This window comes from Pantoea sp. Cy-640, assembly GCF_011752635.1.
In the GTDB taxonomy this organism is placed as follows: domain Bacteria; phylum Pseudomonadota; class Gammaproteobacteria; order Enterobacterales; family Enterobacteriaceae; genus Pantoea; species Pantoea dispersa.
The window spans coordinates 1-107,798 of record NZ_VWXB01000013.1 but is presented as its reverse complement, the minus strand read 5'-3'; the positions used below and the strand labels follow the sequence as shown (position 1 = coordinate 107,798).

The 107,798-nt window shown below is 57.7% G+C and carries 107 protein-coding genes, 2 tRNA genes and 1 pseudogene; 76 read left to right on the top strand and 34 right to left on the bottom strand.

Translation table 11 applies throughout. The features are described from left to right. Window positions 1-169 precede the first annotated feature (169 nt). Window positions 170-1,591, bottom strand: coding sequence for an exodeoxyribonuclease I (sbcB, locus tag F3J36_RS23355; protein WP_166720717.1), 1,422 nt, complete (start codon window positions 1,589-1,591; stop codon window positions 170-172). A gap of 202 nt (window positions 1,592-1,793) precedes the next feature. Between sbcB and dacD the strand changes: the two genes are divergently transcribed. The 3 genes from dacD to tmaR all read left to right on the top strand — a co-directional run bounded on the left by dacD (window position 1,794) and on the right by tmaR (window position 4,673). Continuing rightward, on the top strand, window positions 1,794-2,960 hold the full coding sequence (gene dacD / locus F3J36_RS23350) for a serine-type D-Ala-D-Ala carboxypeptidase DacD (RefSeq protein ID WP_211073294.1): 1,167 nt from the start codon (window positions 1,794-1,796) through the stop codon (window positions 2,958-2,960). A 162-nt stretch (window positions 2,961-3,122) separates the two neighbouring features. Beyond that, window positions 3,123-4,181: an FUSC family protein gene (locus F3J36_RS23345; RefSeq protein ID WP_021509368.1), complete on the top strand. Its 1,059-nt coding sequence runs from the start codon at window positions 3,123-3,125 to the stop codon at window positions 4,179-4,181. Window positions 4,182-4,352: 171 nt separating this feature from the next. Beyond that, window positions 4,353-4,673 carry a PTS system regulator TmaR gene (gene tmaR / locus F3J36_RS23340; protein ID WP_021509369.1) on the top strand — a complete coding sequence of 107 codons (321 nt, stop codon included), beginning with the start codon at window positions 4,353-4,355 and terminating at the stop codon, window positions 4,671-4,673. 43 nt (window positions 4,674-4,716) lie between these two features. Here the strand turns inward: tmaR and F3J36_RS23335 are convergent, their stop codons facing one another. Continuing rightward, on the bottom strand, window positions 4,717-5,784 hold the full coding sequence (locus F3J36_RS23335; RefSeq protein ID WP_166720715.1) for a LacI family DNA-binding transcriptional regulator: 1,068 nt from the start codon (window positions 5,782-5,784) through the stop codon (window positions 4,717-4,719). A 120-nt stretch (window positions 5,785-5,904) separates the two neighbouring features. Between F3J36_RS23335 and F3J36_RS23330 the strand changes: the two genes are divergently transcribed. Then, the gene (locus F3J36_RS23330; protein ID WP_166720720.1) at window positions 5,905-6,654 is read left to right on the top strand and encodes a YdcF family protein; all 750 of its coding nucleotides are present in this window, start codon (window positions 5,905-5,907) and stop codon (window positions 6,652-6,654) included. A 214-nt stretch (window positions 6,655-6,868) separates the two neighbouring features. On the opposite strand, the gene F3J36_RS23325 is transcribed toward F3J36_RS23330, so the two are convergent. Continuing rightward, window positions 6,869-7,780, bottom strand: a complete 912-nt coding sequence (locus F3J36_RS23325; protein ID WP_166720714.1) for a ketopantoate reductase family protein — start codon at window positions 7,778-7,780, stop codon at window positions 6,869-6,871. A gap of 211 nt (window positions 7,781-7,991) precedes the next feature. Between F3J36_RS23325 and fusA the strand changes: the two genes are divergently transcribed. Continuing rightward, on the top strand, window positions 7,992-10,091 hold the full coding sequence (gene fusA / locus F3J36_RS23320; protein WP_166720713.1) for an elongation factor G: 2,100 nt from the start codon (window positions 7,992-7,994) through the stop codon (window positions 10,089-10,091). 39 nt (window positions 10,092-10,130) lie between these two features. Here the strand turns inward: fusA and F3J36_RS23315 are convergent, their stop codons facing one another. Beyond that, window positions 10,131-10,916: a phosphate/phosphite/phosphonate ABC transporter substrate-binding protein gene (locus tag F3J36_RS23315; RefSeq protein WP_247653241.1), complete on the bottom strand. Its 786-nt coding sequence runs from the start codon at window positions 10,914-10,916 to the stop codon at window positions 10,131-10,133. Further along, complete coding sequence (locus F3J36_RS23310) at window positions 10,813-11,880, bottom strand: fatty acid desaturase (protein ID WP_166720712.1); 1,068 nt, start codon at window positions 11,878-11,880, stop codon at window positions 10,813-10,815. The genes F3J36_RS23315 and F3J36_RS23310 overlap by 104 nt, the downstream gene beginning before the upstream one ends. A gap of 217 nt (window positions 11,881-12,097) precedes the next feature. On the opposite strand from F3J36_RS23310, the gene F3J36_RS23305 reads away from it, so the two are divergent. The 3 genes and pseudogenes from F3J36_RS23305 to F3J36_RS23295 all read left to right on the top strand — a co-directional run bounded on the left by F3J36_RS23305 (window position 12,098) and on the right by F3J36_RS23295 (window position 13,859). Beyond that, entirely contained in the window at window positions 12,098-13,120 is a 1,023-nt protein-coding gene (locus F3J36_RS23305; protein WP_166720711.1) for an LLM class flavin-dependent oxidoreductase, read from the top strand. Window positions 13,121-13,240: 120 nt separating this feature from the next. Then, a pseudogene (locus F3J36_RS24285) lies at window positions 13,241-13,430 on the top strand (type II toxin-antitoxin system HicA family toxin). 18 nt (window positions 13,431-13,448) lie between these two features. Then, entirely contained in the window at window positions 13,449-13,859 is a 411-nt protein-coding gene (locus F3J36_RS23295; protein ID WP_058781997.1) for a type II toxin-antitoxin system HicB family antitoxin, read from the top strand. A gap of 262 nt (window positions 13,860-14,121) precedes the next feature. Here the strand turns inward: F3J36_RS23295 and F3J36_RS23290 are convergent, their stop codons facing one another. The 3 genes from F3J36_RS23290 to F3J36_RS23280 all read right to left on the bottom strand — a co-directional run bounded on the left by F3J36_RS23290 (window position 14,122) and on the right by F3J36_RS23280 (window position 17,074). Beyond that, the gene (locus tag F3J36_RS23290) at window positions 14,122-14,949 is read right to left on the bottom strand and encodes a glycosyltransferase family 8 protein (protein WP_166720709.1); all 828 of its coding nucleotides are present in this window, start codon (window positions 14,947-14,949) and stop codon (window positions 14,122-14,124) included. 22 nt (window positions 14,950-14,971) lie between these two features. Continuing rightward, window positions 14,972-16,354, bottom strand: coding sequence for a D-arabinono-1,4-lactone oxidase (locus F3J36_RS23285; protein WP_166720708.1), 1,383 nt, complete (start codon window positions 16,352-16,354; stop codon window positions 14,972-14,974). Between the two features lie 78 nt (window positions 16,355-16,432). Continuing rightward, entirely contained in the window at window positions 16,433-17,074 is a 642-nt protein-coding gene (locus tag F3J36_RS23280; protein ID WP_021509768.1) for a TetR family transcriptional regulator, read from the bottom strand. A gap of 212 nt (window positions 17,075-17,286) precedes the next feature. On the opposite strand from F3J36_RS23280, the gene F3J36_RS23275 reads away from it, so the two are divergent. The 3 genes from F3J36_RS23275 to F3J36_RS23265 are packed head-to-tail and all read left to right on the top strand — an operon-like array spanning window position 17,287 to window position 19,887. Continuing rightward, entirely contained in the window at window positions 17,287-18,114 is an 828-nt protein-coding gene (locus F3J36_RS23275) for a MetQ/NlpA family ABC transporter substrate-binding protein (protein WP_166720707.1), read from the top strand. 11 nt (window positions 18,115-18,125) lie between these two features. Then, window positions 18,126-19,250: a methionine ABC transporter ATP-binding protein gene (locus F3J36_RS23270; RefSeq protein WP_166720706.1), complete on the top strand. Its 1,125-nt coding sequence runs from the start codon at window positions 18,126-18,128 to the stop codon at window positions 19,248-19,250. Further along, window positions 19,231-19,887, top strand: a complete 657-nt coding sequence (locus F3J36_RS23265) for a methionine ABC transporter permease (RefSeq protein ID WP_166720705.1) — start codon at window positions 19,231-19,233, stop codon at window positions 19,885-19,887. Before F3J36_RS23270 ends, F3J36_RS23265 begins: the two co-directional genes overlap by 20 nt. Before the next feature lie 174 nt (window positions 19,888-20,061). Here F3J36_RS23265 and F3J36_RS23260 read toward each other — a convergent pair whose 3' ends face one another. The 9 genes from F3J36_RS23260 to F3J36_RS23220 form a co-directional block, all read right to left on the bottom strand. Next, complete coding sequence (locus F3J36_RS23260; RefSeq protein WP_166720704.1) at window positions 20,062-21,333, bottom strand: TonB-dependent receptor; 1,272 nt, start codon at window positions 21,331-21,333, stop codon at window positions 20,062-20,064. Between the two features lie 104 nt (window positions 21,334-21,437). Further along, window positions 21,438-22,826 (bottom strand): FAD-binding oxidoreductase, encoded by a 1,389-nt coding sequence (locus F3J36_RS23255; RefSeq protein ID WP_088518055.1) that lies wholly within the window; start codon window positions 22,824-22,826, stop codon window positions 21,438-21,440. Between the two features lie 57 nt (window positions 22,827-22,883). After that, entirely contained in the window at window positions 22,884-23,681 is a 798-nt protein-coding gene (locus F3J36_RS23250; RefSeq protein WP_166720703.1) for an ABC transporter permease, read from the bottom strand. Beyond that, entirely contained in the window at window positions 23,678-24,508 is an 831-nt protein-coding gene (locus F3J36_RS23245; RefSeq protein ID WP_141495252.1) for an ABC transporter ATP-binding protein, read from the bottom strand. Before F3J36_RS23245 ends, F3J36_RS23250 begins: the two co-directional genes overlap by 4 nt. After that, window positions 24,505-25,476 carry an ABC transporter substrate-binding protein gene (locus F3J36_RS23240; protein ID WP_088518058.1) on the bottom strand — a complete coding sequence of 324 codons (972 nt, stop codon included), beginning with the start codon at window positions 25,474-25,476 and terminating at the stop codon, window positions 24,505-24,507. Before F3J36_RS23240 ends, F3J36_RS23245 begins: the two co-directional genes overlap by 4 nt. A 13-nt stretch (window positions 25,477-25,489) precedes the next feature. After that, window positions 25,490-26,368: a creatininase family protein gene (locus F3J36_RS23235; RefSeq protein ID WP_166720702.1), complete on the bottom strand. Its 879-nt coding sequence runs from the start codon at window positions 26,366-26,368 to the stop codon at window positions 25,490-25,492. Between the two features lie 14 nt (window positions 26,369-26,382). Further along, window positions 26,383-26,838, bottom strand: coding sequence for a RidA family protein (locus F3J36_RS23230; RefSeq protein WP_141495596.1), 456 nt, complete (start codon window positions 26,836-26,838; stop codon window positions 26,383-26,385). Next, on the bottom strand, window positions 26,825-28,024 hold the full coding sequence (locus F3J36_RS23225) for an amidohydrolase family protein (RefSeq protein WP_166720701.1): 1,200 nt from the start codon (window positions 28,022-28,024) through the stop codon (window positions 26,825-26,827). The genes F3J36_RS23230 and F3J36_RS23225 overlap by 14 nt, the downstream gene beginning before the upstream one ends. After that, a complete protein-coding gene (locus tag F3J36_RS23220; RefSeq protein WP_166720700.1) occupies window positions 28,021-28,971 on the bottom strand; it encodes a PDR/VanB family oxidoreductase in 951 nt (316 codons plus the stop codon). The genes F3J36_RS23225 and F3J36_RS23220 overlap by 4 nt, the downstream gene beginning before the upstream one ends. Before the next feature lie 146 nt (window positions 28,972-29,117). Here F3J36_RS23220 and F3J36_RS23215 point away from each other — a divergent pair, with 146 nt between their 5' ends. Both F3J36_RS23215 and F3J36_RS23210 read left to right on the top strand, forming a co-directional pair. After that, window positions 29,118-30,062 carry a LysR family transcriptional regulator gene (locus F3J36_RS23215; RefSeq protein ID WP_166720699.1) on the top strand — a complete coding sequence of 315 codons (945 nt, stop codon included), beginning with the start codon at window positions 29,118-29,120 and terminating at the stop codon, window positions 30,060-30,062. 112 nt (window positions 30,063-30,174) lie between these two features. Beyond that, the gene (locus F3J36_RS23210) at window positions 30,175-30,624 is read left to right on the top strand and encodes a GNAT family N-acetyltransferase (protein WP_166720698.1); all 450 of its coding nucleotides are present in this window, start codon (window positions 30,175-30,177) and stop codon (window positions 30,622-30,624) included. A gap of 136 nt (window positions 30,625-30,760) precedes the next feature. On the opposite strand, the gene F3J36_RS23205 is transcribed toward F3J36_RS23210, so the two are convergent. The 3 genes from F3J36_RS23205 to F3J36_RS23195 form a co-directional block, all read right to left on the bottom strand. Next, window positions 30,761-31,153 carry a DUF943 family protein gene (locus F3J36_RS23205; RefSeq protein WP_247653240.1) on the bottom strand — a complete coding sequence of 131 codons (393 nt, stop codon included), beginning with the start codon at window positions 31,151-31,153 and terminating at the stop codon, window positions 30,761-30,763. 8 nt (window positions 31,154-31,161) lie between these two features. Beyond that, entirely contained in the window at window positions 31,162-31,995 is an 834-nt protein-coding gene (locus F3J36_RS23200) for a DUF3289 family protein (protein ID WP_166720697.1), read from the bottom strand. A gap of 301 nt (window positions 31,996-32,296) precedes the next feature. After that, window positions 32,297-32,372 (bottom strand) — tRNA-Asn (locus F3J36_RS23195). 507 nt (window positions 32,373-32,879) lie between these two features. Here F3J36_RS23195 and F3J36_RS23190 point away from each other — a divergent pair. The 3 genes from F3J36_RS23190 to F3J36_RS23180 are packed head-to-tail and all read left to right on the top strand — an operon-like array spanning window position 32,880 to window position 36,367. Further along, window positions 32,880-33,803, top strand: a complete 924-nt coding sequence (locus F3J36_RS23190; protein ID WP_058777951.1) for a sugar ABC transporter substrate-binding protein — start codon at window positions 32,880-32,882, stop codon at window positions 33,801-33,803. A 33-nt stretch (window positions 33,804-33,836) separates the two neighbouring features. Then, a complete protein-coding gene (locus F3J36_RS23185) occupies window positions 33,837-35,321 on the top strand; it encodes a sugar ABC transporter ATP-binding protein (protein ID WP_021509786.1) in 1,485 nt (494 codons plus the stop codon). A gap of 14 nt (window positions 35,322-35,335) precedes the next feature. Further along, window positions 35,336-36,367 carry an ABC transporter permease gene (locus F3J36_RS23180; RefSeq protein WP_166720696.1) on the top strand — a complete coding sequence of 344 codons (1,032 nt, stop codon included), beginning with the start codon at window positions 35,336-35,338 and terminating at the stop codon, window positions 36,365-36,367. Between the two features lie 122 nt (window positions 36,368-36,489). On the opposite strand, the gene F3J36_RS23175 is transcribed toward F3J36_RS23180, so the two are convergent. Beyond that, the gene (locus tag F3J36_RS23175; RefSeq protein ID WP_155519939.1) at window positions 36,490-36,639 is read right to left on the bottom strand and encodes a hypothetical protein; all 150 of its coding nucleotides are present in this window, start codon (window positions 36,637-36,639) and stop codon (window positions 36,490-36,492) included. A gap of 185 nt (window positions 36,640-36,824) precedes the next feature. On the opposite strand from F3J36_RS23175, the gene nac reads away from it, so the two are divergent. The 4 genes from nac (at window position 36,825) to F3J36_RS23155 (ending at window position 41,816) form a co-directional block, all read left to right on the top strand. Then, entirely contained in the window at window positions 36,825-37,742 is a 918-nt protein-coding gene (nac, locus tag F3J36_RS23170; protein WP_058757341.1) for a nitrogen assimilation transcriptional regulator NAC, read from the top strand. A gap of 273 nt (window positions 37,743-38,015) precedes the next feature. After that, window positions 38,016-38,975 (top strand): HTH-type transcriptional regulator Cbl, encoded by a 960-nt coding sequence (gene cbl, locus F3J36_RS23165; RefSeq protein ID WP_166720695.1) that lies wholly within the window; start codon window positions 38,016-38,018, stop codon window positions 38,973-38,975. Between the two features lie 93 nt (window positions 38,976-39,068). Further along, entirely contained in the window at window positions 39,069-39,908 is an 840-nt protein-coding gene (locus F3J36_RS23160; protein ID WP_166720694.1) for a GNAT family N-acetyltransferase, read from the top strand. Between the two features lie 126 nt (window positions 39,909-40,034). Further along, a complete protein-coding gene (locus F3J36_RS23155) occupies window positions 40,035-41,816 on the top strand; it encodes a thiamine pyrophosphate-requiring protein (RefSeq protein ID WP_166720693.1) in 1,782 nt (593 codons plus the stop codon). A gap of 490 nt (window positions 41,817-42,306) precedes the next feature. Here F3J36_RS23155 and F3J36_RS23150 read toward each other — a convergent pair whose 3' ends face one another. Both F3J36_RS23150 and F3J36_RS23145 read right to left on the bottom strand, forming a co-directional pair. Next, complete coding sequence (locus F3J36_RS23150; RefSeq protein WP_166720692.1) at window positions 42,307-42,753, bottom strand: transposase; 447 nt, start codon at window positions 42,751-42,753, stop codon at window positions 42,307-42,309. A 184-nt stretch (window positions 42,754-42,937) separates the two neighbouring features. Next, window positions 42,938-45,103, bottom strand: a complete 2,166-nt coding sequence (locus F3J36_RS23145; protein WP_166720691.1) for a bifunctional diguanylate cyclase/phosphodiesterase — start codon at window positions 45,101-45,103, stop codon at window positions 42,938-42,940. A gap of 311 nt (window positions 45,104-45,414) precedes the next feature. Between F3J36_RS23145 and phnF the strand changes: the two genes are divergently transcribed. From phnF to phnE (F3J36_RS23075), 14 genes are all read left to right on the top strand, one after another. Next, window positions 45,415-46,131, top strand: a complete 717-nt coding sequence (phnF, locus tag F3J36_RS23140; RefSeq protein ID WP_132466836.1) for a phosphonate metabolism transcriptional regulator PhnF — start codon at window positions 45,415-45,417, stop codon at window positions 46,129-46,131. Beyond that, on the top strand, window positions 46,128-46,577 hold the full coding sequence (gene phnG, locus F3J36_RS23135; protein ID WP_058757348.1) for a phosphonate C-P lyase system protein PhnG: 450 nt from the start codon (window positions 46,128-46,130) through the stop codon (window positions 46,575-46,577). The genes phnF and phnG overlap by 4 nt, the downstream gene beginning before the upstream one ends. Next, window positions 46,574-47,149 carry a phosphonate C-P lyase system protein PhnH gene (gene phnH / locus F3J36_RS23130; RefSeq protein WP_166720690.1) on the top strand — a complete coding sequence of 192 codons (576 nt, stop codon included), beginning with the start codon at window positions 46,574-46,576 and terminating at the stop codon, window positions 47,147-47,149. The genes phnG and phnH overlap by 4 nt, the downstream gene beginning before the upstream one ends. Beyond that, window positions 47,149-48,225 (top strand): carbon-phosphorus lyase complex subunit PhnI, encoded by a 1,077-nt coding sequence (locus F3J36_RS23125; RefSeq protein WP_166720689.1) that lies wholly within the window; start codon window positions 47,149-47,151, stop codon window positions 48,223-48,225. The genes phnH and F3J36_RS23125 overlap by 1 nt, the downstream gene beginning before the upstream one ends. Further along, a complete protein-coding gene (locus F3J36_RS23120; protein ID WP_021509799.1) occupies window positions 48,218-49,066 on the top strand; it encodes an alpha-D-ribose 1-methylphosphonate 5-phosphate C-P-lyase PhnJ in 849 nt (282 codons plus the stop codon). The genes F3J36_RS23125 and F3J36_RS23120 overlap by 8 nt, the downstream gene beginning before the upstream one ends. Then, window positions 49,056-49,817: a phosphonate C-P lyase system protein PhnK gene (gene phnK, locus F3J36_RS23115; RefSeq protein ID WP_166720688.1), complete on the top strand. Its 762-nt coding sequence runs from the start codon at window positions 49,056-49,058 to the stop codon at window positions 49,815-49,817. Before F3J36_RS23120 ends, phnK begins: the two co-directional genes overlap by 11 nt. 167 nt (window positions 49,818-49,984) lie before the next feature. Next, window positions 49,985-50,689, top strand: coding sequence for a phosphonate C-P lyase system protein PhnL (phnL, locus tag F3J36_RS23110; protein ID WP_166720687.1), 705 nt, complete (start codon window positions 49,985-49,987; stop codon window positions 50,687-50,689). Beyond that, window positions 50,686-51,822 (top strand): alpha-D-ribose 1-methylphosphonate 5-triphosphate diphosphatase, encoded by a 1,137-nt coding sequence (phnM, locus tag F3J36_RS23105; protein ID WP_166720686.1) that lies wholly within the window; start codon window positions 50,686-50,688, stop codon window positions 51,820-51,822. Before phnL ends, phnM begins: the two co-directional genes overlap by 4 nt. Further along, on the top strand, window positions 51,822-52,358 hold the full coding sequence (gene phnN, locus F3J36_RS23100) for a ribose 1,5-bisphosphokinase (protein ID WP_166720685.1): 537 nt from the start codon (window positions 51,822-51,824) through the stop codon (window positions 52,356-52,358). The genes phnM and phnN overlap by 1 nt, the downstream gene beginning before the upstream one ends. Beyond that, window positions 52,355-53,125 (top strand): phosphonate metabolism protein PhnP, encoded by a 771-nt coding sequence (phnP, locus tag F3J36_RS23095; RefSeq protein ID WP_166720684.1) that lies wholly within the window; start codon window positions 52,355-52,357, stop codon window positions 53,123-53,125. The genes phnN and phnP overlap by 4 nt, the downstream gene beginning before the upstream one ends. 80 nt (window positions 53,126-53,205) lie before the next feature. Then, window positions 53,206-54,033 carry a phosphonate ABC transporter ATP-binding protein gene (phnC, locus tag F3J36_RS23090; protein ID WP_021509805.1) on the top strand — a complete coding sequence of 276 codons (828 nt, stop codon included), beginning with the start codon at window positions 53,206-53,208 and terminating at the stop codon, window positions 54,031-54,033. A 26-nt stretch (window positions 54,034-54,059) separates the two neighbouring features. After that, entirely contained in the window at window positions 54,060-54,989 is a 930-nt protein-coding gene (gene phnD / locus F3J36_RS23085) for a phosphonate ABC transporter substrate-binding protein (protein WP_166720683.1), read from the top strand. 122 nt (window positions 54,990-55,111) lie between these two features. After that, window positions 55,112-55,975 carry a phosphonate ABC transporter, permease protein PhnE gene (phnE, locus tag F3J36_RS23080; protein WP_058757354.1) on the top strand — a complete coding sequence of 288 codons (864 nt, stop codon included), beginning with the start codon at window positions 55,112-55,114 and terminating at the stop codon, window positions 55,973-55,975. Continuing rightward, the gene (gene phnE, locus F3J36_RS23075) at window positions 55,972-56,856 is read left to right on the top strand and encodes a phosphonate ABC transporter, permease protein PhnE (RefSeq protein WP_166720682.1); all 885 of its coding nucleotides are present in this window, start codon (window positions 55,972-55,974) and stop codon (window positions 56,854-56,856) included. The genes phnE (F3J36_RS23080) and phnE (F3J36_RS23075) overlap by 4 nt, the downstream gene beginning before the upstream one ends. Here the strand turns inward: phnE (F3J36_RS23075) and F3J36_RS23070 are convergent. Further along, window positions 56,810-59,395, bottom strand: coding sequence for an ATP-binding protein (locus F3J36_RS23070; protein WP_166720681.1), 2,586 nt, complete (start codon window positions 59,393-59,395; stop codon window positions 56,810-56,812). The two genes, phnE (F3J36_RS23075) and F3J36_RS23070, sit on opposite strands and share 47 nt — an antisense overlap. 144 nt (window positions 59,396-59,539) lie before the next feature. On the opposite strand from F3J36_RS23070, the gene F3J36_RS23065 reads away from it, so the two are divergent. The 6 genes from F3J36_RS23065 to F3J36_RS23040 all read left to right on the top strand — a co-directional run bounded on the left by F3J36_RS23065 (window position 59,540) and on the right by F3J36_RS23040 (window position 65,843). Then, window positions 59,540-61,045, top strand: a complete 1,506-nt coding sequence (locus tag F3J36_RS23065) for a sugar ABC transporter ATP-binding protein (RefSeq protein WP_150361628.1) — start codon at window positions 59,540-59,542, stop codon at window positions 61,043-61,045. A 10-nt stretch (window positions 61,046-61,055) separates the two neighbouring features. Further along, a complete protein-coding gene (locus F3J36_RS23060) occupies window positions 61,056-62,039 on the top strand; it encodes a COG4158 family protein (RefSeq protein ID WP_021509811.1) in 984 nt (327 codons plus the stop codon). A gap of 197 nt (window positions 62,040-62,236) precedes the next feature. Next, complete coding sequence (locus F3J36_RS23055) at window positions 62,237-63,175, top strand: ABC transporter substrate-binding protein (protein WP_058757358.1); 939 nt, start codon at window positions 62,237-62,239, stop codon at window positions 63,173-63,175. A gap of 57 nt (window positions 63,176-63,232) precedes the next feature. Next, entirely contained in the window at window positions 63,233-63,916 is a 684-nt protein-coding gene (locus tag F3J36_RS23050) for a D-lyxose/D-mannose family sugar isomerase (RefSeq protein WP_166720680.1), read from the top strand. A gap of 12 nt (window positions 63,917-63,928) precedes the next feature. Beyond that, on the top strand, window positions 63,929-64,789 hold the full coding sequence (locus F3J36_RS23045) for a ketose 1,6-bisphosphate aldolase (protein ID WP_166720679.1): 861 nt from the start codon (window positions 63,929-63,931) through the stop codon (window positions 64,787-64,789). Window position 64,790: 1 nt separating this feature from the next. Beyond that, complete coding sequence (locus F3J36_RS23040) at window positions 64,791-65,843, top strand: carbohydrate kinase family protein (RefSeq protein ID WP_166720678.1); 1,053 nt, start codon at window positions 64,791-64,793, stop codon at window positions 65,841-65,843. On the opposite strand, the gene F3J36_RS23035 is transcribed toward F3J36_RS23040, so the two are convergent. Beyond that, window positions 65,780-66,526, bottom strand: a complete 747-nt coding sequence (locus F3J36_RS23035; protein ID WP_166720677.1) for a response regulator — start codon at window positions 66,524-66,526, stop codon at window positions 65,780-65,782. The genes F3J36_RS23040 and F3J36_RS23035 overlap by 64 nt on opposite strands. 454 nt (window positions 66,527-66,980) lie before the next feature. On the opposite strand from F3J36_RS23035, the gene F3J36_RS23030 reads away from it, so the two are divergent. Together F3J36_RS23030 and F3J36_RS23025 are read left to right on the top strand one after the other, a co-directional pair. Further along, the gene (locus F3J36_RS23030) at window positions 66,981-68,279 is read left to right on the top strand and encodes an NCS2 family permease (protein WP_247653243.1); all 1,299 of its coding nucleotides are present in this window, start codon (window positions 66,981-66,983) and stop codon (window positions 68,277-68,279) included. Between the two features lie 338 nt (window positions 68,280-68,617). Next, window positions 68,618-68,914: a hypothetical protein gene (locus tag F3J36_RS23025; protein WP_166720675.1), complete on the top strand. Its 297-nt coding sequence runs from the start codon at window positions 68,618-68,620 to the stop codon at window positions 68,912-68,914. Between the two features lie 46 nt (window positions 68,915-68,960). On the opposite strand, the gene F3J36_RS23020 is transcribed toward F3J36_RS23025, so the two are convergent. Further along, window positions 68,961-70,415 (bottom strand): AMP nucleosidase, encoded by a 1,455-nt coding sequence (locus F3J36_RS23020; RefSeq protein ID WP_021509819.1) that lies wholly within the window; start codon window positions 70,413-70,415, stop codon window positions 68,961-68,963. Window positions 70,416-70,489: 74 nt separating this feature from the next. Here F3J36_RS23020 and F3J36_RS23015 point away from each other — a divergent pair, with 74 nt between their 5' ends. The 23 genes from F3J36_RS23015 to ybiX all read left to right on the top strand — a co-directional run bounded on the left by F3J36_RS23015 (window position 70,490) and on the right by ybiX (window position 93,133). Then, window positions 70,490-70,651 (top strand): hypothetical protein, encoded by a 162-nt coding sequence (locus F3J36_RS23015; protein WP_166720674.1) that lies wholly within the window; start codon window positions 70,490-70,492, stop codon window positions 70,649-70,651. Window positions 70,652-70,813: 162 nt separating this feature from the next. Then, window positions 70,814-71,872, top strand: coding sequence for a branched-chain amino acid ABC transporter substrate-binding protein (locus tag F3J36_RS23010; RefSeq protein WP_021509821.1), 1,059 nt, complete (start codon window positions 70,814-70,816; stop codon window positions 71,870-71,872). Between the two features lie 81 nt (window positions 71,873-71,953). After that, complete coding sequence (locus tag F3J36_RS23005; RefSeq protein WP_021509822.1) at window positions 71,954-72,868, top strand: branched-chain amino acid ABC transporter permease; 915 nt, start codon at window positions 71,954-71,956, stop codon at window positions 72,866-72,868. A 10-nt stretch (window positions 72,869-72,878) separates the two neighbouring features. Beyond that, window positions 72,879-74,162, top strand: coding sequence for a high-affinity branched-chain amino acid ABC transporter permease LivM (livM, locus tag F3J36_RS23000; RefSeq protein WP_166720673.1), 1,284 nt, complete (start codon window positions 72,879-72,881; stop codon window positions 74,160-74,162). Further along, window positions 74,155-75,030, top strand: a complete 876-nt coding sequence (locus F3J36_RS22995) for an ABC transporter ATP-binding protein (protein ID WP_021509824.1) — start codon at window positions 74,155-74,157, stop codon at window positions 75,028-75,030. Before livM ends, F3J36_RS22995 begins: the two co-directional genes overlap by 8 nt. Beyond that, on the top strand, window positions 75,023-75,772 hold the full coding sequence (locus F3J36_RS22990) for an ABC transporter ATP-binding protein (protein WP_058771132.1): 750 nt from the start codon (window positions 75,023-75,025) through the stop codon (window positions 75,770-75,772). Before F3J36_RS22995 ends, F3J36_RS22990 begins: the two co-directional genes overlap by 8 nt. 120 nt (window positions 75,773-75,892) lie before the next feature. Then, complete coding sequence (locus F3J36_RS22985) at window positions 75,893-77,314, top strand: EmmdR/YeeO family multidrug/toxin efflux MATE transporter (RefSeq protein ID WP_166720672.1); 1,422 nt, start codon at window positions 75,893-75,895, stop codon at window positions 77,312-77,314. A 15-nt stretch (window positions 77,315-77,329) separates the two neighbouring features. Further along, window positions 77,330-77,647 (top strand): hypothetical protein, encoded by a 318-nt coding sequence (locus F3J36_RS22980; protein ID WP_166720671.1) that lies wholly within the window; start codon window positions 77,330-77,332, stop codon window positions 77,645-77,647. Window positions 77,648-77,817: 170 nt separating this feature from the next. Further along, window positions 77,818-79,668: a glycosyltransferase family 25 protein gene (locus F3J36_RS22975; RefSeq protein WP_166720670.1), complete on the top strand. Its 1,851-nt coding sequence runs from the start codon at window positions 77,818-77,820 to the stop codon at window positions 79,666-79,668. Continuing rightward, entirely contained in the window at window positions 79,658-80,437 is a 780-nt protein-coding gene (locus F3J36_RS22970; protein WP_166720669.1) for an NTP transferase domain-containing protein, read from the top strand. The genes F3J36_RS22975 and F3J36_RS22970 overlap by 11 nt, the downstream gene beginning before the upstream one ends. After that, window positions 80,434-80,823: a hypothetical protein gene (locus tag F3J36_RS22965; RefSeq protein WP_166720668.1), complete on the top strand. Its 390-nt coding sequence runs from the start codon at window positions 80,434-80,436 to the stop codon at window positions 80,821-80,823. Before F3J36_RS22970 ends, F3J36_RS22965 begins: the two co-directional genes overlap by 4 nt. Further along, window positions 80,816-81,487 carry an NTP transferase domain-containing protein gene (locus F3J36_RS22960; RefSeq protein WP_166720667.1) on the top strand — a complete coding sequence of 224 codons (672 nt, stop codon included), beginning with the start codon at window positions 80,816-80,818 and terminating at the stop codon, window positions 81,485-81,487. The genes F3J36_RS22965 and F3J36_RS22960 overlap by 8 nt, the downstream gene beginning before the upstream one ends. Further along, a complete protein-coding gene (locus tag F3J36_RS22955) occupies window positions 81,487-82,716 on the top strand; it encodes a DUF711 family protein (RefSeq protein WP_166720666.1) in 1,230 nt (409 codons plus the stop codon). Before F3J36_RS22960 ends, F3J36_RS22955 begins: the two co-directional genes overlap by 1 nt. Next, window positions 82,694-83,437 (top strand): class I SAM-dependent methyltransferase, encoded by a 744-nt coding sequence (locus F3J36_RS22950; protein ID WP_166720665.1) that lies wholly within the window; start codon window positions 82,694-82,696, stop codon window positions 83,435-83,437. Before F3J36_RS22955 ends, F3J36_RS22950 begins: the two co-directional genes overlap by 23 nt. Continuing rightward, window positions 83,430-84,176, top strand: coding sequence for an aspartate/glutamate racemase family protein (locus F3J36_RS22945; protein ID WP_166720664.1), 747 nt, complete (start codon window positions 83,430-83,432; stop codon window positions 84,174-84,176). Before F3J36_RS22950 ends, F3J36_RS22945 begins: the two co-directional genes overlap by 8 nt. A 235-nt stretch (window positions 84,177-84,411) precedes the next feature. Beyond that, on the top strand, window positions 84,412-84,864 hold the full coding sequence (locus F3J36_RS22940; protein WP_166720663.1) for a DUF6130 family protein: 453 nt from the start codon (window positions 84,412-84,414) through the stop codon (window positions 84,862-84,864). Window positions 84,865-84,881: 17 nt separating this feature from the next. Beyond that, window positions 84,882-85,877 carry an alpha/beta fold hydrolase gene (locus F3J36_RS22935; RefSeq protein WP_166720662.1) on the top strand — a complete coding sequence of 332 codons (996 nt, stop codon included), beginning with the start codon at window positions 84,882-84,884 and terminating at the stop codon, window positions 85,875-85,877. Window positions 85,878-85,950: 73 nt separating this feature from the next. Next, on the top strand, window positions 85,951-86,691 hold the full coding sequence (locus F3J36_RS22930) for a response regulator (RefSeq protein ID WP_021509836.1): 741 nt from the start codon (window positions 85,951-85,953) through the stop codon (window positions 86,689-86,691). Then, window positions 86,688-87,998 carry a HAMP domain-containing sensor histidine kinase gene (locus F3J36_RS22925; RefSeq protein ID WP_166720661.1) on the top strand — a complete coding sequence of 437 codons (1,311 nt, stop codon included), beginning with the start codon at window positions 86,688-86,690 and terminating at the stop codon, window positions 87,996-87,998. The genes F3J36_RS22930 and F3J36_RS22925 overlap by 4 nt, the downstream gene beginning before the upstream one ends. A 136-nt stretch (window positions 87,999-88,134) precedes the next feature. After that, window positions 88,135-89,325, top strand: a complete 1,191-nt coding sequence (locus tag F3J36_RS22920) for a cytochrome c biogenesis protein/redoxin (RefSeq protein WP_166720660.1) — start codon at window positions 88,135-88,137, stop codon at window positions 89,323-89,325. 277 nt (window positions 89,326-89,602) lie between these two features. After that, window positions 89,603-89,770 (top strand): hypothetical protein, encoded by a 168-nt coding sequence (locus tag F3J36_RS22915; protein WP_021313248.1) that lies wholly within the window; start codon window positions 89,603-89,605, stop codon window positions 89,768-89,770. Between the two features lie 348 nt (window positions 89,771-90,118). After that, window positions 90,119-92,404 (top strand): catecholate siderophore receptor Fiu, encoded by a 2,286-nt coding sequence (locus F3J36_RS22910; RefSeq protein ID WP_166720659.1) that lies wholly within the window; start codon window positions 90,119-90,121, stop codon window positions 92,402-92,404. Window positions 92,405-92,455: 51 nt separating this feature from the next. After that, window positions 92,456-93,133, top strand: a complete 678-nt coding sequence (gene ybiX, locus F3J36_RS22905) for a PKHD-type hydroxylase YbiX (protein WP_058771146.1) — start codon at window positions 92,456-92,458, stop codon at window positions 93,131-93,133. Window positions 93,134-93,190: 57 nt separating this feature from the next. Here the strand turns inward: ybiX and F3J36_RS22900 are convergent. From F3J36_RS22900 to F3J36_RS22890, 3 genes are all read right to left on the bottom strand, one after another. Further along, a tRNA-Asn gene (locus tag F3J36_RS22900) sits at window positions 93,191-93,266 on the bottom strand. Between the two features lie 103 nt (window positions 93,267-93,369). After that, window positions 93,370-94,146, bottom strand: coding sequence for a DgsA anti-repressor MtfA (gene mtfA, locus F3J36_RS22895; protein WP_088516937.1), 777 nt, complete (start codon window positions 94,144-94,146; stop codon window positions 93,370-93,372). Between the two features lie 236 nt (window positions 94,147-94,382). Continuing rightward, window positions 94,383-95,063, bottom strand: a complete 681-nt coding sequence (locus tag F3J36_RS22890) for a hypothetical protein (RefSeq protein ID WP_058771148.1) — start codon at window positions 95,061-95,063, stop codon at window positions 94,383-94,385. Window positions 95,064-95,642: 579 nt separating this feature from the next. Here F3J36_RS22890 and F3J36_RS22885 point away from each other — a divergent pair. Both F3J36_RS22885 and F3J36_RS22880 read left to right on the top strand, forming a co-directional pair. After that, entirely contained in the window at window positions 95,643-96,347 is a 705-nt protein-coding gene (locus tag F3J36_RS22885) for a phosphohydrolase (protein ID WP_058757381.1), read from the top strand. 70 nt (window positions 96,348-96,417) lie between these two features. Beyond that, the gene (locus tag F3J36_RS22880) at window positions 96,418-96,663 is read left to right on the top strand and encodes a hypothetical protein (RefSeq protein ID WP_104093175.1); all 246 of its coding nucleotides are present in this window, start codon (window positions 96,418-96,420) and stop codon (window positions 96,661-96,663) included. A gap of 40 nt (window positions 96,664-96,703) precedes the next feature. On the opposite strand, the gene F3J36_RS22875 is transcribed toward F3J36_RS22880, so the two are convergent. After that, complete coding sequence (locus tag F3J36_RS22875; RefSeq protein ID WP_166720658.1) at window positions 96,704-98,299, bottom strand: methyl-accepting chemotaxis protein; 1,596 nt, start codon at window positions 98,297-98,299, stop codon at window positions 96,704-96,706. Between the two features lie 150 nt (window positions 98,300-98,449). Beyond that, window positions 98,450-99,847 (bottom strand): DNA (cytosine-5-)-methyltransferase, encoded by a 1,398-nt coding sequence (gene dcm / locus F3J36_RS22870; RefSeq protein ID WP_166720657.1) that lies wholly within the window; start codon window positions 99,845-99,847, stop codon window positions 98,450-98,452. A gap of 156 nt (window positions 99,848-100,003) precedes the next feature. On the opposite strand from dcm, the gene F3J36_RS22865 reads away from it, so the two are divergent. From F3J36_RS22865 to dgcQ, 6 genes are all read left to right on the top strand, one after another. Next, window positions 100,004-100,480, top strand: a complete 477-nt coding sequence (locus F3J36_RS22865) for a very short patch repair endonuclease (RefSeq protein ID WP_166720656.1) — start codon at window positions 100,004-100,006, stop codon at window positions 100,478-100,480. 70 nt (window positions 100,481-100,550) lie between these two features. After that, complete coding sequence (locus F3J36_RS22860; protein WP_021509848.1) at window positions 100,551-100,826, top strand: hypothetical protein; 276 nt, start codon at window positions 100,551-100,553, stop codon at window positions 100,824-100,826. A gap of 11 nt (window positions 100,827-100,837) precedes the next feature. After that, the gene (locus F3J36_RS22855) at window positions 100,838-101,749 is read left to right on the top strand and encodes a DUF808 domain-containing protein (protein ID WP_058757386.1); all 912 of its coding nucleotides are present in this window, start codon (window positions 100,838-100,840) and stop codon (window positions 101,747-101,749) included. Between the two features lie 36 nt (window positions 101,750-101,785). After that, complete coding sequence (locus F3J36_RS24340) at window positions 101,786-101,920, top strand: hypothetical protein (RefSeq protein ID WP_254919505.1); 135 nt, start codon at window positions 101,786-101,788, stop codon at window positions 101,918-101,920. Window positions 101,921-102,101: 181 nt separating this feature from the next. Continuing rightward, window positions 102,102-102,281: a YodC family protein gene (locus F3J36_RS22850; RefSeq protein WP_010618657.1), complete on the top strand. Its 180-nt coding sequence runs from the start codon at window positions 102,102-102,104 to the stop codon at window positions 102,279-102,281. A gap of 133 nt (window positions 102,282-102,414) precedes the next feature. After that, window positions 102,415-104,067: a cellulose biosynthesis regulator diguanylate cyclase DgcQ gene (gene dgcQ / locus F3J36_RS22845; protein ID WP_166720655.1), complete on the top strand. Its 1,653-nt coding sequence runs from the start codon at window positions 102,415-102,417 to the stop codon at window positions 104,065-104,067. Here dgcQ and F3J36_RS22840 read toward each other — a convergent pair. From F3J36_RS22840 to F3J36_RS22830, 3 genes are all read right to left on the bottom strand, one after another. Next, a complete protein-coding gene (locus F3J36_RS22840) occupies window positions 104,064-105,284 on the bottom strand; it encodes a hypothetical protein (protein ID WP_058757388.1) in 1,221 nt (406 codons plus the stop codon). The two genes, dgcQ and F3J36_RS22840, sit on opposite strands and share 4 nt — an antisense overlap. Before the next feature lie 26 nt (window positions 105,285-105,310). Continuing rightward, window positions 105,311-106,108 (bottom strand): mannosyl-3-phosphoglycerate phosphatase-related protein, encoded by a 798-nt coding sequence (locus F3J36_RS22835; RefSeq protein WP_166720654.1) that lies wholly within the window; start codon window positions 106,106-106,108, stop codon window positions 105,311-105,313. Between the two features lie 359 nt (window positions 106,109-106,467). Continuing rightward, a complete protein-coding gene (locus tag F3J36_RS22830; RefSeq protein ID WP_058757390.1) occupies window positions 106,468-106,701 on the bottom strand; it encodes a YodD family protein in 234 nt (77 codons plus the stop codon). A 316-nt stretch (window positions 106,702-107,017) separates the two neighbouring features. Between F3J36_RS22830 and F3J36_RS22825 the strand changes: the two genes are divergently transcribed. The 3 genes from F3J36_RS22825 to F3J36_RS24280 form a co-directional block, all read left to right on the top strand. Continuing rightward, window positions 107,018-107,176 carry a YqaE/Pmp3 family membrane protein gene (locus F3J36_RS22825; protein ID WP_021509855.1) on the top strand — a complete coding sequence of 53 codons (159 nt, stop codon included), beginning with the start codon at window positions 107,018-107,020 and terminating at the stop codon, window positions 107,174-107,176. Between the two features lie 67 nt (window positions 107,177-107,243). Continuing rightward, window positions 107,244-107,441, top strand: a complete 198-nt coding sequence (gene dsrB, locus F3J36_RS22820) for a protein DsrB (RefSeq protein ID WP_010618650.1) — start codon at window positions 107,244-107,246, stop codon at window positions 107,439-107,441. A 256-nt stretch (window positions 107,442-107,697) separates the two neighbouring features. After that, window positions 107,698-107,798, top strand: a 101-nt coding sequence (locus tag F3J36_RS24280; RefSeq protein WP_247653192.1) for a hypothetical protein, incomplete at its 3' end; no start/stop codon positions are given.

Below are 107,798 nucleotides of genomic sequence, written 5' to 3'. Positions count from 1 at the left end.
TACGTAATGACATGGTATCTCTCGCATCCCAGGGCATAAGCGACTCCATAAACGGGTTCTTATGCCTTAGTTGTAGGTGTCTACCATGTCCCCGAACAAGTGTTCACGATGTCCCCGGACTGTACAGGGAGAGGGCCGGGGTGAGGGCATCAGCCCGCACGAAACCCTGCTACGACACCAGCTCCTGCGCATACAAATACAGCGCTTTCAGCTGCGCCATTTTCTCTGCATCGCCCTCATGCAAACTGGCCAGCGACTCCAGCTCCAGCAAAAACGCCTGTACCCGCTCCGCATTAAGCTGCTCGCGGCGGTGCTGCAGCCAGCGCTGCTGCTCTTTATCATCCAGCGTGCCGGGGAAGTTGCGGGCGCGATAGCGGAACAGCAGCTTCGCGATACGCTTATCCTCAAAGGTCAAATCCAGCGCCGGCAGGTTCTGCGGCGGCGTCTGGCGCAGGATGTTCATGCCGGCGCGATCGGCATCGCTGAAGAAGCCGTCATACAGCTGCGCATCGACATCCTCCGACGGGGTGAACGGCTCCGCTTCGGCAAACAGCGTCACCACATTTTCCCGCACTTCGGCATGCTGGCGCAGCAGGGCCAGATTCGCCAGACAGTGCTGACGATCAATACCCAGTCGTTCGGCATCTTCCGGGCGCAATGTATTGGCCGGGGCCAGCACCGGGCACTTATTGATGTGCACCAGCTTGATCGGCACCGCCGGCAAATCGCCCAGATCGCTGTGTCGCGTATACAGCCGCTCGCGCAACTCATCCGGCGACAGCGTCAGCAGCGGCGTCATGTCGCCGGCCAGATCGGCCACGATCAGCGCGTTTTTGTTATCCGGATGCCACGCCAGCGGCACAATCCAGCTGATATTACCGCGCGCCGCGCCGAACATGCCGGAAACGTGCACCAGCGGCTTCATCTGCGGAATATCAATCAGCGTCATCAGTTTCTGCTTGTTGCGATGGGTAAACAGAAACTCAAACAGCTTCGGCTGCTTCTCCTGCACCAGCTTTGCCATCGCCAGCGTGGCGTACACATCGGACATCGCATCGTGCGCCTGTTCGTGTGCCACGCCGTTAGCCTGGGTGAGATGCTCCAGCTTAAAGCTCGGGAAACCGTCATCGTTCTCCGGCCAGACGATGCCTTCCGGGCGCAGCGCATAGCAGGCGCGCATCACGTCGAGCAGATCCCAGCGCGAATTGCCGTTCTGCCAGCTCCAGCCATACGGGTCGATAAAGTTGCGGTAGAAGATATTGCGCGTCACTTCGTCATCGAAGCGCACGTTGTTGTAACCGATCACACAGGTCTGCGGTTCGCTGAACAGCGCGTGAATGCGCTGAGCAAACTCCACTTCCGGCACGCCGCGCGCGTTGGCCACCTGCGGCGTGATACCGGTGATCATTACCGCTTCCGGCTGCGGCAGGTAATCGTCCGCGAGCTGGCAGTAAAACACCTGCGGTTCGCCTACGGCGTTAAAGGCTTTGTCGGTGCGCAGGCCTGCAAATTGCGCCGGACGATCCAGCGACGGGCTTTTGCCGAAGGTTTCATAATCGTGGAACAGAAAAGTGAACTCAGAGGCGGGCACGGCGTTATCCTGGCTGTGGAAAATCAACGCACAGAATAGTCGTCAGCCCGGTACAGCACAACCTCGATCGCCATCGCTGCGAGCGGGCGCGCAGCATTTGTCCGCGGTTCATACTTTTTTTCAATTTATTCAGATATCAAAGCGCTATTTGCCGTAAAACGTGCGGCGGTAAATTCATTTATTTGATGTTGAGGAAGAAGTGTTGAAAAGGCGTCTGTTGGTAACTGTATCTGGAATGATTGTTTGGGCATCGCTGGCGCACGCGGATGACAGCATGCCGTTTCCCCTGACGCCGCCGGCCATTGATGCCGCGTCCTGGGTGCTGATGGACGCCACCACCGGGCAGATCCTCACCGCAGGCAACCCGGACGCGGAGCGCAACCCGGCCAGCCTGACCAAACTGATGACCGGTTATGTCGTCGACCGCGCGGTCGATCAGAAGAAAATCACCCGTGACGATGTGGTCACGGTGGGCAAAGATGCGTGGGCCGCCGGCAATCCGGTGTTTAAAGGCTCGTCGCTGATGTTTCTTAAGCCGGGCGATAAAGTCACCGTGCGCGACCTGATGCGCGGCGTGATCATCGATTCCGGCAACGACGCCTGCGTGGCGCTGGCCGACTATATGGCCGGCAGCCAGCAGAGCTTCGTCAACATGATGAACAGCTACGTGCAGAAGCTCGGCCTGACGCACACCCACTTCGAAACCGTGCACGGTCTTGATGCGCCGGGGCAGCACACCACCGCGCGCGATCTGGCGGTGCTGTCGCGCGCCATCATTAACGGTGAGCAGGATTTCTACGCCATGTACAGCGAGAAAACCCTCAGCTTCAACGGCATTACTCAGAACAATCGTAACGGCCTGCTGTGGGATCAGAATCTGCACGTCGACGGCATGAAAACCGGCCACACCGAGAGCGCCGGGTTCAACATCGTCGCGTCGAACATTGTCGGTCGCCATCGTCTGATTGCGGTGATCATGGGCGGGAAAAGTTCGAAGGGCCGTGAAGAGCAGGCGCGTAAACTGCTGGTGTGGGGACAGAACAACTTCGACACCGTGCAGCTGTTCCACGCCGGGAAAAAGATCGGCAGCGAAAATGTCTGGTACGGCAACCCGCACAAAGTGGACGTCGGTACCACCGAAGATATCTATCTGTCACTGCCGCGCAGCGAAGTGTCGAACGTGATGGCGAAGTACGTGATCAATCGTAAAGACCTCGAAGCGCCACTCAAAGCCGGCGAGCAGGTGGGTGAAATTCAGGTGCTGGATAAAGACAAGCAGCTGGCCAGCTATCCGCTGTACGCGCTGCAGTCGGTCGATAAAGCAGGCATCATCACGCGCATCAGCGATTACGTGAAACAGAAACTGTAAGCCGTCGGGCGATAAGCAAACGCTGCGTTACATCCTTGTGTGCACTGAGAAAACAAGATGTAGCGCAGTTGTATTATTGCGCAAAAAGTTGCGCCAGCCCCTCAATGTTCGTGCTGCGCCAGGGTAACATAGCGCGCAAATTTTTATCGCACCCGGACCACCATGTTACGCGCTGACAAGCCCATCTCTCCGATTGAGTTCTGGTTTTACCGCCACTACCGCGCCGTGCACGGCGTACGCATCGCTATCGCCTTTGTGCTGTGCTTTCTGTTTGTCCGTCTCACCGATATTCCGGAAGGCACCTGGCCGCTGATCACGCTGGTGGTGGTGATGGGACCGATCTCCACCTGGGGCAATGTTTTGCCGCGCGTGGTGCAGCGTATCAGCGGTACCTTTGCCGGGCTGATATCAGGGCTGATCGCGCTGAAGCTGGAGCTGCTCTCACTGCCACTGATGCTGGTGTGGTGCTTTATCGTGATGATCGTCTGCGGCTATCTGACGCTGGGCAAACACCCATATATGGCACTGCTGATCGGCATCACGCTCGGCGTGGTGGTCGGCGCGCCGGCCGGCGATTTCACCGTGGCGCTGTGGCGCGGCGGCGATGTGATTCTCGGCTCGCTGATGGCCTTGCTGTTCAGTGCCATCTGGGCGCAGCGCGCCTATACCCACTGGCGCATTCAGCTGTCGGACGCCTTTATCAACATGGCGAAGATTCATCACGCTGGCTTTTCTGCCAATCTGGTGGAGAAGCCGCGCCTCAATCCGCGCTTTCAGAAGCTGCTTACCAGCGTGATCAAAATGCGCGCGCTGCTGGAGCCGGCGAGCAAAGAGACGCGCATCCCTAAATCGGTGTTTGAAGCCATTCAGACCATTAACCGTAATATGGTTAACACCATGCAGATGCAGATTGAAGCCTGGTGGGCGTCGCGCGAAAGCCATCTGATTTTGCTTAACGCGCCAACGCTGCGCCGCACGCAGCAGATGACCGAGAACACCCTGAACGCGCTGGCGGCGCTGATGGTGAAAGGCGAGACCGAACAGGTGATTGCCAACAGCCACGAGCTGGAAGCCATTACCCAGGAGCTGGAAGCGCTGATCGCCAACGGCAGCGCGCGGCTGGAGACCACCGCGATTTACGGTTACGTCTGGCTGAGTCTGGAGCAGGCACGTCAGCTGGAGCGCATGACAGACCTGGTGCGTCTGGCGCTGCGCAAATAGTTTTCTCAGGCAATGACTTAGTGCGAATTGCCCTTTCTTTGCGCTAAGATAAGTGCCAGTCCGAATTTAGCGGTGAAAATTGCGAACCCGGCTTATAAGCCGCTAAGCTAAATGTCTTCCCGGTTTATGACTATTTTGCCTGCCGCGGCAGGCCACAAGAAAGGTGCCAACATGGAAAATGCCAAGCAATCATTTCAGGACGTACTGGAGTTTGTGCGTATGTTTCGTCGTAAAAACAAACTGCAGCGCGAAATTACGGACAACGAAAAGAAAATCCGTGATAACCAGAAACGTGTGTTGCTGCTGGACAACCTGAGCGAGTACATCAAACCTGGTATGAGCGTGGAAGCGATTCAGGAAATCATTGCCAGCATGCGCGTGGATTATGAAGATCGCGTGGACGAGTACATCATCAAAAACGCCGATCTGTCGAAAGAGCGTCGCGAGCTGTCGAAAAAGCTCAAAGCGATGGGCGAACCAAAAGGGCAGTAAGCTTTACGGGCTCGATAGCCGCGTTTTGCTCCAGGGTCGCCCTTTACGGCGACCTTTTTAATGCCCGCGCCAGCTGCTGTAACTGCTGCGCAATCTCCGCCACATCCACCTGCTGCTGCAACGGCGCCGCCGTGGTGGCGCGCAGGACCAGTTCGGTCTCCAGCGGCTGACTGTCCGGTATCTCTCCCTCAAGCTGCGCCAGCAGACGATTGACGCTCACCGTGCCTAACTGCTGTAAATCCTGGCGCACCGTGGTCAGCGGTGGCTGATACCACGCGCTCTCCGCCGTATCGTCGTAACCGATGATCGACATCTCCGCCGGAATTCGTACGCCATGCTGATGCAGCGCGCGCATCGCGCCCAGCGCCATTTGATCGTTAGCCACCAGCAGCGCCTGCGGCAGCTGGTCGGGCAGCCGGGTCAGCAGCGCCTGATAGCCGGACGCTGCGCTCCAGTCGCCGCTCAGTACGCAGTCCGGCACCAGCTGATGACGCGCCAGCGCCTGTTGCCAGGCGCTAAATCGCGCCCGCGCTGACGCGGAGCTGGCAGGCCCGTTCAGCACGCCAATCTGCCGGTGGCCGAGCGCCACCAGGTGATCCACCGCCTGCTGCGCACCGCTGGTGCTCCGGTACTGACACTGCGCCACGGCCGCGCTGCGCTCCACATCCAGAAACAGCGTCGGTTTGCTGCCGCACTGCTGCTGAATCTGCGCCGCCTGCGCGGCATCCAGCGGCAGGTTGATCAGCAGAGCATCGACGCGCTGCGCCAGCAGTTCATGTACCGTGTCCTGCGCGTGGCTGGTGGCATTGGCCATGGCGATCACCAGATGATAGCCCTGCGCCGCCGCGCGCTGCTGAATCGCCGAAGCAATCTGCGCTGGCGCCATCAGCGCCAGATCGCTGGTTGCCAGCCCGAGCGTGCGCGTGGCCTTGCCGGCCAGCTGCTGCGCGACCCGGTTTGGCACGTAGCTGAGCTGCTGCATCGCGGCTTCCACCCGCGCGCGGGTGCGGGGTGACACCTGCGCCGAATGGTTCAGCACCCGGGAAACCGTTTGATAGGAGACGCCAGCCAGCCGGGCGACATCGTCAAGCGTTACGGAACGCGCTGTCATTAATCCCTCCTGATGAGAATGCGGCGAGTGTAGCAAATTTTTCCCTGCCGTCGCGGTATTAAGGCGTTACACTGCCAGTGATAACGCAAGGAGAAAGTGATGTAGCTCAATGACCATCAAATTCAGGATATCAACACCATTGCCGCCTGGCTGGCGCTCGATCATCTGCCAAAGGACGGTACGCTGGAGGTCGATTTAGCCATACTTGCCGGACATGCGGTGCTGCCGAACGTCGAAGCGGTGATTGCGCTGGCGAAGAAATATCAGCTGCCGTTGCTGATCAGCGGCGGCATCGGTCACTCAACCGCGCTGCTGGCCGCGATGATTGCCAGCCATCCGCTCTATCGTCAGATCGACACCGCCGGCAAGGGCGAAGCGCAGCTGCTGGGCGAGATGGCGCGCGTGTTCGCGGAGCTGCCTGACGATCAGCTGCTGCTGGAAACCGCCTCGCGCAACTGTGGCGAAAACGCCGCCTTAAGCCAGCGCCTGCTGGATGAGCAGCAGTGGCAGCCGCAGCGCGTGCTGCTGGTGCAGGATCCGTTGATGCAGCGCCGCAGCTGGGAAACCTTCCGCTGGCAGTGGCGCGATCGTGAGCATGCGCCGGAATTCATCAGCTGGCCGGTGTTTGTGCCGCAGGTGATGATGGATGCGGGCATGCTGCGCATCGTTGGCGCGCCGCCGCAGGGGTTGTGGTCAGTGGAGCGTTTCCTGTCGCTGCTGATGGGCGAGGTGCAGCGTCTGCGTGACGACGCCAGCGGCTACGGCCCGAACGGCAAGGGATTCTTCGGTCACGTTGATGTACCCGACGCGGTCGAAGCAGCCTGGCAGCGCCTGATGCAGCTGCCCGGCGTGCAGTCGCGGTTGGGTTAAGCCGTCACCAAAAGCATATGTGATTGAGTAAAATAATATTCTGCACTATCCGTAGCGGCGCAATTTATTGCGCAACCGGCCGCGATGCGGAAATGCACATTGCGCGATAAATCGCGCCGCTACGGTTTGTGCGACTGGCTGGTGCCGCAATGACATGTCTCACTAATAACAGGGAGGCATTCATGCGCACCAGGCACGCCACGCACCGGACTGATCACCGCGTCTGCAAATACACCTGCAAATTCACATACACCGCGTTCAGCAACGGCGTCGCCACCGCATGGCGCGCGCCGCGCACCAGCAAATCGCCGATGATCTGATCGGCTTCGATATCATAGCCCTGGGTTAAATCGCGGTACATGGATGAGGTCATCGCCGCATCAGGATTGTTCAGCGTCTCATAAATCTTCGCCGTCACGGCCGGACGCTGTTGGTAGCCATCGGCGGTGATCACCGCCAGTACCTCGGCGAAAATGCCCTGTAACAGCGCTTCACCACCGGCTGAACGCAGGATGTGCTGCGTATTGCCGCGCGCCACACAGCACACGGCACCCAGCGTGCTCAGCAGCTGCCACTTCTCCCACAGCTCACTGATAATGTTATCGGCGAACACGCTATCAAACTGCGCATCACGCAGCGCGGCATCCACGCGCGCCAGACGGGCATCGTTGTTGCCGTCCAGCGCGCCGTAGTAAAGCACGTGCAGCGGCGACAGCTGCATCACTTCGCCGTGCTCGCCCAGCGTGGCGTGAATCTTACACAGCCCGCCAATCACCTTGTCACCGAAACGTGCGCGCAGCGTATCAATGTGACGCATGCCATTGAGGATCGGCATGATCAGCGTCTGCGCGCCGACCGCCGGGGCAATGTCTTCAATTGCCTGTTCCAGCGCAAAGCTTTTCACCGTCAGGATAATCAGATCGTAATCACCGGTCAGCGTCGAGGCCAGCGCCAGCTGCGGCTGCAGCACCGTGCTGCCCTCCGGCGTTTGCAGCACCAGTCCGGTTTGTTGCAGCTGCTGCTGGCGGCGCTCGCGCACCAGAAAGGTCACATCACGGCCGGCCTGCGCCAGGCGCGCGCCAAAGTACCCGCCGGTGGCACCGGCTCCCACAATCAGAATACGCATGGACTGTTTTCCCGTTAAGCATGAAAGCCTTACCTTAAAGCGCTGCGCGTCACTGCGCCACACCGCAAATGCGGAAAACCGTGACAATCTCAGCGATGAGCAAAAAAAGCTCAAACTGTTCGTATTCATTCGTACAATGGGTTTATGCTGGGGCACAGCGGCGGGCAATGGTGCCTGCCGGTTTTTTTCGTCAACAGACTAAGGACGCATCATGCCCCGACCCCTCCCCATCGAACGTTATCGCAACATCGGCATCTCCGCGCACATCGATGCCGGTAAAACCACCACCACTGAGCGCATCCTGTTTTACACCGGAATGAGCCACAAGCTGGGTGAAGTGCACGATGGTGCGGCAACCACCGACTGGATGGCGCAGGAGCAGGAGCGCGGCATTACCATCACCTCGGCGGCGGTCAGCTGCTACTGGCCGGGCATGGACGGCAGTTTTACGCCGCACCGTATCAACATCATTGATACTCCCGGACACGTTGACTTCACCATTGAAGTGGAGCGCTCAATGCGCGTGCTGGATGGTGCCGTGATGGTGTACGACGCGGTCGGTGGCGTTCAGCCGCAGTCAGAAACCGTGTGGCGACAGGCGAATAAATACCACGTGCCGCGCATTGCGTTCGTCAACAAGATGGACCGCCAGGGCGCGGACTTTTTCCGCGTGGTGCAGATGATGAAAGATCGCCTGCAGGCGCATCCGGTGCCGATTGTCATTCCCATCGGCGCAGAAGAGCAGTTCAGCGGGGTCATCGATCTCAACAAAATGCGCGCCATCTACTGGGACGACGCCAGCCAGGGCATGAGCTTTAGCTATGCGCCGATTCCGGACGCGCTGCAGGCGCAGGCGGCGGAGTGGCGGGAAAACATGGTGGCAGCAGCGGCAGAAGCCAGCGAAGCGCTGATGGATCGCTATCTGGAGCAGGGCGATCTCAGTGATGACGAGGTGATTGCCGGGCTGCGGCAGCGCACGCTGGCGGGCGAAATCCAGCCGATGCTGTGCGGCAGCGCGTTTAAAAACAAAGGGGTGCAGCGCATGCTCGATGCGGTCATCGAACTGATGCCTTCACCGCTCGATGTGCCGCCGGTCGCCGGCATCAACGAGCGCGGCGAACACGACGAACGCCATGCTGACGATGAGGAACCTTTCTCGGCGCTGGCGTTCAAGCTGATGAGCGATCCTTACGTCGGTCAGCTGACCTTTGTGCGCGTCTATTCTGGCGTGCTGCGCAAGGGTGACAGCGTGTGGAACGCGGTGAAAGGGCGTAAAGAGCGCATTGGCCGCATCGTGCAGATGCAGGCTAACGATCGCATCGAAATTGATGAGATCCGCGCCGGCGATATTGCCGCCTGCGTTGGGCTGAAAGAGGTCACCACCGGCGAAACGCTGTGCGATCCTAATGCGGTAATCACGCTGGAGCGCATGGAGTTTCCCGATCCGGTGATTTCGCTGTCGATTGAGCCAAAGACTAAAGGCGATCAGGAAAAAATGGGGCTGGCGCTGCAGCGGCTGGCGGCAGAGGATCCGTCGTTCCGGCTGCACACCGATGAGGAGTCCGGTCAGACCATCATCTCCGGCATGGGTGAACTGCATCTGGAGATCATCGTCGACCGTCTGAAACGCGAGTTTGGCGTGGAAGCCAATATTGGCCGGCCGCAGGTAACCTACCGCGAAACCATCCGCAAAACGGTGCGCGAGGTGGAAGGAAAATTCGTGCGTCAGTCAGGCGGTAAGGGCCAGTATGGTCACGTGGTGCTGACGCTGGAGCCGCAGGCGGCCGGAAGCGGTTTCGCCTTTGAAGACGCGACCAAAGGCGGCGTGGTGCCGCGCGAATTTATTCCTTCGGTCGAGAAGGGCATTCGCGAAGCGCTCAACAGCGGCGTGCTGGCCGGTTATCCGGTGGTCGACATCAAAGCCACGCTGACATTTGGCTCTTATCACGACGTTGACTCGTCGGAGATGGCGTTCCGCATGGCGGCGATCTTTGGCTTCAAAGCGGCAGCGAAACAGGCTAATCCGGTGATACTTGAGCCGGTGATGCAGGTGGAAGTGGAGACGCCGGAAGAGTATGCCGGCGGCGTGATGGGCGATTTGTCATCCCGGCGCGGCACGCTGCAGGGCATGGACGAGCGTTTCGGCGCGCGCATTATCCGTGCTGAAGTGCCGCTGGCCGAGATGTTTGGCTACGCCACCACGCTACGCTCGATGTCGCAGGGCCGCGCCACGTACAGCATGGAGTTTGCCCACTACGCCGAAGCACCGCGTAACGTCGCGGAGGCGATTATCGCGGCTCGCGCACAGTAAGCTTGCTGGCGGCAGGGATGTCGCCGGTTAGTGCTTTATCTACAGCGCCGTCACGCCCAGCGCGGCGGCGTCATCTTCCCAGCGTTTAACCTCGTCAAACCAGTCGCGCTGCGGCACAGAAAAGCCCGCCAGCAGGTTGGCCTTCATCACATCCTTGTAATCCTCCACATTGGCCAGTTCAAACAGCGTGCTGCGCAGCTTTTCCAGTAGCAGACTGTCGGTTTTCGCCGAGGTTATCAGCGGCAGCGCGGCACACAGCGGGGTTTCACCGATAATGGCTAAGCCCTGCAGCTCCTGCGGCCGGTATTTGCGTAGCAGCGCCCAGGTGATGCAATCAATGGCGGCGAGGTCGGCCTGTCCGGCGCGCAGCGCGGCCAGCGACTGACGGTGGCTGCCGCTGAACCGGGTAGTGGCGAAGAATTTGCCGTCCCGGGCCAGCGGCGCGACCACGTAGCGCAGCGAATTGTATCCGGAGTGTGAGTCATTGCTGTTGCACACTGCGCGGCGGTCACGGAAATCGGCGAGGCTCAGGTTCTCATCTTCCTGCCGCGCCACCAGCCAGCTGCGATAGCGCAGGTCATGGCAGCCAGGCGCATTGGACTGAAACGTGCCCACCAGTTGCACGTCAGGCAATAGCGCGACCAGCGGATAGCCGCAGGTCTGACTCAGCAGCAGATTGTCATCACGCCAGTGCGGCAGCAGGTCGTCGTGCCATTGTACCTCAGCCTGCACGCCGCGCTTCGCCAGCAGCCGCGTCAGCACTGAGGTCATGGCCAGCGAGCTCGGGTGGTCGATGTCGTACATCGGTAAAGAGATGATGTGCATTCTGTGCGTCCTTGTGGTGTCCCGGGTGGGCGTTAACGTCGATCGGCTGACGCCAGAAGCGCTTCATCCATTCGCCGTAACCGGCAACGCGAAAACCCTGATTAAGCTGATAGTAGCCGTCGCGGTAGAGCAAATAGACTTTGCGCAGACCGTACCAGGGTAAACCGGGCAGATCGTGATGTACAGAATGATAGTTGAGATTCAGGAACAGCAGGCGCCATGGCCAGGCCGCTTCGTTATTCACCGAGCGCGCCAGCGGCGCCTCATCGGCACGATGTTCGTAAAATGAGCGCACCTTGGTCAGCATCAGCGCCGGATAGCTCACCGCCAGCACCAGCCACAGCGGGGAAAAGCCGCACAGGCTGAGCCAGTAAAACAGTCCGGCCAGCAGTAGCAGGTGCACCAGCCACATCATCATCGCCGGCACGTCGCGCTGCACCACGCTTTGCGTCAGCGCGCGCAGCGTGGCGAGGATATCCAGCAGCGGTCCCAGCAGCAGACGTCCCAGAAAGGTGTTGCGCAGATGTATAACGCGCTGTTGCCAGGGTTTAAGCCGTGTCCAGTGTGCTGGCGACAGATAATAGGTTTCCGGATCATCATGCGGATCGGTCAGGGTGTGGTTGCGGTGATGTGCCAGGTGCGAATCCCGGTACAGACCATACGGATACCACACCGCCAGCGGCAGCGTGCCAAACAGCTGATTAAGGCGTGGCAGACGCGTCGGATGGCCATGAATCAGCTCATGCTGCAGCGACAAATACCAGGTGGTGAACAGGATCAGCAGCAGCGTGGCGAGGGGCAGGCCCAGTGTTTGCCAGTACAGCACGCTGGCGAACCAGCCGCTATAAACGGTCATGATTAACAGCCAGGTCGGCAATTCGCTGCGCCAGAGCCAGCTGCGCGCCAGCTGGTGCACCACTTCGCGCTGTTGCGCACTGAGGTAGGCGGAGGTTCCTGTGACCATGTTCATGTATTCAGTCAGCGAGTCGGGAAAAGATGCGCTCACGATGCGCGATACGCGTGATAAACACAAAGACGGAAAATTGCTTTGTTATGCAAAAAAGTTGAAGAAGCGCGCGAAAACTATTGGCTATCAGTCCTCTTTGCACAGGCGTAACCTTACCTCATCGAATTCTGATTGATGACGCCGGCGCAGTTCTGGCCCGCGAGGAGCATTTAGCATGAAAAAAATTGGCTTTTTATCTTTCGGTCACTGGACCCCGTCACCGCACTCGGCCACTCGTTCGGCGCAGGATGTGCTGTTGCAGTCGATTGACCTGGCGGTTGCCGCCGAAGAACTGGGTGCCGACGGTGCCTATTTCCGCGTACACCACTTTGCCCGCCAGCTGAGTTCACCGTTTCCGCTGCTGGCGGCGGTCGGTGCCAAAACCAGCCGCATCGAGATTGGTACCGGTGTGATCGACATGCGTTACGAAAATCCGCTGTATATGGCGGAGGACGCCGGGGCAGCGGACCTGATCGCCAACGGCCGTTTGCAGCTCGGCCTGAGCCGTGGCTCGCCGGAGCAGGTGATTGAAGGCTACCGCTACTTTGGCTTTAATCCGCGCGAAGGGGAAACCGATGCGGATATGGGACGTCGTCACACCGAAGAGCTGCTGGAAGTGCTGCGTGGCGAAGGGTTTGCCAAACCCAATCCGCAGCCGATGTTCCCGAATCCACCGGGACTGCTGCGCCTCGAGCCGTATTCCGAAAGCCTGCGCGAGCGTATCTGGTGGGGCTCCGGCTCGAACGCCACATCGATCTGGGCAGCCCAGCTGGGGATGAATTTGCAAAGTTCGACGCTCAAGGATGACGAGACCGGCGAACCGTTCCATGTGCAGCAGGCGAAGCAGATTCGCGCCTATAAAGAAGCCTGGCAGGCGGCAGGGCATCAGCGTGCGCCGCGCGTGTCGGTCAGCCGCAGTATTTTTGCCCTGATGAACGATACCGACCGCGCTTACTTTGGTCGCGGCGGACAGGAGCAGGATTCCGTCGGGTTCCTCGATGAGAAAACCCGCGCCATCTTTGGGCGTAGCTATGCTGCAGAGCCGGAACAGCTGATCAAACAGCTGGCGCAGGATGAAGCCATTGCGGAAGCCGATACCCTATTGCTGACCATCCCTAATCAGCTTGGTGTGGATTATTGTGCGCACGTGATCGACAGCATTCTGACCCACGTCGCGCCAGAGCTCGGCTGGCGTTAAGCCACAGTGCGCAGGGAAGCGCACAATTATTGAAATTTAATAACCCCAATAACTCTGACTGTTGCATTTCAGGGTTATTGGGGTTATTTTATTGCTTTCAGGACGTAGCAGTACACGCGCATGGATAGCCGATCGCTAATGGCCGAAATCAAAGCCGACGGCTGGGAGCTGATACGAATTAACGGTAGCCACCATCATTTTGTCCATCCGACGAAAAAAGGCCTGGTCACGATACCGCATCCAAAAAAGGATTTGCCGATTAAAACGGTAAAAAAGTATCAGAAAACAGGCCGGATTGACCGTCCATTAATTTGCAAGAGGCACACTTATGTTTTACCCCATCGCAATCGAAGCGGGAGATGAAACCACCGCGTACGGCGTTACGGTGCCGGATTTACCCGGCTGTTTTTCCGCGGGAGATACGCTGGAGGAGGCCGTAAAAAACGCCAAAGAGGCGATTACCGGACATCTGGAGTTAATGGTTGAACTCGGCCAGGATATTCCGGCGGTCTCGGACCTTAAATCGCTGATGAAATCGGCGGAGTTTGCTGGTTACGTGTGGGTGCTGGTGGATGTTGATGTGACCCGGATTCTGGGCGGCTCGGAAAAAATCAATGTCACTCTGCCGAAGTTACTGATTGATCGCATCGACCGTTGCGTAGCGACGCATCCGGAATTTAAAACCCGTTCAGGATTTCTGGCGCAGGTTGCGCTGGAGCGCATTGCAAAAACGCGCTGAAGCAGGAAGGGCGAAACGATGGCAGTTTTGCGGCGACCAACCATTGCGCGATAAATCGTGCCGCTACCAGCTGCGCATTAATGCGCACCCTGGGAAACGCGGCAAGGTCTTTTGACACATATCAGATTCTGCAGGGTCGCCATTGATGGCGACAACGCGTCCTTCACGAACGCACCCAGACCTTGTAACCCGCATTCAACCCGGTAGGGTCGCCATTCATGGCGACCAACTCTTGCGCGATAAATCGCGCCGCGACCAGCCATTAATCTGCCCCCAGCTCCCACCACAGCTTATCCAGCGCGTAATAACGATCGCGCTGCGCCTCTGGCTGGTTCAGATCGCGTTTCCACGGTTTGGCGAGAATGTAGTGCAGATTCTTCACCTCATCGTCATGCCATAAGCCGGCATGCTGGAACGGCAGGGTTTTCAGCGCGTTATAAATGTACGGCAGCGGCAGCCAGCGTCCGGCAAACACTTCATTGAGCAAATCCTGTTCGGAGAACGGATAGCGGCGCAGGTCGTCAATCTCAGCCACTTTCTGCTGCAGCCAGTCAAATACCGCCTGATCCGGCTGCAGCACCAGAAAACCGCCATTGAGATAGTTATCAAGCTCGGCGGGCGGTGTTTCACCGCGCGCCTGCCAGGTGTAGTGACAATGCTCCGGCTGCCAGCTGTCAGGATAGCTGGCGATTTGATTCGGGTTGCAGCGGCAGGCATGACAGGCCGCCAGCGCATGCTTGCCGAGGTCAAGCGTAAACAGCTCATCCATGTTGCGCAGCACCAGCATATCGGCATCAAGAAACACCACGCGCGCGCAGCCGGTCAGCTCCCAGGCGCGCAGCTTGCTCCACACTTCACCAAACTGTGCCGAGGCATAATGCTGCTCCAGCGCGGCGTCCGGCATCAGCGGCTGGACCGGATGGATCACACAGCCCAGCGCCTGCAATGCTTCGCGCATGCTCAGGTCGATGGCATCGGTGACCATCACAATCAGCGGCCAGCGCGTTTCGCTGCGTTTGAGTGAGCGATGCAGCGCTTTCACCCCGACATAATATTCCGGCTGCGTTAACAGCGTTACCCAGGCGTACATAAATTCTCCCCATCAAACTCAATTAATCAAACAAAGCCGTGACATAGTCATTGCTAAAGCGGTGCGTCGGATCCAGCTGTTCACGCACTGCACGAAACGCATCCCACTGCGGATAGATGGCGCGCCACTGATAGCGCTGCGGATCGTAATATTTACCCCAATGCGGACGTCCGCCTTCCGCCGCCAGCAGTTTTTCCACTTCGGTGAGGAAATGCAGTCCGTCCTGCGACAGTGAGCCGTCATCCGCGTAATACACCACGAAACCAAAAAAGCAGGTCGGCTGCTGATGCGCCGGGCTCATCCACGCCTGTGAAGCGCCGGTGCAGCGCAGGATGATGGGATAGTGCATGTGCGGACGATTCTGCGCGTACCAGGCTTTGATCTTACTGATAATTTCCGGCGTTTTGGCCAGCGGCACGCCAATCTCAACGTTGATCTGCGGTACGGCGATGCCACGACAAAACAGCTGGTAGATATCGCCGCTGATGTCGGTGAAATCACGGAAGCGGGTGACGGTACGGAACTGTTTGCCGCCTTTGCCGTGAATCTGCGTGTCGCGATGCATGTGTTCCAGCGTCTGATCGATGGTGTCGTTCAGGCTGCTGTCGGCCTGATCGCCGTGCTCAATCACTTCGCGCTGATGGTCGTACCACGCCTGGCTGTCTTCCGCACTGGCGACATCGGCGTTCCAGACATGCATCAGGTTGTCATCGACAAACCACCACGCTTTGCTGAGTTCGTGCTGCTCATTCCACGTCAGCAAATCCTGTTCCAGTGAATCGGCAGACGCCGCGAATTTATGGCAGGTAAACAGGCGAAATGGCTGAGTGCGCAAGGTAATGGCGGTGACGATGCCGAGCGCGCCAAGTGACACCATCGCCGCCGGGAAATCGGCGTCGCCGCGCTGAAACTCGCGCACGCTGCAATCGGCCAGCACCATGCGGATATGCAGCGCTTCGTCCGCCAGCGAACTCTGTGCCAGGCCCTGACCGTGGGTGCCGGTTGCCAGCGCGCCTGCCAGCGTCTGCACCGCAATCACGCCGGGCGAGGAGGCGAGCATGCGATCCATCTTTGTCAGGCTGTCATACACCTGCTGCAGCGGCGTGCCCGCGGCAAACGTTACGCTCTCTTCATCCTGAGCGAGGATGCCGCGCAGCGCACTGAGATCCAGCAGCACGTCCTGCGGCTGTACGCACAGCATGCGACCGGGCGACAAACGGCTGCCGAGCACGCGCACTTTGCCGTGCGAGTCGCGCAACAGCTGTTGCAACTCAGCTTCACTGCGCGGCTGATGCAACTGCTGGCGCTGGCCAACGACCGAATTCTGCGCCCAGTTCCAGAGCGCAGGCGTGTCATCGGTATTTTGCGTGTTGCGTAACGGATAGAGGAGAGCATCTTTCTTCACTACAGCGTTCCTTAATCTGAGGTCTGTCACGGTCCCGGTTATTTGATCAAGCGTAGACCATCACAGCGAACCCGCAGATTACGGGGCTTTGCGGATATAGCGCAGCGTGGCCGTCACCGCCAGCTGACGGTTGCGGCGAATACTGTCCTCTTCACTATCGTGGGGGGTAAACAGCGTGTGGAAGGTGTAGCGGTTGGAGACGTGATGCACACAAATACTGCTGAGCAGGCGGTGTACGTCCACGGTATCCAGCCCGTCGATAAAGATGCCCTGACGCTGGCCGCGGGACAGGATGTCATCAAGCAAATCGAGGGTACTTTTGTTCATCGCTTTGATGCGTTCCGACTGCATGATGTAACGCCCGCGCAGCAGGTTTTCTGTACACACCAGGCGCATAAAATCGGGATGCGTGACGTGATAGTCAAAACTGGCTTCCACCAGTTTGATCATCGCCTCCTCCGGCTCCAGCGTAGTAAGATTCAGGCCGGTTTCATGCTGGCGGATCGCCTGATACACCTGCTCCAGCACCTCAATATACAGCTTCTCTTTGTTGATGAAGTGATACACCACCATGCGCTTGGTGGTCTGTGCCAGTTCAGCAATCTGCTCCATTCGCGCGCCCTGCATACCGTATTCGGCGAAGGTTTGCAGCGCACCCGCGAGGATGCGTTTTTTCAACCCTTCCGGGTCATTTTTACGTTTGGGTGTGGTATCCGACATAGCGCTCAATAACGGTCAATCAAACAGGCATGGTAGCACAGCCGTCCGGGGCCTTTTGGCGCGACGAGCGGCGGCATGGCTTTATTCATTTCAGGAATAGCATTCCCGGATAAATCATAATGCTGGAATAAGCAACTGCGTATACTGCGCGTATCTGTCGATCACGGCAGCTTATTTTGACTCGCGTAATAATAACACTCAGGAAATAATTTATGCACACACGCTTTGCATCAGCCCAAAAGAAATTGTTGTTAACCGTCGGCGCATTACTGGTTGCCGGCAGCGTGGTCGCGCCGTTTTCAGTGGCGCAGGCGGCGGATAAAACCGCGGTGAAGGTCGGCATCATGAGCGGCGAGGACGAAGACGTCTGGCGTGAAGTGATCAGGCAGGCCGCCGCGAAAGGACTGACGGTGAAGACCGTGATTTTCAATGATTATAATCAGCCCAACGAAGCGTTACAGAATGGTGAAGTGGATGCCAATGCCTTCCAGCATCAGCCGTTCCTGAATAATCAAATCAAGGTCAATCATTACGATATCGTGCGCGTCGGCGATACCGCCGTCTGGCCGATCGGTCTCTATTCGAAGAAAGTGAAAAGCGCCGCCGCTCTGAAAGACGGAGCGGTAATCGGCGTGCCTAACGATCCGTCGAACGAGGCGCGCGGTCTGGTGCTGCTGCAGCAGCAAGGGCTGATCAAACTCAAACCGGGCGTCGGCATTGCCGCCACCACGGCCGACATCACTGACAATCCCCATCACCTGAAAATCAAAGAGCTGGATTCCGGCATCATTGGTCGCTCGGTGCCGGATCTGGATGCGGCAGTGGTCAATACCGACTGGGCGCTGAAAAGCGGTCTGACCGCAGCGGATCGTATCGCGCAGGAGCCGGTGAAAGACAACCCGTACAACAACTTTATCGCGGTGAAAAAAGAGAACGCCAGCGCCCCGTGGGTGAAAACCCTGGTGGCATCGTACCAGAACGATGCCGTCAAAACGGTGTTTGACAAGGTCTACAAAGGCACGGGCGAAACCGCCTGGTAAGGAACCCATCCATGACGCTATTTTCCGAGGCCACCGTGCCCCTGACCGCCGTGGCGCGCGGCGTGATCGAAGAGGCAACAGTACGCGATCGCGTGGCGCAGCACAGCAACGTGGTGCGTTTGCAGGGCGTGTCGCGCCGTTTCGGCCAGACACAGGCGCTGCGCAATGTCTCACTGACGGTGCAAAAAGGCGAAATCCTTGGCCTGATCGGGCGCAGCGGCGCCGGAAAATCGACGCTGATTCGCTGTCTCAACGGGCTGGAGCAGCCCGACGAAGGCGTAATCGAGATTGAAGGGCGGCGTATTACCGGTCTGTCGGAACAGCAGCTGCAGGCGGTGCGCAGTCGCGTTGGCATGGTGTTTCAGCACTTCAATCTGCTGTCGGCAAAAACCGTGGCGCAGAATGTGGCGCTGCCGCTGAAAATAGCTGGCATGGAAAAGGCAAAGCGCAACCAGCGCGTAGCGGAACTGCTGGCGCTGGTGGGGTTGAGCGACAAGGCCGGACACTATCCGGCGGCGCTTTCCGGCGGACAAAAACAGCGTGTCGGTATTGCCCGCGCGCTGGCCGCCAGCCCGGCGCTGCTGCTGTGTGACGAAGCCACGTCGGCGCTCGATCCGGAAACCACCCGCTCGATTCTCGCGCTGCTGAAATCGCTCAATCAGCAGCTTGGTATCACTATTCTGCTGATCACGCATGAGATGGAGGTGATCAAATCCGTGGCGCATCGCGTGGCCGTCATCGACGCCGGGGAGATTGTCGAGCAGGGCCCGGTGTGGCAGGTGTTCGCCCATCCGCAATCCGCGCTGACGCGCACGCTGCTGCGCGGACTGCTGCCGCAGCTGCCCGAGAATCTCGCAGCGCGGCTCAGCGAACAGCGTGAAGGTGAGGCGATCTATAGCGTTCACTTTGCTGGCGTGGCGGCGCAGGGAGATTTGCTGACGCAGTTTGCCAGCGCTCTGCCGGGTAAATTTCGCCTGCTGCAGGGGGGCATCGACCACATTCAGCACTACGCGGTAGTGCGTTTCTTTATTGCGCTCCCGGCCGCCAACGCTGCCGATGAGTATCAGGTTCTCAGCTGGCTGCGTGCGCAGCAGGCACAGGTGGAGTTGGTCGGTTATGTCGCCAGTGATGATTGATTTACTGCTCAACGCGTTGGGTGAAACGCTGCTGATGACGGCGGTGGCCGGCCTGTTTTCGCTGCTGGCCGGATTACCGCTGGGACTGATTCTGGTGACCACCAGCCCCGGCGGCATTGCTGAAAACCGGAGCATCAATCGTCTGCTGGGCATAGTGATCAACGGCTTTCGCTCGCTGCCGTTCATTATTCTGCTGGTGGCGCTGATTCCCTTTACCCGTCTGCTGGTCGGCACCTCTCTGGGCACCTGGGCCGCAATTGTGCCGTTATCGATCACCGCCACGCCGTATTTTGCCCGGGTAGCGGAAGTGTCACTGCGCGATGTCGATCGCGGGCTGATTGATGCGGTGCGTGCCATGGGCGCCAGCAAATTACGTATTGTCTGGGAGGTGCTGATTCCTGAAGCGCTGCCGGGCATTCTTTCTGGTTTTGTCGTCACGCTGGTGGCGCTGATCGGCGCCTCGGCAATGGCGGGTGCCATCGGGGCGGGCGGTCTGGGCGATCTGGCAATTCGCTATGGTTATCAGCGTTTTGACACGGCGGTGATGGTGGCGGTGATCGCCGTACTGATCGTGCTGGTGTGCGGTATCCAGTGGCTCGGCGATCGGCTGGTGCAGCGCATTGACAGGCGGCACTGAGAAAAACGTCTGCGGCAGTACGCTCTCCTGCAAACAAATGCTCCGTATCAGGCGCTGGCGACGCATGTCGTCAAAAAACTCAACAGGCCCCTGTTAAAGGGGCCTATGGGTTAATCAGCAATTCATCCACTCTGAACAGCGGGTAAAGACAGTTAATTCTGATGGAATGAATGATTAGAAGTCGTATTGCAAACTCAAACGATTCTGCCAGAAATGTGAATCGTACAGAGGCGATGTCTGCACGCCGGCAAAATCGGTCACGCTTAATCCTTTTAATACACCGCTGAACGCCCAGGTGAAATACACCAGATATTCCGACTGATTAATGCTGGCAGACTGTGCCGAGGGTTTTAAATCCATAAACGAATATTGTGTACCCAGAGAAAGATGCTCATTAAGCACGTAGTTCAGGTTGGTCATATACGCATTGCCACTGCCCAGATCCTGGGTACTGGTGAAAAACGGCTGGGCGAAATAGGGACCCGATGAACTGTTGTGGGCATAAGGCACCACCAGTGAACCGTTACCCCAGCTATTGGGGCTGGCAGCAATATGGTCGTAGCCCAATTTCCAGTTCAGTGCAGGAGTGAAACTCAGCGCGAGCTGAGCACCGTAAGAGGTGCTATTGACCTCTCCGGCCAGCGCTTTCCCTAAGCTGGTACCGCGAATAAACTGCAGAGCCACATCCGGCTGCAACAATGTATCCTGCCACTGCACATGACTTTCGCCATAGACAACGCGGGAATAATCAGCATATTCCTGATACCACACTTGTCCGGTAAGTTTTTTATTATCCCACTGCGTGCCCTGTCCGCCACCAATCGCCCACATGCCGTTAGTGCGCTCATCGATATCCGAATAGGCCGTGGTATCCAGGAACTGATCGTCGCCCCAGGGCTTGTAGCGCCAGACTTTGGTCGCATGCAAATACTGGGTGCTGTCGCCATAATTGGCATCAACGCCCCTGAAGAGTATCGGTGTAATACGCCAGTCATAGTCACCGACGAAGGGAATGTTAATGCGTTGATCGCCGACAGTAATTTTAAAATCATCCTGTTGCCAGCTTAAATAAGCTTCCCCGATATTGGTCTGATTATCACCAATGTCGCTGATGGTATGCGCTTCATCAGGGTGATCAATCCCCCGCAAAAAGATGGCGCTCACGCCAGCGCGAAAACCATACGCGGGAGCCGTTTCATATTTCACACTGCCGCCGTAACTGGTGGTGTCCTGATTAAAGCCTTTGGAAAAATAGGCATTGTGTGTGGAGTAGTAGAGCGTACGCAAACTGCCGCTAACGGTACCGCAGGTGAATATATCGCTGAAGCTGTCTACACCGCTGGCATCGTAATGACAGTCGCTGATATTACTTTGTGTCGCAGCCAGTGTTGCTGGCGCGAAGGGGAAAAACAGCGCAAGTAAACCGACACGTGTTAGTGCTCTCATTGCATGATCCCTGAATAAACACACCCGTTGAGGAAAGCGTAACGATGCCAGCCGGGTGAGAGGATCACCCGGCGGTGAGTTATGCCGTAAATAAAAAGTGATGATCAATTAACGCCGGGAATATGTACCGCCGGCAAGGTTTCACGTACTTCCCAGCCACGTAGCTTGCCGGGGTTTAATAAGTTGTAAGGATCGCAGGCGGATTTTAGGGCAACCACATCAGGCCGCACCATACCTTGTTTGCCATCCTCAATATGAATGACATGTGGATTATTTATTTTCACATTATGGCTACGATAAATATCCATAATGGCGTTGAGCCGTTCCGGGCTGCTGTAACGGATTAATGGCAGGCCGCTACAGGTGAGCGCACCGTTCATGTCGCGCAGAAATTCAATATGTGACATCACCTCATCCGATAATTCAGCTTCCATTGCCAGCACCTGTTGATGGTAATTATCCACAGCGTAAGCGGTTTGCAGGTAAGTCAGGGTTTTATCAACCTTCAATGCCTGCAGGGTGGTGTGGTTCCAGCAATATTCAATCAGGGAATGGCCGCTATTTTCCCCTTCGGCAAAGTGCAATGCATTACGGCCGTTGTGTTGTGCGAGGATGGCGGGCAGCAGGCCATCACTCTCGCTTCCCGTCACTGAAATGACACCGTGTTGAGCCCGAATCTGCGCCTCCGCTAAATCGCTGAAATAATCCAGCACCGGTGCGGCAAATACCGCGATTTGGCGTTTAACAATGCCAGGTGAACGCGCCAGTGCATCGGCATAAGCCATTGCAGAGGGGAAATCGGCGAAGGTATCCAGGCGCTCTATCCAGTCGTGGCAGGGTGCCAGTGCCAACTCGATCTCCAGCACGATGCCATTGCTGCCGTAAGCATGATGCAACAGCAGGGCGTCCGGTGCCTGCAACGTAATGATGCGCGGTGTCTCTTCCATCGTCATCATACGAATTGACAGCACGTTGCCTGGCGCGGCCAGCGGACCGTAGTTAATCGATCCGACTCCGCCAAAACCGCCGCCAAACAAGCCACCCAGCGTGGCAAGTTTCCAGGTTGAGGGCATGCAACGCAGCTCCCAGCCATGCGGGCGGGTATGTGCTTCGAGATCGCCCAGACGAATGCCAGCCTGCGCGCGCACCGTACCGGTACCCATGGCGGTGACGCTGTTCAGGCGTGTCATGTCGACCATGACACCGCCCTCCAGCGGAATCAGCTGGCCGTAGTTGCCGGTGCCGCCCCCCCGGAGATTCAGTGGGATACGCGCTTTGGCACAGGCTGCCACAACGGCAAGCAGTTCGTTCTCATCGCGTGGACGAACAGCCAGCTCGGCGAACTTCTCTTCCAGCTGGTGTTTAAGCACCGGGCTAAACCAGTGAAAGTCACGTGACAGACGTTTTACTTTCGGCGCTTCTTTAATCCAGTCAAATTCCGGCAACGCCGCGACCAGCGCCGCCAGTGCAAACTGGCGATCGGGTTCAGACATGTATAGCTCCTGTCAGTAGAAGAGGTGACGGGCGGTTGATGATCCGCCCGTGTTGCATTAACTCGGGCTCAATTCACTCTCATGCCATGCTGCCAGTACGCGGCGCGTGAGCCATGACATCAGTGCAAAGAGCAGGAAGCCGGCCAGGGAAATCAGTAACAATGCGGCAAACATCAGCGGAATATTGAGTTGATAGCCAGCCTGCAGGATCTGATAGGCCAGCCCGGTATCCGTGCCGCCGGTGCCTGCAACAAACTCCGCGACCACCGCGCCAATCAGCGACAAACCACTGGAGATGCGCAACGCACCAAAGAAGTAGGGCAACGCCGATGGAATGCGCAGGCGTATTAAAATTTGCAGGCGCGATGCATGGTTTAGCCTGAAATAGCTCAGTAGCCCCGGAGACACGCTACGTAAACCTTGTGTGGTGTTTGAAATGATCGGGAACACCGCCATCAGAGTGGCGCACACCACCAGGGACAACGTGGTGTCTTTCACCCAAATAATGATCAGCGGCGCAATGGCGACAATCGGCGTTACCTGCAGAAAGACAATATAAGGAAATAACGCCGTCTCGATAAACCGATTCTGCACCAGTAAAAACGCAATGATGGAGCCAATAACCGTCGCCAGCACAAACGAGATCACCGTGATTTTCAGCGTGTAAAGTAAGGACATAAACAACGCCGGAAAGTTTTGCGCCAGGCTTTGCGCCACGATGAGTGGAGAAGGGACCAGAAAGGCGGGCACCTTAAACGCGGTGACCAGAAACTGCCACAGTAACAGCATGGCAATGGCGACTACCGCCGGAAACAGCCATTGTTGAAATTTACGGTTTGCTGCAAGCGGTTTCATGCTTTGCTCTCCTGACTGGCTGCGAGCAGGCCGCGCTGCAACAGCTGCGCATAATGGGTAAACGGCTGACTGACACGAAACGCATCATCACGCGGCAGGCTGGTTTCAATGCGAATATCATCAACAACGCGACCCGGTCGCGCGGCCATCATAATCACACGCTGCGACAGGAATACGGCTTCCTGAATCGAGTGGGTCACAAAAACTACTGTAAGCTTTTGCTCCTGCCACAAATCGAGCAGGTCGCTGTCCAGTTTGTTGCGGGTGATTTCGTCCAGCGCGCCAAAGGGCTCATCCATCAACAGCACCCGGGGACGCGTCACTAAACCACGGGCAATTGACACCCGCATCTGCATGCCACCGGAAAGCTCGCGTGGCAGTACATGACCAAACTGACCCAGGCCAACCAGTGCCAGAATCTCGCGCACCCGGGTGTCGGCTTCACCGCGTGGTACCCCCGCCAGATCCAACGGCAGGCGTACATTCTTATGCACGGTGCTCCACGGCATCAGGGTGGCTTCCTGAAACACAAAGGAAAGCGGCAGATCACGTTGATTCTCCCGACGATCGCGACGAAATAGCATCAGTTTGCCATCACTGGGTTCAATTAAGCCGGCGATCATTTTCAGCAAGGTACTTTTGCCACAGCCGGAAGGGCCGAGCAGTGAAACAAACTCGCCCTGGCGCACGGTCAGTTCCACCGGCAGCAGCGCCCGCGTCCCGTTGGGATAGATTTTCTCCGCGGAGAGCACCTCAATCGCCGGCGGCGCGGCAGGCCGTGGCTGGCTGTCCGGATTGATCGGCGTTATGTTGCTGGCGGTGTTCATGGCATGACCTTAACGTCTTTGATGAACTGCAGCGTGTAGCTACCCGCAAACGGCACTTTGGCCGGATCGATTAGCTTGTTATCCACCAGCAGCTGCCATGTCTGTTTTAGCCGTGGCTCGGTAATAATACCGATACCCGCTGTTTGCGCGTCGCCGCCCGTCACCATCTGGTATTTCTTCATCTGGGCAATACCGAAGGCGATCTGCTCCTCGCTCATCTGTGGATTCTCTTTCCTGATGAGGACGTTGCCAGCACTCGGATCCTGCAGATAGTTTTTCCAGCCCTGCATTGAGGCTTTAACGAATGCGGCTACCGCCTGCGGACGTTTTTCAATGGTTGATTTCATGCACACAATGCTGTTGCCGTAGGGCGGGTAACCCCATTCGCTGATCGGGTAGACATTGGCTTGCGCATGGGCTTTCTGCACAGCAAAAGGTTCCGAGGTGATATAACCCTGCTGCACCAGCGTTTTGTCTGCGAGGAATGGCTGGATGCTGAACGTGTACGGACGCACGCGCGCATTCTTCAGGCTGAGCGCACTCTGTGCCCACGGCCAGTAAGAGGTATAAGCTTCCGCCGCCAGCAGGAAGGTTTTACCCTGCAGATCCGCTTTATCTTTCACATCAGGATGGGTGAGAAAAGCAATTGCCGAGTGCTGGAACGTAGTGGCAACGGGCACGGCTTCAACACCCTGCTGCCAGGATTCAAGCGCCTGCATGTTATCGCTGATGATGCAGTCTGCCTGACCCGCCGCCATCAACTGCATGGTGTGAACCTGGGGACCACCCATTTTAATGGTGACGTCCAGCCCGGCATCTTTATACAGGTTCTGCGCCAGTGCCTGATAAAAACCGCCATGCTCTGCTTGCGCATACCAGTTGGTCATAAAGGTGAATTTCTCCGCCGCCATGCTCTGGGCCGACAGCGCCAGCGACAGTGCGGCAATCATGCTTAATTTTTTATTCATCGTGATCCCCCGGTTAGCGCGGTGTTAAGAGTGATGCAGCGTCGTTGTGGTCTAATACTTTGCCCTGCCAGTGACCTGTGCCCCATGCCGGTTCAGCGCGGGTTACCCAGCTCATTTGATGCATTTCGGTGATCACCTGTGCCCAACTTTCCGCCAGCGAATCCAGAATCGCCGCGCCTTGTTCGGGGGTGGACGGCAGTGGATCGCCAATCACGCCGCTGGGACCGAAATCATAAGAAGCCCATGCCGCCATGGGTTTACTGGTCGAGAGCGTCGGGCAAGGGAATGCAGGCGGATAATTCGCCACGGCTTTGCTCATCTGCACGGTGTCGGGGGCGAGTGCCAGCATCAGTGCGGTTTCCGCATGACCGGCATGCATCGCCATTTGACGCTCTTTGTCGTCCATAAAACTTTCGGCACAGTTGGGCACTTTGAAGGTGTCTTGCATGATGATGATCATGTCACCGTGTCGCAGACGGAGTTCGCGTGCGGCCATCTGCAGCGGCTGTGGCTGCCCGCCATGGCCATTCACCATTAAAAACTTGCGGAAACCGGCGCGATAAAGGGATTCACCAATCTCCAGAATGGTATGTAACAAAGTTTCCCCGGTCAGCGTCAGCGTGCCGGGAAAGTGCAGGTGCTCATCGGATTTGCCATAGGTGATCGGCGGAATGGCATAAGCCGGGATATCCGCGGATAAACGTGCCAGAGCATGGCCGACCACGCCCGATGAAATGACGCTGTCTACGGCACACGGCAGATGGGGACCATGCTGTTCGATGGCGCCGGTCGGTAACACAATCACCGTATTGGCTTTATTATCCAGTGTGGCGATGTCGGTCCAGCTCAGGTACGGCAAAAAGCGGTTTGCCGGGATATAACCATGCAACATACTGTTTCCTCGCGTTATTGTGGCAACCATGCCGTGGCTTCAACTTCAATGAGTACGTCCGGGCTGGGCAGCATTTCACTGACCTGCACCACCGTTGAAACCGGCGGTTCGTCCGGGAAGAACTGCTTGCGCACCCGGCTGTAGTGCGGGAAATGGTCCAGATTGCGAAAGTACTGCACCAGTTTGAAAACATCACTCATCTGCCCACCGGCGCTTTCAAGGGTGGTGCGGATGCTCTCCAGCACATACCAGCTTTGTGCCAGGATTGGACCTTCTTTGAAATCGGTAGAGAATTCACCACTGCGTCCCAGCAGCCGTTGCGCTGCTTCGGGAACATCGCTGTAACCGCGCACGATAGTCGCGGTTTGCGGATTCACCGGAATAATGCCGGAGAGAAAAATAAAGTCGCCGACGCGTCGCCACGCCGCATATTTCGCCAGCGGCTTACCCGCCCCTTCATCTAGCGTCATCAGTTTCTTCTCCATAACGCACGCCTTGTTTAAGCCGATAGCGCTGGCGCTGGCGCAGCGGCCAGCTTGCTGTATCGGCATGCGGAAAAATCACCATATCGTTGTGACGGAAAGCGTCGGGCTGGCAGATGAGCTGAGAGGCTTCATCAAAGGCAGCTCCCAACTGCAGGCTCAATACCCCACTGAACAGGGTATCCAGGGGGTCGTAACTGCCTAGGGGGCAGAAGGCGTCCTGCACGTTGTCAGCGCCCAGCAGCAGTGAAATTCCACGCGCCTGCGCTTCTTTCACCAGCGTTAATCCACGCTGACGCGGTGTGCGATGGGGCACGGCGTCCTGTAACAGCAGGTTGGTCAGGGGCAGAGCGATCAGCGTCACCCGGTGCAGGGCCAGCCGATCAAGAATCTGCAGCGCATCTTCTTGTTGCGACAGCGCGCAGCTGTGGCTGCAGGTAATATGACCACTGAACGGATGTTGTTGCAGGTAGTTCGCCAGCCAGCGCATGCCCTGGGCATCAGCATTCAACTCTTCATCAATGTGCAGGTCGATATCGAGCTGCCACTGTTCGGCAGCTTGCAGAAGATGTGAGAAGGCTTGCGCATCCCAGTTGCTGCTGTGAATGAAACCACCCAGAAGTGCGCCCGGACCGCTGATGGCCACCTGAGCGGCAATGTGCTGCGCATCATCCGCGCTGGCGAAAAAACTCAGCGGGGCGAGGGCCACGCGTTCGATGCGACATAAAGGATGCTGTAACTCACCAATAACCTGCCACGCCAGCGGCGCCTGCGCGCTGAACCAATCGACGTGGGTGCGCAATAAACCCACGCCACTCTCCACCGCCCATTGCAACGCCTGATGCGCGCGCTGATGCAGGTCTGCACGGCTCCAGTGCACGCGATCCTGGTGCATCGCGGTAATCGCAGCCAGCAAACCGGGCTGGCGTGCCGGGCTGCGCTCGAAGGTGAACGTTTTGTCCAGATGCGCATGCGGTTCGATCAGGGCGGGTAGCACCAGAGCGCCATTGAGGGGCAAATAATCGGCATACGCTCCTTCACAGGGGGCGAACTGCAACCCGTCAGCGTGAAAATGTAACGTCGCCAGCTGCGGCTGATTGTCCTGGTGTGGCCAGCTTTCTGGCAGGAGCCAGCGGGGTAAACGTGCGCCGGTTGCGCCTGGATAGATGTTCATAAGTCCAGTACCAGAAGCGGAGAACGTGCGCGTGAGCAGCACAGGACGATGCAGTCATTCGCGGCACGCTCTGTTGGGCTTAACACCTCGTCGCGGTGATCAGGTTCACCCGACAAAACACCCGTAATGCAGGCACCACACATGCCTTGCTCACAGGAGAGTTCGATGTCGATACCCGCCGCTTCCAGCACCCCGGCAATGCTTTGAGCCTGTCCAACGGTATAACGCGCGCCGGAGGAGGCAATCTCCACGTCGAAGCTGTCGCCTGCGGTAATCAGGGAGGCTGCAGGATTGAAACGTTCGCTGTGCCATTGACCCGGCTGCCAGCCGCGTTCCAGCGCTTGCTGCTGCAGGTGGTGCATGAAGCCAGCAGGTCCGCAGGCAACCAGCGCGCTGTTGGCTGATGTTTCCAGATCGTCAGGGATCCGGGTGCGCAGGCTGTCGCCTTCGCTACTGTAGTGAATGACGACACGCTCACCGAGCTGCGCCAGACGTGTCGCAAACGCCAGTTCATCATGATGTTTGAGGTAGATATGCAGCATGAATTCAGCCTGCCGCCCGGCCAGCGCTTCTGCCATGACCAGCAGTGGCGTCAGGCCAATACCGGCAGCAAATAATAAGGTGCGCGGTGCATCCGGTAGCGGAAAGTGGTTACGCGGTGCCGACAGGGTTAACGCATCGCCGACATTCAGCTGTTGATGCAGCCAGCGGGAACCGCCTGTCGAGACGGGATCAAGACGCACGCAGATTTCATAGCCAGCAGCACTGGCTGGCGAACACAGTGAGTATTGACGTACCCCTCCCGCCGGCAGGTGGACATCAATGTGCGCGCCCGGTGTAAAAGGCGGCAGCGGTTGGTCGCTGGCACTCTCCAGCGTCAGTAACAGATTGCCAGCACCGTTGGACTGCTTTGCGATGACGGTGACAGCCAGGTGTGTTGATTTCATAATCAGCCTGTCTTTGCAGGGCTGTCATCAGCGTTAGCGCCGCGCATACCCTTGTCTTTATCATGGATGCGATTATTATTTTGCCGTTGTGTAAGCGTCCATCTGTTTAATTCGCATGATGCGTTGCAAAAAAGAGAGCACCCACTATGTTTGCCTTCTCACGTTTTCTGATTTATTTCACCGAAGTGGCACGCCAGGGTTCGCTACGTAAGGCTTCCGAGGTGTTGCACGTCTCTGCCTCCTCTATCGACCGGCAGATTTTGCGCGTGGAGGAACAGCTGGATATGCCGTTGTTTGAACGCCATCCATCAGGTTTATGTATGACTGCCGCTGGCGAAATCCTGTTTAATGCGGCCAAAAACTGGCAACGTGATTTTGGTCGTGTTTGTACCCAATTAGAGGATCTGCGTGGCTTGCGACATGGTCATGTACATATCGCCACCATTGATGCCATTAACCGCGGTTTTTTCTCCTCAATCCTGCAGCGTATCCGTGAAGACTATCCGGGCATTTCGTTTACCCTCACCACCATGAGCAATATCCATATCGCGAATGCGCTGACCGCCGGTGATGCGGATTTTGGCATCATGCTGAACCCACAAAGCTCGCGTGAACTGCTGGTGAAATCCTTTGCCGATCTGCGTCTGGGGATTGTGGTTAGCCGACATCATCCCCTGGCAGCGCTGGAATCTATTCGCTTCAGCCATTGCGAACCCTGGCCGTTTATTGTGCCCGCCGCGCCATTGATGCTGGCCGATCCGCTGGAAGCGCTAATTAACAGTTCTGGCATTCGCCTGAAGGAAGTGGGGCGCACCAATAACATTCATATGCTGCGATCGTTAGTGCGTGATGATGTTGGCATCAGCCTGATGTGCTGGCTGGATATTGTTGATGAATATCGCCGGGGAGAACTGAAATTCATTCCGCTGATCGACACGGTATTAAAACCCTTTACTCTGTCACTGTGCGTGGCACCACAACGCCAGTTATCGGTGGCCGCGTCGATGATGCTCGGGCAGCTCGAGTTATTCTTTGCAATGATAGAGAGTGAAGAAGCGCTGGCAGGCAAGGAAGAGAAGCATAGCGGGTAAACGCCGGACTTGCCTGCCAGATATTGCAGCGGGTGGTGACGAACAACACCTTTTGGAGATGCCAGGTCAGTCTGGTAGCGCCACAGCAGCCTCCTTTAATACAGGTATCACGATGGTGAAGATTGAACACGCAGACCCGCGCTCTGCGGAATCACAGTGGCTGATTGAAAAACTCTCCGCAGAGCTTGCGGCTATCACTGGCGATGGCGGAAACAGCCGCGCCAGCGTTGACACCTTTCAGGGTGAAGGCGCGTTGTGGGTGATAGCGAGAGACGCGCAGGGCACAGCCGTCGGCTGCGGCGCGTTACGGCCGGTGGCTGACGGGATCGCTGAACTGAAAAGGATGTTCTCCGACCGCAGTTTGCCGGGCATCGGCTGCGCCTTGCTCAGCACTCTGGAAGCCGCGGCAAAAACCCTGGGATATCGTGAACTGTGGCTGGAAACCCGGCATGTTAATCAGCGCGCCGTGGATTTTTATATCAGGCAGGGTTACCGGCAGAGAGAAAATTACGGACCCTACCGCGGCCGGGAAGAGGCCATTTGCCTGGGCAAAACGTTATAAAATAAAAGGGTGGCTGACATCAGTCCGGCGGGTTTGATTTAGCGGCCCGTATCATCTTCCATCGCCCAGAAAACTCACCACAACAAAAAGCCCGCTCAGGTTTCCCTGAGCGGGCTTCTTTCAATCTGTCTGGATATTAAAATTGATATTTAACCCCGCCCTCGCGGGTACGCCAAATCATCATAAGAATATTTTTGTCGATACAATTTTTGGGCGATTTCATATCAGAGAAGCAAAGCCTGTCTTCGTTACCTTGCGCTTGATAGCCTTTTCCCAAAGCATAAATAGCAATCAGGAATGGCGTGTTATTTCCAGATGGAATGTTATATTTATCCAGTATTTTTTCACGATTATTTGTCCACCATTCAATTTTTCTGGATTCAGCGGAAGGTAAATTATTAACAATAATCTGTGCTGTGTTGCCATCATAATGAGCATCAATAACAGAAACTTTATCATTTCCGAAAGAAAGATAAATGAGGCTGCATAAAGCTATCACCAGGGCTGGAATAACTAACTTACGCATCATCGCTTTCCCTAGATATCGTTCACCGCTTCCATATTAGTCAGAAATGGACGGAAGCCGAATCTGTCAAAATGTTGCAAGACAAACCAGATTTTGAAAAACTGGAACTGGCTGAATTTTTGCTTACCTATATCACGGGCGTCAAGCCAAAAATGATCCTGCCCGGAAAATTTGATACTCGCACGCCATCCAGCGTTGTTAACATTAAGACGGATAATTTCTATTTTCGTTGCATGGACATCATGCACAGTAATCCCCATGCCATTGATTTTATCAAGTAGCATCGAGTCAAATTTCGGTAGAACTGACAGTTTAATGGCTGAAGTTAATTGCTCTAATTTTTCCTGAGGAAATCCCATGCTGTTATAGTCAATAAATAACCCAATGGTCTCACGCATGATCGACGTTGTTTTTCTGGCATCATAATCAGAATGTAACTTATCACGGTACGCTAAATTAAGTTGAGCGTTATAGAATGCTGAACCGCGTGAAAGCTGAAAATGCCTCAGCATTTGATTGATAAGATATCTGTGCGGACCGATGAAAGAGTAAGGCAGAGAAGTTACCTGCATCTCTTCAAACAGTAGTTGCGCACATTGTTCAACGCTGAGTTTGCCACCACGGTGTATGCCATTGTATGCCCCTGCGAACCTCGATTGCGGAGTATCAAAGGCAGTCAATCGGGTCAGGGTGTAAGGATCCACCACGTTTGATATGTTGACCAGTCCAAACTCTCTTTTCAGCCTCTCTTCCGGGATATCCCCATAACGCATGTCGTCAGAAGAGTAATCATTAAAACGCCGCTGGGTGGTGAAAACCGTTGCTGGAAATACAGCATTAATCATAGAAAGAGCTCCCTTGCTGGTGTTTGTCCCTGTTGAAACACACATGAATGCGCAGATTTGCCCATGCTGCGGGTTTTACCGCCTCAATGCCTGGTGCCAGAACAAAAAATGGTCATTAAATTCCGTAAGCGGCACAGAGTTTTTGCGGAGCATCCCCGGGGAGCACATGCCTGCGACTGAGGACAGGGTGAATACAGCGCTGGTCAGCCAGCAAGCCATGGCAGGATGGTGGTGTGGAGAAGGGGGGGACGCAGAAGACAAAAAGCCCGCTCAGGTTTCCCTGAGCGGGCTTCTCTAAATCTGGCTCCTCTGACTGGACTCGAACCAGTGACATACGGATTAACAGTCCGCCGTTCTACCGACTGAACTACAGAGGAATCGTTGGAACGAGGCGAATATTAGCGATGCCGATCCCCGTTGTCAAAGCCCGATCGCACACTTCTGGTTTAAGTGCGCGTAAAAGCAGCGGATTGCTGCTTTTCTGCCTTAAATGGGCAGATTTCAAACTGCCAGCAAGATCTCACTTTAAACGCATTTCCTTTGAGATGTTAGATGCGTGTCAAAGTTTTGTTATTTGCCGATTTTAAAACAATCATTTCAGTGCTTTTATGATGAAAATTTCAAAAGAAGAAAGGATGAAACAAATGAACTGCTTATCATCACGGCCGAAACGAGTTTTGTCCGCTCAATGCTTCTTGCGAAAGTAACACATTGATAAGGAAGATGTTGAAAAAAGGAGCAGCACGGTACCGATAGCGTCAGACCAGAAGCCTTACCTCTACGAACAGAAAAAAAACGCCAGCGACGTTGAGTGAATGTAAAAGATATTTTTCATTCGCGGACTCAGCCAACCTGAGCACGTTAACAAATAAGAAGGGTTACCTATGAAATTCAAAAAAGCGTTAGTGACTTCCCTGTTAGCTTGCATGTTACCTGCCGCTGTGATGGCAAAAGATATCCAGCTGGGCGTTTCTATGGCGCTGTTTGATGACAACTTCCTCACCATCCTGCGCACAGCCATGCAGAAAGAGATGCAAAAAGACAATATCAAAGGCCAGGTTGAAGACGCCAAAGGCGACGTGGCCCAGCAGCTGCAGCAGGTGCAGAACTTCATTGGTCAGGGTGTTGACGCCATCATCGTGAACCCGGTCGATACCAACGCGGTGAAACCGCTGGTGGATGCTGCCGCTAAGGCCGGTGTGCCGCTGGTGTTCGTCAACCGCAAACCATCAGGTGAGCTGAAAGACAAAATGGCGTTTGTCGGGTCGGATTCTGAACTGGCAGGCCGTCTGCAGATGGAAGCGCTGGCGAAAAAGATGAACGGCAAAGGCAACGTGGCGATTCTGCTGGGTGACCTGGCTAACGAATCAACCCGTGAACGCACCAAAGGCGTGGAAGCGGTGGTCGCCAAATATCCGGGCATTAAAGTGGTACAGAAACAGACCGCCAAATTCACCCGTAATGATGCGGTGGACGTGGTGAGTAACTGGCTGACCGCCGGCGATGACATTCAGGCCATTGCCTCTAACAACGATGAAATGGCGATCGGTGCGCTGCAGGCGCTGGGCAAAAACCCGAATCACATTCTGGTCGCGGGTGTGGATGGTACCCCGGATGCACTGCAGATGATCAAGAACGACAAAATGGTCGCCACGGTCTTCCAGGATGCGAAAGGTCAGGGTGAAGGCGCGGTACAGACGGCGGTCAAGCTGATTAACGGCGAGAAAGTGCAGAAAGTGGTCGATATCCCGTTCCAGCTGATCACCAAAGATAACTACGAAAAATTTGCCAGTCAGAACCAGAAATAAACCGTAACCGACTTAGCCGTACGGAGGTGATGTATGACCGCTTTTGCGCTTGAAGCCGAAGGCATCAGCAAGTTCTTCCCCGGAGTGAAGGCACTCGACAATGTCTCACTGCGTATTAAGCCGGGGTCGGTACATGCCCTGATGGGTGAAAATGGCGCGGGCAAATCCACTTTAATGAAATGCCTTATCGGGATGTATCGTCCCGATAAGGGCACCATCCGCATTAAAGGGGAGCCAGTGCAGTTTCAGGACACCATGGACGCGCTGCGTTCCGGCATTTCCATGATTCACCAGGAGCTGAATCTGGTGCCTTACATGACCGTGGCGGAGAATATCTGGCTCGGTCGTGAACCGATGAAATACGGCTTTGTCGATCACGGCAAGCTCAATCAGCAGACGCAGGAACTGCTTAACAAGCTGAATATCCGTCTGAAAGCCGATCGGCTGGTCGGCGAGCTCAGCATTGCGTCTCAGCAGATGGTGGAAATTGCCAAAGCGGTGTCGTGGAACTCCGACATCGTGATTATGGATGAACCAACCTCGGCGCTGACGGAAACTGAAGTGGCGCATCTGTTCACCATCATCCGCGACCTGCGTGCCCAGGGCAAAGCCATCATCTATATCAGCCATAAAATGGATGAAATTTTCGCCATCACCGATGAGATCAGCATCTTCCGCGACGGCACCTGGGTCGGCAGTAACAGCACCACCGCCTTTACCCGTCAGTCGCTGATCACCCAGATGGTGGGACGCGAACTGACGCAGCTGTTCCCTAAATTCAACAGTGCCATCGGTGAAGAAGTGCTGACTGTGCGCAATCTGACCTGCAAAGACCGCTTTACCGATGTCAGCTTCAGCGTGCGCAAAGGCGAGATCCTCGGCGTGGCCGGGCTGGTGGGTGCCGGACGCAGCGAGGTGATGGAGAGCCTGTTCGGCATGGAAAGCTTCGACAGCGGTGAAGTGCTGATTGATGGTGTGCCGGTGAAAATCGATTCGCCGTCAACGGCGATTGAGAAGGGCATGGCGTTCCTCACCGAAGATCGCAAAAAGTCCGGGCTGTTTCTGGTGTTGTCGGTGCTGGAGAACATGAGCATCGTCAACATGCCCGATTACATCGGCAAAAGCGGTTTCGTTAGCCACATGAAGATGGCGCAGGACTGCATGGAGCAGATCCGCAAACTCAATATTAAAACGCCGACCATGGATCAGATCATCAATAACCTCAGCGGCGGTAACCAGCAGAAGGTGCTGATTGCGCGCTGGCTGCTGGCGCAACCGAAGATTCTGATCCTCGATGAACCAACCCGCGGCATTGATGTTGGCGCCAAAGCCGAAATCTACCGCCTGATCAGTGAACTGGCTAACCGTGGCGTGGCCATCATCATGGTGTCCTCTGAGCTGCCGGAGATTCTCGGCATGAGCGACCGGGTGATGGTGATGCACGGCGGACGTATAACCGGCATCCTCGATAAAGAAGAGGCAGACCAGGAAACCATTTTGTCGTTGGCATCCGAGTGAGGCACGAGACCCCTATGAGTAACGTAAAAGTAACGGCCCCGCAGGCCACCGAACAGAATTCTTTCTTCGGCAATCTGCGTCATAAACTGCCGAAAGACACCGGCATCTTTGTCGTGATGTTAGGCATTGCGCTGATTTTTGAAATAGCCGGCTGGTACGTGCGTGACCAGTCATTTCTGCTCAACACCAACCGTTTAGTGCTGATTGTGCTGCAGGTGGCGATCATCGGTATTATCGCCGTCGGCGTCACTCAGGTCATTATTACTACCGGTATCGACCTGTCGTCCGGTTCGGTTATCGCCCTGACGGCGGTGGTTGCCGCCAGCCTGGCACAGACGTCTGACAGCCTGTCGCCGATGTATCCGTCGCTGGTTAATCTGCCCGCCGCCATCCCTATCGTCGCCGGCATCGGCGTTGGCCTGCTGTGCGGCGTGGTCAACGGCGTGCTCATCACCAAAACCGGCATTCCGCCGTTTATCGCCACGCTCGGTATGATGGTGTCGGCGCGCGGTCTGGCACAATATTATACTCAGGGCAACCCGATCAGCTTCCTGTCGGACGGTTTCACCTCCATCGGTCAGGGCGCGATGCCGGTGATTATCTTCCTGGTGGTCGCCTTCCTGTTCCACATCGCACTCAAACACACCCGCTACGGCAAATATGTCTATGCGATTGGCGGCAACATGACCTCCGCCAAAGTGTCGGGCATCAACGTTAATAAATACCTGATCATCGTGTATACCATCGCCGGGGCGCTCTCGGGTCTGGCGGGGGTGGTGCTGGCGGCGCGCGTCAGCAGCGGTCAGTCGAGCATGGGGATGGCGTATGAACTCGACGCCATCGCCGCCGCAGTTATCGGTGGCAGCAGCCTGATGGGCGGCGTCGGGCGGATTACCGGCACGCTGATCGGCGCAGTCATCCTCGGCTTAATCAAAAGTGGCTTTACCTTTGTTGGCGTCGATGCTTACGTGCAGGACATCATTAAAGGGATGATCATCGTCGCGGCGGTTTCAATCGATATGCACCGCAACCGCAAAAAACGCTAACCCGTTCTGCTCCTCTCTTCCGGGAGAGGAGCAGGGTTAAGGCGGTAATTACACGCTGCCGGGCTGCCGGCAGCGTCAGACACAATAAGTTTTCCCACTGATAGCCACCGCGCAATTTCTCTTTATTCTCCTTTCTGCCCCCGCAATCCGTGCATTTTCTGCCCGTTTTGCACCACAGCAGCACGCGCAGTCATCACTTTTTTGCACATCTGCCTCGCAAATGCTGCACCATCAGGGTGCGTCATCGCCAGCGGATAAACGTTATGGGTCATGTGCGGCACTTATTAACCCATTCGGGGTAATCAGAAACGCTTATTTTCCCGTTCGTTAGGAAAATTCTGGTCAGTGCCCGCCGGGTAAAGATCAAACCTGGCCTGCATATTGCAATTTCTTTGTCACAAGCCAGCAGGCTGAGAACTCATCATTTGGGCATTCGGGGATCCGTGACGGAGGCAATATGAACTTAAGACGACTGAAATACTTTGTAAAAATCGTCGATATCGGCAGCCTGACGCAGGCAGCAGAAGTCCTGCATATCGCACAACCTGCACTCAGCCAACAGGTGGCGACGCTGGAGAACGAACTCGACCAGCAGTTGCTGATCCGCACCAAGCGCGGCGTAACGCCAACCGAAGCCGGTAAAATTCTTTATGCTCACGCACGCACCATTCTGCGCCAGTGTGAACAGGCGCAGACAGCGGTGATCAACGCTGGCCAGGCGCTCAATGGTCAGGTATCGATTGGCCTCGCGCCGGGCACGGCGGCCTCTTCGCTCACCATGCCGCTGCTGCAAACGGTGCGCGAGCAATATCCTGATGTGCTGGTCTATCTGCACGAGAACAGCGGCACTTCGCTCAATGAGAAAGTGATGAATGGCCAGCTGGATATGGCCGTGCTGTACGATCGCGCGCCGACTGCCGGTATCAACAGCATTCCGCTGATGAAAGAGGAGCTGTATCTGGTAGGGGCGACGGCCTGTCCGGGTGCTACGGTGGATCTGGCTGACGTGGCACAGATGAACCTGTTCCTGCCGCGTGACTACAGCGCAGTGCGCAAACGCGTGGACGAAGCGTTCTCGCTGCGTCGTCTGAGCGCGAAAATCATCGGTGAAATTGAGTCTATCTCAACCTTAACCGCGGCGGTGTCGAGCGGCATGGGCGTTACCGTACTGCCGGAATCGGCGGCACGCGCGCTGGTGAGTTCAACGCATGCGTGGATGGCACGCATTAACAGTCCGTCGCTGAACCTGCCGCTGTCGCTGAACGTCTCAGCGCGCCTGCCGCTGTCGCCATCGGCGCAGGCGGTCAAAAATATCCTGCTGTCGCTGCTGAATAAGCCGATGGTGGAAGAGCGCGAGCTGATGTTAGTGGGTTGATAGAGAGCGGTTTTTTCCCTCACCCTAACCCTCTCCCGTCCGCGGGAGAGGGAACCGTCTGGCGCGGCCATCCATCCCGGTACGCCATCTGAATATCGCGCGATCCCCCCCTCTCCCCATGGGAGAGGTCCGGGGTGAGGGCGGCAAAGCGCACCCATCCCCAACCTCACGCTTATTACTATTCCGCATAACACACCGTTTTTTATTATTTGTTGCAATCACACCAACTTCATAACATGGATGAAACAGGGGCAGGAAACAGGAGAAAAGGGTGTGAATTTCCAGCAACTTAAAATTATACGCGAAGCGGCCCGTTGCGAATTCAACCTGACAGAAGTCGCCAATACGTTGTTTACCTCACAATCGGGGGTGAGCCGGCATATTCGCGATCTGGAAGATGAACTGGGCGTGGAAATCTTCATTCGTCGTGGCAAGCGACTGTTAGGCATGACCGAACCGGGCAAAGCGCTGCTGACCATTGCTGAACGCATCCTTGATGAGGCCGGCAAAGTGCGCCGGCTGGCGGATGTGTTTACCAATGAAACCAGTGGCGTGCTGACCATCGCCACCACGCACACCCAGGCGCGCTATAGCCTGCCGCGCGTCATCAAAGCGTTTCGCCAGCTCTATCCCAACGTGCGGCTGGAACTCAATCAGGGTTCACCGCAGGAGATCGTCGCCATGCTGCTGGCCGGTGAGGCCGATGTCGGCATCGCCTCGGAGCAACTGGTGAATAACACCAGCCTGGCGGCGTTCCCGTGGTTCAGCTGGCACCACTCGCTGCTGGTGCCGCACGATCACGAGCTGCTGGCGAATCAGCCGGTCACGCTCGCCAGCCTCAGCCGCCATCCGCTGATCACCTATCGTCAGGGGATTACCGGTCGCTCACGCGTGGACCGTGCTTTCCAGGCTGCTGGCCTCCGCCCGGATATCGTGCTCAGCGCGCAGGATTCTGACGTGGTGAAAACCTATGTCGAACTCGGGCTGGGCGTCGGTATCCTCGCCGATCAGGCGTGCGATATTTACGACGGCGAAGACCTGGTGAAGATCGATGCTCACCATCTGTTTGATGCCAACACCGTGTGGCTCGGACTGAAGCGCGGCCAGCTCCAGCGCAACTACGTCTGGCAGTTCCTTGAACTGTGTAACGCTAACCTGTCACTGGAAGAGATCAAACGGCAGGCGCTCTCTTATGAAAACGACGACGAACCCGCCATCGATTTCCAAATCTGAGTTTCCTCTCTGGCCCGGTGCGGGCCTTTTTTATTTGCTTCCGCAAACGGACGTGGCAAGCTGGCGGGCAGAACGCCTCTCAGGGAGAACAGAATGAATACGATATTGCGCGCCATGACCCTCGCGGACGCCGAAGCGGGTTATCGCCTGACTCAGCAACTGGGCTGGGCGCACCGCCGCGAAGACTGGCAGCAGCTCATCGCCCTGGGTGAAGGCGTGGTGGTTGAGGCGCAGGGCGACTATCTCGGCGGGGCGATTGGCTGGCGCTGGGGGCCGGGTGCCGCCACGATTGGTCTGGTGATTGTGAGCGAACAGGCGCGCGGACGCGGTATTGGCCGCCAGGTGATGCAGGCCATGCTGGAAAAATTCTCCGGCTGCAACGTGCGGCTGCACGCCACCGATATGGGGCAGGTGCTGTATGAGAAGCTCGGCTTCCAGGCCTGCGATCGCGTGGCGCAGCACCAGACGCGCGCGCTGGCGCAGCAGCCAGCGGTAATGGTACCGGATGGCCTGACGCTGCGGCCGGCCGTTGAAGCGGATGCCGACGCCATCGACGCACTGGATTATCAGGCGAACGGGCTGCGGCGAACGCGTCTGCACCAGCAGCTGCTGGCGCAAAGCGTGGTGCTGCAGGATGCACAGGGCGCGTTGCAGGGGTTTGCCAGTCGCCGCCGCTTTGGGCACGGCTGGACCATCGGCCCGGTGATTGCTGACGATGTTGCGGCGGCGCAGGCGCTGGTGTCGCAGCTGATGCAGGATCTGGCGCAGCAGTTTGTCCGGCTGGACACGCCCGATGCCCGGCTCGGCGCGTGGCTGCTCAACCTTGGGCTGGCGCAGGTCGATGCACCTTTCGCGATGGTACACGGCACACCGTGGCGGGCGGCACCGAACGGGCCGCAGACTTTCGCACTGGTCTCGCCTGCGCTGGGTTAACTAAGCGTAACGGCAGCGATTTCTAAGCCAGACGCGGCAAACGTCGCCGAACAGGCGTTATCTGTCACATTCCATTTCGTCGGCTACCCTTAACGTTTATTGCAAACGTCTAAGGGAGAGCCCGTCATGAGCAAGAAAACCAGCGATTTCTTTGTTGAACGCCTGCAGGCATGGGGCGTCACGCGCATTTATGGCTATCCGGGCGATGGCATCAACGGCGTGCTGGGCGCTATCCAGCGGGCCAATAAAGCCGGTGCAGGCATCGAATTTATTCAGGTGCGACATGAAGAGATGGCGGCCTTTATGGCTGCCGGTCACGCCAAATTTACCGGGGAGCTCGGCGTCTGTCTGTCGACCGGTGGGCCTGGCGCGACCCATCTGCTGACCGGCCTGTACGATGCCAAAATGGATCACGCGCCGGTGCTGGCGATTGCCGGCCAGGCGGAAACCACCGCGCGCGGCGCCAGCTACCAGCAGGAGATGAATTTAGACCGCATCTTCGCCGATGTGGCGAACTTCGTGCAGGAAGCGGCGGCCCCGGCGCAGGTCCAGCATCTGGTCGATCGTGGCGTGCGCATTGCCAAAGCGCAGAACGGCGTCGCGGTGATCATCCTGCCGAAAGATCTGCAGGATGAGAACTGGCAGCCGCCGCAGCATGCGCACGGATTTACCCATTCCGGGCCGGACTATCAGCGGCCAAAGATTGTGCCCTACGACGAGGATTTGAGCCGTGCCGCAGAAGTGCTTAACGCCGGCAAAAAAGTCGCGGTACTGATCGGTGCCGGTGCGCGCGGTGCTGCGGTTGAAGTGGTGCAGATTGCCAATGTGCTCGGCGCGGGCGTGGCCAAAGCGCTGCTGGGCAAAGACGTGCTGCCGGACGATGCGCCTTTTGTCACCGGTTCGATCGGCCTGCTCGGCACCAAACCGTCGTGGGAGCTGATGCAGAATTGCGACACTTTATTGATGATTGGCAGCGGTTTTCCGTGGACCGAATTTCTGCCACCGGAAGGTAAAGTGCGCGCGGTACAAATCGATATCGATCCGGCGATGCTGGGGCTGCGCTATCCGTGCGAGGTCAACCTGCACGGCGACGCGGCAGAAACCCTGCGCGCGCTGCTGCCGTTACTGACGCATAAAGCGGATCGCCACTGGCAGGAGGAGATCGCGGTGCAGGTGCGCGACTGGTGGACGTTGATGGAACAGCGCGCCATGGCGCCCGCCAACCCGGTCAATCCGCAGCGCGTGGTGTGGGAGATGTCCCCGCAGCTGCCGGACGATGCGATTGTCACCTCGGACTCGGGCTCCTGCGCCAACTGGTTTGCGCGCGATTATCGGGTGAAGCAGGGCCAGCGCGCCACGCTGTCGGGTGGGCTGGCTTGCATGGGGGCCGCCGTTCCGTTTGCCATCGCCGCGAAATTTGCCTTTCCCACTCAGCCAGTGGTGGCGCTGGTGGGCGACGGGGCGATGCAGATGAACAACCTGGCCGAGCTGATCACCATTCAGAAATACTGGCAGCAGTGGGCCGATCCACGCCTGATTGTCTGCGTGTTCAATAATCAGGATCTCAATCAGGTCACCTGGGAACAGCGGGTAATGGAAGGCAATCCACGCTTTGAAGCTTCGCAGCAGCTGCCGGACGTGCAGTATGCGCGCTTTGCCGACAGCCTCGGTTTGCAGGGCATCTACGTCGACCGGCCGGAGGATCTGGCGGCGGCGTGGCAGCAGGCGCTCAGCGCCACCCGACCGGTAGTGCTGGAGGTGAAAACCGATCCGGAAGTGGCCCCGCTGCCGCCGCATATCACGCTTAAGCAGGCCAAAGCTTTTATGTCGTCAATGGCGAAGGGCGACCGCGGCATGGCGCAGGTGATTAGCGACACCGCCAGCCAGTTGCTGCACAGCAAGGGTTAGCGCGCCGCTACAATGTGTGCAGGATGGTAGTGCAAAAATTCAATCCCGCACGAATCGTAGCGGCGCAATTCATTGCGCATTCGGGCAGGGGTGCAGTGTTTCACTCAGCGCGATAAATCGCGCCGCTACAATGTGTGCAGGATGGTAGTGCAAAAATTCAATCCCGCACGAATCGTAGCGGCGCAATTCATTGCGCATTCCGGCAGCTGTGCAATCTTTCACTCAGCGCGATAAATCGCGCCGCTACAATGTGTGCAGGATGGTAGTGCAAAAATTCAATCCCGCACGAATCGTAGCGGCGCAATTCATTGCGCATTCGGGCAACTGTGAAGTGTTTAGCTCAGCGCAATTCATTGCGCATTCTGGCAGCTGTGTAATGGTTGACTTAGCGCGATAAATCGCGCCGCTACAATGTGTGCAGGATGGTGGCGCCGAAATACAATGCCGCACGAAGCGTAGCGGCGCAATTTATTGCGCTTTATAATCGACATCACTCTTGTTGATAATAATGATCCAGCTCCCACCTCAACGGGTTTTGCTCAATATATTGCCGTGCGAAAAACAGCTCTTTTTCATTACGTATAATCCGCTCGTAAAAATTGTGTTGCCACACTCTGTTTGCGATAACCCGACTAACACCTGCCTTATAACCAGCTATGATTCTGCTTAAAGAATTATTGTTCTCGCCGCAGAGCCATAAAATGCCGTGTAGGTGATTTGGCATCAAAACAAATGCATCTGTCATCAATCCTGGAACACGTAACGACAGATTAAGCCATTCCTGATATACAACACTCCCTGTTTTACTGGGAATCAGTTGCGCCTGCCTGATACGGCCAAACAGACATAACCGTTGTCGCGTAACGAGGGTAATGAAATAAGCTCCCGCTGCAGCGTAATCGTAATGCAACAGTCGTAATTGTTTTCTGAATTGCATAACAGCCTCCTTTCACAGAGCATCTGCTATCCGAATCAATTTTTCAGATTTTTTTTTAACTTCTCCGATCCAGATTCAAAAAGCGCGAAAAATAACGCCGCTACGATATCGGTTATAGACCAGCGCATAAATACATTCCCGCACAAATCGTAGCGCCGCAGTTTATTGCGTCTCTTCTGCACCCTCACACCATCCGCTCAATCTCGCTCAACGGCACTGCCCGGCTGAACAAATATCCCTGCAGCTCATTACACCCGGCATCGGCCAGCGCGTTTTTCTGGCCCTCGGTTTCGACGCCTTCGGCGGTGACGGTCAGGCCCATGGCGTGGCCGAGGCGTACCACGGATTCAACAATCGCGGTAGAGTTCTCCGCCACGCCCAGCGACTGGGTAAACGACCGGTCGATTTTAATCTTGTCGACCGGAAACGTGCTGAGATAATTCAGGCTCGAATAACCGGTGCCGAAATCATCCAGCGCAATACGGAACCCGGCGTCGCGCAGTGCGATGATACTGTTGCGCGCTTCGTGTTCATCCTCAATCAACACGCCTTCGGTGATTTCCAGCTCCAGCCGCTGCGGATCGGCACCTTCCGACTGCACAATCTCAATCATGCGTTCGACAAACCCGCTGGCGCGGAACTGCACCGGCGAAACGTTCACCGCCACAATCACCTGCGGTAACTTCAGGGCGGTTTTGCAGGCCTCGCGCAGCACCCATTCGCCCAGCGGAATAATCATGCCGGTCTCTTCGGCGATGGCGATAAAGTCCGCCGGCGAAACATCGCCGCGCTGCGGATGATGCCAGCGCAGCAGCGCTTCCAGTCCGACAATCCGCTGGCCGCTGATCTCCATCAGCGGCTGATACCACACCGCCAGGCCGTCGTAATTGACCAGCGCCTGACGCAGATCCGCCGCTATCTGCTGGCGTGTGCGCAGCGATTCATCCATCACCTTTTCAAACTGGCGATACTGGCCGCGTCCGCCATTTTTCGCCTCGTACAGCGCTATATCCGCTTTGCGCATCAGCTCCAGCCGGTCAATACCATCGCGGGGTGCCAGCGCCAGGCCAATGCTGACGCCAACCCACAGCTCGTTGCCCACCAGCTGATACGGCTCGCCCAGCGCGGCGATGATGCGCTGCGCCAGCGCCTGCACCTGACCGATATTCTCTACCTCCGGTATCACGATGATAAATTCATCGCCGCCAATACGCCCGACGGTATCGCTGGCGCGCACCAGGTGGCTCAGGCGGCGCGCCACCTCGATAATCAGATCATCGCCGGCGTGATGGCCCCAGGTATCGTTAATGATTTTGAAGCGGTCCAGATCCAGCAGCAGCAACGCCACGCGCTGGTCGTGACGGGTCGCGGTGGCCAGTGCCTGAGTCAGCCGATCCTCAACCAGCGCCCGGTTCGGCAGTCCGGTCAGCACATCGTGAAACGCCAGATGCTGCGCCTGCGCCTCGCTCGCCCCGAGCTTCAGCAGCGACTGCGATAAATCGAGCGAGGAAGTCCAGATGCGCCGCACCATAAACAGACACAGCAGGGTGATCAGTAGCACCGAAATCAGCGTGGAAGGGCCGAGGGTACGCAACATCTGCGCGCCCGGCTTGTCCGGATCCCAGCTGAGGTAGCCGACGATATCGCCCTGACGCGAGGTCAGCGGATAGCGCGCTTTGTGTTCGTTCTGCGGTACGCCATCGCTAAAGAAGAGCTGCCGCAGCTGGCTGCGTTCAGACAGGTTGCGCAGATAGCCATCATCAAGAAACTTAATACTCACCAGCCGGTAGCGCCCGGCCTCGCGCGTGCTGCTGATATCGCCCACCGCCAGCGCTGCCGCACGCTGGCCGATGCGCACAAAATCCGCGCGGTCGGCCGGACCGGGTACCTCATCACTGCTTTGCACCAGTGGCGTCTGCAACAGATCGCGCAGGTACGGTCCGATGCGCAGATCCGCCACCGGCTGGCCGTTGCGCCACACGGCGGTCGGCTGATTGGTGCGGTCAAGCAGCACAATCAGCTGATGATCAAACATATCGTACAGCCAGCTACCGACGTTTTGATTCAGCCAGTCGCTGTCCGGCTGCGGCTGCGCCAGTTGATCGGCGAGCGGGGACCAGCGCGTCAGGCTGCGCAGCTGGCGCAGATGTTCACTCAGGCTCTGATTGAACGAGGCGGCGATCATCCGCTGCTGCTGCTCGCGCGCCTCATGGTTGGTGGCCGAGGTGCTCCAGAACAGGCCAAAACCGGCACCGAGAAAAGTCAGCAGCAAAATCGCCACCAGCGGCAGGATCACTTCGCGCAAAAAATTGCGGCGAAAACCGTGCGAAAGTTTGAAGGTGTTTATCATTTTAAGGTTTCGCGCTCCGGGCAGGGCTTACCGAATAAATTAGCAGAATTTACGCAGCCTGCATCTGGTAAGGGAAGCGTTAAAGGCGTGAAACTGCACGCGATTTTTTTGCGCATAGTCACAAAGGTAACAGTTAAGTTGATTTTATTGAATTGGCCGCCTCTGGCTGCCATCCTGCTGCCTTAAAGCAAATTCATCCGCACGTCACTGAGCCGTCACGGCACTGTCATCTGTCTCCCGCACTGTAGTCGCCATTCCGCAGCCTCTTCCGCTGCGCCCCTCAACCTGAAGCGAATGAGGTATTGAGCGTGATGGAGATATCCAGACATCCGACCACTGTCTATCAGGCGGTTGCCGCCCAGCTGGAGCAGGCGCTGCAGGAACGCTATCGCTGCGGCGATTATCTGCCGTCAGAACAGCAGCTGGCCGATCACTACGCCGTCAATCGCCACACGCTGCGCCGGGCCGTGGATGAGCTGGTGAACAAAGGCCTGCTGCAGCGGCGCCATGGCGTCGGCATCCTGGTGCTGATGCGCCCGTACGACTACCCGCTGCATGCCCAGGCGCGCTTTAGCCAGAACCTGCTGGAGCAGGGCAGTCATCCCACCAGCGAACGGCTGCTGGCGGTACTGCGTCCGGCCAGCAGCGACGTGGCTGCCGCGCTGGGCAGTGACGAGGGCGCCAGCGTCATTCATTTACGCACCCTGCGCCGCGTCAACGGCGTGCCGGTGTGCGTGATCAACCACTATCTGCCCGACCTGCGCTGGTGGCCGGCGCTGCAGACGTTCCAGCACGGTTCCCTGCACGACTTCATGCAGCAGCAGCTCGGCCTGCAGCTGAGCCGCCGTCAGACCCGCATCAGTACCCGCCGCGCACAGGCCAAAGAGTGCAAACAGCTGGAGATTACGCTGCACGCGCCGCTGCTGTGCGTGCGCACCCTGAACACACAGCCGGACGGTCAGGTGGCGGAGTACTCCGTCAGCCTGACGCGTGGCGACATGATTGAACTCACCCTGGAGCACCAATGAAACAGCAAACCGCCCGTCAGCACTGGCTTTCGGTGCTGGCGCACAGTGAAGCCAGCGCGCTGGCCAGCCACTGGCAGTCGCTACAGCTTACACCCGCCTTCGAGCGCCTGCGCCCGGCGGAAACCGGTTTAACCCGTCTGCAGGCGCGCATGGGCGGCAGCGGGAAACGCTTCGTCATGGGCGATGCCACCGTCACCCGCGCGGTGATCAGACTGCACGACGGCACACTGGGTTTTAGCTATGTGCTGGGGCGCGATAAGGCGCATGCCGAACGCTGCGCGCTGATTGATGCGCTGCTGCAACAGCCGGAAACCCAGGCGCTGCTGCAGGAAAAAATTATTGCCCCGCTGGCGGCACTGCGTGAAGAGCAGCGCCAGCTGCGCGCGCGGGAAATCGCCAGCTCCAAAGTGGATTTCTTTACGCTGGTTCGCGGAGATAACGAATGACATTACTGGCAAGTTTTAACCATCCGGTTGCCGACGCCCAGCGCGCCTTCCGCCGCATTCTCAAAGCGATGAGCGAGCCGGGCGTGATGGTCTCGCTGCCGCTGGCGCAGGGCTGGGGCGATCTCTCCCCGTCCGCAACGGCGGTGCTGCTGACGCTGGTTGATCAGGAGAGCGCGCTGTGGCTGGATCGCCGCGTGGACAGCGATATCCTGCGCAGCAACCTGCGCTTTCACACCGGCGTACCGATTGTCGATGAGCGCGATGCCCCGTTTGCGCTGACCCACGCGGCGGCCAATCCCGATCCCGCCTGCTTCGCTGCCGGTGACAATCTGTCCCCTGAGAAGAGCACCACGCTGATTGTCGAAGTGCCGTCGCTCAACGGCGGGTTGACGCTGCGCCTCTCCGGGCCCGGCCTGCGTGAGCCGCGCGCCATCGCGCCGCAGCTGCCGGCCGCCATTCTGACCTATCTGCGTGAGCGCCCGCATCCGTTCCCGCAGGGGGTGGATCTGATTTTCACCTGCGGTGAAGCGATGATGGCGCTGCCACGCACCACCGACGTGGAGGTGTGCTGATGTATGTAGCCGTGAAAGGGGGCGAAAAGGCGATTGCCAGCGCCCATCAGCTGCAGGCCGATCTGCGCCGTGGCGATCGCAGCGTCGCGGAGCTGGGCTGCGATCAGGTGGCGCAACAGCTGGGGCTGGCGGTGGACCGGGTGATGACCGAAGGCGGCATCTTTGACACACAGCTGGCGGCCTTAGCCATCAAACAGGCCAGTGGTGATTTGGTCGAGGCGATTTTCCTGCTGCGCGCCTACCGCACCACGCTGCCGCGCCTCGCGGACAGCCTGGCGCTGGAAACCGCGGAAATGCGCATCGAGCGCCGCATCTCGGCAGTTTACAAAGATCTGCCCGGTGGCCAGGTGCTGGGCCCGACCTATGACTACAGCCACCGCCTGCTGGATTTTACCCTGCTGGCCAACGGCGAAACGCCGGCCGCCGCGCGTGACGATCAGGCGCTGGCGCAGCGTTGCCCGCATGTGTTCAGCATGATGACGCGTGAAGGGCTGGCAGCGCGTGAAGAGGATGACGGCAGCGAGCCGTGCGACATCACGCGCCAGCCGCCCGGTTATCCGGCGTCACGCGCTGCCCGCTTACAGCAGCTGGTGCGCGGCGACGAAGGGTTTCTGCTGGCGCTTGGCTATTCGACCCAGCGCGGCTATGGCCGCAACCATCCGTTTGCCGGTGAAATCCGCACCGGCTATCTCAGCGTGTCGATCTGCCCCGAAGAGCTGGGTTTTGAGATTGAAATTGGCGAGATCCTGCTGACCGAATGCGAAATGGTCAACGGCTTCACCACCCAGGGCGACAGCGCCCCGCACTTTACCCGCGGCTATGGTCTGGTGTTCGGACGCGCAGAGCGTAAGGCGATGGCGATGGCGCTGGTGGACCGTGCGCTGCAGGCACCCGAGTATCAGGAGCGCATTGCCGGGCCGGCACAGGACGAAGAGTTCGTGCTGTCGCACGCCGATAACGTCGAAGCCGCCGGCTTTGTCTCGCATCTGAAACTGCCGCACTACGTGGATTTCCAGGCGGAGCTTGCGCTGCTGCAGCGGCTGCGCCAACAGCATCAGGAGCTGAATGATGAGTGAGTTAACCGGCTACAACAACGGCTACCTGGATGAGCAGACCAAACGCACCATCCGCCGCGCCATTCTGAAAGCGGTCGCGATCCCTGGCTATCAGGTGCCGTTTGCCGGCCGCGAAATGCCGATGCCGTATGGCTGGGGTACCGGCGGCATCCAGATCACCGCCAGCATTATAGGCGACAGCGACGTGCTGAAAGTGATCGATCAGGGCGCGGATGACACCACCAACGCGGTCTCTATCCGGCGCTTCTTCCAGCGCGTCAGCGGGGCGGCAACCACCGAAGCCACCAAAGACGCCACACTGATCCAGACGCGGCACCGCATTCCGGAGACGCCGCTTGAAGAAGATCAGGTGCTGATTTTCCAGGTGCCGATCCCGGAGCCGCTGCGCTTTATTGAGCCGCGTGAGACGGAAACCCGCACCATGCACGCGCTGGAGGAGTACGGCATCATGCAGGTCAAGCTGTATGAAGATATCGCCCGCTACGGCCATATCGCCACCACCTATGCCTATCCGGTGAAGGTTAACGATCGCTACGTGATGGATCCGTCGCCGATTCCCAAATTCGACAATCCGAAGATGCACATGATGCCGGCGCTGCAGCTGTTTGGTGCCGGACGTGAAAAACGCATTTATGCGCTGCCGCCCTACACCAAAGTGGAAAGTCTTGATTTCGACGATCACCCGTTCAGCGTGCAGAGCTGGGAACAACCCTGTGCACTGTGCGGTTCGCGCCACAGCTATCTCGACGAAGTGGTGATGGATGATGCCGGTACGCGCATGTTTGTCTGCTCCGATACCGATTTTTGCCACCAGCAGCAGGAACAACAGCATGCACAGTGAACAGCCGCTGCTCGCGGTCAATAACCTGACGCACCTCTACGCGCCGGGCAAAGGTTTTGAAGACGTCAGTTTTGCGCTTTATCCCGGAGAGGTGCTGGGGATTGTCGGTGAATCCGGCTCAGGGAAAACCACGCTGCTGCGCAGCCTGTCGGCGCGTCTGGCGCCACAGCAGGGCAACATTCTCTACCGCGGCCGCGATCTGTATCAGCACAGCGAGAGCGAGCGCCGGCGGTTATTGCGCACCGAGTGGGGCGTGGTGCATCAGCATCCGCTGGATGGCCTGCGTCCGCAGGTGACGGCGGGCGGCAATATTGGTGAGCGTCTGATGGCGATTGGACAGCGTCATTACGGCGACATCCGCAACGAGGCGCTGCGCTGGCTGCAGGACGTCGAAATTCCGGCCAACCGCATCGACGATCTGCCCACCACCTTTTCCGGCGGCATGCAGCAGCGTTTGCAGATTGCGCGCAACCTGGTGACGCAGCCGACGCTGGTGTTTATGGATGAGCCGACCGGCGGGCTGGATGTCTCGGTGCAGGCGCGCCTGCTGGATCTGCTGCGCACGCTGGTGCGCGAGCTGAATCTGGCGGTGATTATCGTCACCCACGATCTCGGCGTCGCGCGTCTGCTGGCGCACCGCCTGCTGGTGATGAAGCAGGGCAAAGTGGTGGAGAGCGGGCTCACCGACCGGGTGCTCGACGATCCGCACCATCCGTACACCCAGCTGCTGGTTTCATCGGTGCTGGCATAGAACACGCTGGCGGTGCGCATTAATGCGCACTACTCACGAGGTGTGCACCAATCGTAGCGGCGCAATTTATTGCGCTCAGTTGAACAGCTAGCGTTGCTGTTAAATGCGCGATAAATCGCGCCGCTACGGTTACGTGCGGCTGCACGAATCATTATCAGGACATCAACATGCAACCCATTTTGCGCGTAGAGAATCTCAGCAAAACCTTTGTGCTGCACAACCAGAACAGCGCCGAGCTGCCGGTGCTGCAGCACGCCAGCCTTGAGGTGGCCGCCGGCGAATGCGTGGTGCTGCACGGGCGCTCCGGCAGCGGTAAATCCACGCTGCTGCGTGCGCTGTACGGTAACTATCAGGCCAACAGCGGTCATATCTGGCTGCAGCATCACGGCCAGTGGGTCGATCTGGCACAGGCACCGGCGCGTCAGATGCTGGCGATCCGCCGTGACACCGTCGGCTGGGTCAGCCAGTTTCTGCGCGTGATTCCGCGCGTACCGACGCTGGAGATCGTCATGCAGCCGCTGCTGGAGCGCGGCGTCGAACGCGCCCGCTGTGAACAGCGCGCCCGCGAACTGCTGACGCGTCTTAATGTGCCGCAGCGCCTGTGGTCGCTGGCCCCCTCGACCTTCTCCGGCGGGGAACAGCAGCGCGTCAACATCGCACGCGGCTTTATCGCTGACTATCCGGTGCTGCTGCTGGATGAACCCACGGCGTCACTCGACAGCGCTAACAGCGCGGCGGTGGTGGCGCTGATTGAACAGGCGCGCGCCCGCGGCGCCGCTATCGTAGGTATTTTCCATGACGAAGCGGTGCGTGCCCGGGTGGCCGACCGCCTGCACGTCATGCAGCCGCTGCACACAGGAGAACAGGCATGATCGTGAATAATGTCCGGCTGGTGCTGGAAAATGAGGTCGTCAGCGGATCGCTGGAGATGCGCGGTGGCCGGATCGCCAGCTTCAGCGACAGCGGCAGTCAGCAGCCGGGCGCGCTGGACGGCGGGAACGCGTTTTTGCTGCCGGGGCTGGTCGAGCTGCATACCGACAACCTCGATAAATTCTTCACGCCACGGCCTAAAGTCGACTGGCCGGCGCATTCGGCGATGAGCAGCCACGATGCGCTGATGGTCGCCAGCGGCATCACCACGGTGCTGGACGCCATCGGCGTCGGTGACGTGCGCGACGGCGGTCATCGCCTTGAAAACCTGAGCAAAATGATTACGGCGATTCAGGACAGCAACCGCAAGGGCATCAACCGCGCCGACCACCAGCTGCACCTGCGCTGTGAGCTACCCCATCACACCACGCTGCCGCTGTTTGAAGCGCTGATGAGCACCCCGGAGCTGTCGCTGGTGTCGCTGATGGATCATTCACCCGGCCAGCGCCAGTATGCGTCGCTGGAGATGTATCGCACCTACTATCAGGGCAAATATCAGCTCAACGATGAGCAGATGGATCAGTTTGAGCGCGAACAGCTGGCGCTGGCTGCCGAATTCTCCACGCCGAACCGCAACGCCATCGCTGGCTTGTGCCTGGCGCGCGGTATTCCGGTTGCCAGCCACGATGATGCCACGGCGGCGCACGTCGCGGAGTCACACGCGGTGGGCAGCGCCATTGCCGAGTTTCCCACCACGCTGGAAGCGGCTCGCGCCTCGCGCGACTGCGGCATGCGGGTGCTGATGGGCGCGCCCAACATTGTGCGTGGCGGATCGCACTCCGGCAATGTCGCGGCGTGGCAGCTGGCCAGCCACGGTCTGCTGGACATCCTCTCGTCGGATTACTATCCGGCCAGCCTGCTGGATGCGGTATTCCGCCTGGTGGCCGACGAACGTAATGCGCTGACGCTACCGCAGGCGGCGGCGCTGGTCACGCGTAACCCGGCACAGGCGATTGGCCTGCACGATCGCGGCACGATTGCGGAAGGGCTGCGCGCCGATCTGGTGCTGGCACACACCGATCACGGTCATGTGCACATTCGCCACGTCTGGTCACAGGGCAGGCTGGTGTTCTGATGGCGCGCCTCATCTGGCTGACCGGGCCCTCGGGCTCGGGTAAAGACAGCCTGCTGAACGCGCTGCGCGAGGCGCCGCCGGACAAGCTGGTGATCGCCCATCGCTATATCACGCGGCCGGCCGATGCCGGCGGTGAAAACCACGTGGCGCTGAGCGAAGCCGAATTCCGCCGGCGTGAAGCGCTCGGCCTGTTCGCCATCAGCTGGCGCGCACACGGCCTGAGCTACGCGCTCGGCGAGGAGATTGACCACTGGCTGGCGCGCGGTCTTAACGTGCTGGTCAACGGTTCACGTCTGCATCTGCCAGTCGTGCGCCAGCACTACGGCGAGCAGCTGCTGCCGCTGGTACTGCAGGTCTCGCCGGCCGTGCTGGCGGCACGGCTGCGCCAGCGCGGGCGCGAAATTGAAGACGACATTCAGCGACGGCTGGCGCGTGCGGCAGAACCGCTGCCCGCCCACTGCTACGCGCTCAACAACGACGGCGCGCTGATCGACACGCTCCATCAGCTGCGCCAGTTACTGGAGCATCCGCCATGAATCTGACCTTTCTCGGTACGGGCGGCGTGCAGGCCGCGCCGCTGTTCGGCTGCGACTGTCGCGCCTGTGAACGTGCCCGGCAGCAGCCACGCTATGTGCGTCACGCCACCAGCGCGCTGATCGACACCGGTCGCGAGCGCATCCTGCTCGATGCCGGCCTGCCCGATCTGCATCAGCGCTTCCAGCCCGGTGAGCTGAGCCGCATTCTGCTGACGCATTTCCATATGGATCACGTGGCCGGCCTGTTCAGTCTGCGCTGGGGCCGGGGCGCGCCGATTCCGGTGTGGGCGCCGCCGGATGAAAAGGGCTGCGACGATCTGTTTAAGCATCCCGGCCTGCTGGCGTTTCGCCCGGCGCTGACGCCTTTTGTCGCGCACAGCTTCGGCAGCCTGCAGGTGACGGCGCTGCCACTGCAGCATTCGCGGCTGACTTACGGCTACCTGTTCGACTGGCATGGCACGCGGCTGGCGTGGCTGTGCGACACCTGTGGTTTGCCACCGGACACCACCGATTTCCTGCAGGGCCAGCCGCTCGATCAGCTGGTGATCGACTGCAACGATGCGCCGCGCGCCGCAGTGGGTAATCACAACGACGTCACCCGCGCACTGCGCATCGTGGCCCGGCTGGCACCGCGCCAGGCATGGCTGGTGCACCTGTCACATGAGATGGATAACTGGTTGCTGGACAATGGGTTACCGGAAAATGTCAGCGTACCGTTCGATGGCCAGCAGATTGCTGTCGGTTGGCGCGACGCTGTCACCGTTTAATCATGGTTCTGTCATCAGACCTTCATCGCCAGTGTCCGTAATAACGGGCAATCAACACCTCAGAAGAGATGGAGCGCAACATGGCACAGGCACTACTCAAAACCGTCGTCGACAATGCACATCCTGCCCAGCGCCATGGCGACAAAGTGCTGTCGGTGCAGGGGCTGTGCAAAGCCTTCGGTGATAACCGCGTGCTGGATGATGTCAGTTTCGATCTGCATGCGGGCGAGCTGGTGGCGGTAATCGGCCGCTCGGGCGCGGGCAAATCGACCCTGCTGCATATGCTGAACGGCACCATTGCCAGTAGCGAAGGCGCGATTCTCAGCATGCGTCACGGCGAGGCGGACCGCGATGTGGTGACGCTCAACAGCCGGCAGATGCGCGAATGGCGCAGCGAGTGCGGCATGATCTTTCAGGACTTCTGCCTGGTGCCGCGCCTCGACGTGCTGACCAATGTGCTGCTGGGCCGGCTCAGCCAGACCTCAACGCTGAAATCCTTTTTCAAAATCTTCTCCGACACAGACCGTGCGCAGGCCATTGAACTGCTGCAGTGGATGAACATGCTGCCGCAGGCGCTGCAGCGGGCGGAGAATCTGTCCGGCGGCCAGATGCAGCGCGTCGCCATCTGCCGCGCGCTGATGCAGCGCCCGAAAATCCTGCTGGCCGACGAGCCGGTGGCGTCGCTCGATCCCAAAAATACCAAACGCATCATGGATGTGCTGCGCCAGGTGAGCGAGCAGGGCATCAGCGTGATGGTCAACCTGCACTCGATTGAACTGGTGCAGCAGTATTGCACCCGGGTGATCGGCATCCAGCGCGGCAAAGTGCTGTTTGACGGCCATCCTGCTCAGTTGACCGACAGCCTGCTGCATGCGCTGTACGGCGACGAAATTAACCAGCTCCACTAACTCCCACGGCAAGAGAAAATCTCACAATGAAACTGACTGCTTTAGCTTTACTGACAGGCGCTCTGATGGCTTTTGGCGTTAACGCAGCGGATGCACCGAAACAGCTGAACCTGGGAATTCTGGGCGGGCAGAACGCCACCCAGCAGATTGGCGATAACCAGTGTGTGAAAACCTTCTTCGACAAAGAGCTGGGCGTGGATACGCAACTGCGCAACTCGTCTGACTATGCCGGCGTGATTCAGGGGCTGCTGGGCAACAAGATCGATATGGTGCTGAGCATGTCGCCGGCCTCTTACGCCTCGGTCTATCTGCAAAACCCGAAGGCCGTGGATATCGTCGGTATCGTGGTGGACGACAAAGATGGCTCGAAAGGCTACCACTCGGTGGTGATCGTTAAAGCTGACAGCCCGTATAAGAAGCTGGAAGATCTGAAAGGTAAATCGTTTGGCATGGCCGATCCGGATTCGACCTCCGGCTTCCTGATGCCCAATCAGGCCTTTAAGAAAGCGTTTGGCGGTACGGTGGATGATAAGTACAACAACACCTTCTCCAGCGTGACGTTTTCCGGTGGCCACGAGCAGGACATCCTCGGCGTGCTGAACGGCCAGTTCGACGGCGCGGTGACCTGGACGTCGCTGATTGGCGATTACAACAGTGGCTATACCTCGGGGGCCTTTGGTCGCCTGATTCGTATGGATCACCCGGATCTGATGAAGCAGATCCGCATCATCTGGCAGTCGCCGCTGATTCCTAACGGCCCGATTCTGGTGAGTAATAACCTGCCCGCTGACTTCAAAGCGAAAGTGGTGGCCGCGATCAAAAAGCTGGATAAAGAAGATCACAGCTGCTTTGTTAAAGCGGTGGGCGGTGCCCAGCACATCGGCGCCGCCAGCGTCGCGGATTACCAGAATATCATCGATATGAAGCGCGACCTGATGAAGGGTGCACGCGGGTAACCGCTCAGGGCAACGCGTGGCAAGGTGCGCATCAATGCGCACCTTGCCACGCAGACAATATTGTAGGGTCGCCATTTATGGCGACCTGATTACCCTGCCGGCATCAACAAAGGATCTCTCCCTTGACCGATTTCGAACACTACTACCAACGTATTCGCCGCCAGCAAAAGCGCGACACGCTGCTGTGGTCGCTGCTGCTGGTGGCGCTTTATCTCGCGGCCGGCAACGTGGCGGAATTCAACCTGGTCACGGTCTGGCAATCGCTGCCTCACTTCTTTGACTACATCGGCGCGACGCTGCCGGTGCTGCACCTGCCGCTGCTGTTCGCGGACGTCAAAACCGAAGGTTCGCTGGCTTACTGGGGCTATCGCCTGCACTTTCAGCTGCCGCTGATCTGGGAAACCCTGCAGCTGGCGCTGTCCTCCACCCTGATTGCAGTGCTAATCGCCGCCGTGCTGGCGTTTTTCGCCGCTGATAACACCCAGACGCCGCGCAGCCTGCGCATGGCGATTCGCGCCTTTGTTGCCTTCCTGCGCACCATGCCGGAGTTGGCGTGGGCGGTAATGTTCGTAATGGCGTTCGGCATCGGTGCCATCCCCGGCTTTCTGGCGCTGGCGCTGCACACCATCGGCAGTCTGACCAAACTGTTCTACGAATCGATTGAGAGCGCCTCCGATAAACCGGTGCGCGGTCTCGCCGCCTGTGGTGCCAGCAAGCTGCAGCGTATGCGCTTCGCCTTCTGGCCGCAGGTGAAACCGACCTTTCTCTCCTACAGCTTTATGCGGCTGGAAATTAACTTCCGCTCCTCCACCATCCTCGGGCTGGTGGGCGCAGGCGGCATCGGTCAGGAGCTGATGACCAACATCAAACTGGATCGCTACGATCAGGTCAGCATGACGCTGCTGCTGATCATCGTGGTGGTGTCGCTGCTGGATACGCTATCCGGCTGGCTGCGCCGCCGTGTGGTAGAAGGAGACGTAAAATGATCGCCTTAGCGCCCGACGTGGCGAAACTGAAACAGCAGCATGCTGCACTGTTTGCCGCGCAACATCGTTACCTGCGGCGCATCGCGCTGATTGCGCTGGCGCTGGTGCTCTACTATCTGTTCTTCTTCAGCGTGTTCGGCATCGACTGGCAGCGCTTTGTCATCGGCTGCCAGCAGCTCGGACGCTATTTCCTGCGCATGTTCGTCTGGCAGGATTTCGTCAACTGGCCGTTTGGCTACTATTTCTCGCAGGTCGGCATCACGCTGGCTATCGTGTTTGCCGGCACGCTCACCGCCACCGTCATCGCGCTGCCGGTCTCCTTTCTGGCGGCGCGCAATGTGATGCACGATCCGCTGACGCGGCCGATATCGCTGCTGGTGCGCCGGCTGCTGGATGTGCTGCGCGGCATCGACATGGCCATCTGGGGATTGATCTTCGTGCGGGCGGTAGGCATGGGGCCGCTGGCCGGGGTGCTGGCGATTGTGATGCAGGACATCGGCCTGCTGGGCAAGCTGTATGCCGAAGGGCATGAAGCGGTTGAACGCTCACCCAGTCGCGGCCTGAGCGCAGTGGGGGCCAACAGCCTGCAAAAACACCGTTACGGCATTTTTACCCAATCGTTTCCCACCTTTCTCGCGCTGAGTCTGTATCAGATTGAGTCCAACACCCGCTCGGCGGCGGTGCTGGGCTTTGTCGGCGCCGGTGGCGTCGGGCTGGTCTACGCCGAAAACATGCGCCTGTGGAACTGGGATGTGGTGATGTTCCTCACCGTGATTCTGGTGGTCGTGGTGATGGTGATGGACGCCATCTCCAGCCGGCTGCGTAAACGCTACATCACCGGGAAAGGGGTGCCGCTGTGGCAGCCTGCCGCGCGCGACTGAGCCGTTCGCTGCGCTGCCAGGCGCGCTCCAGCGCCTGCACCAGCTGCGCCTGCTGCCAGGGTTTCGCCAGCCGTTCACACAGCGGTAGCGTCACCGGCGTCTGGCGCAGATCCTGACCGCTGATCAGCAGGGTGGCCAGCTGTGGCCACTGCTGCTGCGCCTGACGAATCACATCCGCACCGTTCAGGGCGCCCGGCAGCATCAGGTCACTGATCAGCAGATCGATATCCGGTGTCTGGCGCAGCAGCGTCAGCGCGCTCTCGCCATCGGCACACTCCAGCGTCAGATAACCCAGCTGATGCAGATGTTCGCACAGCGTCTGGCGCACCGCCGGCTCGTCATCCAGCACCAGTATCAGGCGATCGCGGCTGGCACGCGGCGTCAGCATCGGCGCGCTCACCAGCGGCTGCGCGGCTTCCGGCGCGCGCGGCAGCAGCAGACGCACCGTGGTGCCCTGGCCCGGCGCGGTCTCCAGTTCGATCTGTCCGCCGGACTGGCGCACAAATCCGTACACCATCGACAGCCCCAGCCCGCTGCCGCTGCCGGTGGCTTTGGTGGTAAAGAAGGGTTCAAACACCTGTTCCCGCACCTCGGCGGACATGCCGCAGCCGTGGTCAATCACTTCAATGGTAACGCGGTCGCGCTTGCCATCGGCCTCCTGAATTCGCTGATTCCAGATGCGCAGGCGGATTTCGCCGCTCTGGCGCTCCATGGCATCGCGCGCGTTCACCACCAGATTCATCAGGGCGTTCTCCAGCTGGCCGGCATCAATCCACGCCGGCCAGCCGGGGCGCTGCGCATCCACCACCAGATGCTGGCCGGGCAGCAGGGAGTGCTGCAGCAGCGACTGCAAATTTTCCACCAGCTCCACCACCGCAACGGCACGCGGATAAAGCGCCTGTTTGCGTGAGAAGGCCAGCAGGCGCTGCGTCAGCTGTGCGGCACGATCGGCGGCCAGCCGCGCGCGCTCAATGCGGCTGGCCAGCGTGCCGGGCGGCAGCTGATCGACGGTCAGCGCCAGGCTGCCGATGATCACCGCCAGCAAATTATTGAAATCGTGCGCCAGGCCGCCGGTCAGCTGACCGACCGCTTTCATCTTTTGGCTGTGCAGCAGTGCCGCTTCCAGCGCCTTACGCGAGGTGCGCTCCAGCACCGTGTTGACCATGCCGCGCCGCGGCACCGGGCTGAAGCGCAGTTCCAGCGTGCGGCCATCCGGTAACCTGACTTCCTGCGCGTCGTGCAGGCTGCTGAGCTGCACATCGACGCGATCGAGCAAACGCTGATAGTGCATGCCGCGATGCAGCTCGCGCGGCGCGAAGCCCAGCAGTTCAGCGTACTGCGCATTCCACACCACCAGCTGACCGCTGTTATCAAACAGCGCGAAGCCGTCGCGCATGGCGAGGAAGGTCGATTCCAGCTGGTTGCTTTTCTCTTTCAGCAGCTGCGAGGTGTGCGCCAGCGAAGCGGTATTGCGGGCGAACACGTTAAAGGCGCGCGCCAGATCGCCCAGCTCATCGCGCCGTGCCAGGCCGGGCACGCTGACGCTTTTCTCCCCCTGCGCCAGCCGCGTCATGGCGTGCGCGATGGCGGTAAGGCTGGAACCGAGATTGCGGTAGATGTAGTAACCGGCGTAACCGGTAATCAGCAGCGCCAGTAGCATAAACAGACCGATGAAACCGATGATTGAATCCAGTTCCTGATGGGCGGTGGCGCTGCGCGCATCGCTCTGCTGCGCTACCAGCTGAACGTAGTGGGTGATGTCTTCGTTGAGCATCGCCACCAGCGCCTTGATGCGATACGTGGCGTAGGCGATGGCGATGTCACTCTGTTCCAGCTGACCGGCCACCGGCAGCAGCTGCTGGCTGGTGCTGACCAGCCGCGCGCGCTGCATCGCCAGCACGCCCTGCAGCGGCAGCGCAGACCAGATCGGCAGCACGCTGTTGAGCTGTTGCACGGCGGCCTGCGGCGTGGCGGACTGAATTGCCACGGTTAACAGCGCGGCCGTCTGCTGGCGCAGCGGCAGAAACGCACCGTCGCTGGCCAGCAGGTCGATACGGTTGAGCAGCAGCTGTGCCTGCCACAGGCCGCTGAGCATCACGTTACGCTGTAAATGGCGCTGATGCCCCTCCAGCAGCAGCTGGCTGATGCTTTGCTCCAGCATCTGGCTGCGCTCGCGGATGCGTGCCAGCAGCGCCGGCTGCTGTGCGGCCAGCGGCGCGCTGGCCAGCTGACTCAGCGACTGCTGCAGCGCCTGCTGAGTCTGCTGCAGACGCGCCGATTCGCTCTGGTATTCGAGCGCGCCCACCACCTGCGCCAGCCGCACCGCGGCGATGGCGACGTTGGCCGTATCACGCGCCAGCGCCAGGCTGCCGTTCATATCGGCCAGCGTTTGTGCCTGTGCCTGCTCCTGAATGTGACCGGCGTGGCGAAAACCGAAAATAGCCACCAGGCTCACCGCCAGCGTAACGCTCACCACCAGCAGGTTAAACATCAGCAGGCGCCCGCGCGCGCCGGCGTGCCAGTGCAGACTGTGACTCATTGCTGCCGCTCCTTACCGCTCAACTCCGGCGAGTATAGAAGCGCGGCCGGAGCGCAATATGACAAATATGAACGGCGTCTGACATTTTCCATTTATCTGGCGTTGCTTAACTCGCGGCTATCCACTGGCAGCAGGAGCCTGAAGATGGCGGCGACACCGATATTAGAAATGCGGGCAATTACCCGGCGCTTCGGCAGTTTCTATGCGCTGAAAGGCGTCGACCTGACGGTCTGGCCGGGTGAAGTGCACGCGCTGATGGGCGAAAACGGTGCCGGTAAAAGTACCTTAATGAAGATTCTGGCCGGCGCGTATACCGCCAGCAGCGGGGAAATTCTTATCGATGGTCAACCCTACACCATCCGGGGCCCGAAAGAGGCGCTGGCGGCAGGGATCACCCTGATTTATCAGGAAATCAACCTGGCGCCGAATCTGACGGTGGCAGAGAACATCTTTCTCGGCAGTGAAATTTCCCGTGGCGGGCTGGTGAAGCGTCGCCAGATGGCGGAAGAAGCGCAGCAGGTGATTAACCGCCTTGGCGCGCAGTTCAGCGCCACCGATCTGGTGAGCCGCCTGAGCATCGCCGAGCAGCAGCAGGTGGAAATTGCCCGCGCGCTACATCGCAACAGCCGCATCCTGGTGATGGACGAACCCACTGCTGCGCTCTCGAATCGCGAAACCGAACAGCTGTTTGCGCTAATCAAACGCCTGCGCAGCGAAGGCATGGCGATCATCTACATCAGCCACCGCATGGCGGAAGTGTATGAACTCTCCGATCGCGTCAGCGTGCTGCGCGACGGCCAGTACGTCGGCAGCCTGACGCGCGAACAGCTGAACGCCAGCGAACTGGTGCGCATGATGGTCGGCCGTCCGCTCAGCGATCTGTTCAACAAAGATCGCGCCATTAGCTTCGGCGAAATTCGCCTGGCGGTAAATCATCTGACCGACAACCGCAAAGTGCATCCCTGCAGCCTGGCGGTACGTGCCGGGGAGATTGTCGGGCTGGCCGGGCTGGTCGGTGCCGGCCGCAGCGAGCTGGCGCAGCTGATTTTTGGTGTGCATCAGCCAGCCGGCGGGGAAATCTGGATCGACGGTGAAAAAGTGCAGATTCACTCGCCGCGAGACGCCATTGCGCGCGGCATCGGTTTCCTGACCGAAAACCGCAAAGAGCAGGGACTGTTTCTGGAACTGGCGGCGCAGGAAAACATCGTGATGGCCACACTTGAGCGCGATGCCAGCTACGGCCTGCTTAACCGGCGCAAAGGGCAGAAGATCGCCAGCGAGGCGATTCAATCACTGAATATCCGCGTGCCGCACGCCCAGGTGCGCGCTGGCGGCTTATCCGGCGGCAACCAGCAGAAGCTGCTGATTTCGCGCTGGGTATCAATAGCCCCGCGCATCCTGATTCTGGATGAGCCGACGCGCGGCGTGGATGTCGGCGCCAAGAGTGAAATCTACCGCATGATGAACCAGATGGCGCAGCAGGGCGTGGCAATTTTGATGATCTCCAGCGAGCTGCCGGAAGTGGTGGGCATGAGCGACCGCGTGTACGTGATGCGCGAAGGCACCATCGCCGGCGAGCTGAGCGGCGAGCAGATTAGCCAGGAAAACATAATGACACTGGCCACCGGCGCGCAGCCGGTCCAGGCCTGAGGAGACGGGAATGACCAGTGAAACCGCACGCGTAAAAAGTCCAACGCTAAAACGTGCGTTGATGAGTGACCTGCTGCAAACCGTGGGTATCTTGCCGATTCTGATCCTGATCGTGGCGGTATTTGGTTTTGTCGCCCCGAACTTTTTTACCGAAGCTAACCTGCTGAATATCACGCGTCAGGCCTCCATCAACATTGTGCTGGCGGCGGGCATGACGTTTGTCATTCTCACCGGCGGCATTGACCTGTCGGTTGGCTCAATGCTGGGTACCACGGCGGTGGTGGCGATGGTGGTGTCGCTCGATCCGGCGTTTGCCGGGCTGACCATCCCCGCCGCGCTCGGAGCCGGGCTGATCATGGGGCTGTTCAACGGCATTCTGGTCGCCTGGGCGGGCCTGCCGCCGTTTATCGTCACGCTGGGCACCTATACCGCGCTGCGCGGGGCGGCCTATCTGCTGGCTAACGGCACCACGGTGATCAATTCGGACATCAACTTTGAGTGGATAGGCAACGGTTATCTCGGCCCGATTCCGTGGCTGATTATCATTGCCTTTGCGGTGATTGCGCTGTGCTGGTTTATTTTGCGCCGCACCACGCTTGGCGTGCACATCTATGCGGTGGGCGGCAACATGCAGGCAGCGCGCCTGACCGGCATCAAAGTGGGTGCGGTGCTGGTGTTTGTCTATGCCATGAGCGGCCTGCTGTCCGGGCTGGGTGGCCTGATGAGCGCATCGCGGTTGTATAGCGCTAACGGCAACCTTGGTGTGGGCTATGAGCTGGACGCGATCGCCGCGGTGATTCTTGGCGGTACCAGCTTTGTCGGCGGCATTGGCACCATTACCGGCACGCTGATTGGCGCGCTGATTATCGCCACGCTGAACAACGGTATGACGCTGATGGGCGTGTCGTACTTCTGGCAGCTGGTGATTAAGGGCGGGGTGATCATTATTGCGGTGCTGATCGATAAGTACCGTACGCGGCATCACGTAGGGTGAGGGGCGGGCCTGGCTTTGGCCCTCACCCCAACCCTCTCCCGCTTGCGGGAGAGGGGGCAGCCCGGAGAGAAGAGGTAACTCACGTACTTCACCTGAACACCACGCAGAACGGTGCCCACTCCCGCGGGCGGGAGAGGGCCAGGGTGAGGGCAAAGGCAATCAGGGCATAAAACCAAAAAAGCAGGAGAACATCGACTATGCGTTTTAATCCGATTATCACCGGACTGCTGGCCGCGACGCTGTTCAGTGCGCCATTTGTGCAGGCCAAAGAACTGAAATCCATCGGCGTGACGGTGGGCGATCTGGCTAACCCGTTCTTCGTCCAGATCACCAAAGGGGCGGAGCTCAAGGCGCGCCAGCTGGCGGGCGATAAGGTCAACGTGACGCTGGTCTCCAGCGGCTACGATCTTGGCCAGCAGGTGGCGCAGATTGACAACTTCATTGCCGCTAAAGTGGACATGATCATCCTCAACGCCGCCGACTCCAAAGGCATCGCGCCGGCGGTGAAGCGCGCGCGTGATGCCGGCATCGTGGTGGTGGCGGTGGACGTGGCCGCGGACGGTGCCAATGCCACCATCACCTCTGACAACACCCAGGCCGGGGCCATGGCCTGTAAATACATCTCCGACCGCCTGAAAGCCAAAGGCAACGTGGTCATCATCAACGGACCACCGGTGTCAGCGGTGCAGAACCGCGTGGAAGGCTGCATGAATGAGCTGAAAACCCACCCGGATATCAAACTGCTCTCTTACAACCAGAACGCCAAGGGCAGTCGCGAAGGCGGACTGGAAGTGATGACCGGCCTGCTGTCGGCCAATCCGAAGATTGATGCCGTGTTCGCCATCAACGATCCTACCGCTATCGGTGCCGATCTGGCGGCGAAACAGGCGCAGCGTAGCGAATTCTTTATCGTCGGCGTCGATGGATCGCCAGACGGCGAAGAGGCGCTGAAGCGCAAAGGCTCGCTGTTTGTCGCGACACCTGCCCAGGACCCGCAGGTGATGGCGGCCAAAGCGGTTGAGATTGGCTATGACATCCTGCAGGGCAAACCAGCGCCGGATAAGCCGGTGCTGATTCCGGTAACGCTGATCGATCGTAACAATGTCAGCAGCTACAAAGGCTGGACGGTGAAATAAGCCACACGGGCGTCGCGGTGCACACTGCGCGCCGCCACGCCCGCCGGAGACGCAGCTATGCAACGTTCCGAAGTAAACGCTATTTTGCAACTGACCCGCGAATTCTTTCTGCGGCAGGATGTGCATCTGCCGCCGTGGGCCGATTACGGTCTCAGCCAGTGGCGCGCGCTGGACACCTCAGCCGCTGCCGAACTGCTGGCGCTGCACCTCGGCTGGGATGTCACCAGTTTTGGTGCCGATGATTTCAGCCAGACCGGCCTGACGCTGTTTACCCTGCGCAACGGTTCACGCGGCGGACAGCCGTGGGGCAAACCGTATGCGGAGAAGATCATGCACGTGCGCGAAGGGCAGGTGACGCCGATGCATTATCATCCGAAAAAAATGGAAGACATTATCAACCGCGGCGGTGGCAACCTGATCGTCACGCTACACAATCGCGACGGCGATCGGCTGGCGGATTCGCCGGTACAGGTCACGCTGGATGGCATCTGCCAGACCCATGCCGCCGGTTCCCAACTGCGGCTGTCACCGGGCGAGAGCGTCACGTTACTGCCCGGTGTCTGGCACAGCTTCTGGGGCGAAACCGGCTACGGCGATGTGCTGGTGGGCGAAGTCTCCATGCCCAATGACGATGAGCACGACAACGTCTTTCTTACCCCGCTGGCGCGCTTTAATCCGATTGATGAGGATGAAGCGCCGCGCTGGCTGCTGGGTAACGAATATCACCGCTGGCTGGCATAACAGGAGTGTTCCATGGCACTGATCTCTCTGGCGCAGGGCATCGCCCATGCGCAGCAGCACGGTTACGCGCTCGGCGCGTTCAACGTTCTCGATACCCACTTTCTGCGCGCGCTGTTCCATGCGGCGGAGCAGCAGCGTTCGCCGTTTATCATCAACATTGCCGAGGTGCATTTTAAATACGTCAGCCTGGAACCGCTGATCGCCGCTATCCGTGCCGAAGCGGCGCTGCACGCCATCCCGGTGGTGCTCAACCTCGATCATGGCCTGCATTTTGATGCGGTGATGCAGGCGATTCGCCTCGGCTTCACCTCGGTAATGTTCGATGGTTCAACCCTGAGCTATGACGAGAACATTCGCCAGACGCGGGAAGTGGTGAAGATGTGCCACGCGCTGGGCATTTCGGTCGAGGCTGAGCTGGGCGCCGTGGGCGGCGATGAGGGGGGCGCGCTGTTTGGCGAAGCGGACAGCAATAAATTCACCGACCCGGCGCTCGCGGCGGAATTTGTCCAGGCAACCGGCATCGACTGCCTCGCCGTGGCCATCGGCAACGCGCACGGCAAATACAAAGGCGAGCCAAAGCTTGATTTTGACCGTCTGGCGGCGATTCGCGCGGCGGCCGGCATTCCGCTGGTGCTGCACGGTGGTTCCGGCATCAGCGACGCCGATTTCCGCCGCGCCATCAGCCTCGGCATCCACAAAATTAACTTCTACACCGGCATGTCGCAGGCGGCGCTCGGGGCGATTGAAACGCAAATCACCCAGCGCGACGCGTGCTATGACTCTTTCGCCGAACTGTTAATGGCGGTTGAACGCGACATCGCCAGCGTTGTTGCCCAGCAGATGCAGGTGTTTGGCAGCGCCGGGAGGGCCTGACATGGCAGCACGCAACGGCATTCTGGCGGCGGGTAATATGCTGGTGGATCACGTGCAGCGTATCAGCCACTGGCCAGAACAGGGCTGGCTGGCGGAGATTAGCCACAGCGAGAAATGCAGCGGCGGTGCGGCGCTGAATGTGCTGTTTACCCTGGCGCGCATGCAGGTCGGTCTGCCGCTGGCCGCCGTGGGGATGCTGGGCGAGGACAGCGACGGCGATTACCTGCTGCAGCTGCTGGATGAACACCATGTGGATCGTCAGCACGTGCAGCGCACCGGTGCGGCAGCCACGGCGATGACGCAGGTGATGACCGCGCCGGACGGTCAGCGCACCTTTTTTCACGCACGCGGGGCCAATGCGCAGCTCGATGTGGCGCACTTCGCTCACCTCGCCACCGCGCACCGCATCTTCCACCTCGGCTATCTGCTGTTACTGGATAAGCTCGACCAGCCCGATGCGCAGTACGGTACCCGCAGCGCGCGGCTGCTGGCGGAGATGCAGCAGCGCGGCTATCTCACCTCGCTCGATCTGGTTTCGCGCGCCGGCGAGTATCAGGCGCTGGTGAAGCCGGCACTGCGCTGGCTCGATTATCTGGTGATTAACGAACTGGAAGCGCAGGCGCTCACCGGCATCGAGCTGCGCAGCAGTGGCACGCTGGCGTCACCGGCGGCGTTTGCTGCGGCGGCACGCTGGCTGCTGGCGCAGGGCGTGCGCCAGCGCGTGGTAATTCATGCACCGGAAGGCGCCTGGGGCCAGCAGTCAGCGGGCGACGGCCTGTGGCAGCCCGCCTGGTGCTTAGCGGCAGAGGAGATTGTCGGCAGCGTTGGGGCGGGCGACGCCTTCTGCGCCGGCGTGCTGTACGCCAGCCATCAGAACTACAGCCTGCAGCAGACGTTAAAGCTGGCCCATACCTGCGCCAGCTTTAATCTGCATGCGGCCAACGCGCTGGACGGCATCCGGCCACTAAGCGAGATGCAGCGCTGGATGGATCAGGCGATTTGCGTTTCGCGCGCCGCGGCGGACGGGCGCATCACATCGGCGGAAAAAACATAGCCCAGTCCGCGAATGGTGCGGATCAGGATCGGCTGATGCGGATTAGCCTCGATTTTGCGTCTGAGGCGCATGATCAGCACATCAATGGTGCGATCGAACACGTCGAGGCTCTCGCTGTGGGTCAGCTCCAGCAGTTGGTCGCGCGTCAGAACCTTACGCGCGTGGCCGACCAGCGCGCGCAGCAGGCTGTATTCGCCTTGGGTGAGCGGTACGCTTTCACGCTGCGGATTGAACAGCTGACAACGCACATCATCCAGCCGCCAGCCATTAAACTGCCAGCCGTCATCAATCACCGTTTCCGGCTGCGCCAGTCGCCCGCAGCGGCGTAGCGCCGCACGGGCCCGCGCCACCACCACGCGGGGATTAAAGGGTTTGGCGATATAGTCGTCGGCGCCCATCTCCAGCCCAACCACCATATCGGCTTCCGATCCCATGCCGGTCAGCATGATCACCAGCAGCTCAGGGCGCTGACGCTGCATCTGCTGTAATACCATCAGGCCGTTGGTATCGGGCAGCATCATATCCAGCATCACCAGGGAGATTTCCGGATGCTGCGCCAGCAGCGCCAGGGCGTCGCGCCCCTGATGGCAGCTATAAACGGTAAACACATGTTCGCTCAGCACATCGTGCAGCAATTCGCAGATGGCACGATCATCATCAACGACCAGAATCGCGGGCTTCATTGCACTGCCTCTTTTGTTGCGAAAGGGTTAAACGCAGTGTAACCCGGCGTTTTTAAGCTGCTGAAACGCACAGCAGAAACGTGAGCGCCATCGCCTGGCAGAGTGTGAAAGCGTGCGTTACCGCAATATTTCACCCCCGGCTGCGCACGGCGGGAAAACGTTTGCGCGCAGGTGGTGCAATGCACCATAATCGCGCCTCGTTCTGGTTCAGAATTTTCTTAGCCGCAACGGCACGCTGAAACGGAAACGATTGCGTCAGGGAGTGGCATAGCAATTGCTATGAGGACAGGGGATAGCACACGACGTTCTGCTGCCAGCGGTGGCAAAACGTTGGCATAAAAAAATAATTTTCCTCACTTTTTCCGCGTCAGCTTAGCCATCACGCGCGGAATAGCGGGAAAACGCCTTGGCAAGAGAGAGCAGGCCTGCGGGCCGTCTCCGCTGATGAGAGATGATGATGTTAGAAAAACTTTTTAAATTAAAAGCTCACCACACCACGGTGCGCACCGAAATCATTGCCGGTATTACGACCTTTCTGGCAATGGCCTACATCCTGTTTGTGAACCCCAGCATCCTCGGGGCGACCGGTATGGATAAAGGCTCGGTGTTTGTTGCCACCTGTCTGGCCGCAGCCATCGGTTCGATTCTGATGGGCCTGATCGCTAACTATCCGATCGCGCTGGCACCGGGCATGGGCCTGAATGCCTTCTTCACCTATACCGTGGTGCTGCATATGGGCTACACCTGGCAGATCGCGCTGGGTGCGGTGTTCCTCTCGGCGGTAATCTTCTTTGCGCTGTCGATTTTTAAAATTCGCGAATGGATTATCGCCAGCATTCCGCTGCCGCTGCGTGCCGGGATTGCGGCAGGCATTGGTCTGTTCCTCGCACTGATTGCGCTGGAAGGGGCGGGCATCGTAGTGGATAACCCGGCTACGCTGGTCGGTCTGGGCGACCTGACTAAACCGGGTCCGCTGCTGGCGCTGCTCGGCTTCTTTATCATCGTGGTGCTGGAAGCGCGTCGCGTGACCGGAGCCGTACTGATCGGCATTCTGATTGTTACCTTTATCTCGATGGGCATTGGCCTGACGCCGTTCGCGGGCGTGTTCTCTGCGCCGCCGTCGATTGCGCCGACCTTTATGCAGCTGGATATCGCCGGCGCGTTCAACGTTGGCCTGGTGAGCGTGATCTTTGCGTTCCTGTTTGTCGACGTGTTTGATAACACCGGCACGCTGCTGGGCGTGACGAAACGCGCCGGTCTGGCCGATGAGCAGGGCAACGTGCCGAAAATGGGCCGTGCGCTGATCGCCGATAGCGCCGCTGCACTGTTCGGTTCACTGCTGGGTACCTCAACCACCACCAGCTATGTGGAGTCCGCTGCGGGCGTCAGCGCCGGCGGCCGTACCGGTCTGACGGCGATTGTGGTCGCTATTCTGTTCCTGCTCAGCCTGTTCTTCTCGCCACTGGCGGGTAGCGTGCCGGTCTACGCCACGGCGCCAGCGCTGCTGTTCGTTGCGGTGCTGATGGCTTCCGGTCTGGCAGAAATTGACTGGAAAGATGTCACCACGGCGGCACCGGTCACCGTGACCGCGCTGACCATGCCGTTGACATACTCGATCGCCAACGGTATCGCCTTTGGTTTTATTACCTGGACGGTGGTGAAACTGCTGAGTGGCCGCACCAAAGAGGTCAATGCGGCGCTGGTGATTCTGTCGATTCTGTTTGTGATTAAACTCGGCTGGCTGAGTGCCTGATGCTGTGTAACGGAAGCCCGCCCGGGCTTCCGTGTAAGTTGTTACATGCGCGCAATGATTGTTTGCGTGATGTCTCGCAATTCCTGCCTGTCGCCACTTTTCTCTTTCAGGCCTGTTGTTTACTGTCTCTCCGTAAATTCTGCCATGCGCAAATTTTTTGCCTGCAGTGGCGGGATCGTGGAATGTTTAATCGCTGCCGCTCTGCTTAAATAGCGGTGGAGTGAGGCGATGACACAAGGTTGCTGAAGAAGGACAAGATAATGGATTATCCCGTTTGCACGCTGCCGCATCGGTTGCCGCCTCGCCTTCTGGCGTTAAGAAATCAGGGAGCACCGCTAATGGTACGATTAACCCAACACGTAGAACAGCTGGCGAACACCACCCAGCTGTTACAGCAGGATGTTGCGGTCCTGACCGCGCGTTCTGAAAACCTTGCCACCAGAGCGGACGTGGAACGCGTGCGTACCGAACAGGGGCTGATGTGCAATCAACTGATGAATGAGATCGGTCAGGTGGAGAAACGCATCGATAAAAAGTTCGAACGGTTAAATGACAGACTGATCTGGACCCTCATGTTGCCGGCTATCCTCGCCGTACTGGCATGGTTTGTAAAAGTGGCGGTGCTGAAAATTTAAGGTTGCCTGCAGAAATCCGGCCCGTCCATGGGCCGGAACAGCGGATTTAGCGGAAGGGCGGTTCGTTGAAGGTACGTAGTTTCCTGGAGTGCAGTTTGTCACCCTCGGCGCGCAGCAGCTCAACCGCGCAGATGCCAATCTGCAGATGTTCCGAGATCGCGCCCTCATAAAAACGGTTGGCCTGGCCGGGCAGCTTGATCTCACCGTGCAATGGTTTATCCGAGACGCACAGCAGGGTGCCGTACGGTACGCGGAAACGATAGCCCTGTGCAGCAATGGTGGCGCTCTCCATATCCACCGCCACCGCGCGGCTCAGGTTGAAGCGTAACGCAGATGCGGAGTAGCGCAGCTCCCAGTTGCGGTCGTCGGTGGTGACGACCGTACCGGTACGCAGGCGCTGCTTCACCTCTTCGCCGGGCATACCGCTGACTGCTTTGGTGGCGTCGTACAGGGCACGCTGCACCTCCGCAATGCTCGGGATCGGGATATCCGGTGGTAATACGCTGTCCAGCACGTGGTCGTCACGCAGATAGGCGTGCGCCAGCACGTAATCGCCGATGCTCTGGCTTTCACGCAGGCCACCGCAGTGACCAATCATCAGCCACGCATGTGGGCGCACCACCGCGAGGTGGTCGCAGATGGTTTTGGCGTTCGACGGACCGACGCCAATATTCACCAGCGTGATGCCGCGACGATTGGGCGAGGTTAAATGCCAGGCGGGCATCTGATGTTTCTTCCACGCCAGATCCGACATCATCGCCGTTGGGTCCTGCGTCTCCGCTGTGATCACCACATCGCCGGCGCAGGCGAGACTGTCGTACGGCGTGCTGGGATCCTGCACCTGCTCAATCGCCCAGCGCACGAACTCATCGACGTAGCGCGTGTAGTTAGTGAACAGCACAAACGGCTGGAAGTGTTCTACCGCGGTGCCGGTGTAGTGACGCAGGCGCGCCAGGGAGAAATCGGTGCGCAGCGCGTCGAAATGCGACAGCGGGAACAGCGCGTCGGCGTTGAACAGGCCATCAGCGGTTTCATCGCCAATCTGCGACAGTTCGGTCGTCGGGAAATGGCGCGCAATACTGGCGCTCATGGAGCGGTCCAGCGACAGGTCGGAGCCATCAATCACATAGGGATAAGGGATTTCCTGCTGTGACGGACCCACCTCAATCAGCACGTCGTACTCTTTTTCGATCATCTGCAGCTGTTCGCTGAGATAGTGACGCAGCAGCGCCGGGCGCGTGATGGTCGTGCTGTAGCGGCCGGTGTGGGTAAAACGTCCCCAGGCGCGGGTGCGATTTTGCTGCGGGCCTTCACCCTGCCAGGTGATGCGCAGCTCCGGATAGACAAACAGCCCCTGCTGGCGCAGCCCGGCGTCCGGCAGTGTGCCGCTGGCGGTAAACGTGCGAATGGCGTTGCGCAGCGCTTCAACCGCGTCGTCATACAGACGCTCCAGTTGATCCAGCGCCTGTTCGGTGGTCAATCCGTTCCGTTGCGTATTCATAGATTCTCCTTCAGCAATTTGGACCGATTTGACCAGAGCATAGCGGATAAACCTCTCATCACGATGAAGAATCTGTGATCGACCGCATTCTGCACCATCACGGTGCTGGTAGGTGGCAAAAGGCTGGCTATGTTTATCAGGTGCAGGGAGGCCACATCGCACGTTTTCCGCCCGGCTGCGATGCCGCTGCAAAAAAATTGTCACCGATTGTCTTCTCTGGCGAGCTTTTTGCTTAAATTTCAACCGTGGTCGCACAGACCACACTGCTCTCGAAATGTTTCAGATTGATTTCTCCCAGGCCGTGGTATGGCTCCGTTCCTGACCCGTTGAGGATTGAAAGCATGTCTTTGAAATTCATAAAACACCCATTGAAGGTGGTGATGGCAGGTTGTTTAAGCATGGCGTTCTACGCGCAGGCTGACATAAAGATCGGCGTGGCCGGTCCGTTTACCGGACCGAATGCTACGTACGGTACACAATACTGGAAGGGCGCCAGCCAGGCCGCGGCGGACATTAACGCGGCGGGCGGCATAAACGGTGAAAAAATTGTGCTGGTGCAAGGCGATGACGCCTGCGAACCCAAGCAGGCAGTGGCCGTTGCCAACCGGCTGGTGGATCAGGACAAAGTGATGGCGGTGGTGGGCCATTTCTGCTCATCCTCGACCATGCCAGCCTCAGAGGTGTACGACGAGGCGGGCGTACTGGCGATTACGCCCGGTTCAACCAATCCACAAATCACCGAGCGCGGCATGAAAACCCTGTTCCGCATGTGCGGGCGTGATGACCAGCAGGGAACTATCGCCGCGAACTATATCCTCGATACGCTGAAAGCGAAGAAAGTGGCGGTGATCCACGATAAAGATACTTACGGTCAGGGGCTGGCGGATGCCACCAAAGCGGCGCTGGAGAAACGTGGCGTCAAAGAGGTGCTGTATGAGGGGCTGTCGCGCGGTGAAAAAGACTTCAACGCGCTAGTCACCAAAATCGGCGCGGTGAAACCGGATGTGGTCTATTTCGGTGGCTGTCATCCGGAGGCGGGTCCGCTGGTGCGGCAGATGCGTGAGCAGGGCGTCAATGCGGCCTTCTTCTCCGGCGACTGCATCGTGACGGAAGAACTGGTGACTGCCGCCGGCGGTCCGCAGTTCACTAAAGGCGTGTACATGACCTTCGGCAATGACCCGCGCACCATCGCGGATGGCAAAGCGGTGATTGAAAAATTCCGCGCCAGCGGTTTTGAGCCGGAAGGGTATACGCTGTACGCCTACGCCTCCATTCAGGCTCTGGCCGCCGCCTACAAAGCGGCAGGTAAAGACAATGCCAAAGCCAGCGACTGGCTGAAGGCCAACAGCGTTGACACCGTGATGGGCAAGAAGGCGTGGGACGAAAAAGGTGACCTGAAAGTCTCGGATTACGTGGTCTATCAGTGGGATGACAAAGGCAAATATCATCAGCTGTAATTCGCTCTGCGGCCCCGCGCGCAGCGGGGCCGTTCGCATCTGAGCGTGTCCGGTGCACGCCTTCTACCTGCGAGAGACAATATGGACGCCTTTTTTATACAGCAGCTGATTAACGGCCTGACGCTGGGCGCGGTCTACGGGCTGATCGCCATCGGCTACACCATGGTTTACGGCATTATCGGCATGATCAACTTCGCCCACGGCGAGGTGTACATGATCTCTGCTTATCTGTGTGCGATCGGGCTGGCGCTGCTCAGCTACTTTGGCATTCACTCCTTTCCACTGCTGATCTTTGGCACGCTGTTGTTCACCATCGTGGTCACCGCCGCTTACGGCTGGGCCATTGAGCGCATTGCCTATCGCCCGCTGCGTAATTCCACCCGGCTGGCACCGCTGATCTCTGCCATTGGTATGTCGCTGATTCTGCAAAACTATGTGCAGCTCAGTCAGGGACCGAATCAGCAGGGTATTCCTACTCTGCTCAGCGGTGTGCTGCGTATGGAGATCGACGGCGGCGTGGTGCAAATCACCTGGACCAAAGTATTTATCCTGGTGGCAGCGCTGTGCGGGATGGCGCTGCTGACCTGGATTATCCAGTACACCAAACTGGGCCGTATCTGCCGTGCGGTCCAGCAGGATCGGCGCATGGCGTCGATTCTCGGTATCAATACCGACCGGGTGATTTCGCTGGTGTTTGTCATCGGCGCGGCGATGGCCGGGCTGGCCGGGGTGCTGGTTACCATGAACTACGGCACGTTTGATTTCTACGCCGGCTTCATTATCGGCATCAAAGCCTTCACCGCGGCGGTGCTGGGGGGCATCGGTTCGCTGCCCGGCGCGATGCTGGGAGGTTTGCTGCTGGGCGTGGCCGAAGCGCAGTTCGCCGGGCTGGTGAACTCCGATTACAAAGATGTGTTCTCGTTTTCGCTGCTGGTGGTGATTTTAATCTTCCGTCCGCAGGGACTGCTGGGCCGGCCGCTGGTCGCCAAAGTGTGAGGAAGCCAGAATGAAGGCAATGACGCAAACAAGCGGCATCCGTCAGGTGCTGCTCGACACGCTGCTGGCCGGAGCTGTCGCGCTGGTGGTGTTCGGCCCGGTAGTGGGCGTGGTACTCAGCGGCTACAGTTTTACGCTGTCGCCGCTGCGCGTGGCGCTGCTGGTGGCGGTGGTGATGGCAGGACGTTTGCTGCTGGGGCTGTTTCTGCATACCGCCGTGGGGCGCCGTTTTCTGCGCAAGTTTGAGGGCAACGATGACGGCGTATATGTGCGTGAACCCGGTTACCGTTCGCGCCTGCGCTGGATAATACCGCTGCTGCTGGTTGTGGCCCTGGTGTTTCCGTTTCTCTCGAGCAAGTATCTGCTGACGGTGGCGATTCTCGGGCTGATCTATGTGCTGCTGGGACTCGGGCTCAATATCGTGGTCGGCCTCGCCGGGCTGCTCGATCTGGGCTACGTGGCATTTTATGCCATTGGTGCCTACGGGCTGGCGCTGGGCTATCAATATCTCGGGCTGGGTTTCTGGAGCATGATCCCCATCGCTGCGCTGCTGGCGGCATTGGCCGGTGCGCTGCTCGGCTTTCCGGTGCTGCGCATGCACGGTGACTATCTGGCTATCGTCACACTCGGCTTCGGTGAAATTATCCGGCTGGTGCTGAACAACTGGCTGTCGTTCACCGGGGGCCCGAACGGCGTCTCGGTGCCGTCACCGACCTTTCTCGGCCTTGAATTCGCCCGCCGGGCAAAGGAGGGCGGCATACCGTACCATCAGTTTCTGCATCTCGATTACAACCCCAACATGAAGTTCATCTTTATCTACGTCGTGCTGGTGCTGGTGGTGCTGCTGGTGCTGTTTATCAAGCACCGGCTGACGCGCATGCCGATTGGCCGGGCGTGGGAAGCGTTGCGTGAAGATGAAATCGCCTGTCGCGCCATGGGGCTGAATCACGTGCTGGTGAAGCTGTCGGCGTTTATGCTCGGCGCCTCAACCGCCGGTATTGCCGGGGTATTTTTCGCCAGTTATCAGGGGTTCGTTAATCCCACCTCGTTTACCTTTTTTGAGTCCGCACTGATTCTGGCCATCGTGGTGCTGGGCGGGATGGGCTCGACGCTCGGCGTAGTGCTGGCCGCGTTTGTGCTGACGGTGGCGCCCGAGCTGCTGCGCAGCTTTGCCGAGTACCGCGTGCTGCTGTTTGGCATGTTGATGGTGCTGATGATGATCTGGCGTCCGCGCGGCCTGGTGCGCACCGCACGCGTCGGTGTGCCGCTGAGAAAAGGAGTACGCCATGAGTGATGCCATCCTGCAGGTTGATAACCTGATGATGCGCTTTGGCGGCATCAAAGCGCTGAATGATGTCAGCCTGCGCGTGGAGCGCGGCTCGGTCACCGCACTGATTGGCCCCAACGGCGCGGGCAAAACCACGGTATTTAACTGTCTGACGGGATTTTATCGCGCCAGCGGCGGTCGCATTGTGCTCAATGCCCATCAGCGCAGCACCGATGTGATTCAGGTGCTGGGCCAGAAGATTCAGCCGGGTGACTGGCTGCGGCCGGCGCGGCTGGGCTCGCGTATCTGGTACAAGATGTTTGGCGGCGCACATCTGGTCAACCGCGCCGGTCTGGCGCGCACCTTTCAGAACATCCGCCTGTTTCGCGAGATGTCGGTGGTGGAGAACCTGCTGGTGGCGCAGCATATGCAGGTCAACCGTCAGCTGCTGGCCGGCATCCTCAATACCCGCGGCTATCGGGCCGCGGAGAGTCGCGCGCTCGATCGCGCTTTTTACTGGCTGGAGCGTGTTGATCTGGTCAGCAGTGCCAACCGGCTGGCCGGTACGCTCTCTTACGGCCAGCAGCGCCGGCTGGAGATTGCGCGCGCCATGTGCACCCGGCCGGAGCTGATCTGCCTGGATGAGCCCGCAGCGGGGCTTAATCCGGTCGAAACCGAGGCGCTGAGTCAGATTCTGCATCAGCTGCGCGCCGATCATCGCATCAGCGTGCTGTTGATTGAACACGATATGCCGATGGTGATGCGCATTTCCGATCACATCGTCGTGCTGGATCACGGTGACGTGATCGCCCAGGGCACGCCGCAGCAGATTCGACACGATGCGAAAGTGATCGCCGCTTATCTCGGCGCGGAAGAGGAGAGCGAGCATGGCTGAAGCAATGCTGGCGTTTGAGCAGGTGGATGTGTTTTACGGCCCGGTGCAGGCGCTGAAGCAGGTGTCGCTGACCGTGGCGGAAGGGGAAACCGTGGCGCTGATTGGGGCCAACGGTGCGGGAAAATCCACGCTACTGATGTCGATTTTTGGTCAGCCGCGCATTGCCAGCGGTGAAATTCGCCTGCGCGGAGAAGCCATCAGCCAGCGGTCGACCCATTTTATCGCCGCCAGCGGCATTGCTCAGGCGCCGGAAGGACGGCGCATCTTTCCGGATATGACGGTGGAAGAGAATCTGCTGATGGGCACCATCGCCATCGGCGAGCGCTACATGAAGCAGGATAAAGAACGCATGTACACACTGTTTCCACGTCTGCTGGAGCGGCGGAAACAGCGGGCAATGACGCTCTCCGGCGGCGAGCAGCAAATGCTGGCGATCGCCCGCGCGCTGATGAGCCGGCCGCGTCTGCTGCTGCTGGATGAACCCAGCCTTGGGCTGGCCCCGCTGGTGGTAAAGCAGATTTTCAGCATCCTGCGCGAGCTGACGCAGCAGGGCATGACGCTGTTTCTGGTGGAGCAGAACGCGCGCCACGCGCTGCAACTGGCGGATCGCGGTTATGTGATGGTCAATGGCGAAATTCGTCTAAGCGGCAGCGGCAGCGAACTGTTGCACAACGAAGAAGTGCGCAGCGCCTATCTGGGCGGCAGCGTCGGCGCGGGCGGGGAGTCAGCAAAAAGTTTGTAATAATGATTAAATGGTGACGGGAAACACTTTGCATAATCGTTAGCAGCCTATCATCATTATTACTCTACTTCTTAACCAAAGTGATTTGGTACTCCCTTGCAAAATCCTGGCGTAGCAGTAATGCGGGCGATAAGAAACACGGCGTGGTATCCCAAACGCCGTGCTTATCGCACGCTGTTGTGGCGTGAAATCACCCCACTGGCGGTGCCCATCTTTATTGAGAACCTGTGCGTGATGCTGATGGGGGTTCTCAGTACTTTTCTGGTGAGCTGGCTGGGCAAAGAGGCGATGGCAGGCGTTGGGCTGGCTGACAGCTTTAACATGGTGATCATCTCCTTTTTTGCCGCCATCGATCTCGGTACCACGGTGGTGGTGGCGTTCAGCCTTGCCAAACGCAACGGCAAGCGTGCGCGTGCGGCGACGCGGCAGTCGCTGGGATTGATGACGGTGCTGGCGTTTGTGCTGGTCATCGCCATCGAGTTCTGGGGGCATCTGATTGTTGACGTGATTGCCGGCAACGCCGAGCCGCAGGTCAAAGAACTGGCGCTCAGCTATCTGCAAACCTCTGCGTGGAGCTATCCGGCGGCGGCGATTGCGCTGATAGGCAGCGGCGCGTTGCGCGGTGCCGGCAACACTAAAATTCCGATGCTGATTAACGGCGGCATGAATATCCTGAATATCATCATCAGTAGCGTGCTGATCTATGGTGCGCTCGGCTGGGAAGGGATGGGATTTGTCGGTGCCGGGCTGGGATTAACCATTTCACGCTATATCGGCGCGGCGGCGGCCATTTACGTGCTGTATCGCGGCATCAGTCCGGCGCTGAAAATCACGCTGGCCAGCTATTTCCGCCGCTGGGATCGCAACATCCTGATGGAAGTGCTGGGGATTGGCGTACCGGCCAGTATCGAATCCGTGCTGTTTAACGGCGGCAAACTGCTGACGCAGATTTTTGTCGCCGGCATGGGCACCAATGAGATCGCCGGTAATTTCATTGCCTTCTCCATCGCCACGCTGATCAACCTGCCGGGTAACGCGCTGGGTTCTGCATCGACCATTATCACCGGCAGGCGGCTGGGGAAAAATCAGGTGATGCAGGCGGAGCGGCAGATCAAGCACGTATTCTGGCTGGCGATGATTGGGCTGTGCACGCTGGCGTTTATCACCGTGCCGCTGGCGGGCACGCTGGCGCGATTCTACACCCGCGATCCGCAGGTGATTGAGGTAACCAAACACCTGATCTGGCTGAATGCCGCCTTTATGCCTATCTGGACCGCCTCCTGGGTGCTGCCGGCCGGGCTAAAAGGCGCGCGCGACGCACGGTACACCATGTATGTATCGATGTTCAGTATGTGGGGTGCGCGCGTGGTGGCCGGTTATCTGCTCGGCATTGCGCTGGGCATGGGGGTGATTGGCGTCTGGCTCGGCATGTTCCTCGACTGGACGGTGCGCGGTATCTGTTTCTGGTGGCGTTTAACCAGCGGCAAATGGCTGAACAATTACCGCAAAATGCTCGCGAAGAGCAGTGGCCCGTCGGGCTGAGGAATCCCCACAAAAATGACAGGTACAGGGTTTTATGATCGGGTTATTGGCCAGCAAAAACAGATCGTACCCTATGCCTGCCATACCCGGCCCCGCCTCAAGCCGCACGGCTATTTTCGGACTGACCGCTGCCTTTCCGCTGGCAACCTAACTCAGCGCTTTCGTGAATTCGAACGTGATGTGACAACTGTGCACCTTGCCATTCATACGAAAGCGGGCCGCTTCAGCGGTTACTCAAATCTTCAAACTTGCAGCCCGGGGGCAGTACAGTACACAAAGCTTGCCTTTGTTGTGGCGGTTATACATCCAGCTGCGATGATTCAGCGCGAGTGAAATGATCGATGGCTGTCAGGCTGGCGCAGCCCAAACAAGCTGCCAGCACCGGCTCGTTACCCTGCTGATCCCTCGCCAGTAAACCTAAAAATTTTTTTTATTTTCCTTAAGAATTGTCTTTATTGCGCCGTCCTGAAAATGAGAGCTTTCTTAGTGCGATGGGTGTAGAGATGATGGCAGTCAACTGGCAGACGATAGATAAGGTTGTATACATCAACCTGAATAAACGCAAGGATCGCAGGGTGCGTATCGCTCGTCAATTAAAAGCAATTGGCGTACCACGTGAAAAGATTGTCCGTTTTGAGGCTATTGAAGAAGCGCCAGGCTATATCGGCTGTATTAAATCACACATTCTCGTGCTGCAAATGGCTCAGCAAAACGGCTGGAAAAATGTATTGATTCTGGAAGACGATATGGTTTTCCATGATGATATTCAGACCAAAAAGCGAATTGATCTATTTCTCTCCTCTTTACAGCAGATCAACTGGCATGTCGCGCTGCTCGCTGCCCACTATGATAACGTCGTGCCGTTAAAAAGTGTGGATTATATTGTTAAGCCGCAATATGCATGGTGCGCTTGCGCTTACATCGTAAACGGTGATTACTACGCCACTCTCATTGATAATTATGCACAAAGCTTGCAGGGGTTGCTGGCGGGTGGCCTTCCTCAGTGCTGGGCTTTAGATGTCCGCTGGAATAGTTTGATAAAACGTGACCGCTGGTTGGGTATCTTTCCCAATGCGGGCTATCAGGCCGCTGATAAAAGTGATATTGAAAACCAACCTGTTAATTATCGAGCTCATTTCGCTAAAAAATTAGATGAAATAGTCTGGCCAGTCTATCAACCTGGTGAAGAAAAGATAAAGGTGGATATCTTTTTCCAGTGGGCCCCCGGCTGGACTAACTTTGAGTCGGTATATCGCGCTATGCAGGCCAAACCGCATTTTGATTGTCAGATTATCCTTGCGCCTTATTTCAGTCGGGGCACAAAAGCACCGGATTACACTGCACAGCGTGATTTATTAAATGATAAGGGTATCCGGTATACCGAGTATCACGATTATGAGATTACGGCGCGTAAGCCCCATGTGGTTTTTTTACAAAATCCCTATGATGATGCACGTCCCAATGAACTGCAAAGTTTGACGCTTAATCGACGCAATATTTCTATCGCCTATATTCCTTATGGGTTAGATATGGGTGATGGCGAGAGAAACCGTGTTTATCAGTACAATCTTCCCTGTCAAAATGTTGCCAGGTGGGTATTCGTTCGCTCTCAGCGGCATAAAGATGAGTTTGCTAAATATTGCGAAAATGGCAATCAACACGTCTATGTTAGCGGACATCCAAAGCTTGATAACTATACATCACGCTTTGGCGCCCAGGCGGATGGCAAAGTTAATAAAGACAAGCCAACGCTATTATGGGCACCGCATTTCGTCATGCCTGATGATGAAAAGATGTGGTCTACATTTAATTTATATACACAGGCAATACTCGATATCATCAAACGTGATGACGTTAATTTGATTATCCGGCCACATCCGCTTTTCAAACAATTTCTGGATCTTCGTAAAGAGCGCGGAACACACAGCGAAACAGCTCAGAACTGGCAAATGCTGCGCGAATACTCTCATCTCAAAGCACATGTGGAGTGGGATTTTTCTGCTGATTATCGCTACGCCTTTTCACAATCAGATGCGCTGATGGCAGATGCAGGATCGTTTTTGCTGGAGTATTTACCGTCGCGTAAGCCAATCCTTTTCCTGACTCATAAAAACTGCCTCGGTATTAATAGTAGCGCTGAATTTATTTATGACGCTTATGACGTTGCGAATGAGTCCGCAGAAATTAAAACTTTCGTTGATAATCTTGTTTCAGGCAAGGATCCCATGCGTGATAAGCGACTGCAAGTTTTACGTGATGAACTTCATATGCCAGAGCAGGGCGCAGGCAGTGAGATTGTGAGAATCATTGAAAAAACCCTCATGCCCGCTGGAGTTCATAATAATGTCTTCTAAACGCGCCGCAATATTACTGGTTGCTGGTCAGGGAACGAGGATGGGGCATCTGACCCTGAATTATCCTAAATGCTTGCTGCCGGTTGGTGAAATCACCGTGCTGGATACGTTGCTGACTGAGCTGGTAAAATGCGACGAGCGTGAAATTGTACTGGTTACCGGTCACCAGTCATCAGTTGTAGAACGCTGGATTAAAGATAATTATGCCGATGCTAATATTAAGTTAGCGCACAATGATAATTATAAAAATGATGTCAACATATTATCCGTTGAAAAAGGTGTCAGCGCGCTTAATCATCCTGAATATGGCTATACAGTTATCGAAACGGATGTTCTGCTGGATCCACGTGTATGGCCGCGGTTAATGCAAGCTGAAAGGGGCAGTGACAGTTTTTGGCTCACCCATGGTTATTACAACTCTTGCCTCACTGGCGGTATTGTCAAAGCCAGTAAAGCTGAACCTGCTATAAAGAAAATTGCCTATGTGCCCGATTACGACTCCGCGTTTGATGGCTGGATGAAAATGGTCGGCTTGCTCAGTGTCTCTCCGGAACAGGTGGAAAACGATCGACGCCTGCGGCAGACGTTTTTACAGACAAGCACTCAGCAATATTACATGGCACCCTGGATTGTACACCGCTCTTGCTTACCCTGCCGTGCTGTAGATATTACGGATTTGTTTGCAAGATCTTTCAACGAAGAAGTCGATTACCGGCAGGCGGTTACGGATTATCATTTATTATTAGAAAATTTTGAGGCACTAAAATGAATGTAGAGTTTTTTGAACCACAAAAATTGCGCCATATTGAAAAATTCAGTTCACGTCGCGTTGAATGGTTGCGTGATAAAATTCTTCAGGAAGGCGTATGGGTAAAACCTCTGGCGCTTGATCTACACCATAATCTGGTGCTGGACGGCCAGCACCGAATGGAAGTCGCGCTCAGTCTGGGACTAAAAAGAGTGCCGGTCTTACGATTTGATTACGCCTCGGTGCCCTTAAGATCGTTGCGCGAAAATCATCAATTTGACTGGCAGGAAGTGGCGCGGCGTGCATTAATCAATGACATCTACCCTTATAAAACGGTAAAGCATGATTTCGTTGTACCACTGCCGGTATGTCAATTTTCGCTGCAGGAGTTAGGCTATCATGGTTGAAAATGCCATCATTCTGGCCGCCGGCAGAAGCCTGCAACGGGATGGTAAAAATAAAGTTTTAATTCGCCATCCCAAAACGCGGAAAACGATTCTCGACTATGCTATTGATGCCTTTCATGGGAAAAAAATTACCGTAGTGATTGGCTTTGGGGCGTTACAGATTATGGAGTCCTACCCTGATCTCAATTACGTTATCAATGACAACTGGGCAACGACTAATAATGCAATGAGTCTGGGATTGGCCCTGAATCAGATTAATAGCCCCACGTATGTTGTCTCGGGAGATATGTTTTTTTCTCCTCAACTTATCCATGAAATGGATCACGCTGAGGCAAATCTCGTTTTGACTCAGCAGCGGCATAATCGCATGCTGACCTCCATTCATTGTGACGTTAATCGCCAGAGCCTCGTGGAGGAGACATATCTGGGACCGATACGCGCCGCAGAGCACCCTGAGGCTATGGGTCTGTTTAAAGTCAGTGATATGGCACTCCTGAGTCAGTGGCATAAGCAATGCCTGCGTTATGGTAATTTGTATGCCGCCCAAACGTTACCGTGTCAGAAAACGACAGCACTCTACGCTCACGACCTGGGGGAGCATGCATTTAATGAAATTAATACGCTGGCAGATTACTGGCGTTTGATGCAGGAGGATCACGGTTAATGATACGAGCTATTACGCTGGGCTTGCCTTACTCCGCTATTTCCGACGGGCATTCTGAGTCACGTTTACATCACTTTCGCACGTTAGTGATTGATAAACTCCAGTCTCGTCGTTGGCCACTGCGAACATTACGTTTAACCCTGCCACCATTGAATGAACGTGATGAAGATGAGATTTATACCCTGCCAGCACGAATAAATTCATTCAATGCATTGGCTGAAAGACTTGATATTCGTTGGTTTTGCTTACCGCTGGACTTAACGCATGGCGATAATTACCGCGGACGGTTAGATGCCGCGTTTGCTTTACTCTTCAGGCAACCGCGTATGTTTCTGAATCTGATGGTTGCCGATGAACAGGGGATAAATATTCGAGCCAGCCATGACGTTGCCCGTTTCATGTTGCAGGTAGCACATCGCAGTAATAATGGCTTTGATAATTTTCACCTGGGTGCCTCATTGCGTTGTCCGCCAAATGCCCCATTTTTTCCGTTTTCCCGGCATGAAGGTGAGACACTGAAGTTTAGTTTTGCCCTCGAAACTACCGATATTGCTTTGGAATTGAGTGAGCAGGTACGGGATGGCAACATGCTACTGGCGGACTTTGCTGACCAGTTTATTCTTCGACTCTGCACACGCTTACGCGAAATTGATGCATTCGGTCATGAGCTGGCGTCTGATTCAGGGCTTGACTATGCCGGTCTGGATGCCTCGCTGGCGCCTTTTCCGGATGGCAGTATTTCTGTCGGCAGGTTAGTTGAAAATCTTGGTGCGCGTCCTGGTGGCGTTCAGGGATCACTCTTTATAACCAGTATTCTGACGAATGCGATTAAAAGCGCAGTCGCTATCAGTGGTGCTCGCGCTACGGGTTTTAATGGCGTCATGTTCTCAGTACTGGAAGATGATGCCCTGGCGAGTACCAATAATCGTCGTGCATTAAGCATTGATACGCTTAATGCATGGTCAACTGTTTGTGGTTGTGGATTAGATATGCTCCCGGTGCCAGGTTCGACTCTGCCTGAAGATATTGCCGCGATTATTCTTGATACGGCTGCACTCGCGGTGCGGTTAACGAAACCGCTCGGTGTACGTTTATTACCTATTCCTGGCGGAGAAGTAAATGAATTTACACGCTTTAATTATGACTTCCTCTGCAATAGCCGCATTATGAATATCGCGAAAAGTGATGTCTATTTTTCTGGTGATAATGAACGCTGGACGTATCGCTAAAATCAGGCTTAATAAAATGTTAGATGCAAAAAAAGTGAAGGTTTTTTGGGATCGTCGACCGGATAATTACAATAAATTATCGTTTGAAAGTTTAGCAAATCTGGAAAACGATCCAAAGTTTCTCGATATTAAAATTCGCACTGAGATGCAAAAAGTTTTTGCCTGGTTGCCTGACCTGACAGGGAAAACGGTACTTGATCTCGGTGCTGGGGTCGGGCAGTGGGCTTTTCGCTTTCAGCATCAGGGCGCAAAAAAAATCACCGCTGTAGAGTTTTCAGCTGCAATGATTGAAGTGGGTAAGCTTGAAGCCAGCAAACGCAATATTAATAATGTCGATTTCATTCTTTCATCTGCCGAGAATTATTGTAGCTCAGAGCAGTATGATGTCATTTTCATATCTGGCCTGATGATCTACCTTAATGATGAGCAAGCTGAAAAACTGTTAAGTAATTTGCGTACTTACAGTAAACCAGAAAGCACTATATTATTGCGTGATGGTACGGGTGTCGGTGAAAGATTCGAAATCAATAACCGCTATTCTGCGAATCTGCAAGCAGAATATTCGGCTACATATCGGACTGCTAAGCAATACGAAGACATATTTGCGCGGCATGGTTTCAGCTTAACCAGGAGTGAAAATATGTTCCCTGAAGGTCATATGCTTAATAAGTATTCTGAAACCCGATTACGTCTTTATCAGTTTGAGCAAACAAATGGTTAATATCTCACCTTTCTATGACGATGTTAGCTGGCCGGCAGATGAAGGTGTTTTAGGCGTCGTGGGCGTAGCCCCCTGGGCAACACTGGATTTTTGCCAGCAGCTGTATGGCCTGATTCAGGCAGATAAGGAGTGGCAATATCCGCGGCTTATCATTGATAATAATAGTAAAATTCCCAGCCGTGGGCGTCATTTGCAACTGGGTGAGCGTGATCCTTCTCCCTGGATTCACGCAACTATTACAGAACTCGCTGCTGCGGGTGCGACGGTTGCCGTTGTGCCTTGTAATACCGCTCACCTCCTTTGGTCGCGCTGGAGCAGGGACGCAGCTATTCCGGTTATTAATATTATTGATGCCACACTTGAGCATATTGCGCTTCAGGGCAAGCGGGTTGTTGTGCTCGGTTCGCAAATGCTGTACCAGAGCAGGCTGTATCAGGATGCGCTTACGCAACAGCACGCCGAGATCGTCAATGTAGCTGCCTCCACCCAACAGCTTTTGACACGCTGCATTAACGAGATAAAAGCCACAAAAAGCGTGTCTGAACTATCAATGCGGCAGTTAGCGGACGCCGTAAGTAGCTGGAAGCAACAGGGCGCTACGCACATTATTCTGGCTTGCACAGAGTTGAGTTTGTTAAAACACAGCGCCATCTGGCAGGAAATGACGTTAATTGATTCGAGCGAAGCTCTCGCGCGTGCCGCTTTGCGCGCCATATCATTTCGCCGCCTGCGTGATTAAGGCGGACGAATTCTTTCAATGATGAAGGGCCGCTTATCTCATTAAATTTTTCGCCCCGGGCCTGTGAAAATCCTGCTTTGATTTTCCCCCGGGCGGGGTAAACACCAATTTGTATCACACTGTATCTCCCGCCACACAACACACACGCCGTTGCATAACCCGCCAATCTGTACATATCCGCTATACATCGCCGTGGTCTTCTGTACGCATCAACTGAATGCATGGAGATACCACGATGTTAACCCGACTGTTTATTTCAACGTTACTGATGGGCGCCTCTGCGACCTGCGCCTGGGCGGAGCGACTGAGCGCTGCTGATGTGCTCGGCCCGGCGGCCGTGGCGCCACTGGATCATCCCCAGCCGCCTGCGCGATTAATTGTGGATGCGCCGCTGACCGGACCGCTGCGCAAGGGCGCGGTGTTTATCCAGTACCGGGCAGAAAACCTGCGCATCGAGCCAGTGTTTGGCCAGGAAGCGCTGAAAATCACGCCGCGCATCGGCCACATTCACGTCATCGTGGATGACAACCCGTGGCACTGGGCGGACACCAGCGGTGAGCCGGTGATTCTGGTCGGTCTGCCTGTCGGGCCGCACAAGGTCACCCTTATTCTTGCCGATCCCACGCATAAACCGATCGACAGCAAAACCATCACCTTTAACGTGCCCGTACAGATTGCACCGCACTGATTATCCGGAGATAAATTATGAAAACGCTATTACGTCAGACTCTGTTGGCAACGCTGGTTCTCACGGCGGCAGGCACCGCGTTTGCCGCTACCCCGGCCTCACACGATTACGCCGCTGACTTCAGCCACGTGCAGCAGATCAACGCGGGCGTGCTGAACACAGGCTATGTGGACATCGGTCCGCGTGATGGTCAGGCGGTGATCCTGCTGCACGGCTGGCCGTACGATATCCAGAGCTATGCGCAGGTGGCACCGGCGCTGGCGGCAAAAGGGTATCGGGTGATCGTGCCGTATCTGCGCGGCTACGGCAGCACGCGCTTCCTGTCGGATAAGACGCCGCGTAACGGCCAGCCTTCGGCAATGGCAGCGGACGTCGTGGCGCTGATGGATGCGCTCAATATCAAACAGGCCGTGCTGGGCGGCTTTGACTGGGGCGCACGCACGGCGGACATCGTCGCGGCGCTATGGCCGGAACGGGTAAAATCGCTGGTGTCGGTCAGCGGCTATCTGATCAGTAGCCAGCAGCTGGGTAAAAAACCGCTGCCGCCACAGGCCGAACAGCAGTGGTGGTATCAATTCTATTTCGCCACTGAGCGCGGTCGGCAGGGGTATGCCGCCCATACACACGACTTTGCGAAACTGATCTGGCAGCAGGCATCGCCCGGCTGGAAATTCAGCGATGCCACCTTTAACCAGAGCGCCAAAGCGCTGGATAATCCGGATCAGGTGGCGATCACTATCAGCAACTACCGCTGGCGCCTGGGCCTGGAAAAAGGCGAGCAAAAATATGCCGCTTATGAGAAAACATTAGCCACGTTACCGACAATTCGCGTCCCCACCATCACCATCGAAGGGGATAATAACGGGGCGCCGCACCCGGCACCGGAGACGTACCGCACCAGGTTCAGCGCCAGGTACCAGCATCGCACCTTCACGGGCAATATCGGACACAATCCGCCAGCGGAAGCCCCGCAGGCATTTGTGCAAGCCGTTGAGGATGCGGCCGCACTGTAGCGGAGTAATTCACGACCCGGACCGGCCATCGCGTGCCGGTCTTTTTTGCATAAGTGGCTGACAGGAGGCTGTTTTGGAGCACGTTGATCACATTCTGGTGGTGGATGATGACCGGGATATCCGCGAACTAATAACCGACTATCTGATTAAGTCCGGTTACCGCGCCACCGGTGCGGCCAATGGCCGCGAGATGCGCGCCGTGCTGAGTAGCAGCCTGGTGGATCTGGTGGTGCTGGATATCATGATGCCGGGTGACGATGGCCTGACGCTGTGCCGTCAGCTGCGCAGCGATCCCCGGCAGAACCTGCCGGTACTGATGCTTACTGCCCGCAGCGAAGAGACCGATCGCATTCTCGGGCTGGAGATGGGGGCGGATGATTACCTGATCAAACCCTTTGTGGCGCGTGAGCTGCTGGCGCGCATCAAAGCGATCCTGCGCCGTACCCGGGCGCTGCCGCCGAATTTACATATTACCGGGGCCGGCCGCATTATTGCCTTTGGCGAGTGGCAGCTGGATACCTCCGCGCGCCATCTGCTGGACAGCGACGGCGTGATTGTGGCACTGAGTGGCGCAGAGTACCGCCTGCTGCGCGTGTTTCTCGACCATCCGCAGCGTGTGCTGAATCGCGATCAGCTGCTCAACCTGACACAGGGCCGCGACGCGGAGCTGTTTGAACGCTCGATCGATCTGCTGGTTAGCCGGCTGCGCCAGCGGTTACGCGAAGATGCTCGTGAACCGGCCTACATCAAAACGGTACGCAGCGAAGGTTACGTACTGGCGAGCACGGTGGTGATCAAAGAGGCGCATCAATGAGGCTATGGCCGCGATCGCTGCTGTCACGCCTGCTGATTATTGTGTTGGGCGGGCTGCTGCTGGCAAATACTCTCACGCTGGCAAGCCTGCTGATTGAACGCATGAGCAGCGCTAAAAGCGTGATGCTGGGCAACCTGGAGTACGATGTGGCGACCAGCGTGGCAATCCTCGATCGTCTGCCGGCGGACGAGCGTCCGGGCTGGCTGGCGAAGCTGGCGCGCGGCAACTATCGCTACAGTCTGTCGCCGGGTAAAGCGGGGCCGTATCCCTCCAGCTGGCGCACGCGCGACGCGGTACGCTCACTGCAGGAGGCGCTTGGCGGGCGCTATCAGATGAGCATTCATGCGATTTCGGGGCCGCGGGAGCATATTCAGGTGCATCTGACGCTGCACGACGGCGCGCCGCTCACGCTCGATCTCTGGCCGCGCATGCCGGCGATTGCGCGCTGGCTGCCGCTGGTGCTGATGGGGCAGCTGTTGCTGCTGCTGTGCTGCGCATGGCTGGCGGTGCGGCAGGTGGTGCGACCGTTTGTGCGCTTTACCCAGGCGGTTGATGCGCTCAAACCGGCCGCCAGCCACGCACAGCTGATGGCAGAGAACGGCCCGGATGAAGTGCAGCAGGCGGCGCGTGCGTTTAACGCTATGCAGCTGCGGATTCAGGATCACCTCAAAGCGCGTGCGCAAATCCTCGCGGCCATCTCCCACGATCTGCAAACCCCGATCACGCGCATGAAGCTGCGGGTGGAGATGGCGGAGCAGCCTGAGCTGCGCGACAAACTGCTGAGCGATCTCGATAACATGAGCCGCCTGGTGCGCGAGGGCATCGCCTATGCACGCTCATCGGAAGTGCTGGAAGAGAAGCGCCAGAGCGTTAGCCTCAACGCGCTGCTGGATAGCGTAGTCTGTGATTATCAGGATGTCGGTAAAGCGGTGAACTTTGTGCCGTGCACCGGCCATGACACCTTCGCCGTGCGGCCGCAGGCACTCCGGCGCATCATGACCAACCTGATCGACAATGCGCTCAAGTTTGGCGGCGAAGCGGAGGTTGAACTCTGTTCACCCCAGCGTGAAAGGGTAGAGATTCGGGTGCGTGATAACGGGCCCGGCATCCCGGAGGAGGCGTTACAGGCGGTGCTGGAGCCCTTCTACCGCGTGGAGAGTTCACGCAATCGCCACACCGGCGGGACCGGGCTTGGCCTGGCGATCGCCACCCAGCTGGTGAGCCAGATGGCGGGCAGCCTGCAGTTGCGTAACCGGGCAGCTGGCGGGCTGGAAGCGTGCATCATCCTGCAGCGGCAGGATGTGTAACCTGATGTATCTGCCTGCCCGCTACACACATAACCCGACAAAACGGCGTTTCCCCGACACAGCCTGAACACATGCGGTGGATGTAATAGACGTACTGCCGGACGCGCAGACGTTTATCCACCGTATGAGGTTCTCTATGACACTGCTTATCGCTTTTCTCGCCGGGATGCTGACGCTGCTCAGCCCCTGTACCTTACCGATTATTCCTTTTGTATTTGCCAGCGTCCGCGGCCGTCGCGGACAGCTGCTGGCGCTGCTGAGCGGGATGGTCCTGATGTTCACGCTGGTAGCGCTACTGGTATCGCTTACCAGCCACTGGGTCAGTCAGGTCACCAGCATGGGTCGCGACCTGGCGCTGCTGTTCCTGGCGATAGCCGCACTGACGTTAATCTCGACGCGCATCGCCCAACGCGTTACCCGGCCGTTTGTCGCGCTGGGTAACCGCCTTAACGATGCCAGCCAGCGACGTAGCGGGGTGCTCGCCGCGCTGCTGGCGGGCCTGGCAACCGGTCTGCTGTGGTCGCCCTGTGCCGGACCGGTGCTGGGCGCGATCCTCAGCCTGGCCGTCGTGGGCGATCATCCCCTGTCGGTTGGCGTATTGCTGCTGGCGTATGGCAGCGGTGCCGCGCTGATGCTGGCGCTGCTCTATTTCGCCGGACGATCGCTGGTGGCGCGACTGCGTCCGGGGCTGGCGATGAGTGCGCGGCTGCGTCAGGCGGCGGGCGTGCTGATGCTTGCCTCGGTGGGCGTGATTGTTACCGGCTCACAGAGCCAGCTGCAGGCAGCGCCCGCTTTTGCCCTGAAGCTGGAGCAGCAGCTGAGCCAGTGGCTGACCACGCCGGCACCCAAAGTGCGCCTGGAGCCGGTTAGCCTGCCGCAAACCAGCAGCGCGTTGCCGTCGCTGGCGGGGGGCACAGCGTGGCTGAACGGGGCGCCGGTGACGCCTGCCACGTTAAAGGGCAAAGTGGTATTGGTCGATTTCTGGACCTGGGATTGTATTAACTGCCAGCATACGCTGCCATACGTGCGCGACTGGGCCAGTAAGTATCAACGTGACGGGCTGGTTGTCGTGGGTGTGCACACGCCGGAGTACCCGTGGGAGCGGGATGAAAAGGCGCTGAAGCGCGCGATTACGCGCTGGCAGCTGCCCTACACCGTAGTGGCGGATAACAATTACAGCATCTGGAACCGTTTTGGTAATCAGTACTGGCCCGCGCACTACATCTTTGATGCACACGGACAGCTGCGCTACACCGCGTTTGGTGAAGGCAACTATGAAGAGCAGGAGAGGGTGATTCAGCAGTTGCTGAAAGAGGCACGTGCATGACAGGTCAGGCGGCCCGCCCGGGCCGCCACTGCTTCTCATTTAGGTTGTGGTTCGCGGAGGATGACTTTGAAAGCCGGGGGATCACAGGGACTATCAGGTAAACAGCGTGCGGCATTGCCAGGACCTCCCAGCCCGCAGGGTCACTCTTCAGGGTGACCGTCATGGCGCAGCCACCCCGATATGCAAAATGCAGTAATCCAACGCATAACTTGTCGTTTGGTTCCGCGTCCAGGCTGGGGTTTACTGTCAGCGTTAACCTTTTATGGAGAAGCTGAAAATGAAGAAGATCCTGCAGCAGTGGCTGGCGCGTCTGGCAGCCAGTAAAGCCGCCACCCCTGACGGGCGAGAATTCGACCCCGGTGAGCATATCGATCTGCTGATCCCGATCAGCCAGCTGTACGGCGTGGAGTTTCATCCTTCCGTGTATCGCTACTATGAACGATAACCGCCGCCACCAGCGCATGCGCTATTGCTACTGGAATGAACTGTGCACGCCAGACTAAAAACCCGCTCACGCCGAGCGGGTTTTTTTATGCTGTTGGCCCGCCTGATGAAAAAATTGCCGTAACATCCCGCCGGTTTGTTCAATTGTATTGATTTCGTAATTTTAACGTAAAGAAAAGTATTCCCAAGCGGCAGTGTGCGTGTAAGAATATAAAGGTAAATGATAACCATTGGCGTTATCATTTAGGTGTTGTCTGGGAAAACCGTGTTGATTCAGTGCTATGCCTGAATGGCAGGCGCGGTTAAGACAATGAGTGCGTTAATAACGATAAGAAACTCACCTTTTAACATGGATAAAAATCGCCAGCTGCCGTTTGGTAGCTTCAATTCGCTGACCCTGTTCACCGGGCTTTGTATTGGTATTTCGCCGGCTGCGGCGCTGGGTGCCGATAACTCCGGCAAAAAATCTGATGATACGCTGGTGGTTGAAGCGCGCACGCCTTCGCTGTACGCGCCAAATGCCTCGGCCGATCCCAAATTTACCCGTCCGCTGGTGGATACCACCCGCACCATGACGGTGATTCCGGATCAGGTTATTAAAGATCAGGGCGTCACCAATCTGACCGACGCGCTGAAAAACGTGCCGGGCGTCGGGGCGTTTTACGCCGGGGAAAACGGCAGCTCAACCACCGGCGATGCGGTGTACATGCGCGGTGTCGATACCTCCAACAGCATTTACGTAGATGGCATTCGCGACATCGCCAGCGTCACGCGTGACACCTTCAACACGCAGCAGGTGGAGGTGATCAAAGGGCCTTCCGGCACCGACTATGGTCGCAGCGCACCATCCGGCTCGATCAATATGATCAGCAAACAACCGCGGCTGGACACCGGGCTTGACGCGTCAGTTAGCGCCGGCAGCGCGTGGATGCGCCGCGGCACGCTCGATTACAACCAGGCAATCAACGACAATGCGGCGTTTCGCCTTAACCTGATGGGTGAGAAAACCCATGATGCGGCGCGCGACCACATCCAGAACGAGCGTTATGGCGTCGCGCCTTCGCTGGCGCTGGGGCTGGACACCGCAACGCGGCTGTACGTCAACTATTTACACGTCCACCAGAACAACACACCGGACGGCGGTATTCCGACCGTTGGCCTGCCCGGCTATTCGGCACCGTCTGCCGCGTATGCTGCGCTGAACAATTCCGGCAAGGTCGCCACCAGCAACTACTACGGCACCGATTCTGATTTCGACAAATCGACCACCGACAGTGCCACGCTGCGCTTTGAGCACGATTTGAGTGATAACACCACGCTGCGCAACACCACGCGCTGGTCGCGGGTGAAGCAGGAGTATCTGCTGACGGCGGTGATGGGCGGAGCCGGTAACATTACTGCACCCAACCCGAACGATGTTGGCAGCTGGCGCTGGTCGCGCCTGGCAAACACCAAAGATATCAGCAACCGTATTCTCACCAACCAGACCAATATCACCTCGAAATTTGCCACCGGTTCCGTCGGGCATGATGTGAGTGCGGGCGTAGAGTTCACGCGTGAAAACCAGACCACCTATGGCGTCAACGCGCTGACCCCACCTGCGGTGAATATCTACCATCCCATCAGCAGCATTTCGATTGGCGGTCTGGACCGCAACGGTGCGAACGCTAACGGGCAGACTGACACGTTTGGTATTTATGCATTTGATACGCTGGCGATTACCCCTGACTTTGAGCTGAACGGCGGCATTCGTCTCGACAACTACCATACCGAGTACGACAGCGCGACGGCCTGTGGCGGCACCGGACGCGGCGCGCTGGCTTGTCCGGCGGGCGTGGCGCGCAATACGCCAGTGACCACGGTGGACACGGCGAAATCCGGCAATCTGGTGAACTGGAAAGCGGGGGCGCTCTATCGTCTGACCGAACAGGGCAACCTGTATGTGAACTACGCCATCTCCCAGCAGCCGCCGGGTGGCAGCAGCTTCGCGCTGGCGGCGGGTGGCAGCGGCAACAGCGCCAATCGTACCGATTTTAAACCGCAGAAGGCCAAATCCAGCGAAGTGGGCACCAAGTGGCAGGTGCTGGACAAGCGGCTGCTGCTGAACGCCGCGCTGTTCCGCACCGACATCGAAAATGAGGTTGATGCCAACGATGACGGCACTTACTCGCAAACCGGCAAGAAGCGTGTGGAAGGCTATGAACTCTCAGCAACCGGCAACATAACGCCAGACTGGGAAATCATTGCCGGTTACACCATGCAGCACGCGTCGGTGCGTGAAGGCGCCAGCGTGGCGCAGGATGGCTCATCTGCGCTGGCCTATACGCCGAAGCACGCCTTCACGTTGTGGACCAACTATCAGGCCACTGATGCACTGTCTGTAGGCGCGGGCGCACGTTACGTTGGCAGCCTGCGTCGCGGCAGCGATGGGGCCGTGGGCACGCCGGATCACACCGAAGGCTACTGGGTGGCTGACGCGAAGCTCGGGTATAAGGTCAACAATAACCTCGACCTGCAGCTCAACGTGTATAACCTGTTTGATACCAACTATGTGGCATCGATCAACAAGAGTGGCTACCGCTATCATCCGGGCGAGCCGCGTACCTTCCTGTTGACGGCTAACGTGCATTTCTGATGGTCAACCGTGGGGCGTTCGCGCTCCACGCTTAATGGCGAGAACTCCGCGATGATGTATCACATTCCTGCCGTGCTTAACGCTGAACAGCTGGCGCACTTTACCGCACAGCTGCAGCAGGCTGACTGGGTTGACGGACGGGCGACGGTCGGCAGCCAGGGCGCGACCGTAAAAAATAACCAGCAGATTGACACCGGCACGCCACTCTATGATCGGCTGCAGGCTGCAGTGCTTCAGGCACTGAATAGCCATCCGCTCTTCTTTGCCGCCGCGCTGCCGCGCACGCTTTCTGCGCCGCTGTTCAACCGTTATCAGCAGGGGGAAACCTACGGTTTTCACGTTGACGGTGCGGTACGCCACAATGGCGCGGCCGGCTGGATGCGTACCGATCTCTCCGCCACGCTGTTTCTGTGTGAACCCGACAGTTACGAGGGTGGGGAACTGGTGATCGAGGATACTTACGGTCAGCACCGCGTAAAACTGCCGGCGGGCGACCTGGTGCTTTATCCCTCCAGCAGCCTGCACTGCGTCACGCCGGTCACGCGCGGCGCGCGGGTCGCCTCGTTTTTATGGATTCAGTCGATGGTGCGCGATGATAAGCAACGCGCGATGCTGTTTGAACTGGACCGCAACATTCAAAGCCTGAAAGCGCGCCACGGTGACAGCGAAGAACTGCTGTCGCTGCTGAACATGTACCACAACCTGCTGCGCGGCTGGACGGAGGTTTAGCCGTCACGCAACAACAAAAAGCCCGCTCAGGTTTCCCTGAGCGGGCTTCTTTAAATCTGGCTCCTCTGACTGGACTCGAACCAGTGACATACGGATTAACAGTCCGCCGTTCTACCGACTGAACTACAGAGGAATCGTTGGAACGAGGCGAATATTAATGGCAGCCCTTGTGGGTGTCAACCGCTAAAAACACATTTGTATTCAACTGGCTAGCAAAGCGGCAAAGCGATCGTGATTTAAGCAGATTCCGGTGCCTGCTGCGCCAGACGCGCCAGCGGATCCTGATGGTAAAACTGCTGCAGGTGGCGATACATGGCCGGAAAACGGCTGGCGAGCAGGTCGGGGGCGCTGAAAAAGTACTCTGACAGCACGGCAAAACACTCCGCCGGATCGCTGGCGGCATAAGGATCGAGGGTCGCGGCCTGTTCACCCACCAGCTCCACTTCCGCTTCAATCTCGGCCATCGCCTGCAGTAAATCTTTCTCCCAGCTGGCCACATCGCGCAGCGCGATGGCCGGGATGCCGCTGGTGTAACCGCTGCCGCGCGCGTCGAGCTTGTGCGCCACTTCGTGGATCACCAGGTTGTAACCAGAGAGATCGTATGAGTCCTGGATGTCCAGCGCGTTCAGCACCACCGGTCCCTGCGTCCAGCTCTGGCCGGCATGCACGGCCGGCGCGTGGTGCACCAGGCCGCTGTCGTCCTCCCAGCGATCGTCAACGCTGAACGGCTCCGGGTAGATCAGCACTTCGTGAAAGCCGTCGAGCCATTCCAGACCCAGCTTTAATACCGGCAGGCAAAACAGCAACGACAGGCGAGCCAGGCGCAGTTCGCTGAGTTCCAGACCCTGCAGCGGGGTGATTTTTTTCTGCAGCAGGAAGCGTTGCGCCAGCGCCACCAGCGCCTGCTGTTCGTCGCTGTTCAGCAGAGAAAAGATCGGCTGCCCCAGCGCCTGTTGCCAGGGCAGGGCAGTCACGGCAGCATCTTTTTGTGCACGCCACGGCCATTTGATCATTGCGTCACTCACTCTGCAGGGCGGAAATCATATCCTGACGCGGCAGACGATAAATTGCCAGCGTGGAATCAAAGCCGCTTATTCAACCTGTTAGCGGCGGATTTGTCTGTGACAGGGATTGCAAACTGGCAAGGTGGGAAAGGGGCGCGCTGTGCCGCCGGCAAGGGGCAAGGGCTGGTGACTCACTGCATCGCGCAAAACACGACGCCCTCTTCCGTGCGGAAGAGGGCAAACGGTTAGCCTTCACGCTCCACACGCTGGAATGCGATGACCCAGACCCAGGGATTCACCTCCCAGCTGGTGGCGCCGTACTGCTTCTGCCACGCCTTGCGGTAAGCTTCTTTCGGCGATTCGGAATTCATGTTCATCGTGAAGAAATTATTGAGGAAGTGCGAATCGGTCTGCACGCCTTCCGCCATGATGTCGTCTTCGCTGATGTCCTGAATTTTCTCCGCGCGTACCGCCGTGATTTCCAGATCGATGCGGCTGGCCCAGCGCGGCATATGGATGGCGGTCTGCCAGCCAAACTGCTCGGCGACCTGCTGATTTTCTTCCTGTTGTCCAAGTTCATGGCTGTCGGCGCGATACTGGCAAAATGCCGGATTGCGGAACGGCAGCGGATCGCGTTCGTATTCCGCCAGCTGCGCCTCAGGCACAATCGGACCCCGCCAGGTTTCACGCACCCACAGGCGATCGCCGACCTGTCCAAACGGGCACTGGGCGCCAATGTCCGCCATCGACATCAGCTTATAGCCATGCAGATGATTAGCGCTGACATCAAACGCGTGTACACCTTCATGATGATCCTGTCCCGGGCCAAACGCCTGAGTTTTCATAATGCGCCGGGTCTGAGTTTGCTGGCCAACCAGCAGGGCGCGCACCCGCTGTTCGGAAAAAAGAATCGGCCGTTCTTTCATTATGTACCTCATGTTGTATCACGTACCCGGAGAACTTCGACGAAACATCCGTATCCTCGGATGAGAGCATTAGCATAATGGGTTTGAATCAATTTGCTTAATAATTTGTCGCCTTATTATCGGGCAATAACTGCCGCTTCCGGTATTAAAAATGGCTCATAAGCAAACAGTGAGCTGACGAAGGCTTCGGGTACAGGTGAGAGCCGTAAATTTCCCCTATACAGTACGTTATAACGGTCGCAATGGGAATCTTTTCAGATTATGTCGCTATGCAAAGGGGCATTTTAATGCTGGGGTTGCGACAGGCTAAACTGGACCTTTGGCGATGCTGAAAATTCACCCAGCGGGAAATGCATCACCGAAATTAAACAGAGTGGCTTAACTAAAACAGGTTAAGGAAATACTGAAAACCGTATCGCGGCTGGGCAAGCGGCTTTAACAGCGCTATAACATGATCGGGATCGCATTTTTTTGCGCTGGACATCCGGGAAGGGTGTAAAGAAAGTGTCATCACCGGGCCGCTATGATGGGCGCAAGCCGTACCCGGTGCGAAATAATAGCAATAACAGGAGAAGCACGATGTCACTGACCCATTGGCAACACCGTTACGAAAGCTGGCTGCAGCTGAACTGGCTGCACGATGATAAAGCCCATGATATCGCGCACCTGCGCCGCGTCTGGATGAGCGCGGCCCGCATTATGCAAAACACCAATGCCGATCCGCTGGTGGTGCTGACCGCCTGCTATTTCCACGATGTGGTGAACCTGCCGAAAAACCATCCGGAACGCCATCTGGCTTCGACTTACGCGGCGGAAGAGACGCGCCGCATTCTGCAACAGGATTTTCCGGATTTCCCCTCAGCGCTGCTGGACAGCGTGGCGCATGCGGTGCAGGCCCACAGTTTCAGCGCCCGCATTACGCCAAAAACGTTAGAAGCGAAGATCGTTCAGGACGCCGATCGTCTCGAATCATTAGGCGCGATTGGCCTTGCGCGCGTTTTCTATACCGCAGGTGCGCTGGGACGGCCGTTGTTCGACAGCGACGATCCTCTGGGTAAAGACCGTGAACTGGATGACGTAAAGTGGACGCTGGATCATTTCCAGAAGAAACTGCTGAGCCTGCCGCAGACCATGCAGACGGAAACCGGCCGTCTGCTGGCGGAACACAACGCCGATTTTCTCGTCCGCTATATGGCGAAGCTGTGCGCCGAACTGCAGGGGAATCTGACCGATATTGATGAGTCCGTGTTACGCGATTTCAGTCCCATACCGGCCCAATATTAAATTTTTATGACAGTCTGTTAACTTTCATCTGCTTCCGCTACGTTGTTGTAAATCAAGAGGGAGTGTGAAGATGACCGAGACCGTTAACTTAACCATTAAAATTGACCCGGCGCTGAAAGAGCACATTAAACAGTTAGCCGCTGATAACCAAATCTCCATGAGTCAGGAGATCGTTAACCGCCTGCAGGCCAGTTTAGATACCGTTGAGCCACCGGTCGTCGACAGTCTGCATACCGAAGAGGCGGGCGATCAACTGAGCGCCGCCGAGCTGAAGCAGGTGCGTGCACTGCTGAAGAAAAGTAAGAAAAAGAAATAACACCAAAACCCGTCGCTGACGGGTTTTTTCTTTCTGCACCTTAGCTAACGCGGAACTGCTGCGCGCGCTGCGTCAGTCGTGCTGACAGTTCACTCAGCTGCGCCGCTGCCTGCACCTGCTGATCAGTCAGGGCTTCGTTTTGCTGGAGCTGAAGACTCATTTCCACCACTTCCCGGGCAATGTTGCTCACGCGATGGCTCTGCGCCGTACTGTTATCCTGTAGCTCATTCAGCTGGCTGACCACGCCCGATACCGCCTGGCCAATCCGCGCAAACAGCACTTCCAGCGCCTGCACCTTCGCAAAGCCATCCTGCACGTGCTGCTGCGTGTGCTGGATTAAACCGTCGATCTGCCGCGTGGATGCGCCGCTCTGCTGTGACAGCAATCCCATCTCTTTGGCGACGACCGAAAAACTGCGCCCGTAAGCGCCAGCATGTGCAGACTCTATCGCCGCATTAAGCGACAGCAGACGCGTCTGCATCGACAGGCTGTCCAGCATGCCGACGATGCCGGCGATATCGCCAGCGGCCGCGACGATCTGCTGCATCTGGTGTTCCATATTGTCGACTTCGTGGGCGCAGTGACGCATCAGCGCATCCGCGGACTGCGCGTCGTGCGTCGCCTGTTGCGAGAAGTGTGCACCTTTTTCCACCTCTTCTGACACGCGATGCAACCGCTGCGACAGATGATGGAAGCTGGCATTTTGCGCCTGATGCTGCTGCATCACCTGCTGATTATGCTGCTGCATCTCGTCAGCGCCGGCCGCCACCCGGGTTGCTACCGTCGTGATGTCGCTGACGATCTGCTGCAAACCCTGACGCATGGTATCGATGGACAGGAGCAGCTGGCGGGTTTCCAGCGACTGACGACGCGTCGGTGCCGGGCTGGCGACCAGATCGCCCGTCGCGATGTGTGCCAGCTGGGCGTTGGCGTGACGCAGCGGCAGCAACACGCCGCGCATCAGCAGCGCGGCGGCCAGCAGCAGCAGCGCCATTAATAACGCGGCAATCGCCAGCGCCAGATTGCGGCTCTGCTTGAGCGTGCTGAGCGAATGCTGGTTGACGCTGCCGAGCTGCTGATTGGCCTGTTCGATTTCGCTAAACCAGGCATCGTTGAACTGCTGCTGGAAAGCCTGCATCGGCACCATAAAAAATGCGTTGATATCATTGGCTGCCAGCCCTTTCAGCTGCTCCTGCAGCCCGCCGGCCAGTAGCACGAAGCCCTGTGCCAGCGGGCTATCGCTTTTCGCCTGATAGGCAGCAAACAGCTGTTGCGCCTGCTGCAATGAGGCAGTGGCTGCCGCCGCGAGGCTTTTCCAGCTGTCGACCGAACCGCTCTGCTGGTCCTGCATCAGATAAATGCCGGCACGATGGCTGTTGTCGCTGGCGGTGAGTAACTCAATGCGTGCTTTATCCAGCAGGGCCAGCCGTTCGCGCAGCTGGCTGGCCTGCTGCAATGAGTGTTGCGTCTGATTTACGTGCTGGTTGAGCAACAGCACCCCGGCAAACTGCAGCAGACAAAACAGCACAATAAACAGCATGAACTGGCTGCGCAGGCTGGAGAGCCAGACGGGCAGACGCAGGGTAAAACGAGGTCGCAGCCGCAGTGGCAGGGAGATTACAGACAGGAGAGACATCAAACAGCTCCGCAAAAAATAAAACGCAGTATTGGTTTGATGCGTGACAGTCCGGTGACAGTGCGCGCGATGTGCGGCAAAACAGCACATCGCGCGTCACTAAAGCAAATTGCGGGGCGGAAAACCGGGGCGTGAAGCGCGGCTGCGTTTTTAGCGGCGCTGGCGCGCGTGCTGCTCAATCAGCGGCAGCAGCAGTTTCGCTACGGCGGCGAACACCGGCACCACCACCGAGTTACCAAACTGTTTGTAGGCTTGTGTGTCGGAGACCGGAATGCGGAAGCGCGCTTCGCCCGGCGCTTCAAAGCCCATCAGGCGGGCACATTCACGCGGCGTCAGGCGGCGCGGGCGGCGCGCCATGTTCGCGGCCTGCTGAAAATCCTGTTCGCCCAGCGCCTGATCCCAGCCGCGATCGATCAGGATTTCCGACCCGTCTTTATAGTAGCGCGCCGACAGCGTGCGCACGCAGCAGTGCGGATTGCGCGGATCGTTGAGGCCAAAGCCAAAACCGTTGCCTTTGGCTTTATGCTTCTTCGCATACTGGTAGAGATAGTGCCACAGCGTGGGCGACAGGGTATATTTTGCCGCCGGCTGCGGCTCCAGCAGGCTGTGCAGCGGCGGAACTTCAGGCGGATAGAGCGCCGCCAGCGCGCGCAGCGAAAAACCCTCGCTCAGGCCGGTATCGCGCCGGATCCCCACCAGCACGATGCGCTCGCGGTGCTGTGGCAGGAAGTGACGCGCATCGACCACTTTGGCATCCGGCGATGAGTCGTCAGCCGCGTCAGCGACGTCGTAACCCAGCTCATCCAGCGTGGCCATAATAATGGCAAAGGTGCGGCCTTTATCATGGCTCTTGAGGTTCTTCACATTCTCCAGCACGAAAAACGGCGGTTTTTTGGCGGCGAGGATGCGCGCCACATCAAAAAACAGCGTGCCCTGGGCTTCACATTCAAAACCGTGCGCGCGACCCAGCGCATTCTTCTTACTGACGCCGGCCAGCGAAAAGGGCTGACAGGGAAAGCCGGCCAGCAGCACCTGATGGTCGGGAATCGTCTTATCGATATGCTGATAAATCGCCTGCTCATCCGGCAAACCGGCCGGCTGGGTAATCAGCCGGATATCACTGTTGAACTGATGCCGGGCGGGATCGCTGTAGTGATTGGCTTTATAAGTGCGCACCGCTTCTTTATTCCACTCGCTGGTGAATACGCACTGGCCACCAATCTGCTCAAAGCCGCGGCGAATACCCCCGATGCCGGCAAACAGATCGATAAACTGAAAGCGGGGATTGTCATAATGCGCCGGTCGCGACGGCAGCAGCGCCTGCAGACGGGCGACCTCCGCCGCTGACAGCGCGGGCGCGGCACTTTTTCCCGCGCGAATACGGTTAAGCTGCGTGATGCTCCAGTCGCGGTCGCCGGCCTCGCTCAGGATGACCACCAGATCGCGGGCCGCGTAGATATCCAGTACCTGCAGCAGTAGCGCGGTGGCGTCATCATCAGCGGAGTGCGGGGAGGGCGAAGCCGTCGCGGCGGGATCGAGTGCAAGCATGCGTTTTTCCTTAACAGTGAAGCGGCTATGCTACCACTCCTGATGCGGCGTGGAAATTAACGATGGCTGCGCAGCGTCTCGCAATCTGCGCTGCACAAACTTTCGCTTTCGCCTCAACGCGCTAAAGTTGAAGAAGCCCGCAAAAAAGGAGACGCCATGGCAGACGTCCACTCGCATGATATTCGCCGCAAAAATATGCGCGCCATTCGCAACCAAGATACGGCGATTGAGCAGCGTATTGCGCTGCTGCTGAAAGATCGCGGCTTTAGCTTTCGTGTACAGGACAAAGCGCTGCCGGGCCGGCCGGATTTTGTGCTGCCGCAGCACAAAGCCATTATCTTTGTGCACGGCTGTTTCTGGCATCGTCACCACTGTTATCTGTTCAAAATGCCGGCCACGCGTACCGAATTCTGGAGCGGCAAAATCAACAGTAACGTGGAGCGTGACCAGCGCTATGTGCAGCAGCTGCAGGAAAGTGGCTGGAAGGTGCTGATCGTCTGGGAATGCGCGCTGCGCGGCAAACTACGGCTGGAAGATGAGGCGCTGGTGGAGCGGCTGGAAGAGTGGCTGCTGGCGGCCACGCACAGCAGCGAGATCGATCATCAGGGACTGCATCACTATCGGGCGGATTAAGGCAGGGTGATTGCTTTTAGCTGCCATAACAGTTTAGATCAGCGTTTTCTCTGGGACGCGGAACACCACCATGAGCAGCATTAAACTGACGGTCAGACGCCTGTATCAACTGCGCGATGAGCGCATGGTCAATGCCCATGCCACGGCGCGCATTTACCTGGACGATACGCTGGTGGCCACCGAGGAGATAAGCGGCATGACAGAAAGTCCGGTGAGCAAGTATCTGCACGCCGACGATCTGCACGGGAAAACGTTACGCGTCGAATGGGACTGTGCGGGCATCGCCGATATGACGGTGACGGCGATTGAGCGGTGCCCCTGTTGTCAGGATCACGAACCGGAATAAGGAATGACATTTTGGCAGGAACCAGCTTACTGACTCTTCTGGATGATATTGCCACGCTGCTCGACGACATTTCCGTCATGGGCAAAGTGGCGGCAAAAAAGACCGCCGGCGTGCTGGGCGATGACCTGTCGCTCAATGCACAGCAGGTGACGGGCGTGAAGGCCAATCGTGAGCTCCCGGTGGTGTGGGGCGTGGCGAAAGGCTCGTTTATCAACAAACTGATCCTGGTGCCGCTGGCGCTGCTGATCTCCGCGTTTGCGCCCTGGCTGATTACGCCGCTGCTGATGATTGGCGGCGCCTATCTGTGCTTTGAAGGGGTGGAAAAAGTGCTGCACAGCCTGCACCATGACAAAGCGGAGAAGAGCCCGGAAGCGCGGCAAAAGCGGCTGGATAATCTGGCGCAGCAGGACCCGCGCCAGTTCGAAAAAGATAAGGTGAAAGGCGCAGTGCGCACCGACTTCATTCTGTCGGCTGAAATTGTGGCGATTACCCTGGGCATTGTTTCGGATGCGCCGCTGCTCAATCAGGTGTTAATCCTCGCCGGTATTGCCATTCTGGTGACCATCGGCGTGTACGGTATTGTGGCGATGATCGTTAAGATTGACGATCTCGGCTACTGGCTGCGTGAGAAGTCTTCCACGCTGGCGCAGGCCACCGGCGGCGCGCTGCTGGCGCTGGCACCGTGGCTGATGAAAATCCTGTCGGTGGTTGGCACCGTCGCGATGTTCCTGGTGGGCGGCGGCATTATCGTGCACGGTATCGCGCCGCTGCATCATGCGATTGAAGAGTACAGCAGCGGCTTCCCGGGTGTGGTTTCCATGCTGCTGAGCAACGGCGCGAATCTGGTGCTGGGCTTTATCGTTGGGTCGATTGTGCTGTTAGTGGTAAATCTGGTTGCGAAGCTGCGCGGTAAATCGGTATAAAGCGCAGGAAATTTCTAATCACGGGTCAGGAGAACGATGATGAACGACGATATGTTTGAATTTGATATCGATGCACAGCTGGAGCAGGCGGAAGCCAAAGCGGCAGAAAAAGCCAGCGAAGTACCGGCGGATATCAGCGACGAAGCCGACTGCGAAGGCTGCAAAATCTGATTTTCCACCCGGGAAAATCGTTCAAAGCCGATAATAACTTTTATCGGCTTTGTTTATTTACGGCATTTTTCACTGCTTATTCCGAATTTGTCACAGTAATAGCAATATCCTATAGGCAAAAAACGCGCACAGCTGCTATACCTTAATCCGTTCAATCAACGGTGAGAAGGGAGGGCGCGGTATGACCTTTGCAATCAGTGACGAAGTTCAGCACAAACAGGGCGGACCCACCATGGTGGTGACCGGCTATGCCAGCGGAATGGTAGAGTGTCGTTGGTATGATGGCTACAGTGTCCGCCGCGAAGCGTTCCGCAGTGATGAGCTGACGCATCTGTCGGCCGCGCGCCAGCTGGCCAGCTGAGTCCCTCGGGACGGTCAGCGCGCCGTCCCGATGTCATTGTCACTTTTCACGTTTTTCCTGATCTCTGCCTGTACGCCGTTTTCCTGCCTGACTACACTTCTTCAACTCGTTGTTATCCGGAGCCTGGCTACTGATGCCAATCTCGCCACTGTCATCACGCCGCATGAAGTCTACGCTGCGCGTGCATCTCTGTTTTCTGGCGGTCTTTCTCTTTTCACTTTTTCTCACCGTCCATGAAGCGCTGGAATTAAAAAATAACTATCAGCAGCGGCAGCGCGCCCAGCTGTCCGAGATCCAGCGCAGCCTCGATAGCCGCTTTCAGGAGAGTCTGGACGAGCTTAATTACTATCAGCGAATGCTCAGCTACGCGCTGACGCACCCGCTGAATGCCGATTATGGTCAGCACGCCCTGCAGCGTTTTCAGCAGTTGCGCCATCAGCCGGTGTGGCAGTTGCAGATCGCTAACCTGCGCAGCATGCCGATTAACGGCGTCAGCGACGAATGGCTGCAGCGTGATGCGCTGCTGCAGCGCGATGATACTTATCTGTTGCCCGAGCTGCGCGCTGCGCTGGAGTTCAGCTTTATCATGCAGTTCAGCGATGAGGCGCAGGACTTTCATTCACGCTTCTGGTACACCTCGCGCGCGGGCTATTACATCAGCTCACGTCCGCCGCGCGACGCGCAGGAGCTGGCACAAAGTTACGCCACCATGACGCAGCGACCCTATTTTCGCGACCAGCAGCCGGGCCGGGCGCCGCAGACGCGATGGCACTGGACCGAAGCCTATCAGGGGGAGTTCAACGAAGGGTTGATGCTGACGGTGAGCGCGCCGGTGATCGCCCATCAGCACTGGTACGGCGTGTTATCGATGGACTTCACCCAGCAGCGAATTAATGCATTGCTGCACCAGTCGCGTCACAGCGTGCTGCAGGGCAAGCTGGTGCTCGAAGATCGCGCACTCAACGAGATCGCCCGGCTGCCGGCACCGCACGATGTGGCATTGACCCCCGCGCAGCGCGGCCAGCTGATGCAGGCGATTCACCAGCAGCCGGCCGGAACCCTGTGGCTGGGCCGTCAGCTGGCCAGCTGGGTTAAGTTAAAAAATGTCGATGCCTGGCTAATCAACGTGCAGAGCCTGCGCCAGGGGCTGGCGCAGGAGCTGGGGCGGGTAGCGCTGTTTCTGCTGGGCATGTGGCTGCTATTCGTGCTGTTACTGGCGCTAGCGCATCAGGTGATTTTCCGCCTGGTACGACGGCTGGAGGACCTCTCGGCGCGACTGGCCTGGCGCGCTAACTATGACGGCCTGACGCGCCTGCTTAATCGCAGCGCCTTTTTCGACCAGTTTATCGCGCTGGCGCGGCGCTGCGAACAGCAGCAACAGCCGCTGGCGGTGATCCAGCTCGATATCGATCATTTTAAAAAGGTCAATGATAGCTGGGGCCATCACGCGGGCGATCAGGCGCTGATGCGCGTGGCCGCCGTCATCAAACATACGCTGCGCCCTTACGACGTGGCCGGACGCATCGGCGGCGAGGAGTTTTGTATCGTGCTGCCACACACCACGCTGGCTGAGGCGCAGGGCGTGGCGGAGCGTATCCGCAGCCGGCTGGCGGCCAAAACCATTCTGGTCAACGCCAGCACCACCTTTAGCGTTACGTTGTCAGCAGGTGTGAGCTGCAGTACTGAGCAGGGCAGTTACCATGCAGAAAGTCTGCAGGCGGTAGCGGACCGCCGCCTGTATCTGGCGAAAAGCGGCGGTCGCAATCGGGTGTGCGCGGCCGGTTAGACTTTGCCCTCGTTATCCTCTTCTACCGCCTGATAGATGCGCTGCAGGATATCGGGGAACGCTGACTGCACGCGGCTCCAGCTGGGGATAAACGGTTTCTCGTTTGGCCGCTCGATGAACGACTGACCGGCGTCGAGAATCGCCTGGGTGAACATCTCGACCGCCGCTTCTTCAATGTGCTGATCAAACTTCAGTCCGTTCATGGTGGCTTCGTGGTTGTAGATCTCCATCATGTCCAGCGCGTTGCGATAATAGGTGGCCTTCAGCACGCGGAACGAGTCGCTGGTAAGCGGCACGCCCATTGTCGCCAGCTTACGCAGCAGCGACTGCACGATATCGTTACTCATGCGTTTCAGGCCACCGGTGCCGTCCTCTTCTGCCAGCGGCTGATGCTTATGATCGTAGTTGTCCGCAATTTCTACCTGGCAGGTCTGCCGCGTGGTGTAATTGCGGTAGATCTCTGACAGCACGCCAATCTCCAGCCCCCAGTCGCCAGGGATTTTGATGCCGTTCAGCACGTGGGTGCGCATGGCAAACTCGCCGGACAGCGGATAGCGGAAACTGGTGAGATAGTCGAGATACTCCGAATGGCCGTAGACTTTCTGCAGCGAGCGCAGCAGCGGGCCCACCAGCAGACGCCCGACGCGGCCATTAAGCTTGCCGTCCGCAACGCGCGCATAGAAACCTTTGCAGAATTCATACTGAAACGCCGGGTTGGCCAGCGGGTAGAGCAGACGTGCCAGCATGCCGCGCTCATAGGTCACGATATCGCAGTCATGCAGCGCCACGCACTGCGAGCGGTCAGAGGCCAGCGTGTAGCCGGTGCAGAACCACACGTTGCGCCCCTTGCCGGGCTGGCTGGGCGACAGGCCCTCTTTATCCAGCTCGGCGTCCAGCGCTTTCAGCCGCGGGCCATCGTTCCACAAAATGCGGTGGCGCTGCGGCAGGCGCGAGAAAAATTCGCGCGCGAAGAGAAACTGATCGCGATCGGCACGATCGAGGCCAATCACAATCTCCTCCAGATAGGGCACTTTCGCCAGTTCATTGACGATATTATCCAGCGCCGGGCCTTCCAGCTCGGAAAACAGCGAGGGCAGAATCAGCCCCATTTTGCGCTTGCGTGCAAAGCGCACCATCTCTTTTTCCAGCGACTCCACGCTGCGGTGGGTGAGATTATGAAAGTTGGTAATTACGCCGTTCTGGTAAAAATCACTCATCGTCTCATCCTTCTGGTCAGCTGCCGTTATTCAGGTTGGGCAAGAAAGTAATCCAGACCTTCGCGCCAGCCCTCAGGGCCAACGTGTGCGGTGTGGTAAACGTTATGATGATCGCTGCGTTGCAGCACCACCGGGGTTTTACTGAAACCTTTAATCACCACGGCATAATCGACACGCTCCAGCATCGGCGCATCGTTAGGGCCATCGCCCAGACCAATCGTGGTGCGCTTCGTGCCTTCCTGCTGCTGCAACTGCTGCAATAACTGTTCCAGCGCCACGCCTTTACCGCTGCCCGCCGGCATCACGTGCCAGAAACGTCCGCCCTGCGTCAGGGTCAGCTGATGCCCGGCCAGCGCCGCGCGAAAGGCGTCGAGCCGTGTTTCATCATCGCGCCATACGATGACTTCAGACGCATCGCGCAGTCGGCTCTGGCTGGCTTCCGTCAGCGTCAGGCCGGTGAAACGGGCCACTTCTGCGTCGCTAAAGTCATGAAAGCCGGTGAAGCGAAAATCCGCCTGCAGGGTGCTGAGCGTGGCACAGAGCGCAAGATAATCGGCGCCGGGCTCTTCGGCGATCTGCGCTTCCCCGCCGAAGGCGACGCGGGCGCCGTTTTCCGCAATAAAGGGCGCACCGGCGATGCCCAGCCGCTTCTGCAGCGGAATAATTTCGGCCGCGGTTTTACTCGAACAAATCACCAGCGGAATCTGTTGCTGCTTAAGCCGCGCCAGCCACTCACTGGCGGCCTGCCAGTTATAGTCATGATGATCGAGCAGCGAACCATCGAGATCGGTCACGATCAGCAGGGAGGAATCTAACGGGATCATCAATACACTCCTTACGCCCAAAGGCATCCGTAAAGCGACGTGTAATCAGTATAATAGCGTAATCACGATCACACTTTTCCTTGCCGCCGGCGCGGCCACTATCCAGGATAATTCTTAAAACACCGCCCGGATACCGAAGCGGCTGCACGTTTTGTGCATGCAGAATGTCAGCCGTAGCGCGATGTTTTCGGTAACAGCAGTGCATGATTATGCAGATTTGTTCGAATTGCGTGCAGAATTGAGACTTGTCTTACTTCAGCTAAGGCGTACTCTGAAGCGGTGTTAAGATTTTCCTGGTGTAACGAATTTATTCTTTTTTCAACCCGGCCAGCGTGCCGGGTCTTTTTTTGAAATCGATTTCAGCGGTTCACTTCGGTGATGGTGAAATCACGAATATCAAGTTCAAACGCCTCGGCCAGTTCGGTGTAGGAGTCAAACGCTTCGCCATTCACCTTCACACGGTGCGCATCTTCAGCCTGCATAAACTCCTGCACTTCACCTGACGTTTTTTTCTGAATCGCTTCCAGCAGCGCGTCCACGTCGATGTTCACTTCGCGCTGCACGTTATCGCTGTACTCTTTTGCTGTAGCCATGACAGCCTCCCGGAGGCAAACGGATTCCTGACAAGTATAGACGGTGACAGCGGGCGAGGGATGTGGACGGGAAACGGGCAAAAAAAAGCCCGCGCTGCGCGGGCAAAAATCCTTGTTACTTTTAGGTTGACTGCCCCTTTGGGGTTGGTGCAGTGCTGACAAGTGTACGAGGGTGCCGCGTCAAAAGTCTTTCCGGGAAACGTTAAGAAAGTGAAAAGCCCGGCTTTGACACTTCTTTACCCGCTGCATTCCCCATTCTGGCGTAAAGCAGCTATGCTTACAGCTGGTTGATTATTATGGTTATCAGGGAGTTAGTATGGATTTAATTCGGATCATTATTGCCATTCTGTTGCCACCGCTGGGCGTATTTTTACAGGTCGGCTTTGGCGGCGCCTTCTGGCTTAACATACTGCTGACGCTGTGTGGTTACATCCCCGGCATCGTGCATGCGGTGTGGGTAATCGCCCGACGCTGATCGCGATCAGGCAGCGCTGACTATCTTCCGTTACACTATGCGCAGGACTGTTTCTGGAGAGAAATCAATGAAGGTCAATGACCGGGTAACGGTAAAAACCGACGGCGGCCCACGTCGCGTCGGTACTGTGCTGGCTGTGGAAGGCTTTAATGAGGGCACCATGTATCTGGTGGCGCTGGAGGATTATCCGCTGGGGATCTGGTTCTTCAATGAGAGCGATCACGCCGAAGGCGTGTTTGTCGAGCCGTATGCGGGGGAAGGGTAGTGTGGTTTTGCGATTAGATTGCCTTCACGTTGCTCTCAGGTTGTCCTCACCCTAACCCTCTCCCGCACGCGGGAGAGGGAACCGTTCAGCGCCGATGCTTAGTAATAAGTCGTTCCTGAAGCGTTGTGTGAAAACCATACTCAACAGCCGCACGGACAGCCCCCTCTCCCGCACGCGGGTGTACAGTCCGGGGACATCGTGAACACTTGTTCGGGGACATGGTAGACACTTACAACTAAGGCATAAGAACCCGTTTATGGAGTCGCTTATGCCCTGGGATGCGAGAGATACCATGTCATTACGTACTGAGTTTGTTCTGCTCGCCTCGCAAGACGGGGCGAACATCCGCGAGCTGTG

Bases quoted from the DNA above. Each gene is read 5' to 3' on its own strand.
- F3J36_RS23290 (WP_166720709.1), bottom strand. From the start codon at position 14,949: ATGTACGCCTGGGTAACGCTGTTAACGCAGCCGGAATATTATGTCGGG.
- F3J36_RS24340 (WP_254919505.1), top strand. From the start codon at position 101,786: ATGATGAACGACGATATGTTTGAATTTGATATCGATGCACAGCTGGAG.
- phnP (WP_166720684.1), top strand. From the start codon at position 52,355: ATGAATCTGACCTTTCTCGGTACGGGCGGCGTGCAGGCCGCGCCGCTG.
- F3J36_RS22825 (WP_021509855.1), top strand. From the start codon at position 107,018: ATGGATTTAATTCGGATCATTATTGCCATTCTGTTGCCACCGCTGGGC.
- F3J36_RS23325 (WP_166720714.1), bottom strand. From the start codon at position 7,780: ATGCGTATTCTGATTGTGGGAGCCGGTGCCACCGGCGGGTACTTTGGC.
- dcm (WP_166720657.1), bottom strand. From the start codon at position 99,847: ATGCTTGCACTCGATCCCGCCGCGACGGCTTCGCCCTCCCCGCACTCC.
- phnM (WP_166720686.1), top strand. From the start codon at position 50,686: ATGATCGTGAATAATGTCCGGCTGGTGCTGGAAAATGAGGTCGTCAGC.
- F3J36_RS23210 (WP_166720698.1), top strand. From the start codon at position 30,175: ATGGTGAAGATTGAACACGCAGACCCGCGCTCTGCGGAATCACAGTGG.
- F3J36_RS23070 (WP_166720681.1), bottom strand. From the start codon at position 59,395: ATGAGTCACAGTCTGCACTGGCACGCCGGCGCGCGCGGGCGCCTGCTG.
- dgcQ (WP_166720655.1), top strand. From the start codon at position 102,415: ATGCCAATCTCGCCACTGTCATCACGCCGCATGAAGTCTACGCTGCGC.
- phnH (WP_166720690.1), top strand. From the start codon at position 46,574: ATGACATTACTGGCAAGTTTTAACCATCCGGTTGCCGACGCCCAGCGC.
- F3J36_RS23190 (WP_058777951.1), top strand. From the start codon at position 32,880: ATGAAATTCAAAAAAGCGTTAGTGACTTCCCTGTTAGCTTGCATGTTA.
- F3J36_RS23230 (WP_141495596.1), bottom strand. From the start codon at position 26,838: ATGACGCTAGATGAAGGGGCGGGTAAGCCGCTGGCGAAATATGCGGCG.
- F3J36_RS23315 (WP_247653241.1), bottom strand. From the start codon at position 10,916: ATGCACATCATCTCTTTACCGATGTACGACATCGACCACCCGAGCTCG.
- F3J36_RS23220 (WP_166720700.1), bottom strand. From the start codon at position 28,971: ATGAAATCAACACACCTGGCTGTCACCGTCATCGCAAAGCAGTCCAAC.
- F3J36_RS23010 (WP_021509821.1), top strand. From the start codon at position 70,814: ATGGCGTTCTACGCGCAGGCTGACATAAAGATCGGCGTGGCCGGTCCG.
- F3J36_RS22980 (WP_166720671.1), top strand. From the start codon at position 77,330: ATGACAGGTACAGGGTTTTATGATCGGGTTATTGGCCAGCAAAAACAG.
- F3J36_RS22865 (WP_166720656.1), top strand. From the start codon at position 100,004: ATGGCAGACGTCCACTCGCATGATATTCGCCGCAAAAATATGCGCGCC.
- phnF (WP_132466836.1), top strand. From the start codon at position 45,415: ATGGAGATATCCAGACATCCGACCACTGTCTATCAGGCGGTTGCCGCC.
- F3J36_RS22875 (WP_166720658.1), bottom strand. From the start codon at position 98,299: ATGTCTCTCCTGTCTGTAATCTCCCTGCCACTGCGGCTGCGACCTCGT.
- F3J36_RS22925 (WP_166720661.1), top strand. From the start codon at position 86,688: ATGAGGCTATGGCCGCGATCGCTGCTGTCACGCCTGCTGATTATTGTG.
- F3J36_RS22950 (WP_166720665.1), top strand. From the start codon at position 82,694: ATGAACGCTGGACGTATCGCTAAAATCAGGCTTAATAAAATGTTAGAT.
- F3J36_RS22985 (WP_166720672.1), top strand. From the start codon at position 75,893: ATGCGGGCGATAAGAAACACGGCGTGGTATCCCAAACGCCGTGCTTAT.
- F3J36_RS23245 (WP_141495252.1), bottom strand. From the start codon at position 24,508: ATGAACACCGCCAGCAACATAACGCCGATCAATCCGGACAGCCAGCCA.
- F3J36_RS23055 (WP_058757358.1), top strand. From the start codon at position 62,237: ATGCGTTTTAATCCGATTATCACCGGACTGCTGGCCGCGACGCTGTTC.
- F3J36_RS23180 (WP_166720696.1), top strand. From the start codon at position 35,336: ATGAGTAACGTAAAAGTAACGGCCCCGCAGGCCACCGAACAGAATTCT.
- F3J36_RS22945 (WP_166720664.1), top strand. From the start codon at position 83,430: ATGGTTAATATCTCACCTTTCTATGACGATGTTAGCTGGCCGGCAGAT.
- F3J36_RS23305 (WP_166720711.1), top strand. From the start codon at position 12,098: ATGAAAAAAATTGGCTTTTTATCTTTCGGTCACTGGACCCCGTCACCG.
- F3J36_RS23020 (WP_021509819.1), bottom strand. From the start codon at position 70,415: ATGAATACGCAACGGAACGGATTGACCACCGAACAGGCGCTGGATCAA.
- F3J36_RS23005 (WP_021509822.1), top strand. From the start codon at position 71,954: ATGGACGCCTTTTTTATACAGCAGCTGATTAACGGCCTGACGCTGGGC.
- F3J36_RS23150 (WP_166720692.1), bottom strand. From the start codon at position 42,753: ATGCAATTCAGAAAACAATTACGACTGTTGCATTACGATTACGCTGCA.
- phnG (WP_058757348.1), top strand. From the start codon at position 46,128: ATGAAACAGCAAACCGCCCGTCAGCACTGGCTTTCGGTGCTGGCGCAC.
- dsrB (WP_010618650.1), top strand. From the start codon at position 107,244: ATGAAGGTCAATGACCGGGTAACGGTAAAAACCGACGGCGGCCCACGT.
- F3J36_RS22835 (WP_166720654.1), bottom strand. From the start codon at position 106,108: ATGATCCCGTTAGATTCCTCCCTGCTGATCGTGACCGATCTCGATGGT.
- F3J36_RS23120 (WP_021509799.1), top strand. From the start codon at position 48,218: ATGAGTGAGTTAACCGGCTACAACAACGGCTACCTGGATGAGCAGACC.
- F3J36_RS23250 (WP_166720703.1), bottom strand. From the start codon at position 23,681: ATGAAACCGCTTGCAGCAAACCGTAAATTTCAACAATGGCTGTTTCCG.
- phnE (WP_166720682.1), top strand. From the start codon at position 55,972: ATGATCGCCTTAGCGCCCGACGTGGCGAAACTGAAACAGCAGCATGCT.
- F3J36_RS22940 (WP_166720663.1), top strand. From the start codon at position 84,412: ATGTTAACCCGACTGTTTATTTCAACGTTACTGATGGGCGCCTCTGCG.
- tmaR (WP_021509369.1), top strand. From the start codon at position 4,353: ATGGAAAATGCCAAGCAATCATTTCAGGACGTACTGGAGTTTGTGCGT.
- F3J36_RS23255 (WP_088518055.1), bottom strand. From the start codon at position 22,826: ATGTCTGAACCCGATCGCCAGTTTGCACTGGCGGCGCTGGTCGCGGCG.
- F3J36_RS22935 (WP_166720662.1), top strand. From the start codon at position 84,882: ATGAAAACGCTATTACGTCAGACTCTGTTGGCAACGCTGGTTCTCACG.
- F3J36_RS23345 (WP_021509368.1), top strand. From the start codon at position 3,123: ATGTTACGCGCTGACAAGCCCATCTCTCCGATTGAGTTCTGGTTTTAC.
- F3J36_RS23270 (WP_166720706.1), top strand. From the start codon at position 18,126: ATGACGCTATTTTCCGAGGCCACCGTGCCCCTGACCGCCGTGGCGCGC.
- F3J36_RS22955 (WP_166720666.1), top strand. From the start codon at position 81,487: ATGATACGAGCTATTACGCTGGGCTTGCCTTACTCCGCTATTTCCGAC.
- F3J36_RS23125 (WP_166720689.1), top strand. From the start codon at position 47,149: ATGTATGTAGCCGTGAAAGGGGGCGAAAAGGCGATTGCCAGCGCCCAT.
- F3J36_RS22995 (WP_021509824.1), top strand. From the start codon at position 74,155: ATGAGTGATGCCATCCTGCAGGTTGATAACCTGATGATGCGCTTTGGC.
- F3J36_RS22840 (WP_058757388.1), bottom strand. From the start codon at position 105,284: ATGAGTGATTTTTACCAGAACGGCGTAATTACCAACTTTCATAATCTC.
- phnN (WP_166720685.1), top strand. From the start codon at position 51,822: ATGGCGCGCCTCATCTGGCTGACCGGGCCCTCGGGCTCGGGTAAAGAC.
- F3J36_RS23295 (WP_058781997.1), top strand. From the start codon at position 13,449: ATGTTTTACCCCATCGCAATCGAAGCGGGAGATGAAACCACCGCGTAC.
- F3J36_RS23240 (WP_088518058.1), bottom strand. From the start codon at position 25,476: ATGAATAAAAAATTAAGCATGATTGCCGCACTGTCGCTGGCGCTGTCG.
- F3J36_RS22965 (WP_166720668.1), top strand. From the start codon at position 80,434: ATGAATGTAGAGTTTTTTGAACCACAAAAATTGCGCCATATTGAAAAA.
- F3J36_RS23040 (WP_166720678.1), top strand. From the start codon at position 64,791: ATGGCAGCACGCAACGGCATTCTGGCGGCGGGTAATATGCTGGTGGAT.
- F3J36_RS23310 (WP_166720712.1), bottom strand. From the start codon at position 11,880: ATGGTCACAGGAACCTCCGCCTACCTCAGTGCGCAACAGCGCGAAGTG.
- livM (WP_166720673.1), top strand. From the start codon at position 72,879: ATGAAGGCAATGACGCAAACAAGCGGCATCCGTCAGGTGCTGCTCGAC.
- F3J36_RS23030 (WP_247653243.1), top strand. From the start codon at position 66,981: ATGATGTTAGAAAAACTTTTTAAATTAAAAGCTCACCACACCACGGTG.
- F3J36_RS23025 (WP_166720675.1), top strand. From the start codon at position 68,618: ATGGTACGATTAACCCAACACGTAGAACAGCTGGCGAACACCACCCAG.
- nac (WP_058757341.1), top strand. From the start codon at position 36,825: ATGAACTTAAGACGACTGAAATACTTTGTAAAAATCGTCGATATCGGC.
- F3J36_RS22915 (WP_021313248.1), top strand. From the start codon at position 89,603: ATGAAGAAGATCCTGCAGCAGTGGCTGGCGCGTCTGGCAGCCAGTAAA.
- F3J36_RS23280 (WP_021509768.1), bottom strand. From the start codon at position 17,074: ATGTCGGATACCACACCCAAACGTAAAAATGACCCGGAAGGGTTGAAA.
- phnK (WP_166720688.1), top strand. From the start codon at position 49,056: ATGCACAGTGAACAGCCGCTGCTCGCGGTCAATAACCTGACGCACCTC.
- F3J36_RS23045 (WP_166720679.1), top strand. From the start codon at position 63,929: ATGGCACTGATCTCTCTGGCGCAGGGCATCGCCCATGCGCAGCAGCAC.
- mtfA (WP_088516937.1), bottom strand. From the start codon at position 94,146: ATGATCAAATGGCCGTGGCGTGCACAAAAAGATGCTGCCGTGACTGCC.
- F3J36_RS22920 (WP_166720660.1), top strand. From the start codon at position 88,135: ATGACACTGCTTATCGCTTTTCTCGCCGGGATGCTGACGCTGCTCAGC.
- F3J36_RS23155 (WP_166720693.1), top strand. From the start codon at position 40,035: ATGAGCAAGAAAACCAGCGATTTCTTTGTTGAACGCCTGCAGGCATGG.
- F3J36_RS22890 (WP_058771148.1), bottom strand. From the start codon at position 95,063: ATGAAAGAACGGCCGATTCTTTTTTCCGAACAGCGGGTGCGCGCCCTG.
- F3J36_RS23175 (WP_155519939.1), bottom strand. From the start codon at position 36,639: ATGACCCATAACGTTTATCCGCTGGCGATGACGCACCCTGATGGTGCA.
- fusA (WP_166720713.1), top strand. From the start codon at position 7,992: ATGCCCCGACCCCTCCCCATCGAACGTTATCGCAACATCGGCATCTCC.
- phnL (WP_166720687.1), top strand. From the start codon at position 49,985: ATGCAACCCATTTTGCGCGTAGAGAATCTCAGCAAAACCTTTGTGCTG.
- F3J36_RS22960 (WP_166720667.1), top strand. From the start codon at position 80,816: ATGGTTGAAAATGCCATCATTCTGGCCGCCGGCAGAAGCCTGCAACGG.
- F3J36_RS23065 (WP_150361628.1), top strand. From the start codon at position 59,540: ATGGCGGCGACACCGATATTAGAAATGCGGGCAATTACCCGGCGCTTC.
- F3J36_RS23200 (WP_166720697.1), bottom strand. From the start codon at position 31,995: ATGATTAATGCTGTATTTCCAGCAACGGTTTTCACCACCCAGCGGCGT.
- F3J36_RS23145 (WP_166720691.1), bottom strand. From the start codon at position 45,103: ATGATAAACACCTTCAAACTTTCGCACGGTTTTCGCCGCAATTTTTTG.
- F3J36_RS22885 (WP_058757381.1), top strand. From the start codon at position 95,643: ATGTCACTGACCCATTGGCAACACCGTTACGAAAGCTGGCTGCAGCTG.
- F3J36_RS22860 (WP_021509848.1), top strand. From the start codon at position 100,551: ATGAGCAGCATTAAACTGACGGTCAGACGCCTGTATCAACTGCGCGAT.
- F3J36_RS23265 (WP_166720705.1), top strand. From the start codon at position 19,231: ATGTCGCCAGTGATGATTGATTTACTGCTCAACGCGTTGGGTGAAACG.
- F3J36_RS23225 (WP_166720701.1), bottom strand. From the start codon at position 28,024: ATGAACATCTATCCAGGCGCAACCGGCGCACGTTTACCCCGCTGGCTC.
- F3J36_RS23035 (WP_166720677.1), bottom strand. From the start codon at position 66,526: ATGAAGCCCGCGATTCTGGTCGTTGATGATGATCGTGCCATCTGCGAA.
- phnC (WP_021509805.1), top strand. From the start codon at position 53,206: ATGGCACAGGCACTACTCAAAACCGTCGTCGACAATGCACATCCTGCC.
- F3J36_RS23215 (WP_166720699.1), top strand. From the start codon at position 29,118: ATGTTTGCCTTCTCACGTTTTCTGATTTATTTCACCGAAGTGGCACGC.
- F3J36_RS23335 (WP_166720715.1), bottom strand. From the start codon at position 5,784: ATGACAGCGCGTTCCGTAACGCTTGACGATGTCGCCCGGCTGGCTGGC.
- F3J36_RS23060 (WP_021509811.1), top strand. From the start codon at position 61,056: ATGACCAGTGAAACCGCACGCGTAAAAAGTCCAACGCTAAAACGTGCG.
- F3J36_RS23260 (WP_166720704.1), bottom strand. From the start codon at position 21,333: ATGAGAGCACTAACACGTGTCGGTTTACTTGCGCTGTTTTTCCCCTTC.
- F3J36_RS22990 (WP_058771132.1), top strand. From the start codon at position 75,023: ATGGCTGAAGCAATGCTGGCGTTTGAGCAGGTGGATGTGTTTTACGGC.
- F3J36_RS22830 (WP_058757390.1), bottom strand. From the start codon at position 106,701: ATGGCTACAGCAAAAGAGTACAGCGATAACGTGCAGCGCGAAGTGAAC.
- F3J36_RS22970 (WP_166720669.1), top strand. From the start codon at position 79,658: ATGTCTTCTAAACGCGCCGCAATATTACTGGTTGCTGGTCAGGGAACG.
- ybiX (WP_058771146.1), top strand. From the start codon at position 92,456: ATGATGTATCACATTCCTGCCGTGCTTAACGCTGAACAGCTGGCGCAC.
- F3J36_RS23235 (WP_166720702.1), bottom strand. From the start codon at position 26,368: ATGTTGCATGGTTATATCCCGGCAAACCGCTTTTTGCCGTACCTGAGC.
- F3J36_RS22880 (WP_104093175.1), top strand. From the start codon at position 96,418: ATGACCGAGACCGTTAACTTAACCATTAAAATTGACCCGGCGCTGAAA.
- F3J36_RS23050 (WP_166720680.1), top strand. From the start codon at position 63,233: ATGCAACGTTCCGAAGTAAACGCTATTTTGCAACTGACCCGCGAATTC.
- F3J36_RS22850 (WP_010618657.1), top strand. From the start codon at position 102,102: ATGACCTTTGCAATCAGTGACGAAGTTCAGCACAAACAGGGCGGACCC.
- F3J36_RS22975 (WP_166720670.1), top strand. From the start codon at position 77,818: ATGATGGCAGTCAACTGGCAGACGATAGATAAGGTTGTATACATCAAC.
- F3J36_RS23275 (WP_166720707.1), top strand. From the start codon at position 17,287: ATGCACACACGCTTTGCATCAGCCCAAAAGAAATTGTTGTTAACCGTC.
- F3J36_RS23185 (WP_021509786.1), top strand. From the start codon at position 33,837: ATGACCGCTTTTGCGCTTGAAGCCGAAGGCATCAGCAAGTTCTTCCCC.
- phnD (WP_166720683.1), top strand. From the start codon at position 54,060: ATGAAACTGACTGCTTTAGCTTTACTGACAGGCGCTCTGATGGCTTTT.
- F3J36_RS23160 (WP_166720694.1), top strand. From the start codon at position 39,069: ATGAATACGATATTGCGCGCCATGACCCTCGCGGACGCCGAAGCGGGT.
- F3J36_RS23205 (WP_247653240.1), bottom strand. From the start codon at position 31,153: ATGATGCGTAAGTTAGTTATTCCAGCCCTGGTGATAGCTTTATGCAGC.
- F3J36_RS22910 (WP_166720659.1), top strand. From the start codon at position 90,119: ATGGATAAAAATCGCCAGCTGCCGTTTGGTAGCTTCAATTCGCTGACC.